The organism is Chimaeribacter coloradensis (assembly GCF_002858715.1).
Lineage (GTDB): Bacteria > Pseudomonadota > Gammaproteobacteria > Enterobacterales > Enterobacteriaceae > Chimaeribacter > Chimaeribacter coloradensis.
The window spans coordinates 115,344-230,686 of the sequence record NZ_PJZH01000005.1; the positions used below are offsets into that span (position 1 = coordinate 115,344).

Annotated in this window: 107 protein-coding genes (2 of these 107 cut by a window edge); 64 read left to right on the plus strand and 43 right to left on the minus strand. The window is 60.4% G+C overall.

The genetic code is table 11. The features are described 5' to 3' along the window. Together CYR32_RS07930 and iolE are read left to right on the plus strand one after the other, a co-directional pair. Positions 1-654, plus strand: the 3' portion of a protein-coding gene (locus CYR32_RS07930) for a sugar phosphate isomerase/epimerase family protein (protein WP_101823850.1). 231 nt of this gene lie to the left of the window's left edge; 654 of the gene's 885 nt are visible here — the last part of the coding sequence; the start codon falls outside the window, past its left edge; the stop codon is at positions 652-654. A 35-nt stretch (positions 655-689) separates the two neighbouring features. Next, positions 690-1,586, plus strand: a complete 897-nt coding sequence (gene iolE / locus CYR32_RS07935; RefSeq protein ID WP_101823851.1) for a myo-inosose-2 dehydratase — start codon at positions 690-692, stop codon at positions 1,584-1,586. Between the two features lie 95 nt (positions 1,587-1,681). Here iolE and CYR32_RS07940 read toward each other — a convergent pair whose 3' ends face one another. Beyond that, positions 1,682-2,194, minus strand: a complete 513-nt coding sequence (locus tag CYR32_RS07940; RefSeq protein ID WP_101823852.1) for a GNAT family N-acetyltransferase — start codon at positions 2,192-2,194, stop codon at positions 1,682-1,684. A 378-nt stretch (positions 2,195-2,572) separates the two neighbouring features. Here CYR32_RS07940 and CYR32_RS07950 point away from each other — a divergent pair, with 378 nt between their 5' ends. The 7 genes from CYR32_RS07950 to gntR all read left to right on the plus strand — a co-directional run bounded on the left by CYR32_RS07950 (position 2,573) and on the right by gntR (position 9,129). Beyond that, positions 2,573-3,268 (plus strand): pirin family protein, encoded by a 696-nt coding sequence (locus CYR32_RS07950; RefSeq protein WP_101823853.1) that lies wholly within the window; start codon positions 2,573-2,575, stop codon positions 3,266-3,268. A gap of 202 nt (positions 3,269-3,470) precedes the next feature. Further along, positions 3,471-3,641: a hypothetical protein gene (locus CYR32_RS21665; RefSeq protein ID WP_165698201.1), complete on the plus strand. Its 171-nt coding sequence runs from the start codon at positions 3,471-3,473 to the stop codon at positions 3,639-3,641. 330 nt (positions 3,642-3,971) lie between these two features. Continuing rightward, entirely contained in the window at positions 3,972-5,294 is a 1,323-nt protein-coding gene (locus CYR32_RS07955; protein ID WP_101823854.1) for a PTS sugar transporter subunit IIC, read from the plus strand. A 36-nt stretch (positions 5,295-5,330) separates the two neighbouring features. Beyond that, on the plus strand, positions 5,331-6,779 hold the full coding sequence (locus CYR32_RS07960) for a glycoside hydrolase family 1 protein (protein WP_165698202.1): 1,449 nt from the start codon (positions 5,331-5,333) through the stop codon (positions 6,777-6,779). Beyond that, positions 6,776-7,081 carry a PTS lactose/cellobiose transporter subunit IIA gene (locus tag CYR32_RS07965; RefSeq protein WP_101823856.1) on the plus strand — a complete coding sequence of 102 codons (306 nt, stop codon included), beginning with the start codon at positions 6,776-6,778 and terminating at the stop codon, positions 7,079-7,081. Before CYR32_RS07960 ends, CYR32_RS07965 begins: the two co-directional genes overlap by 4 nt. 53 nt (positions 7,082-7,134) lie before the next feature. After that, positions 7,135-8,055: a LacI family DNA-binding transcriptional regulator gene (locus tag CYR32_RS07970; RefSeq protein ID WP_101823857.1), complete on the plus strand. Its 921-nt coding sequence runs from the start codon at positions 7,135-7,137 to the stop codon at positions 8,053-8,055. 78 nt (positions 8,056-8,133) lie between these two features. Continuing rightward, entirely contained in the window at positions 8,134-9,129 is a 996-nt protein-coding gene (gntR, locus tag CYR32_RS07975) for a gluconate operon transcriptional repressor GntR (RefSeq protein ID WP_101823858.1), read from the plus strand. Positions 9,130-9,148: 19 nt separating this feature from the next. Here the strand turns inward: gntR and CYR32_RS07980 are convergent, their stop codons facing one another. Beyond that, complete coding sequence (locus tag CYR32_RS07980) at positions 9,149-9,667, minus strand: gluconokinase (RefSeq protein ID WP_101823859.1); 519 nt, start codon at positions 9,665-9,667, stop codon at positions 9,149-9,151. Between the two features lie 280 nt (positions 9,668-9,947). Here CYR32_RS07980 and gntT point away from each other — a divergent pair, with 280 nt between their 5' ends. The 5 genes from gntT (at position 9,948) to CYR32_RS08005 (ending at position 16,488) form a co-directional block, all read left to right on the plus strand. Next, positions 9,948-11,264 (plus strand): gluconate transporter, encoded by a 1,317-nt coding sequence (gntT, locus tag CYR32_RS07985; protein WP_101823950.1) that lies wholly within the window; start codon positions 9,948-9,950, stop codon positions 11,262-11,264. Between the two features lie 292 nt (positions 11,265-11,556). Continuing rightward, the gene (locus tag CYR32_RS07990) at positions 11,557-12,114 is read left to right on the plus strand and encodes a fimbrial protein (RefSeq protein WP_101823860.1); all 558 of its coding nucleotides are present in this window, start codon (positions 11,557-11,559) and stop codon (positions 12,112-12,114) included. A 65-nt stretch (positions 12,115-12,179) separates the two neighbouring features. Then, positions 12,180-12,896, plus strand: a complete 717-nt coding sequence (locus tag CYR32_RS07995) for a fimbrial biogenesis chaperone (protein WP_101823861.1) — start codon at positions 12,180-12,182, stop codon at positions 12,894-12,896. 61 nt (positions 12,897-12,957) lie between these two features. After that, a complete protein-coding gene (locus CYR32_RS08000; RefSeq protein WP_101823862.1) occupies positions 12,958-15,465 on the plus strand; it encodes a fimbria/pilus outer membrane usher protein in 2,508 nt (835 codons plus the stop codon). Positions 15,466-15,483: 18 nt separating this feature from the next. Further along, positions 15,484-16,488 carry a fimbrial protein gene (locus CYR32_RS08005; RefSeq protein ID WP_101823863.1) on the plus strand — a complete coding sequence of 335 codons (1,005 nt, stop codon included), beginning with the start codon at positions 15,484-15,486 and terminating at the stop codon, positions 16,486-16,488. A 44-nt stretch (positions 16,489-16,532) separates the two neighbouring features. On the opposite strand, the gene CYR32_RS08010 is transcribed toward CYR32_RS08005, so the two are convergent. Next, a complete protein-coding gene (locus CYR32_RS08010) occupies positions 16,533-17,126 on the minus strand; it encodes a YhgN family NAAT transporter (RefSeq protein ID WP_101816548.1) in 594 nt (197 codons plus the stop codon). A 264-nt stretch (positions 17,127-17,390) separates the two neighbouring features. On the opposite strand from CYR32_RS08010, the gene asd reads away from it, so the two are divergent. From asd to glgP, 6 genes are all read left to right on the plus strand, one after another. Further along, on the plus strand, positions 17,391-18,494 hold the full coding sequence (gene asd, locus CYR32_RS08015; RefSeq protein WP_101823864.1) for an aspartate-semialdehyde dehydrogenase: 1,104 nt from the start codon (positions 17,391-17,393) through the stop codon (positions 18,492-18,494). 337 nt (positions 18,495-18,831) lie between these two features. Beyond that, positions 18,832-21,021 (plus strand): 1,4-alpha-glucan branching enzyme, encoded by a 2,190-nt coding sequence (gene glgB / locus CYR32_RS08020; protein WP_101823865.1) that lies wholly within the window; start codon positions 18,832-18,834, stop codon positions 21,019-21,021. Beyond that, positions 21,018-23,000 (plus strand): glycogen debranching protein GlgX, encoded by a 1,983-nt coding sequence (gene glgX / locus CYR32_RS08025; protein WP_101823866.1) that lies wholly within the window; start codon positions 21,018-21,020, stop codon positions 22,998-23,000. Before glgB ends, glgX begins: the two co-directional genes overlap by 4 nt. Positions 23,001-23,020: 20 nt before the next feature. Then, on the plus strand, positions 23,021-24,316 hold the full coding sequence (gene glgC, locus CYR32_RS08030) for a glucose-1-phosphate adenylyltransferase (RefSeq protein WP_101823867.1): 1,296 nt from the start codon (positions 23,021-23,023) through the stop codon (positions 24,314-24,316). A 138-nt stretch (positions 24,317-24,454) separates the two neighbouring features. Next, positions 24,455-25,891 (plus strand): glycogen synthase GlgA, encoded by a 1,437-nt coding sequence (glgA, locus tag CYR32_RS08035; RefSeq protein ID WP_101823868.1) that lies wholly within the window; start codon positions 24,455-24,457, stop codon positions 25,889-25,891. 128 nt (positions 25,892-26,019) lie between these two features. Continuing rightward, positions 26,020-28,467 (plus strand): glycogen phosphorylase, encoded by a 2,448-nt coding sequence (gene glgP, locus CYR32_RS08040; protein ID WP_101823869.1) that lies wholly within the window; start codon positions 26,020-26,022, stop codon positions 28,465-28,467. Between the two features lie 99 nt (positions 28,468-28,566). On the opposite strand, the gene glpD is transcribed toward glgP, so the two are convergent. The 6 genes from glpD to ulaG form a co-directional block, all read right to left on the minus strand. Further along, entirely contained in the window at positions 28,567-30,093 is a 1,527-nt protein-coding gene (gene glpD, locus CYR32_RS08045) for a glycerol-3-phosphate dehydrogenase (protein ID WP_101823870.1), read from the minus strand. Between the two features lie 261 nt (positions 30,094-30,354). After that, complete coding sequence (locus CYR32_RS08050; protein ID WP_101823871.1) at positions 30,355-31,113, minus strand: DeoR/GlpR family transcriptional regulator; 759 nt, start codon at positions 31,111-31,113, stop codon at positions 30,355-30,357. 35 nt (positions 31,114-31,148) lie between these two features. Next, complete coding sequence (gene glpG / locus CYR32_RS08055) at positions 31,149-31,985, minus strand: rhomboid family intramembrane serine protease GlpG (RefSeq protein WP_101823951.1); 837 nt, start codon at positions 31,983-31,985, stop codon at positions 31,149-31,151. Between the two features lie 294 nt (positions 31,986-32,279). Then, positions 32,280-32,609, minus strand: coding sequence for a thiosulfate sulfurtransferase GlpE (gene glpE, locus CYR32_RS08060; protein ID WP_101823872.1), 330 nt, complete (start codon positions 32,607-32,609; stop codon positions 32,280-32,282). A gap of 162 nt (positions 32,610-32,771) precedes the next feature. Beyond that, a complete protein-coding gene (gene ulaR, locus CYR32_RS08065) occupies positions 32,772-33,527 on the minus strand; it encodes an HTH-type transcriptional regulator UlaR (protein WP_101823873.1) in 756 nt (251 codons plus the stop codon). Positions 33,528-33,797: 270 nt separating this feature from the next. Further along, the gene (ulaG, locus tag CYR32_RS08070) at positions 33,798-34,862 is read right to left on the minus strand and encodes an L-ascorbate 6-phosphate lactonase (protein ID WP_101823874.1); all 1,065 of its coding nucleotides are present in this window, start codon (positions 34,860-34,862) and stop codon (positions 33,798-33,800) included. A 438-nt stretch (positions 34,863-35,300) separates the two neighbouring features. Here ulaG and ulaA point away from each other — a divergent pair, with 438 nt between their 5' ends. The 6 genes from ulaA to CYR32_RS08100 are packed head-to-tail and all read left to right on the plus strand — an operon-like array spanning position 35,301 to position 39,778. Beyond that, positions 35,301-36,701: a PTS ascorbate transporter subunit IIC gene (gene ulaA, locus CYR32_RS08075; RefSeq protein WP_101823953.1), complete on the plus strand. Its 1,401-nt coding sequence runs from the start codon at positions 35,301-35,303 to the stop codon at positions 36,699-36,701. Positions 36,702-36,713: 12 nt separating this feature from the next. After that, positions 36,714-37,034 (plus strand): PTS ascorbate transporter subunit IIB, encoded by a 321-nt coding sequence (gene ulaB / locus CYR32_RS08080; RefSeq protein WP_101823875.1) that lies wholly within the window; start codon positions 36,714-36,716, stop codon positions 37,032-37,034. Continuing rightward, a complete protein-coding gene (gene ulaC, locus CYR32_RS08085; RefSeq protein ID WP_101823876.1) occupies positions 37,031-37,510 on the plus strand; it encodes a PTS ascorbate transporter subunit IIA in 480 nt (159 codons plus the stop codon). The genes ulaB and ulaC overlap by 4 nt, the downstream gene beginning before the upstream one ends. 13 nt (positions 37,511-37,523) lie before the next feature. Continuing rightward, entirely contained in the window at positions 37,524-38,180 is a 657-nt protein-coding gene (locus CYR32_RS08090; protein WP_101823877.1) for a 3-keto-L-gulonate-6-phosphate decarboxylase UlaD, read from the plus strand. Positions 38,181-38,189: 9 nt separating this feature from the next. Further along, on the plus strand, positions 38,190-39,071 hold the full coding sequence (locus CYR32_RS08095) for an L-ribulose-5-phosphate 3-epimerase (protein WP_101823878.1): 882 nt from the start codon (positions 38,190-38,192) through the stop codon (positions 39,069-39,071). Positions 39,072-39,073: 2 nt separating this feature from the next. Continuing rightward, on the plus strand, positions 39,074-39,778 hold the full coding sequence (locus tag CYR32_RS08100; protein ID WP_101823952.1) for an L-ribulose-5-phosphate 4-epimerase: 705 nt from the start codon (positions 39,074-39,076) through the stop codon (positions 39,776-39,778). A gap of 155 nt (positions 39,779-39,933) precedes the next feature. On the opposite strand, the gene malT is transcribed toward CYR32_RS08100, so the two are convergent. Further along, positions 39,934-42,648 (minus strand): HTH-type transcriptional regulator MalT, encoded by a 2,715-nt coding sequence (gene malT, locus CYR32_RS08105; protein WP_101823879.1) that lies wholly within the window; start codon positions 42,646-42,648, stop codon positions 39,934-39,936. Positions 42,649-42,988: 340 nt separating this feature from the next. On the opposite strand from malT, the gene malP reads away from it, so the two are divergent. Both malP and malQ read left to right on the plus strand, forming a co-directional pair. Next, positions 42,989-45,400 (plus strand): maltodextrin phosphorylase, encoded by a 2,412-nt coding sequence (gene malP / locus CYR32_RS08110; RefSeq protein ID WP_101823880.1) that lies wholly within the window; start codon positions 42,989-42,991, stop codon positions 45,398-45,400. Positions 45,401-45,409: 9 nt separating this feature from the next. Continuing rightward, entirely contained in the window at positions 45,410-47,491 is a 2,082-nt protein-coding gene (gene malQ, locus CYR32_RS08115) for a 4-alpha-glucanotransferase (RefSeq protein WP_101823881.1), read from the plus strand. A 91-nt stretch (positions 47,492-47,582) separates the two neighbouring features. On the opposite strand, the gene nfuA is transcribed toward malQ, so the two are convergent. Beyond that, on the minus strand, positions 47,583-48,158 hold the full coding sequence (nfuA, locus tag CYR32_RS08120; RefSeq protein ID WP_101823882.1) for a Fe-S biogenesis protein NfuA: 576 nt from the start codon (positions 48,156-48,158) through the stop codon (positions 47,583-47,585). A gap of 59 nt (positions 48,159-48,217) precedes the next feature. Continuing rightward, a complete protein-coding gene (gntX, locus tag CYR32_RS08125) occupies positions 48,218-48,898 on the minus strand; it encodes a DNA utilization protein GntX (protein WP_101823954.1) in 681 nt (226 codons plus the stop codon). 47 nt (positions 48,899-48,945) lie between these two features. Here gntX and bioH point away from each other — a divergent pair, with 47 nt between their 5' ends. From bioH to CYR32_RS08140, 3 genes are all read left to right on the plus strand, one after another. Beyond that, positions 48,946-49,716, plus strand: coding sequence for a pimeloyl-ACP methyl ester esterase BioH (gene bioH / locus CYR32_RS08130; protein ID WP_101823883.1), 771 nt, complete (start codon positions 48,946-48,948; stop codon positions 49,714-49,716). Positions 49,717-50,046: 330 nt separating this feature from the next. Continuing rightward, the gene (locus CYR32_RS08135; protein WP_101823884.1) at positions 50,047-50,307 is read left to right on the plus strand and encodes a YdgH/BhsA/McbA-like domain containing protein; all 261 of its coding nucleotides are present in this window, start codon (positions 50,047-50,049) and stop codon (positions 50,305-50,307) included. A 156-nt stretch (positions 50,308-50,463) separates the two neighbouring features. Beyond that, positions 50,464-51,492 carry a LacI family DNA-binding transcriptional regulator gene (locus tag CYR32_RS08140; RefSeq protein ID WP_101823885.1) on the plus strand — a complete coding sequence of 343 codons (1,029 nt, stop codon included), beginning with the start codon at positions 50,464-50,466 and terminating at the stop codon, positions 51,490-51,492. A gap of 45 nt (positions 51,493-51,537) precedes the next feature. Here CYR32_RS08140 and CYR32_RS08145 read toward each other — a convergent pair whose 3' ends face one another. The 15 genes from CYR32_RS08145 to greB all read right to left on the minus strand — a co-directional run bounded on the left by CYR32_RS08145 (position 51,538) and on the right by greB (position 69,750). Further along, positions 51,538-52,629 (minus strand): ABC transporter ATP-binding protein, encoded by a 1,092-nt coding sequence (locus tag CYR32_RS08145; RefSeq protein ID WP_101823886.1) that lies wholly within the window; start codon positions 52,627-52,629, stop codon positions 51,538-51,540. Positions 52,630-52,631: 2 nt separating this feature from the next. Continuing rightward, positions 52,632-53,333 carry a beta-phosphoglucomutase gene (gene pgmB, locus CYR32_RS08150; protein ID WP_420912824.1) on the minus strand — a complete coding sequence of 234 codons (702 nt, stop codon included), beginning with the start codon at positions 53,331-53,333 and terminating at the stop codon, positions 52,632-52,634. Positions 53,334-53,342: 9 nt separating this feature from the next. Then, entirely contained in the window at positions 53,343-55,589 is a 2,247-nt protein-coding gene (locus tag CYR32_RS08155; RefSeq protein ID WP_241523784.1) for a glycosyl hydrolase family 65 domain-containing protein, read from the minus strand. Continuing rightward, positions 55,586-56,644, minus strand: a complete 1,059-nt coding sequence (locus CYR32_RS08160) for a Gfo/Idh/MocA family protein (protein ID WP_101823887.1) — start codon at positions 56,642-56,644, stop codon at positions 55,586-55,588. Before CYR32_RS08160 ends, CYR32_RS08155 begins: the two co-directional genes overlap by 4 nt. Before the next feature lie 14 nt (positions 56,645-56,658). Then, positions 56,659-57,450, minus strand: coding sequence for a sugar phosphate isomerase/epimerase family protein (locus CYR32_RS08165; protein ID WP_101823957.1), 792 nt, complete (start codon positions 57,448-57,450; stop codon positions 56,659-56,661). 30 nt (positions 57,451-57,480) lie between these two features. After that, complete coding sequence (locus CYR32_RS08170) at positions 57,481-58,533, minus strand: zinc-dependent alcohol dehydrogenase (protein ID WP_101823888.1); 1,053 nt, start codon at positions 58,531-58,533, stop codon at positions 57,481-57,483. Positions 58,534-58,574: 41 nt separating this feature from the next. Continuing rightward, positions 58,575-59,420, minus strand: a complete 846-nt coding sequence (locus tag CYR32_RS08175) for a carbohydrate ABC transporter permease (RefSeq protein ID WP_101823889.1) — start codon at positions 59,418-59,420, stop codon at positions 58,575-58,577. Further along, on the minus strand, positions 59,407-60,225 hold the full coding sequence (locus CYR32_RS08180; protein WP_420912825.1) for a carbohydrate ABC transporter permease: 819 nt from the start codon (positions 60,223-60,225) through the stop codon (positions 59,407-59,409). Before CYR32_RS08180 ends, CYR32_RS08175 begins: the two co-directional genes overlap by 14 nt. 116 nt (positions 60,226-60,341) lie before the next feature. After that, positions 60,342-61,634 (minus strand): ABC transporter substrate-binding protein, encoded by a 1,293-nt coding sequence (locus tag CYR32_RS08185; protein ID WP_101823891.1) that lies wholly within the window; start codon positions 61,632-61,634, stop codon positions 60,342-60,344. An 18-nt stretch (positions 61,635-61,652) separates the two neighbouring features. Continuing rightward, on the minus strand, positions 61,653-63,332 hold the full coding sequence (locus CYR32_RS08190) for an alpha-amylase family glycosyl hydrolase (RefSeq protein WP_101823892.1): 1,680 nt from the start codon (positions 63,330-63,332) through the stop codon (positions 61,653-61,655). A 204-nt stretch (positions 63,333-63,536) separates the two neighbouring features. Beyond that, on the minus strand, positions 63,537-63,794 hold the full coding sequence (locus CYR32_RS08195) for a FeoC-like transcriptional regulator (RefSeq protein WP_101823893.1): 258 nt from the start codon (positions 63,792-63,794) through the stop codon (positions 63,537-63,539). After that, positions 63,791-66,070, minus strand: coding sequence for a Fe(2+) transporter permease subunit FeoB (gene feoB, locus CYR32_RS08200; protein WP_101823894.1), 2,280 nt, complete (start codon positions 66,068-66,070; stop codon positions 63,791-63,793). Before feoB ends, CYR32_RS08195 begins: the two co-directional genes overlap by 4 nt. A gap of 39 nt (positions 66,071-66,109) precedes the next feature. Beyond that, positions 66,110-66,334 (minus strand): ferrous iron transporter A, encoded by a 225-nt coding sequence (gene feoA / locus CYR32_RS08205; RefSeq protein WP_101823895.1) that lies wholly within the window; start codon positions 66,332-66,334, stop codon positions 66,110-66,112. 398 nt (positions 66,335-66,732) lie between these two features. Then, positions 66,733-69,069, minus strand: a complete 2,337-nt coding sequence (locus CYR32_RS08210; RefSeq protein ID WP_101823958.1) for a Tex family protein — start codon at positions 69,067-69,069, stop codon at positions 66,733-66,735. 132 nt (positions 69,070-69,201) lie between these two features. Beyond that, on the minus strand, positions 69,202-69,750 hold the full coding sequence (gene greB / locus CYR32_RS08215; RefSeq protein WP_101823896.1) for a transcription elongation factor GreB: 549 nt from the start codon (positions 69,748-69,750) through the stop codon (positions 69,202-69,204). 463 nt (positions 69,751-70,213) lie between these two features. On the opposite strand from greB, the gene ompR reads away from it, so the two are divergent. Together ompR and envZ are read left to right on the plus strand one after the other, a co-directional pair. Beyond that, a complete protein-coding gene (ompR, locus tag CYR32_RS08220; protein WP_009635740.1) occupies positions 70,214-70,933 on the plus strand; it encodes an osmolarity response regulator transcription factor OmpR in 720 nt (239 codons plus the stop codon). After that, complete coding sequence (gene envZ, locus CYR32_RS08225) at positions 70,930-72,333, plus strand: two-component system sensor histidine kinase EnvZ (protein ID WP_101823897.1); 1,404 nt, start codon at positions 70,930-70,932, stop codon at positions 72,331-72,333. Before ompR ends, envZ begins: the two co-directional genes overlap by 4 nt. Before the next feature lie 118 nt (positions 72,334-72,451). On the opposite strand, the gene CYR32_RS08230 is transcribed toward envZ, so the two are convergent. From CYR32_RS08230 to CYR32_RS08260, 7 genes are all read right to left on the minus strand, one after another. Further along, positions 72,452-72,931, minus strand: a complete 480-nt coding sequence (locus tag CYR32_RS08230) for a PIN domain-containing protein (protein WP_101823898.1) — start codon at positions 72,929-72,931, stop codon at positions 72,452-72,454. Continuing rightward, positions 72,931-73,173, minus strand: coding sequence for a FitA-like ribbon-helix-helix domain-containing protein (locus tag CYR32_RS08235; protein ID WP_101823899.1), 243 nt, complete (start codon positions 73,171-73,173; stop codon positions 72,931-72,933). The genes CYR32_RS08230 and CYR32_RS08235 overlap by 1 nt, the downstream gene beginning before the upstream one ends. Positions 73,174-73,284: 111 nt before the next feature. After that, a complete protein-coding gene (gene pckA / locus CYR32_RS08240) occupies positions 73,285-74,904 on the minus strand; it encodes a phosphoenolpyruvate carboxykinase (ATP) (RefSeq protein WP_101823900.1) in 1,620 nt (539 codons plus the stop codon). A gap of 205 nt (positions 74,905-75,109) precedes the next feature. Continuing rightward, positions 75,110-76,012 carry an Hsp33 family molecular chaperone HslO gene (gene hslO, locus CYR32_RS08245; RefSeq protein ID WP_101823901.1) on the minus strand — a complete coding sequence of 301 codons (903 nt, stop codon included), beginning with the start codon at positions 76,010-76,012 and terminating at the stop codon, positions 75,110-75,112. Positions 76,013-76,037: 25 nt separating this feature from the next. Further along, entirely contained in the window at positions 76,038-76,445 is a 408-nt protein-coding gene (gene hslR / locus CYR32_RS08250) for a ribosome-associated heat shock protein Hsp15 (RefSeq protein WP_101823902.1), read from the minus strand. 21 nt (positions 76,446-76,466) lie between these two features. After that, positions 76,467-77,141 (minus strand): GMP/IMP nucleotidase, encoded by a 675-nt coding sequence (gene yrfG / locus CYR32_RS08255; protein ID WP_101823903.1) that lies wholly within the window; start codon positions 77,139-77,141, stop codon positions 76,467-76,469. A gap of 113 nt (positions 77,142-77,254) precedes the next feature. Further along, positions 77,255-79,399: an intracellular growth attenuator family protein gene (locus tag CYR32_RS08260; RefSeq protein ID WP_101823904.1), complete on the minus strand. Its 2,145-nt coding sequence runs from the start codon at positions 79,397-79,399 to the stop codon at positions 77,255-77,257. Between the two features lie 534 nt (positions 79,400-79,933). On the opposite strand from CYR32_RS08260, the gene nudE reads away from it, so the two are divergent. Then, a complete protein-coding gene (gene nudE, locus CYR32_RS08265) occupies positions 79,934-80,488 on the plus strand; it encodes an ADP compounds hydrolase NudE (RefSeq protein WP_101823905.1) in 555 nt (184 codons plus the stop codon). A 68-nt stretch (positions 80,489-80,556) separates the two neighbouring features. On the opposite strand, the gene mrcA is transcribed toward nudE, so the two are convergent. After that, positions 80,557-83,112 (minus strand): peptidoglycan glycosyltransferase/peptidoglycan DD-transpeptidase MrcA, encoded by a 2,556-nt coding sequence (gene mrcA, locus CYR32_RS08270; RefSeq protein ID WP_101823906.1) that lies wholly within the window; start codon positions 83,110-83,112, stop codon positions 80,557-80,559. A gap of 119 nt (positions 83,113-83,231) precedes the next feature. Between mrcA and CYR32_RS08275 the strand changes: the two genes are divergently transcribed. The 12 genes from CYR32_RS08275 to trpS all read left to right on the plus strand — a co-directional run bounded on the left by CYR32_RS08275 (position 83,232) and on the right by trpS (position 93,333). After that, positions 83,232-84,059, plus strand: a complete 828-nt coding sequence (locus CYR32_RS08275; RefSeq protein WP_146000680.1) for a type IV pilus biogenesis protein PilM — start codon at positions 83,232-83,234, stop codon at positions 84,057-84,059. Beyond that, positions 84,056-84,736, plus strand: a complete 681-nt coding sequence (locus CYR32_RS08280) for a PilN domain-containing protein (protein WP_101823908.1) — start codon at positions 84,056-84,058, stop codon at positions 84,734-84,736. The genes CYR32_RS08275 and CYR32_RS08280 overlap by 4 nt, the downstream gene beginning before the upstream one ends. Positions 84,737-84,740: 4 nt before the next feature. Further along, the gene (locus CYR32_RS08285; protein WP_101823909.1) at positions 84,741-85,139 is read left to right on the plus strand and encodes a hypothetical protein; all 399 of its coding nucleotides are present in this window, start codon (positions 84,741-84,743) and stop codon (positions 85,137-85,139) included. Further along, positions 85,139-85,513 carry a DNA utilization family protein gene (locus CYR32_RS08290; protein WP_101823910.1) on the plus strand — a complete coding sequence of 125 codons (375 nt, stop codon included), beginning with the start codon at positions 85,139-85,141 and terminating at the stop codon, positions 85,511-85,513. The genes CYR32_RS08285 and CYR32_RS08290 overlap by 1 nt, the downstream gene beginning before the upstream one ends. After that, the gene (hofQ, locus tag CYR32_RS08295) at positions 85,513-86,853 is read left to right on the plus strand and encodes a DNA uptake porin HofQ (protein ID WP_241523785.1); all 1,341 of its coding nucleotides are present in this window, start codon (positions 85,513-85,515) and stop codon (positions 86,851-86,853) included. The genes CYR32_RS08290 and hofQ overlap by 1 nt, the downstream gene beginning before the upstream one ends. 386 nt (positions 86,854-87,239) lie before the next feature. After that, the gene (gene aroK, locus CYR32_RS08300) at positions 87,240-87,761 is read left to right on the plus strand and encodes a shikimate kinase AroK (protein WP_072927460.1); all 522 of its coding nucleotides are present in this window, start codon (positions 87,240-87,242) and stop codon (positions 87,759-87,761) included. 69 nt (positions 87,762-87,830) lie between these two features. Then, positions 87,831-88,928, plus strand: a complete 1,098-nt coding sequence (aroB, locus tag CYR32_RS08305) for a 3-dehydroquinate synthase (protein ID WP_101823911.1) — start codon at positions 87,831-87,833, stop codon at positions 88,926-88,928. 108 nt (positions 88,929-89,036) lie between these two features. Beyond that, positions 89,037-89,993, plus strand: coding sequence for an SPOR domain-containing protein (locus CYR32_RS08310; protein WP_101823912.1), 957 nt, complete (start codon positions 89,037-89,039; stop codon positions 89,991-89,993). 81 nt (positions 89,994-90,074) lie between these two features. Continuing rightward, a complete protein-coding gene (gene dam, locus CYR32_RS08315; protein WP_101823913.1) occupies positions 90,075-90,893 on the plus strand; it encodes an adenine-specific DNA-methyltransferase in 819 nt (272 codons plus the stop codon). A 67-nt stretch (positions 90,894-90,960) separates the two neighbouring features. Continuing rightward, positions 90,961-91,638: a ribulose-phosphate 3-epimerase gene (gene rpe, locus CYR32_RS08320; protein WP_101823914.1), complete on the plus strand. Its 678-nt coding sequence runs from the start codon at positions 90,961-90,963 to the stop codon at positions 91,636-91,638. Further along, positions 91,631-92,326 (plus strand): phosphoglycolate phosphatase, encoded by a 696-nt coding sequence (locus tag CYR32_RS08325; protein ID WP_101823915.1) that lies wholly within the window; start codon positions 91,631-91,633, stop codon positions 92,324-92,326. Before rpe ends, CYR32_RS08325 begins: the two co-directional genes overlap by 8 nt. Before the next feature lie 2 nt (positions 92,327-92,328). Next, entirely contained in the window at positions 92,329-93,333 is a 1,005-nt protein-coding gene (gene trpS, locus CYR32_RS08330) for a tryptophan--tRNA ligase (protein ID WP_101823916.1), read from the plus strand. Between the two features lie 115 nt (positions 93,334-93,448). Here trpS and tsgA read toward each other — a convergent pair whose 3' ends face one another. After that, on the minus strand, positions 93,449-94,642 hold the full coding sequence (gene tsgA, locus CYR32_RS08335; RefSeq protein WP_101823917.1) for an MFS transporter TsgA: 1,194 nt from the start codon (positions 94,640-94,642) through the stop codon (positions 93,449-93,451). A 402-nt stretch (positions 94,643-95,044) separates the two neighbouring features. Between tsgA and ppiA the strand changes: the two genes are divergently transcribed. The 5 genes from ppiA to argD all read left to right on the plus strand — a co-directional run bounded on the left by ppiA (position 95,045) and on the right by argD (position 98,502). Then, a complete protein-coding gene (gene ppiA / locus CYR32_RS08340; RefSeq protein WP_101823918.1) occupies positions 95,045-95,614 on the plus strand; it encodes a peptidylprolyl isomerase A in 570 nt (189 codons plus the stop codon). Between the two features lie 174 nt (positions 95,615-95,788). Then, positions 95,789-95,947: a YhfG family protein gene (locus CYR32_RS08345; protein WP_101823960.1), complete on the plus strand. Its 159-nt coding sequence runs from the start codon at positions 95,789-95,791 to the stop codon at positions 95,945-95,947. Continuing rightward, on the plus strand, positions 95,937-96,539 hold the full coding sequence (locus CYR32_RS08350) for a putative adenosine monophosphate-protein transferase Fic (RefSeq protein ID WP_101823919.1): 603 nt from the start codon (positions 95,937-95,939) through the stop codon (positions 96,537-96,539). Before CYR32_RS08345 ends, CYR32_RS08350 begins: the two co-directional genes overlap by 11 nt. A 32-nt stretch (positions 96,540-96,571) precedes the next feature. Next, positions 96,572-97,147, plus strand: a complete 576-nt coding sequence (locus CYR32_RS08355) for an aminodeoxychorismate synthase component II (RefSeq protein ID WP_101823920.1) — start codon at positions 96,572-96,574, stop codon at positions 97,145-97,147. Between the two features lie 137 nt (positions 97,148-97,284). Beyond that, on the plus strand, positions 97,285-98,502 hold the full coding sequence (argD, locus tag CYR32_RS08360) for a bifunctional acetylornithine/succinyldiaminopimelate transaminase (protein WP_101823921.1): 1,218 nt from the start codon (positions 97,285-97,287) through the stop codon (positions 98,500-98,502). Here the strand turns inward: argD and CYR32_RS08365 are convergent. Continuing rightward, positions 98,492-100,630 carry a YccS/YhfK family putative transporter gene (locus tag CYR32_RS08365; protein WP_101823922.1) on the minus strand — a complete coding sequence of 713 codons (2,139 nt, stop codon included), beginning with the start codon at positions 100,628-100,630 and terminating at the stop codon, positions 98,492-98,494. The genes argD and CYR32_RS08365 overlap by 11 nt on opposite strands. A 59-nt stretch (positions 100,631-100,689) precedes the next feature. After that, positions 100,690-101,322 (minus strand): cAMP-activated global transcriptional regulator CRP, encoded by a 633-nt coding sequence (crp, locus tag CYR32_RS08370; RefSeq protein ID WP_004090925.1) that lies wholly within the window; start codon positions 101,320-101,322, stop codon positions 100,690-100,692. A gap of 331 nt (positions 101,323-101,653) precedes the next feature. Here crp and CYR32_RS08375 point away from each other — a divergent pair, with 331 nt between their 5' ends. Continuing rightward, positions 101,654-102,061 (plus strand): OsmC family protein, encoded by a 408-nt coding sequence (locus tag CYR32_RS08375; RefSeq protein WP_101823923.1) that lies wholly within the window; start codon positions 101,654-101,656, stop codon positions 102,059-102,061. A 29-nt stretch (positions 102,062-102,090) separates the two neighbouring features. On the opposite strand, the gene CYR32_RS08380 is transcribed toward CYR32_RS08375, so the two are convergent. The 4 genes from CYR32_RS08380 to CYR32_RS08395 all read right to left on the minus strand — a co-directional run bounded on the left by CYR32_RS08380 (position 102,091) and on the right by CYR32_RS08395 (position 106,396). After that, positions 102,091-102,960 (minus strand): phosphoribulokinase, encoded by an 870-nt coding sequence (locus CYR32_RS08380; protein WP_101823924.1) that lies wholly within the window; start codon positions 102,958-102,960, stop codon positions 102,091-102,093. 116 nt (positions 102,961-103,076) lie between these two features. Continuing rightward, positions 103,077-103,313 (minus strand): YheU family protein, encoded by a 237-nt coding sequence (locus CYR32_RS08385; RefSeq protein WP_101823925.1) that lies wholly within the window; start codon positions 103,311-103,313, stop codon positions 103,077-103,079. Continuing rightward, entirely contained in the window at positions 103,310-104,293 is a 984-nt protein-coding gene (locus CYR32_RS08390; protein ID WP_101823926.1) for a hydrolase, read from the minus strand. Before CYR32_RS08390 ends, CYR32_RS08385 begins: the two co-directional genes overlap by 4 nt. A 198-nt stretch (positions 104,294-104,491) precedes the next feature. After that, positions 104,492-106,396 carry an ABC transporter ATP-binding protein gene (locus CYR32_RS08395; protein WP_101823927.1) on the minus strand — a complete coding sequence of 635 codons (1,905 nt, stop codon included), beginning with the start codon at positions 106,394-106,396 and terminating at the stop codon, positions 104,492-104,494. A gap of 145 nt (positions 106,397-106,541) precedes the next feature. Between CYR32_RS08395 and kefG the strand changes: the two genes are divergently transcribed. From kefG to slyD, 4 genes are all read left to right on the plus strand, one after another. Then, entirely contained in the window at positions 106,542-107,093 is a 552-nt protein-coding gene (gene kefG / locus CYR32_RS08400) for a glutathione-regulated potassium-efflux system ancillary protein KefG (RefSeq protein WP_165698203.1), read from the plus strand. After that, positions 107,094-108,902 (plus strand): glutathione-regulated potassium-efflux system protein KefB, encoded by a 1,809-nt coding sequence (gene kefB, locus CYR32_RS08405; RefSeq protein WP_101823929.1) that lies wholly within the window; start codon positions 107,094-107,096, stop codon positions 108,900-108,902. 167 nt (positions 108,903-109,069) lie between these two features. Beyond that, a complete protein-coding gene (locus tag CYR32_RS08410) occupies positions 109,070-109,273 on the plus strand; it encodes a YheV family putative zinc ribbon protein (protein WP_101823930.1) in 204 nt (67 codons plus the stop codon). A gap of 94 nt (positions 109,274-109,367) precedes the next feature. After that, positions 109,368-109,949, plus strand: a complete 582-nt coding sequence (gene slyD / locus CYR32_RS08415) for a peptidylprolyl isomerase (protein WP_101823931.1) — start codon at positions 109,368-109,370, stop codon at positions 109,947-109,949. Positions 109,950-110,011: 62 nt separating this feature from the next. On the opposite strand, the gene CYR32_RS08420 is transcribed toward slyD, so the two are convergent. Next, a complete protein-coding gene (locus CYR32_RS08420) occupies positions 110,012-110,230 on the minus strand; it encodes a protein SlyX (protein WP_101816473.1) in 219 nt (72 codons plus the stop codon). A 263-nt stretch (positions 110,231-110,493) separates the two neighbouring features. Between CYR32_RS08420 and fkpA the strand changes: the two genes are divergently transcribed. The 8 genes from fkpA to fusA all read left to right on the plus strand — a co-directional run. Beyond that, positions 110,494-111,342: an FKBP-type peptidyl-prolyl cis-trans isomerase gene (fkpA, locus tag CYR32_RS08425; protein WP_101823932.1), complete on the plus strand. Its 849-nt coding sequence runs from the start codon at positions 110,494-110,496 to the stop codon at positions 111,340-111,342. A 255-nt stretch (positions 111,343-111,597) separates the two neighbouring features. After that, the gene (locus tag CYR32_RS08430; protein WP_165698204.1) at positions 111,598-112,320 is read left to right on the plus strand and encodes a helix-turn-helix transcriptional regulator; all 723 of its coding nucleotides are present in this window, start codon (positions 111,598-111,600) and stop codon (positions 112,318-112,320) included. After that, on the plus strand, positions 112,320-112,709 hold the full coding sequence (gene tusD, locus CYR32_RS08435) for a sulfurtransferase complex subunit TusD (RefSeq protein WP_101823934.1): 390 nt from the start codon (positions 112,320-112,322) through the stop codon (positions 112,707-112,709). Before CYR32_RS08430 ends, tusD begins: the two co-directional genes overlap by 1 nt. Before the next feature lie 11 nt (positions 112,710-112,720). Next, positions 112,721-113,080 carry a sulfurtransferase complex subunit TusC gene (gene tusC / locus CYR32_RS08440; RefSeq protein WP_101823961.1) on the plus strand — a complete coding sequence of 120 codons (360 nt, stop codon included), beginning with the start codon at positions 112,721-112,723 and terminating at the stop codon, positions 113,078-113,080. Positions 113,081-113,090: 10 nt separating this feature from the next. After that, positions 113,091-113,378 carry a sulfurtransferase complex subunit TusB gene (tusB, locus tag CYR32_RS08445; protein WP_101823935.1) on the plus strand — a complete coding sequence of 96 codons (288 nt, stop codon included), beginning with the start codon at positions 113,091-113,093 and terminating at the stop codon, positions 113,376-113,378. 131 nt (positions 113,379-113,509) lie between these two features. After that, positions 113,510-113,884, plus strand: a complete 375-nt coding sequence (gene rpsL, locus CYR32_RS08450) for a 30S ribosomal protein S12 (RefSeq protein WP_072927415.1) — start codon at positions 113,510-113,512, stop codon at positions 113,882-113,884. A 96-nt stretch (positions 113,885-113,980) separates the two neighbouring features. After that, positions 113,981-114,451, plus strand: coding sequence for a 30S ribosomal protein S7 (gene rpsG / locus CYR32_RS08455; RefSeq protein ID WP_005969574.1), 471 nt, complete (start codon positions 113,981-113,983; stop codon positions 114,449-114,451). Between the two features lie 96 nt (positions 114,452-114,547). Beyond that, on the plus strand, positions 114,548-115,343 hold the 5' end (the start) of the coding sequence (fusA, locus tag CYR32_RS08460) for an elongation factor G (protein ID WP_101823936.1). Its footprint extends 1,319 nt past the window's final position; only the first 796 of its 2,115 coding nucleotides appear in the window; the start codon lies at positions 114,548-114,550; its stop codon lies off the right edge, out of view.

Genomic DNA, 115,343 nt, shown 5'->3' on the forward strand with positions numbered 1-115,343 from the left:
CCCGGTGAGGATCGCCGTGTGGCGGCGGTGAAAAACTGGAAACGGATGATTGAGATCGCCGTCGAGATGGGCGTGCAGGTGATTAACACCGAGCTGGCCGGTAACCCGAACGAGCCGGAGATCTGCGAGGAGCTGTGGTACCGGTCGATGGAGGAGCTGCTGCCGATCATCGAGCGCGAAGGCATCCGCATGGAGATCCAGTCCCACCCGTGGGACTTCTGCGAACTGAACAACGAAACCTGCGATCTGGTGAAGTCCCTGCGCAGCGACAACGTGAAATACCTCTACAGCGTGCCGCACACCTTCTTCTATGACAAAGGGGTCGGCGATGTGGCGAACATGCTGCGTTATGCAGGGGACGATCTCTCCCATGTGCTGATCGCTGACACCCATAACCATACCAAACATTGCCGTTACATCGTCAACCCGCCGGGCGTGGATGCGGCGGTGCATCAGCACGTCGGCATCGGCGAAGGGGAAGTGGACTTCGAAACCCTGTTCAAAACCCTGCGCGAGATGGATTTCGCCAACAAAACCTTCAAGGTGGGCGGCGAGCCGATCATTGCCGCATCGCTGTTTGGTTACCCGGAAAAGATGAAGTATCAGGCTGTCGAGACCCGCGAGCGCATCGAGCGGGAACTGTTGGTTAAATAATGTTTTCCTGCCCACGGGCAGGCGAGGCTTCCCCCATGAACAAAGAGAACATCAAACTGGCAATCGCGCCGATTGGCTGGACCAACGACGACATGCCGGATCTGGGCAGTGAAAATACTTTCCAGCAGTGCGTCAGTGAAATGGCGCTGGCCGGGTTCACCGGCAGCGAGGTCGGCGGCAAATACCCGCGTGATACCGCGCTGCTGAAACGGATGCTGGACGCGCGCGGCATCCGCATCTGCAACGCCTGGTTCAGCACCTTTTTCGCCGATGGCCAGAAAGAGAAAACCATCGACGAGTTCGTCAACCACATGAATTTCCTGCATGAGATGGGCGCGAAGGTGATCGGCTGCTCCGAACAGAGCAAAAGCATCCAGTGCACCACCAAAGCCGTGTTTGACGAGAAGCCGCACTTCACCGACGACGAGTGGCAGCGGGTGGCTGAGGGCTATAACCAGCTGGCGAAGATCGCGGCGGAGAAGGGGATGCAGGTCTGCCTGCATCACCATATGGGTACCGCCATCCAGACCCCGGCGGAGATTGACCGCTTTATGGCGCTGGTGAATGATGACGTCTACCTGCTGTTTGATACCGGCCACCTCTACTACTCCGAAGGCTCGCAGCAGGTGATGATGGCGGTGCTGGAGAAGCACCTGCCGCGCATCAACCACATCCACCTGAAAGATGTGCGTGACGAAAAAGTGGCAGAGGTGCGCGCCAACCGCCTCAGCTTCCTGGACGGCGTGCGCATGGGCACCTTCACCGTGCCGGGTGACGGGGTGATCGACTTCCGCCCGGTGTTTGCCCTGCTGGACCAGCGCGGCTACAAAGGCTGGATGGTGGTGGAGGCGGAACAGGACCCGGCGCTGGCCAACCCGTTCGAATACGCCGTGAAAGCGCGCAACTATATCCGCGAGTTTGCCGGGTTATAAACGCCGCGTGAAAACCCGCAACGAAGACAAAAAAGCCACCCGGTTCAGGGGTGGCTTTTTACCTTCTGCCGCGAACATCGCCTATCCGGGCGGCATCAGCAGGGAACCTGATGCACTCTCTCTTTCAGCCGGCCCATATGGTGCGCGTCCACCAGCACGCCGTCACGCATCGCAAATTGCGGGCTGGTGCCCTCTACCTCAAAGCCGAACTTGCGGTAAAGCGCCAGCGCGGCATGGTTGTCGGTATAGACCGTCAGCTCCATGCGCTTCACCCCGAGCCAGTTATCACAGAGATCCACCGCCGCACCCAGCAGCTTGCTGCCGACGCCATGCCCCTGATACTCCGTCGACACGCCCATGCCGAAGGTGGCCACATGGCGGCGGCGCGGCGTGGGGTTGTGGCTCAGCATCAGTTGCCCGGCGAGAACACCGTCCAGCAGGGCCACCAGGTTGCAGGTGTCGGGGGCCGGGTTCGTCAGGCGCTCTTCCCAGCGGGTCACCGGCGAATAGGGAAGTTGCAACGTATCGCGGTAGAGCGCCGGTTCGCTGTAGAGGCGGTGCAGGGCAGCGGCATCTTCCAGGATGGCGTGGCGGACGGTGATCTCCATAACAGGCTCCTTGCAGGGGGGGATAATAACCCCTTAAATTATCTGCTTTATTTTTCCGGTCAAGCAAGAAATTGGTTAAAAAAAGGCTTTACAGATACGAATGATAATGATTATTATTGTCATGCGTTCCGGGGAGCCGCACTGACATGCTGAGGTTTCCCTGTGAAGGCACGACATTGCTCACATTGCTTCCAGTATTATTTTAAGCCAGCTCGGGTGCTGGCTTTTTTTTTGCCTGCCATTTCCCTTTCCCCCTCAATCTCTTTGTGCAAGCGCCGTGAACTCATTCACTTTTTTTGACCAGAGGCGTTAAGTTTTTACGCTTTCTTATTCCCGGCCCGCCGCTAGACTAAGTGAAAACATTGAGGAGAATTGAACATGATTTACTTACGTAAAGCAGAAGATCGCGGCCACGCTAACCACGGCTGGCTGGACAGCTGGCACACCTTCTCATTCGCTAATTATTACGACCCGAGCTTTATGGGCTTCTCGGCGCTGCGGGTGATTAACGAAGATGTGATCGATGCCGGGCAGGGGTTCGGCACCCACCCGCACAAAGACATGGAAATCCTGACCTACGTGCTCTCCGGCACTGTGGAGCACCAGGACAGCATGGGCAACAAAGAGCAGATCCATGCGGGTGAGTTCCAGATCATGAGCGCCGGCACCGGCGTGAAACACTCGGAGTACAACGGCCGCGACGACGCGCCGCTGCACCTCTACCAGATCTGGATCATCCCGGACACCCAGGGCCTGCCGCCGCGCTATGAGCAGCGGATGTTCGATGCCCCGCAGGGCCGCCAGCTGGTGCTGTCACCGGATGCACGGGACGGTTCGCTGAAAGTGTTCCAGGACATGACCTTGTCGCGCTGGGCGCTGAAACAGGGTGAGCAGGGCAGCTATGAGATTGAAAACGGCCGCCGCATCTGGATTCAGGTGGTACGCGGTGCCGTGACGGTCAACGGCCAGCCCGCCGGGAAAAGTGACGCCTTCGCCATCTGGGATGAAGCCCATCTCGAGATCCAGGCCGGTGAAGAGAGTGAAGTGCTGCTGTTTGACCTGCCGCCGGTGTAATACCCGCGGCTTACAACAGCTGACGTGAAAAGGGCGATGCGCAGGCATCGCCCTTTTTTAGTGTTCAGAAGGTGTGGGCTGCCTCGCCCGGGGTGACTTAATCGCCATGCTGCCGCACAGAATGCTAAGAGCAGGCTAAACTAACATCATGACAGGGTTACGATTACTGATGGCGAGAGCAAAAATAAGGAGATAAGCGACTATGTTGATGACATTTGCCGTAATGAGCTGGGTCTGTAGCCTGATCACCGGCGGCTGCATTGTGAACTGGAAGAACAAGCAAAACTCCGACAGCCGCATCGCAATGATTGTTGCCGTCGCGGTCACGGTGATTGTGTGCGGTATCTACCTGGTGGTGTTGATGAAATACTGACATGCCAGATGCCTGCCCGGGTAACGGGCCCGTTGCGCGCTGACCGGCGCGCAGTGATTTTCCATCCCCTCCCTTCTGTTAGTCCCCCGTTAGCCCGCCGTGAATGGGTTGATGAATATTTAAGCGCAATCCGTGAAGCACTTCACAATGGTAACAGGGTGTTTGCCGGAAATTTGAAAGCGCTCCCAAATTCCGGGCGCAGTAATGGAAACCGGTTTCCATGTCTGTTTCAAATAGAACCCGGCCCAGAGGCCACGGCTGGAATATGGCATGCAGCATAGCGGTAACATGCCCGATTCTTCTTTTTGAACGACTGAACGGGGTAGGGTTATGAGCAGCTTATATCAGGCGATGGTGGAGGTAATTGAACAGAAAATTACCCCACTGGCCGGGGCACTGGGTCAGCAAAAGTACATTATCGCCATCCGCGACGGCTTTACTTCGGCATTGCCGTTTATGATCATCGGCTCCTTTATGCTGGTGTTTATCTTCCCGCCGTTCGCCGCCGATACCACTCTCGGCTTCGCCCGCGCCTGGCTGGACTTCTCCCTGCGTTACCGCGAACAGCTGATGCTGCCGTTCAACCTCAGCATGGGGGTGATGACCTTCTTCATCGCCGTCGGTATCGGCTCGAGCCTCGGCAAACAGTACCAGCTCGACCCGATCATGACCGGGCTGCTGGCGCTCAGCGGCTTTTTGCTGGTGGCTGCCCCCTACCATGACGGCCAGATCTCCACGCAATACTTCTCCGGCCAGGGCATTTTTACCGCCATCCTGACCGGCATCTACTGCACCGAGGTCTACCACTTCCTGAAGCGGCGCAACATCACCATCCGGTTGCCGAAAGAGGTGCCGACCGGCGTGGCGCGGTCGTTTGAGATCCTGATCCCGGTGATCGTCATCGTCGCCACCCTGCACCCGCTTAACCTGCTGATCGAATCCACCACCGGCATGATCATCCCGGAAGCGATTATGCACCTGCTGGCCCCGCTGGTCTCCGCGTCGGACTCCCTGCCGGCCATCCTGATTTCGGTGCTGATCTGCCAGATCCTCTGGTTTGCCGGTATCCACGGCGCGCTGATTGTCACCGGCATCATGAACCCGTTCTGGATGACCAACCTGGCGCTGAACCAGAGCGCATTGTCCGCCGGGGGCGCGCTGCCGCACATCTATTTACAGGGCTTCTGGGACCACTACCTGCTGATCGGCGGCGTCGGCTCCACGTTGCCGCTGGCGTTCCTGCTGCTGCGCAGCCGGGCCATTCACCTGCGCACCATCGGCAAGATGGGCGTGGTGCCGAGCTTCTTCAACATCAACGAACCGATCCTGTTCGGCACGCCGATTATCATGAACCCGGTGCTGTTCCTGCCGTTCATCCTGGTGCCGATGCTGAACGCCACCTTTGCCTATATCGCCACCAAGCTGGGCTGGGTCGCGCAGGTGGTGTCGCTGACGCCGTGGACCACCCCGGCACCGATCGGGGCCTCCTGGGCGGCCAACTGGGCCTTCAGCCCGGTGATTATGTGCCTGTTCTGTATGGTGCTTTCCGCAGTGATGTACTACCCGTTCCTGAAAGCCTACGAACGTACCCTGTTGCGCCAGGAGCAGGAAAACGCCCAACAGGAACGCGCCGGCGTCGCGCTCAGCCAGTAACCCGGCTTTTGCCGTCAACCTAACGTGAGGGACAACATGCACTATCAGTTTCCGGACAATTTTTGGTGGGGCAGCGCCAGTTCGGCGCCGCAGACCGAGGGCGAAAGCCTGAACTTCGGCAAAAGCGAAACCATCTGGGATCGCTGGTTCCGCGAGCAGCCGGGGCGCTTCCACCAGCAGGTCGGCCCGCAACACACCTCGACCTTCTACCAGCACTGGCGCGAGGATATCGCGCTGTTAAAGCGCACCGGCCACAACAGCTTCCGCACTTCGATCTCCTGGGCGCGGCTGCTGCCAAACGGGCGCGGCGAACCCAACCCGCAGGCGGTGGCGTTCTATAACCAGGTGATTGACGAGCTGCTGGCGCAGGGCATCATGCCGTTTATCAACCTGTTCCACTTCGACATGCCGATGTGTCTGCAGGAGGAGGGCGGCTGGGAGAGCCGCGAGGTGGTGGCCGCTTACGCGGACTACGCTGAGACCTGTTTTACGCTGTTCGGTGACCGCGTGGCGCACTGGTTTACCTTCAATGAGCCGGTGGTGCCGGTGGAGGGCGGTTACCTCTACGATTTCCACTACCCGAACGTGGTGGATTTCAGGCGCGCCGCCACCGTGGCCTACCACACCATGCTGGCCCATGCGGAGGCGGTGCGCCGTTTCCGCCGCTGGCAGCAGCAGCCGCAGGCCCACCCGGAGGCGCAGATCGGCATTATCCTCAACCTGACGCCCTCCTACCCACGTTCGCAGAACCCGGCGGACGTGAAGGCGGCGAATATCGCCGATCTGATGTTTAACCGCAGCTTCCTCGACCCGGCGCTGCGCGGCCACTACCCGGAAGAGCTGGTGGCGCTGCTGGGCGAGCACGGGCAACTGCCGGAATGCCGCAGCGGTGACCGCGAACTGCTGGCGGAGGGCGTGGTGGATCTGCTCGGCATCAACTACTACCAGCCGCGCCGCATCAAATGCCGCGACAGCCTGGTCAACCCCGACAGCCCCTTTATGCCGGAGTGGTTCTTTGAGAGCTACGAGATGCCGGGGCGCAAGATGAACCCCTACCGCGGCTGGGAAATCTACGAGCCGGGCATCTATGACATCCTCACCAACCTGCGGGAAAACTACGGCAACCCGCGCTGTTTCATCTCGGAAAACGGCATGGGCGTGGAGAACGAGCAGCGTTTCCTGCAACAGGGGCAGATTCAGGACGACTACCGGATCGAATTCGTGCGCGAGCACCTGATCTGGCTGCACCGCGGCATCCAGGAGGGGAGCCGCTGCCTCGGCTACCACATGTGGACCTTTATCGATAACTGGTCTTGGAGCAACGCTTACAAAAACCGGTACGGCCTGGTGCAGCTCGACCTGGCCAGCCAGCAGCGCACCGTGAAAAAGAGCGGCGAATGGTTCGCTGAGACGGCCGCCAATAATGGGTTTACCACCAACACCGGGTTTACCACGAACAACACTGGGATTAAGGGAGAAGCATGATGAGAGATCTGGAAACGACCGTGATGGAGATTATTGTCAACGCCGGGCAGACGCGCAGCCTCTGTTTTGAGGCGCTGTACGCCGCGCGCGAGGGCAATTTCGGGCAGGCGCAGGCACTGCTGAAAGAGGCAGACACCTACGCCCACGCCGCACACCGGGTGCAGACCCAGCTGATTGAGGAGGATGCGGGCGAGGGCAAAACGCCGATGACGCTGATTATGGTGCATGCCCAGGATCACCTGATGAATGCTATTCTGGCGCGCGAACTGATCGAAGAGATGGTCAGGCTTTATCAGCGCTGACATCCGGCGCGGGCGCGGCCCGCGTGCGGGTGGCCGCAGAAGGGGAACAGGCTATGGCCAATATCAATGATGTGTCACGGCTGGCGCAGGTTTCAAAAGCCACGGTGTCGCGGGTGCTCAGCGGCAGCCGGGGCGTGCGGCAGGAGAGCCGCGAGGCGGTGCTGCGGGCGGTGGAGATCCTCGGCTATGAGCCGAACGCCATTGCCCAGTCACTCACCAGCCAGTCCACCGGCTGCGTCGGGGTGATCTGTGCCACCGAGCATATGCAGCAGGGCACCGGTTACCTCTATGCATTGGAAGGGCAGTTGCGCCGCCATAACAAGCACCTGCTGTTGCGCTTCGCCAACGACCCGGACGGCGTGGCCCACGCGGTGCGGGAGCTGGGGCGCGGGCTGTGTGATGCGATGGTGGTGATCGGCGCACGCTTCCCCCTGCCGCCACTGCCGGAGAGCGTGCTGCTGCTTGACTGCCTCGCCCCGGCCGCCGCCAACAGCATCGGCGTGGATCACCGTTTCGCCGCTGAAACCGCCACCCGCTACTTGGTGGCGCAGGGGCGGCGCAACATCGCCCTGTTTAACTACCCGGCGGGGGACGCCGCCGAAAACACCCTGCTGGGCTACCGGCAGGCACTGGAAAGCCACCTGATCCCTTACCACCGCCAGCGGCTGCCGGACGCCGGCCAGCCGGTGGCAACGGCGCTGGCCACACTGCTGAAGCACGACCCGGGCTGTAATGCGGTGCTGGTCACGGATGACCACCAGGGGCGCGAGGCGATGGCCGCACTGGCCGCGCTGCAACGTGCGGTGCCGCAGCAGGTGATGGTGTTCAGCCTCGGTGGCTCCCAGCCGCCGCCCGGTGCCGCGCCACTGCCTGCCATCGCCTATTCCCTGGATACCCTGGCACGGCAGGTGGTAGAGCGGCTAGCCGGCGGCGGCCACAACACGCCGTTGCGCGGGCAGTTGTTCACCCCCTGAGCGCCGGGTGCGCAATATCGCCGGGGCTTTTTTTTTGCTACACTAACGCCCCGCCCACCCTTACCCAGCGCGTTGATAATGAAGAAAAAAAGGCCAGTGCTTCAGGATGTTGCCGACCGCGTCGGCGTCACCAAAATGACGGTGAGCCGTTTTCTGCGTAACCCGGACCAGGTTTCCGGGGCGTTGCAGGCCAAAATCTCCGCCGCGCTGGATGAGCTGGGCTACATCCCCAACCGGGCACCGGACATTCTCTCCAATGCCAAAAGCCGCGCCATCGGCGTGCTGCTCCCCTCCCTGACCAACCAGGTGTTTGCCGAAGTGCTGCGCGGGATTGAGAGCGTCACCGACGCGCACGGCTACCAGACCATGCTGGCGCACTACGGCTACCATCAGCAGCGCGAGGAGCAGCGGCTCACCTCGCTGCTCTCCTACAACATCGACGGGCTGATCCTCTCTGAACGCCAGCACACGCTGCGCACGCTGAAGATGATTGAAGTGGCGGGGATCCCGGTGGTCGAGCTGATGGACTGCGTCTCACCCTGTCTGGATCTGGCGGTGGGGTTCAATAACTTCGAGGCAGCGCGCCAGATGACGCAGCAGATCATCGGCCGCGGCCACCGCCACGTGGTCTACTTCGGCGCGCGGCAGGACGAAAGGACGCTGATCAAATACCAGGGCTACGAACAGGCGATGCGCGAGTCGGGGTTGCAGCCCGCCAGCGTGATGACCACGCGCTCCTCCTCCTACTCGGCGGGGGGCGAACTGTTGCGCCAGGCGCAGCAGCAGTACCCGAAGATCGACAGCATCTTCTGTACCAATGACGATCTGGCCGTGGGGGCGGTGTTTGAGTGCCAGCGGCAGGGGTTGCGCATCCCGCAGGATATGGCGGTGGCGGGTTTTCACGGCCACGACATCGGCCAGTCGATGGAGCCGCGGCTCGCCAGTGTGCTGACGCCGCGTGAGAAGATGGGGCAGATCGGCGCGGAGCGGCTGCTGGCGCGGCTGCGCGGCGAAAACGTCACGCCGCGGATGATCGACGTCGGCTTTACGCTCTCACCGGGCGGCAGCATCTGAGCTGCCACCCGGCGCGCGCTTAACGCTGGTAGGCTTTCAGCGCCTCCACGCAGCGGCGCACCACTTCCTCGATGTCCGCCCCGTCGATATCCACAAACAGCACATCTTTTTCATCCGCGCCCGGCTCTTCCAGGGCGGCAAACTGCGTTTTCAGCAGGTCGGTCGGCATAAAGTGGCCGCTGCGCGCCTTCATACGCTCCAGGATCACCTCATAACTGCCCTTGAGATAGAGAAACACCATCTTGTCATTGCCTTCGCGCAGCGCATCGCGGTAGCGGCGCTTCAGGGCGGAGCAGACGATAATGCCGTTCTCATTTTTATGGGCCAGGCTGTAGGCGGCGTCGCTCAGGCGAACCAGCCAGGGCGCGCGGTCCTCATCATTCAGCGGCGTACCGCTGCCCATTTTGTCGATATTGGCGCGCGGGTGCAGATCGTCGCCATCGATGAATTTGGCCTTGATGAGGCCTGCGACGCGGGCGCCGACGGTGGTTTTACCGCTGCCTGAAACGCCCATCAAGATAATGCTGTGTCCTGCCATAAGTTTGATCTCTATCTCAAAATGCGAATTTCGCCAGTGACTCGGGTTCCGTATCTTAGCATGTTACCGGTATCATGATACCGGTAACAAGGGGAGATGTGACTACTATCACAGGATAGAACACTCTCCTCTTTTCACATTTACATAACAGAAAGAACCGATTATTCACGCGTCGCCCGCGTGCTGAACCCTGCACCGTTCGCCTCGCCGGCAAACGTCTTATTGAAAACGAACGCGCCCCGACCCACGGGGAGAATGCGGTAAAAAGGTGGAAAACATTATGCCCTTAGTCATCGTCGCGATTGGCGTTGTCCTGTTGCTGATACTTATGATCAAACTGAAATTAAACGGGTTTATCTCCCTGATCCTGGTCGCACTGGCGGTAGGCATCATGCAGGGGATGCCGGTGGACAAAGTGATCGCCGCGATTAAAGCCGGCGTCGGCGGCACGCTCGGCAGCCTGGCGCTGATCATGGGCTTCGGGGCCATGCTCGGCAAACTGCTGGCGGACTGCGGCGGCGCGCAGCGCATCGCCACCACGCTGATCAACAAATTTGGCCGTGACTACATCCAGTGGGCGGTGGTGCTTACCGGCTTTACCGTCGGTTTCGCGCTGTTCTACGAAGTGGGCTTTGTGCTGCTGCTGCCGCTGGTGTTTACCATCGCCGCCTCGGCGCGCATCCCGCTGCTCTATGTCGGCGTGCCGATGGCGGCCGCGCTTTCGGTGACCCACGGCTTCCTGCCGCCGCACCCGGGGCCGACGGCGATCGCCACCCTGTTCCACGCGGACATGGGCAAAACGCTGCTCTACGGCGCGCTGCTCGGCATCCCGACGGTGATCCTGGCCGGGCCGGTTTACGCCCGCTTCCTGAAAGGCATCGACAAGCCGGTGCCGCAGGGGATGTACAACCCGAAAGAGTTCACCGAAGCGGAGATGCCGAGCTTTGGCGTCAGCGTCGCGACCTCGCTGGTGCCGGTTATCCTGATGGCGGCGCGCGCCGTGGCGGAGATGGTGCTGCCGAAGGGCCACGCGCTGCTGCCGTACGCGGAGTTCTTTGGTGACCCGGTGATGGCGACGCTGATTGCCGTGCTGATCGGCATCTTCACCTTTGGCCTTAACCGCGGCCGCCCGATGGAAGATGTGATGCAGACCCTGACCGACTCCATCAAACTGATCGCCATGATGCTGCTGATCATCGGCGGCGGCGGGGCGTTCAAGCAGGTGCTGGTCGAGAGCGGGGTGGACAAATACATCGCCGCGATGATGACCGGCACCAACGTTTCGCCGCTGGTGATGGCGTGGTCCATTGCGGCGGTGCTGCGCATCGCGCTGGGTTCTGCCACCGTGGCCGCCATCACTGCCGGGGGCATCGCCGCGCCGCTGATCGCCACCACCGGCGTCAGCCCGGAACTGATGGTGATCGCCGTCGGCTCCGGCAGCGTGATCTTCTCCCACGTTAACGACCCGGGCTTCTGGCTGTTCAAGGAGTACTTCAACCTGACGATTGTCGAGACGATGAAATCCTGGTCAGCGCTGGAAACCATTATCTCCCTGTGCGGGCTGGCGGGCTGTTTGCTGCTGTCGATGGTGGTGTAAGGCAAGGGTTAAAACTGTAAAGGAGAAAGCGGGCATCAGCCCGCTTTTTTTACATCTGAATAACGCATCTTCTCATTAAACCTGTAAATGATTAACAATGATAATTTAATTATTCTTAAACTTTAATTAACCAAAAATAAATTAATTTCTAATTGATTGATTCCTGACTATTCCCCCTCTCTGTGACGAATTCCCACCGGTTTGCTTTCCGCTTTCTGACTAAATATATTCCTAACTCCGTTACCAAGCTAATCATGTATTTTTAAATTTATACACACAGGGAAGCACCAACATGAAAACCCAAATGAAGAGAGGCGCGCTGTTAACCAGCCTGGCTTTCGCTGCGCTTTGCATGGCGTCATCCGGCTATGCCGCAGATACCGGAAAAGTGAATTTCTCCGGGCGGATTATTGCGCCGCCTTGTGAAGTTGATGCCGCAAATAGCGTGACCAATGTCCCGGCATTCAGCAGCGTGGGGGCCAATGCCTTTAACGACCAGATTGGCGTTGAAGGAAGTGAGAGCCGGGATTTTGATATTGTCCTGAAAAATTGCCCGACCAATACCAGCCTGAATATCGGCTTCAGCGGCCCCACAGACGGCGAAAATACCACGCTGGCGGTGGATCAAAGCAGCGCCGGTCAAGGGGTAGGGGTTGTGGTATATCACAAGGGCAGCACTGATAAGGTGAAATTCGATTCGTCGGTAGACGCCACCTACAATAAAACGCTGGATGCCACCGGCGATTCTACCTTCTCGTATACCGCGAAATTAATCTCGACCAAAACCACCAGTGAAATGACCAACGGTGATTTTACCGCCTCAGCCGATTTCACTGTGTATTACCCGTAATCATTATTTGTCAGAAACAAGGGGAGACGCCTCCCCTTATTTCGCTGTTATTGTGAGTGCCTGTGATGAAAACCCGGCTGTTGACGCTGTTACTGCCATTGATGCTGACCTTATCCGGTACCGCCAGTGCCGGTGTGGTCGTGGGCGCTACCCGCATTGTTTATCATGCCGGCCAACAGGAAGTGCAGTTGCCGGTTAAAAATAACGATCGTGACACCAGCCACCTGGTGCAGTCCTGGGTCAGTAATATTGACGATCAGGGCAAACCCGATTTTATTGTCACCCCGCCGCTGTTTAAGCTGGGCGCGGAGCGTGAAATGCTGCTGCATTTTATCTATTCCGGCGCGGAAAAAGGGCTGCCGCAGGATCGGGAATCGGTATTCTGGGCGAATATTAAATCGATTGCCGCGACGCCTGACGCCTTAAAAGATAAAAGCAAATTACAGATTGCGGCAAAAACCCGGATCAAACTCTTTTATCGCCCGGCCGCGCTGACAGATAAAGCGGCCCAGGAGGCATATAAAAAGCTGACGTTTTCCCGCCAGGGAAATACATTGCGCGTCACCAACCCGACCCCTTTTTATATCACGTTACAGGAACTCTCTGTCGGCGGAATGAATGTGACGTCACCGGAAAACAGCCTGCCGGCTGTTTCGATGATGATTGCGCCTTCCCGTGAACAACGTTATTCCCTGCCGGCAAAGGCGAAGGGAAAAGTGCAATGGTCAGCCATCACCGATTACGGCGGAAAAACCAAACCCCTGAGCGCGGAATTACCGTAACTCACGCGGGTATTTTCATGCCGGGTACTTTTCGCTGGTATAGCTAACGCGGGATGTCATGATGAAATCGATTACTGTCACCTTACTCAGGCGCTTTCCGCACGCCCCGCTGTTTATTTGCCTGTTATTTGCCGCGCCCGCGCTGTTTGCCGGGGAAGAATTTAACCTGAATGCGCTGGAATTTAATTCCCCGCTGGAGCATACCGCCTCGCTGAAACAATTTATCCATAATAATGCGCTGATGCCCGGGAATTATCTTACGGCGGTCTACGTCAATAACGACTATTACGGCCAGCTCAGCGTCCGCTATCTGTTGTCGGCGGATAAGAAGGCGTTGGTTCCGCAGTTTACCCGCGCCGAGCTGCACGCGTTTGGCGTGAAAGTCGAGGCTGTCCCGGCGCTGAAAACGCTGGCAGATACCCAGCTGTTAGGCGACCTGGCCCGTTATGTGCCCGGCGCACGCTATGACTTTCAGCCGGACACCCAACGGCTCGACATCCGCATCCCGCAGGTGGCGCTGGACCAGCACGCCCGGGACTACATCGACCCTGCCCAGTGGGATGACGGGCTGCCCGCGTTCCTGCTCGACTACTACTACAGCGGTGCGCGCGAGCGCCGCGCACAGGGCGACAATACCGAGAACCACTACCTCAACCTCAACGCCGGGCTGAACCTCGGGGCCTGGCGGTTGCGCCACGCCTCGGGCTACAGCAGCGACGAGGAGGGCGCGCAGTCGCGCTATACCTACCTGCAACGTGACATCAAACCCTGGCGCAGCCAACTGGTGCTGGGCGAAACCTACACCGCCGGGGACATTTTCGACAGCGTGTCACTCACCGGCCTGCGGCTGGAAACCGACACTGACATGCTGCCGTTCAGCGAACAGGGGTTCGCGCCCACCCTCCGCGGCATTGCGCAGAGCGACGCCAAAGTCACGGTGAAGCAGAACGGCTATGTGATCTATCAGACTTACGTCGCACCGGGGCCGTTTGAAATCAACGACCTCAATCAGGTCTCCTCGGGCAGTGATCTCGACGTCACCGTCACCGAAGCGGACGGCAGCGAACACCGGTTCACCCAGGCCAGCGCCTCGGTGCCGATCATGCAGCGCCAGGGCGCGCTGAAATATAGCCTGGCCGGAGGGCGCTACCGCAGTGAAGAGAACGACGCCGCGCCGGATTTCGCCCAGGCGACGCTGATCTACGGCCTGCCGCACGGCGTCACACTTTACGGCGGCGGGCAGGGAGCGGCGTTTTATCAGGCGGCGGCCCTGGGGCTGGGGGTTGACCTCCACACATTCGGGTCGCTCTCATTCGATGCCACCGCCGCCGCCAGCGATCTGGACGACGGCAACGGCACGCACCGCGGCACCTCCTACCGGGCGCAATATGCCAAAAGCCTGGACGCCACCCAGACCACCCTGACGCTGGCGAGTTACCGCTACTCCACCGACGGGTTTTATACCTTTGAAGAGGCCACTGAGCGGCGGGCCGGTTACGCGGAGGAGGGCATCTACGCCTATCGCGACAGCAACACCCGCCGCAGCCGCCTTCAGCTCACGGTTAACCAGCCGCTGGGGAAGTGGGGGGCGCTGTACGCCTCCGGCTACCAGCAGGATTATTGGGAGATGGGCGGGCATGAGCGCAACCTCAGCGTCGGGGTGAACTCGTCGGTTGAGCGGGTGCGCTATTCGCTGAACTACACCCAGACCCAGACCCCCGGTGAAGCGGTGGACAAGCAGATCGCGTTTACCCTCAGCGTGCCGCTGGATAAATGGCTGCCCAACGCCTGGGCCAACTACAACCTGAACCGCACGCTGGGCGGCAGCGCCACCCACCAGCTGGGCATGAGCGGCACCGCCCTGGCAGACAATAACCTGAGCTACAACCTCCAGCAGAGTTTCACCCCGGATAAGGGCAGCACCAGCAGCAGCGCCTCGGCCACTTATCGCGGATCGCAGGCGGTGGCGACGCTGGGGTACAACACCTCGCCGGAGAACCGGCAAATTAACTACAGCCTGCAAGGCGGGCTGGTGGTGCACCCCTACGGCGTCACGCTGGCGCAATCCCTGCCGGAAACCGTGGCGCTGGTGCGCGCGCCGGGGGCCGCCGGGGTCAGCGTGGAGAATAAAATGGGGCTTTATACTGACCGCCGCGGCTACGCCGTGGTGCCGGACCTCGCCAGCTACCGGAAAAACCGCATCGCCCTGAATACCCAGGGCAAGCAGGGGCTGGATATTCCTGAACCGGTGCAGACGGTGATCCCGGGCAAAGGGGCGGTGGTACTGGCCGATTTTGAGACCCGCATCGGCAGCCGGATGCTGGTGGCCCTGCGTTATGGCCATAAGCCGGTGCCGTTCGGGGCGATCGCCGCCGTCAGCGGCAACAGCGGGCTGACGGGCATTGTCGGTGAAGAGGGCGAGGTCTACCTGAGCGGCATCAACCACCGCACGGTGCTGGAGGTGAAATGGGGCGATGAACCCTACGAACAGTGCCGCGCCACCCTCACGCCGCCTAAAAATGCCAAAGGATCGGTTGCCGTGGTGCGGCAAACGGCCCTCTGCCGCTAACCTGAGAGAACGTAACTGATGCTGACCCCTCTTTTTCGCCTGAAACCCCTCTGCCTGGCGGCCGTGGCGCTCACCGGCCTGCTGGCCGCCCAGGAGTGCCTGGCCGGGGCCTGTTACTTCGCCGGCGGAGCCACCACCTCCACCGCCATGATGACCCTGCCTGCCGAGATCAAGGTACAGCAGGGCGCGCCGGTAAGCACCGTGCTCGGCACCTGGGACGCCGCCAACGGGCGCACAAACATCACCTGTTCGGCCACCTTCAGCACCTGGGTGGGGTATGACATCCTCACCGCCGCCGACGAAGTGCCGGGGGTGCGCCACGCCTATAAAACCAATGTCCCCGGCATCGGCGTGCGCGGCTGGAGCGGCAATGACTCCCGCTACCTGATCAGCGACCGCAGTGCGCTGTTACCTAAGCACATCGGCAGCAGCAACAATGACGCGATCGCCGGCTATGTGCCGTCGGCGAACTACCGCATCCAGCTGGTGGTAACCGGCCCGGTTGAGGACGGTACGCTGGATCTCAGCAAATTTACCGCCGGGCTGTGGTATGACGACCTGCTGGCAACGCGGCTGCAATTTACCTCCCCGACCATCCATGTGATCGCCAACGCCTGCGAGATCCAGACCGGGGAGATTCAGGTGCCGCTGGGCGACACCTCCGCCGCCCAACTTGACCAGCCGGGGAAGACGTCGGCACCGGTGGCGTTCAATGTGGGCCTGCTGTGTGACGCCGGTACCAACGTCAATATCACCTATACCGGGCCTGTCGTCAGCGGGCGGCCGGACACGCTGCAACTTGATAACGCCACGGCACCGGGCAGCGCCAAAGGGGTGGGGGTGCAGATTCTCCAGGCCAACAGCAGCACGCCGCTGCAATTCGGCAAAGAGTACACCATGCAGCAGGCGGTGCCTGCGGGGGCGCTGACCCTGCCGTTCCAGGCGCGCTACATCCGGCTCGACAGCGCATTAGAGCAGGGTGAGGCCAATGCCACCGCGACGTTTGAGATGACCTACCGGTAGGGGGAAACAGAACGGGCCGGGCGGCCCGCTCCGGTAAAAGGGGGCTAAATCTTCAGATAGGCGCGGATGCCGTCGAGGAACATTTGGGTAGAGAGCATCACCAGGATCAGCCCCATCAGCCGCTCCAGGGCGCTGACGCCCTTGTCGCCCAGCAGGCGCAGGAAGAGGTCAGAGAGCATCAGGATCGCCACCGAGATCCCCCAGGCGATCAGCAGCGCCAGCACCAGGTGCGAGAGCTGGTTCGGGTACTGGTGGGAGAGCAGCATCAGCGCCGCCAGAATCGACGGCCCCGCCACCAGCGGGATCGCCAGCGGCACCAGGAACGGCTCCTCGCCCGCTGACAGCCCGGTGCTGTTGGACTCGTGCGACGGGAAAATCATCTTAATCGCGATCAAAAACAGGATAATCCCGCCGGAGATGGAAACCGTCTCGGTACGCAGGTTCAGGAAGGCCAGAATTTTTTCCCCGGCAAACAGGAAGACCAGCATCAGCAGCAGCGCGATCAGCATTTCACGGATCACAATCACCCGGCGGCGCTTCGGCTCCAGGTGCTTCAGCACCGACATAAAAATCGGCAGGTTGCCGAGCGGGTCCATGATTAAAAACAGCAACACCGTTGCCGCGATCATTTCAGTCATCATTACCTCAGAGTAAGTCACCGGCCTTACCGGCAGAATATTCTTTTATTTTTCGGCGAAGCGATGGTTCATGCTGCCTTCACGGGCACAGCCCGCGCACTCCCCCGCCACCTGCGCGGAGTATATTAGCAACTCTGCTAACCCGCACGATGACATCGAATAAATTCACTTGCGACTTCTTATACATTTTGTAAGGTGGAGGGCACACGGCGTTCCCGGCGCCACCCCCCTCTCTTCACCCCTTACACCACAGGGCAAGTAATTATGAAAAATGTAGGTTTCGTTGGCTGGCGCGGCATGGTCGGCTCGGTACTCATGCAACGCATGGTAGAAGAGCGCGATTTTGATGCTATCCGCCCGGTCTTCTTCTCCACCTCCCAGCACGGCCAGGCGGCTCCGGCCTTCGGCGGCCAGCAGGGCACATTGCAGGATGCGTCCGATATTGAGGCGCTGCGCGCGCTGGACATTATCATCACCTGCCAGGGCGGGGACTACACCAACGAAATTTATCCGAAACTGCGCGCCAGCGGCTGGCAGGGCTACTGGATTGATGCCGCCTCCTCGCTGCGCATGAAGGATGACGCCATCATCATCCTCGACCCGGTCAACCATGATGTGATCCGCCAGGGCGTGGACCGCGGCATCAAAACCTTCGTGGGCGGCAACTGCACCGTGAGCCTGATGCTGATGTCCCTGGGCGGCCTGTTCGCACAGGATCTGGTGGAGTGGGTGTCGGTCGCGACCTATCAGGCCGCTTCCGGCGGCGGCGCGCGCCATATGCGTGAGCTGCTGACCCAGATGGGGATGCTGCACAACAACGTGGCGAAAGAGCTGCAGGACCCGGCCTCCGCAATCCTCGACATCGAGCGCAACGTCACGGCGCTGACCCGCAGCGGCACCCTGCCGACCGAGCAGTTCGGCGCGCCGCTGGCAGGCAGCCTGATCCCGTGGATCGACAAGGCGCTTGAGAACGGCCAGAGCAAGGAAGAGTGGAAAGGGCAGGCGGAGACCAACAAAATCCTCAACACCCAGACGCTGATCCCGGTGGATGGCCTCTGCGTGCGCATCGGTGCGCTGCGCTGCCACAGCCAGGCGTTCACCATCAAGATGAAGAAAGATGTCTCGATCCCGGAGATCGAAACCCTGCTGGCCTCCCACAATGACTGGGTGCGGGTGATCCCGAATGACCGCGACCTGACGGTGCGTGAACTGACCCCGGCCGCAGTGACCGGCACACTGAACACCCCGGTCGGCCGCCTGCGCAAGCTGAACATGGGGCCGGAGTACCTCTCCGCCTTCACCGTCGGCGACCAGCTGCTGTGGGGCGCGGCAGAGCCGCTGCGCCGCATGTTGCGCATCCTGCTCTGATCCTGAACCTGAGAGGCACCTGCGGGTGCCTCTTTTTTTGCCTTTTTCCGCCTGTTTTCCCCTTTATTCCCCTTGCTTTTTTCCCCTCAGGCAGGGCGTTTCTTTACGCAGTAAAAATCCTTGTACTTTGGCACGTTTCTTTACCGCCATTGACTATGCTTAGCAGGATGAGCCGGACGGCCCCTTGTCTGCGGGATAATCTTAAAAAAGTTGTAAATGATTGCCGTGGCTCACGCTTTTAACGATAAAAGGGATAAATGATGGGTCAGGACGATCATTTGGTACTTAAATGAATTTATTGATTTTATTGCTGCCATTAATCACAGGATGAAATGCCATGTCAGTTCTTCCCGATCAACATGTGATCAACCAACTTATTGCCGGCCACTATGCCGACCCTTTCTCCCTGCTGGGTATGCACAAAGTGGCTGCCGGGCTGGAGGTGCGGGCACTGCTGCCCGACGCGCGTGAAGTCTGGGTGATTGACGCCCAAAGCAACCGGAAAGTGGCTAACCTGCATTGCCGCGATGAGCGTGGTTTTTTTGTCGGGTTGCTGCCGCGCCGCAAAAATCCTTTCCATTATCAGCTCCAGGTGAAGTGGGAAAACGACACGGTCATTATGGAAGACCCGTACCGCTTCGGCCCGCTGTTGCAGGATCTCGACATCTGGCTGCTCTCGGAAGGCACGCACCTGCGGCCCTATGAGCGCATGGGCGCGCACCCCACCACGCTGGATGGCGTAGAAGGGGTGAGTTTCGCCGTCTGGGCGCCGAACGCCATCCGGGTGTCGGTGGTCGGGGAGTTCAACTTCTGGGACGGCCGCCGCCACCCGATGCGCCAGCGCAAAGAGAACGGCATCTGGGAGCTGTTTTTGCCGGGCGTGAAAGCGGGGCAACTCTATAAATATGAGATCATCGACTGCCGCAGCCACACCCGCCTGAAGGCTGACCCCTATGCCTTTGAGGCACAGATGCGCCCGGAAACCGCTTCGCTGATCAGCCCGCTGCCTGCCCCGGTGCCGCGCACCGCCGAGCGCCAGCGCGCCAATGATTTCGACCGTCCGATCTCCATCTATGAAGTGCACCTCGGCTCCTGGCGCCGCCATACGGACAACAACTTCTGGCTGAGCTACGGCGAGCTGGCGGACCAGCTGATCCCCTACGTCAAAGAGATGGGGTTCACCCACATCGAACTGATGCCGATCAACGAGCACCCGTTTGACGGCAGCTGGGGCTACCAGCCGCTCGGCATGTATGCGCCGACCCAGCGCTACGGCTCGCCGGAGGAGTTCCGCGCCTTTATTGAAAAAGCGCATGAGGAGGGGATCAATGTAATTCTTGACTGGGTGCCGGGCCACTTCCCGAGTGATGACCACGGCCTGGCGCAGTTTGACGGCACCGCGCTGTATGAGTACGCCGACCCGCGCGAAGGCTTCCACCAGGACTGGAACACCCTGATCTACAACTATGGCCGCCACGAAGTGCGTAACTACCTGGCGGGCAACGCCTTCTACTGGGTAGAGCGCTACGGCATCGACGCCCTGCGGGTGGATGCGGTGGCCTCAATGATCTACCGCGACTACAGCCGCGCCGAAGGGCAGTGGGTGCCGAACTACTACGGCGGCCGCGAAAACCTCGAGGCGATCGCCTTCCTGCGCTACACCAACCAGACGCTGGGCAAAGCGCTGCCGGGTGCGGTGACGCTGGCGGAAGAGTCCACTGACTACCCCGGCGTAACCAACCCGCCGGACGCCGGGGGCCTGGGCTTCCACTACAAGTGGAACCTCGGCTGGATGCACGACACGCTTAACTACTTCAAGCTCGACCCGGTCTACCGCAAGCACCACCACAACCAGCTCACTTTCGGGATGCTCTACGCCTACACCGAAAACTTCGTGCTGCCGATCTCTCACGATGAGGTGGTACACGGCAAAGGTTCCGTGCTCGACCGGATGCCGGGCGACACCTGGCAGAAGTTCGCCAACCTGCGCGCCTACTACGGCTTTATGTGGGCGCACCCCGGCAAAAAACTGCTGTTCATGGGCTGCGAGTTCGCCCAGGGGCGCGAGTGGAACTTCGACAGCAGCCTCGACTGGCACCTGCTGGAAGAGGGCTATGACGGCTGGCACAGCGGCGTGCAGCAGCTGGTGCGCGACCTCAACCACACCTACCAGCAGCAGCCCACGCTCTATGAGCTGGACTACCAGCCGCAGGGCTTTGACTGGCTGGTGGTGGACGACAGCGAAAACTCGGTGTTCGCCTTTGTGCGCCGCGACCGCGCCGGGAATGAGCTGATCGCCGTGAGTAACTTCACGCCGGTGCCGCGTTATGAGTACCGCATCGGCATCGACACCCCCGGCACCTACCGCGAGATCCTGAATACCGACTCAGAATTCTATCGCGGCAGCAACGTCGGCAATCAGGGGGTGATCGAGAGCCAGGACGTCGGCAGCCACCACCGCCCGCACTCGCTGGTGCTGACCATCCCGCCGCTGGCGACGCTCTACCTGGTGCGGGAGGGGGAATGACGGCGCTGGAAAACGGCAGGCCTGACCCGGCAGGCGCGCGGGCGGATGAACACGGCATCAACTTCAGCGTGTTCTCGGCCCATGCCACCGGCATTGACCTCTGCTTGTTTGACGAACAGGGCAATGAACAGCGCCTGCCGCTGCCGGGCCGCACCGGCAACTGGTGGCATGGCTTCCTGCCGGGCGGCCAGCCCGGCCAGCGTTACGGCTTCCGCGCTGACGGCCCGTTTGAGCCGCGCCAGGGCCACCGCTTCAACCCGCATAAACTGCTGCTGGACCCCTGCGCCCGCGCGGTAGAGGGCGAAGTCATGGACGACCCGCGCCTGCACGGCGGCTACGACCAGCCGGACGGGCAGGACAGCGCCGCCGTCGCGCCGAAAAGCGTGGTGGTTGCGCCGGAATATGACTGGGAAGGGGACGCACCGCTGCGCACGCCGTGGGGGCAGACGGTGATTTACGAGGCCCATGTGCGCGGGCTGACCAAACTGCACCCGGCGATCCCGGCGCCGATCCGCGGCACCTTCGCGGCACTGGCGCACCCGGTGATGATCAAGCACTTTACCGATCTGGGCATCACCACGCTGGAGCTGCTGCCGATCCAGCACTTTGCCGATGAGCCGCGCCTCCAGCGCGAGGGGCTGAGCAACTACTGGGGCTACAACCCGCTGGCGCTCTATGCGCTGGAGCCAACCTACGCCAGCCAGGCAGCGCCGGAGGCGGCGATCAACGAATTCCGCGACGCGGTGAAAACGCTGCATCAACACGGGATTGAGGTGATCCTCGACATCGTCTTTAACCACACTGCTGAGATCGACCTCACCGGCCCGACGCTCTCCCTGCGCGGGCTGGACAACAAAAGCTACTACTGGCTGCACGACAACGGCGACTACGACAACGTGACCGGCTGCGGTAACGCCATCCGGCTGACCTCACCGGAAACGGTGGCATGGGCGATCGGCTGCATGCGCTACTGGCTGGAGGAATTCCACGTTGACGGCTTCCGCTTTGACCTCGCGCCGGTGCTTGGGCGCACCCCGGCGTTCTCCCGCGAGGCACCGCTGTTCAGGGCGATGCTCGCTGACCCGGTGATCTCGCAGTGCAAACTGATCGCCGAACCCTGGGACATCGGCCTTGGCGGCTATCAGCTCGGCCAGTTCCCCGCGCCGTTCGCCGAGTGGAATGACCGCTTCCGTGACGACATCCGCCGCTTCTGGTTGCAGGGGCACCTGCCGCTGGGGCAGTTCGCCACCCGCCTCGCCGGGTCGCAGGATCTCTTCGGCCATGACGGGCGGCAACCCATTGCCGGCATCAATATGCTGACCGCCCACGACGGCTTCACCTTGCGGGACACCGTGAGTTTTAACCATAAACACAACCAGGCCAACGGTGAGCACAACCGCGACGGGGCGAACGAGAACCACAGCAACAACCACGGCCACGAGGGGCTGGACGCGGATGACGCCGTCAACGCGCGCCGCCGCCGCTCGCAGCACGCCCTGCTGGCGACCCTGCTCCTGGCGCAGGGCACGCCGATGCTGCTGGCCGGGGATGAACAGGGCCAGAGCCAGCAAGGGAACAATAACGCCTACTGCCAGGACTCCGCGCTGACCTGGCTTGACTGGGCCGGGGCGGACACCGCCCTGACTGCGTTTACCGCCGCGCTTGTGCGCCTGCGCCGCCGGATCCCCGCGTTGCAACATGGGAACTGGTGGCAGGAGGGTGAGGACGTGCGGTGGTTTAACGGCCAGGGGCAGCCGATGACGGTGCAACGCTGGGAGCGGGGGCCGCAACAGCAGTTGCAGATCCTGCTGTCGGGCAGGTGGTTGCTGGTCATTAATGCCTCAGAGCAGAACGATGATATGGCACTACCGCCGGGCGCCTGGGAGGCGGTTGACCCGTTTAATCAGGAAACCAACCGGCCGGAGCATGGGCTCTGGCATGCCCCCGCGCGTGGCCTCTGCGTGTTTGCGCGGGAATAAAAAAAGAAAAGGAGTCAGCCATGGTTAAGTTCGATAACGAAGATGCCTTGATGCTGGCCAGGCAGCTGCCCGCCGATTCGGTGGCACTGATTCTGGCCGGGGGCCGTGGCTCGCGGCTGAAAGATCTGACCTCTACCCGTGCAAAACCCGCCGTCCATTTTGGCGGCAAATTCCGCATTATCGATTTTGCCCTGTCGAACTGCCTGAATTCCGGCATCCGGCGCATCGGCATTATCACCCAGTACCAGTCGCATACCCTGGTGCAGCATATCCAGCGCGGCTGGTCGTTCCTCAACGAGGAGATGAACGAGTTTGTTGACCTGCTGCCCGCCCAGCAGCGCAACGAAGAGGATAACTGGTACAAGGGCACAGCAGATGCGGTTTACCAGAACCTGGACATCATCCGCCGCTACGGTGCCAAGTACATCGTGATCCTGGCGGGTGACCACATCTACAAGATGGATTACTCGCGGATGCTGATCGACCACGTGCAGAAAGACGCGGAGTGTACCGTCGCCTGTATGCCGGTGCCGATCGCAGAAGCGCGCGATTTCGGCGTGATCCATGTGGATGACGAGGGGCGCGTGCGCGACTTTGTTGAAAAACCAGCCAATCCGCCTGCGATGCCGGGCAATCCTGACCTGGCGCTGGCGAGCATGGGCATCTACATTTTTAATGCCGATTTCCTGTTCCGCCTGCTGGAGGAGGATCGCCGGCTGCCGGAATCGGAGCGTGACTTCGGTAAAGACTTGATCCCGAAAATCACCCAGCAGGGCAAAGCCTGGGCGCACCCGTTCACGCTCTCCTGCGTGACCTCCAGCGCCAATGCCAAACCTTACTGGCGTGACGTCGGGACGCTGTATGCCTACTGGCGTGCCAACCTTGACCTCGCTTCGGTAACCCCGGAGCTGGACATGTATGACCGCCGCTGGCCGATACGCACCCACATGGAGCCGTTGCCGCCGGCAAAATTTGTCCAGGATCGGTCCGGCAGCCACGGCATGACCATGAACTCACTGGTGTCGGGGGGCTGTATTGTCTCCGGCTCGGTGGTGGTGCATTCCGTGCTGTTCCCGCGGGTGCGGGTGAATTCGTTTTGTACCATCGACTCATCGGTGCTGCTGCCGGATGTCAATATAGGCCGTTCCTGCCGTTTACGGCGCTGCATTATTGATCGTGCCTGCCATATTCCGGAGGGCATGGTGATCGGCGAAAACGCGGATGAAGATAGCCGCCGTTTTTACCGTTCCGATGAAGGAATTGTGTTAGTTACCCGGGCGATGCTGGCCAGGTTGGAAGGCGAACGCGCGCAGTAATCACTGCCGGGATGCGCAACAGCTTGGGTGAAGCCAGGCCCGCGGATCAGGAACCGCCGCGGGTCTTTTTCGCCCCCCAGAATGTCTTACGTTGATGTCCGGCCGCAGAAGCGCCGGAGCCGACAATCAGGAGCGACGATGCAGGTTTTACATGTGTGTTCTGAGCTTTTCCCCCTGCTGAAAACCGGCGGGTTGGCAGATGTAACCGGTGCGCTGCCCGCCGCCCAAATCGCGGAAGGGACCGACGTCCGCGTACTTATCCCTGGTTTCCCTGACATTATGCAGGGGATCCCGGACACCGAGCTGGTGCGGAATATTGATACCTTTGCCGGGCCGGTCGGGGTGCGTTTCGGCCACTTCCGCGGGGTGGGGGTCTATGTGATTGATGCGCCTGCGCTGTTTGACCGCGCCGGCAGCCCGTACCACGATCAGTCACTCTATGCCTACCCGGATAACCACCGGCGCTTTGCGCTGCTGGGCTGGATCGCCAGTGAGATGGCGCTGGGGCTGGATAATTTCTGGACGCCGGACATCGTGCATGCCCACGACTGGCATGCCGGGATGGCGTGCGCCTATATCGCCGCGCGCGGCCACCCGGTGAAAACGGTGTTCACGGTGCATAACCTCGCCTACCAGGGGCTGTTCTCCGCCGCGCACCTGCAGGAATTGCAGATCCCGGAATCCTTCTTCCAGGTCTACGGGCTGGAGTTCTACGGGCAGATCTCCTTCCTCAAGGCCGGGCTGTTCTTTGCTGACCACATCACTGCCGTCAGCCCGACCTACGCCCATGAGATTACCCTGCCGGCCTACGGCTACGGCATGGAGGGGCTGCTTCAGGAGCGCGAGAGTGAAGGGCGGCTCAGCGGCATCCTGAACGGCGTGGATGAGGCGATCTGGGACCCGCAGACCGACATTCTGCTGTCAGCGCGCTACAGTGCCGATAACCTCAAAGCGAAAGCGATCAACAAAGCTTACCTGCAACGGGTGATGGGGCTGGATGTCGATGACACCAAGCCGGTCTTCTCGGTGGTGAGCCGCCTGACCAGCCAGAAAGGGCTGGATCTGGTGCTGGGCGCGCTGCCGAGCATCCTGGAGCAGGGCGGGCAGATGGTGATCCTCGGGGCGGGTGACGCGGTGCTGCAACAGGCATTCCTGGCGGCCGCGGCGGACTACCCCGGCCAGGTCGGGGTGCAGATCGGTTACCACGAGGCGTTCTCCCACCGCATCATCGGCGGCGCGGATGTGATTCTGGTGCCGAGCCGCTTTGAACCGTGCGGTCTGACGCAGCTTTACGGCCTGAAATACGGCACGCTGCCGTTGGTGCGCCGCACCGGCGGGCTGGCCGACACGGTAGTGGATTGCTCACTGGAGAACCTGGCCGACGGCACCGCCAGCGGCTTTGTGTTTGAAGACAGCACGTCAGAGGCATTGAGCCAGGCGGTACGCCGGGCGATGGTGCTCTGGACGCGCCAGAAACACTGGCGGCACGTGCAGCAACACGCCATGAGCCTGGACTTCACCTGGCAGGTGGCCGCTCACGCCTACAAGCTGCTCTACACGCGCCTGTTAAGTTAAGGCCGGAGACCCGGCCGGGGGTGCTGCGGCACCCCTGTCACGATCACGATTCGTCAGGCCACGGCGCGATCCGGCGGTGCGGCCAATGTCATCAGGCGGTTGCAGTATTCATCTGAATGGGAAACGCTATGACTTCACCTTTTAACTACACCTCACCGACCGTCAGCGTTGAGGCGCTCAAGCACTCCATCGCTTATAAACTGATGTTTATGGTGGGTAAAGACCCGTCGATCGCCAACAAGCACGACTGGCTTAACGCCTCCCTGTATGCGGTGCGTGACCGCATGGTCGAGCGCTGGCTGCGCTCCAACCGCGCGCAGCTGTCGCAGGATGTGCGCCAGGTCTACTACCTGTCGATGGAGTTCCTGCTCGGCCGGACGCTCTCCAACGCCCTGCTCTCGATGGGCATCTATGACGATCTGCGTCAGGCGCTGAACGAAATGGGGCTGGACCTGAACGAACTGATCGAAGAAGAGAACGACCCCGGCCTCGGCAACGGCGGCCTGGGGCGGCTGGCGGCCTGTTTCCTCGACTCCCTGGCGACGCTGGGCCTGCCGGGGCGCGGCTACGGCATCCGCTATGAGTACGGCATGTTCGCGCAGAAAATCGTGAACGGCGAGCAGAAAGAGTCACCGGACAACTGGCTGGAGTACGGCAACCCGTGGGAATTCCCGCGCCACAACACCCGCTATAAAGTGCGTTTTGGCGGCCGTATCCAGCAGGAGGGGGCGAAAACCCGCTGGCTGGAGACGGAAGAGATCCTGGCCTGCGCCTATGATCAGGTGATCCCCGGGTTTGACACCGACGCCGCCAACACCCTGCGGCTCTGGGGCGCGCAGGCGAGCACCGAGATCAACCTCGGCAAATTTAACCAGGGCGACTACTTCGCCGCGGTCGAAGACAAAAACCATTCGGAGAACGTGTCACGGGTGCTCTACCCCGACGACTCCACCTACTCCGGGCGCGAGCTGCGGCTGCGGCAGGAGTATTTCCTGGTCTCCGCCACCGTGCAGGACATCCTCAACCGCCACTGGATGATGCACCAGACCTTCGAAAACCTGGCTGACAAAATCGCCATCCACCTGAACGACACCCACCCGGTGCTGGCGATCCCGGAGCTGATGCGCCTGCTGATTGATGACCATAAATTCAGCTGGCAGAAAGCCTGGGACGTGGCCAGCCGCGTCTTCTCCTACACCAACCATACGCTGATGACCGAGGCGCTGGAGACCTGGCCGGTGGACATGCTCGGCAAGATCCTGCCGCGCCACCTGCAACTGATCTTCGAGATCAACGACAACTTCCTGAAGTTTGTCGCGGAAAAGGTGCCGGATGACCTGGATCTTCAGGCGCGTGTGTCGATCATCGATGAAAACCACGGCCGCCGGGTGCGTATGGCCTGGCTGGCGGTGATCGCCAGCCATAAAGTGAACGGCGTCTCTGAACTGCACTCGGAGCTGATGGTGCAGTCGCTGTTTGCCGATTTCGCCCGCCTCTACCCGGACCGCTTCTGCAACAAAACCAACGGCGTGACGCCGCGCCGCTGGCTGGCGCTGGCCAACCCGCCGCTCGCTTCGGTGCTGGATGACAGCATCGGCCAGACCTGGCGCACCGATCTCAGCCAGCTCAGCGAGCTGACCCAGAACGTGGACTACCCGAGCTTCCTGCAGGCGCTGCAAAAAGCCAAGCTGGAGAACAAACGGCGGCTGGCGGTCTATATCGCCCGCCAGCTCAATACCGTGGTGAATGCTGCCTCGATGTTTGATGTGCAGATCAAGCGCATCCATGAGTACAAACGCCAGTTGCTCAACGTGCTGCACGTCATCACCCGGTATAACCGCATCCTGGCGGAGCCGGAGCGGGACTGGGTGCCGCGCACGGTGATCTTCGCCGGGAAAGCGGCCTCGGCCTACTACGCCGCCAAGCAGATCATCCGTTTGATCAACGACGTGGCGCAGGTGATCAACAACGATCCGCGCGCCCACGCCAAGCTGAAAGTGGTCTTCATCCCGAACTACAGCGTGAGCCTGGCGCAGCTGATCATCCCGGCGGCGGATCTCTCTGAACAGATCTCGCTGGCCGGCACCGAGGCCTCGGGCACCAGTAACATGAAATTCGCCCTGAACGGCGCGCTGACCATCGGCACGCTGGACGGTGCCAACGTGGAGATGCTGGAGCATGTGGGTAAAGAGAATATCTTTATCTTCGGCAACACCACCGAGGAGGTGGAGGCACTGCGCCGCAACGGCTACAACCCGCACCAGTATTACGAGCAGGACCACGAGCTGCACCAGGTGCTGACGCAGATCGCCACCGGGGTATTCAGCCCCAGCGAACCGAAGCGCTACAGCAACCTGTTCGACTCGCTGGTTAACCTCGGGGACTACTACCAACTGCTGGCGGACTACCGCAGCTACGTCGACACCCAGGACAAAGTGGACGAGCTCTACCAGCAACCGGAAGAGTGGACGCGCCGCACGCTGCTGAACATCGCCAACATGGGCTACTTCTCCGCCGACCGCACCATCCAGGAGTACGCCGACGAGATCTGGCACATCAAACCGGTCAAACTCTGACGCTGTACGCTTCCCCGCTGTGACCGGCGCTGAAGCGGCGACGAAAAAACAAAAAGCCCGGCATCATGGCCGGGCTTTTTTATGGCGTTACGCGGCAGATCAGGAAGCCAGCGACAGCTTTTTCACCGGGGTAAGTGTTACCGGGGTGGTGTGGCTCGCGAGCCAGGCGGCGACGCGCTGCTGCTGTGCCTCATCCAGCCACATGCCGATCTTGGTGCGGCGCCAGATGGCATCGTCCAGCTCTTTCACCCACTCTTTCTCGACCAGATAGCGCAACTCTGCTTCATAGAAGTGGTGGCCGAAATCTTCACCCAGATCCGCCAGGCTGTTGGCCCCGGCCAGGATCAGCTCACTGTGGCTGCCGTAGGTGTTGGTCAGGCGGCGCGCCAGGGATTCCGGCAGCCAGCTATGTTTACGGCGCAGTTGCGCGGCGTAGCTGTCACGGTCACCGCCGATGTCACCCCCCGGCAGGCTGCCGTTTTTGGTCCAGGCCGGGCCGGCGCTCGGGTAGTATTTCGCCAGCTTCTCCATCGCATGTTCCGCCAGCTTACGGTAAGTGGTCAGCTTGCCGCCAAACACCGACAGCAGCGGGGCCTGGCCCTGGTCGTCATGCACGTCCAGCGTGTAGTCACGGGTCACGGCCTGCGGTGAGTCAGACTCATCATCACACAGTGGGCGCACGCCGGAGTAACTCCAGACGATGTCCTGACGCCCCAGCTGCTTCTTGAAGTGGCTGTTGTAGATCTTCAGCAGGTAGTCTTTTTCCTGATCATCGATCTGCACATTCTTCGGATCGCCTTTGTACTCCACGTCGGTGGTGCCGATGATGGAGAACTCCTCCATCCACGGGATCACAAACACGATGCGGTGATCTTCGTTTTGCAGAATGTAGGCCTGTTTCTGGTCATGCGCGCGCGGCACCACGATGTGGCTGCCTTTGATCAGGCGGATACCGTACGGCGACTTCAGCTTCAGGCCGTTGTCGAAGAAGTTTTTCACCCACGGGCCGGTGGCATTCACCAGGCCGCGGGCGCGGCAGGTAAAGGTTTTGCCGCTCACCACATCCTGCGCTTCCACCACCCAGAGGCCGTTTTCACGGCGGGCAGAGGTCACTTTGGTACGGGTGCGCACTTCACCACCGCGGCGCTCTACTTCCTGCGCATTCAGCACCACCAGGCGCGCGTCGTCGACCCAGCAGTCAGAATATTCGAAACCGCGCGTGATTTCCGGCTTGAGTACCGAATCCGCGCCAAAACGCAGGCTTTTGCTGGCCGGCAGGCTGGTGCGTTTGCCGAGGTGATCGTACAGGAACAGGCCGGTACGGATCATCCACGCCGGGCGCAGGTGCGGGCGGTGCGGCAGGCGGAAACGCATCGGGAACGCGATGTGCGGGGCGAGTTTCAGCAGCACCTCACGTTCGGCCAGCGCTTCGCTCACCAGACGGAATTCGTAGTGTTCCAGGTAGCGCAGGCCTCCGTGGATCAGTTTAGAGCTGGCGGAAGAGGTGGCACATGCCAAGTCTTGCGCTTCCAGCAGCAGTACGGACAGCCCGCGCCCGGCAGCATCCGCTGCGATGCCGGCCCCGTTGATGCCGCCACCGATCACGATCAAGTCTTTGGTTTCCACGTCACCTTCCTCCAGATGTTCGCAACAGTTCTTTAATGTTCGTTTTCGCTCATGATTGTAATCAAAAACCAACAAATAAGCCAAGACTTAACCAAATAAAAACATTTAGGCGTGATGCAGCTAACACTTTTTCGGCCCCGATAAGGAGCCAGATCATTGAACCCTCAGCAAAAACGTGCAGAAGGCAGAAACGACGCGGCCCCGCAAAAAAACGGGGCCGCAGGGGCAGGGCGGGAAAGTGGCCTCAGGCCGTAGGGGAAATCAGCACAGTTCCAGCTGAACCTCATGCTGCTCAATGATCTTCATCACGCTGGCAGGCGGCATTTTGTCCGTAAACAGGTAGTCGATCAGGTTCATGTTGCCGAGGTTGACCATGGCGTTGCGGCCAAATTTGGAGTGGTCAGTCACCAGCATCACGCAACGGGAGTTTTCGATAATGGCCCGCTTGGTGCGCACTTCATGGTAGTCAAACTCCAGCAGTGAACCATCCATATCGATGCCGCTGATGCCGAGGATGCCGTAATCGAGCCGGAACTGGGAGATGAAGTCCAGCGTCGCTTCCCCCATGATGCCGCCGTCACGGGTGCGTACCTCGCCGCCGGCCAGAATCAGGCGGAAATCCTCTTTGGCCGTCAGCAAGGTGGCGACGTTCAGGTTGTTGGTGACCACCCGCAGGTTTTTGTGGTTCAGCAGGGCGTGGGCCACCGCTTCCGGCGTGGTGCCAATATCAATAAACAGCGTGGCCCCATCCGGGATCTGGCTGGCAACGCGCTGGGCAATGCGCGCCTTTTCGGCCGGCCACATGATTTTACGGTCATGGTAGGCGGCATTCACCGAGCTGGAAGGCAGGGCCGCGCCGCCGTGATGGCGCTGGATTTTATTCTGATCCGCCAGGTCATTCAGATCGCGGCGGATGGTTTGCGGGCTGACGGCAAAATGCTCGACCAGCTCTTCGGTGCTGACATAGCCCTGCTGGCGCACCAGTTCAATAATCGCGTCATGACGCTGCGTTTGCTTCACATTACACCCCTAAAAAAACCGGACAGCACCGGCAATCAGCGTTGCCCGCGCAGATGGCGCGTGTCCTTGAAAGCCATCAGTAACCCGAGGATTAACCCGGCGACATGGGCGGCATTAGCAATCGCCAGGCCAAACATATCGAAATAACCGGCCACCAGCCAGACCAGTGAAAACACCATCAGCCCGCGCGGAAGCGAAAGCCCCACCTTCGGGGCGCGCTCGCCGGTCAGCCAGACATAGCCCATCAGCGCGTAAACCACGCCGGAGAGGCCGCCGAAATAGATGCCGCTGTAAAGGGACTGCGCCCAGCCGCTGAAAAAAGCGGAGACCAGCGCGATCGTCACCAGCTTGCCGGTGCCGAGGCGCTTCTCCAGCGGCCCGGCCAGGTACCACCACCACAGCAGGTTAAAGATAATGTGCAGCGGCGAGAAGTGCAGCAGCGCATGGCTGACCCAGCGCCACACCTGCCAGTATTGGCTGCTGTCGGCGGGCCAGCCGAGCCAGTTCATCATGCGGTCGTCGCCTAATACCGGCATCAGCAGATAAACCACAATGCTCAGCACCATCACCGCCAGCGTCAGCGGCCCGGCCTGGCTGCGGATGCGCGCCAGGTAAGAGTAGCGCGGGTAGTCCAGCGAGCCGCCCGTCTGACCGGCCTGCCAGCTGGCGGCCTGGTAACGCGGATGGGCGGGATCGCGCAGGAACAGCTCAAGCTGGCTTTCGACTTCGCTCAGCCGGGACTCATCCGCCAGCCATAACTCAACGGTATGGCCCTGTTGCGGGCGGCTTTCCAGCCGGATCCCCTGCGTCGCCATGTAATCGACAAAGGCCAGGGCGACCCGGGGGTTAGATAACGCAATTATTCGCACCATAGTGTATTTGCAGCCCTTCACCGGCGATGATTTAACAGTTTGATTTTTAATCAGCATTTTGCAACTTACCACTCACCTTGTGGCAGCGGCAACCTGATTATACTTGCCGCATCACCGCCTGTACCCTCTGCTTTCTGCGGTATGCGCTGCTTCACACTTACTTTGTGGCCTGCATGGGCGCTTTGCACGGCGCTTTTGCGGCACAGCCAGAAAGCGGCTTCCGGCACCGGGCCGGGGCATAGGCAAAAAAAAGCCACCGGCAGGGCGGTGGCGGAGAGGGGGCCGGGGCCGGTATCAGGCGTTGTCAGCCTGCACGGCGTCAGGGAAACTGCGCGCCCAGGCTTCAAAGCCCCCATCAATGCTGTAAACCGCGCTATAGCCTTGCGTCAGAAGGTATTGTGCTGCGCCGCGGCTGCTGATGCCGTGGTAGCACATCACCATTACCGGCGTATCGAACGCCGTCTGCCCGATAAACGCCGGCAGGTTGCCGTTGGTCAGGTGAAACGCCCCCGGCGCATGGGCGGCGGCAAAACTTTGCGGATCGCGGATATCCACCATCACGGCGTTACCCTGGCTTAAACGGGCGTGTGCCTGCTCAACGCTGATTGCTTCAAACTGTTCCATACTGCGGGGTGCCTCTGAATTAGGGGTAAAACACCGCCACAGTGTACCTAACTTTTCACCGCACAAGACCCGGCGCAATGCAGGGGTATTGTGAAAGGCGGATAAATGCACCCTGTGCCGGTCACGTCAGGGAGGCTCCCCGCCGCGCCGGGCAGAATGCGGTTACACCAGAATCACCTCAACACCCTGCCTGCGCAGCTGGCTGACCAGCGCGGCGTCTGCATCCTCGCCGGTAATCACCACATCAATTTGCCCGGTGCGGCTGAACAGCATCCCGGCGCGCTGCCCCAGTTTGCTGCTGTCTACCAGTACGGCCAGTTTGCCGATGGTGCTGAGCATCTTCTGCTCCGCCATGGCAGTAAGCATATCGGTTTTGTACAACCCTTCGGCCGTCAGGCCGATGCCGCTGGTAAACATCCAGTGCCCGGCATAAAGGGTGCTGTCCCCGCCCTGCGGGGCAAGGGTGATCGCCTGGCTTTTATTGTACTGGCCGCCCATGATCACCACGCTGTCGTGCTCCTGCTCAATCAGGTAATTGGCCAGCGGCAGATAGTTGGTGATCACCTGCACCGGCTTGCCGCAGATCTCCTGCCCCAGCAGAAAGGCGGTGGAGCCGCAGTTAATCACTACGCTCTGATCCGGGCTGCACAGTGCCGCCGCCGCTTTGGCGATGCGCATCTTCTCATTGAGGTGTGCCGTCTGGTGGATGTTCAGCGGCGTCCAGCTCTGGCGCGGGGTGCTGATGGCTTCCGCCCCGTTGCGGACTTTCCGCAATTTCCCCAGCTCATTGAGCTTGGTGATGTCACGGCGTGCCGTTGCCGGTGAAATGGCAAACTGCCGGATGACTTCCGCGACAGAGAGCTGCCCCTGACGTTGAAGCAGCCCAAGGATAGCGTTGTGTCGTTGTGCTTCTGTCATGATTGCTCCGCGTGGATAATGATTATCCGGTGATTATACGCGAGCATCATACGCATTTGTATTCTCAGTACTGATTTAGCGCGCCGGCAGGGGCCGGGTGCCGCCGCGCACCCGGCCTGGCTTTATAACGCGTCTTTATATTCCGGGCCTTTTGGGCCTTTTGGGCCTTTTGGGCATTTCGGCACTTCGGCGCATGTCGCCACATTTACCTGCCTTTCTTTGCGCTTATGCGCATTTCCCGGCGCACCTTAGTATTTCTCTTCGTTTTCCTTACAGGAAAGAGGTAAACGGCAGATCCGGCTCCTGGGTAAAGCAGTCATCAAACCCACGCGGGTAGTGATATTCAAAATGATCTTTATCCAGCGGCCAGGTGAATTTGCCGCCGACCTGCCAGATAAATGGCTTAAAGCCGTAACGCAGCCGATCTTTTTTCATCTCCCACAGCACGCGGATCTCCTGCGGGTCCGCCTGGAAATTTGACCAGATGTCATGGTGGAAGGGGATCACCACCTGAGTTTTCAGCGCCTCAGCCATGCGCAGGATATCAGCGCTGGTCATCTTGTCCGTCACGCCGCGCGGGTTCTCCCCGTAGGAACCCAGTGCCACATCAATGCGGTACTCATTGCCATGTTTGGCGTAATAGTTTGAATAGTGCGAGTCGCCGCTGTGGTAAAGCGAGCCGCCCGGCGTCGTGAACAGGTAGTTCACGGCGCGTGCGTCCATGCCGTCCGGCAGCACCCCGGCGGCCTGTTGCCCAGCCGGCAGCGTGATCAGCGCCGTGCGGTCAAAAGCGTCCAGCGCACGGATTTCCACATCTTTGACAGTGACCACCTTGCCCGGCGTCATCACGATGCAACGCTCAACAGGCACCCCCCAGCTGACCCAGAGATCCACACAGGTTTGCGGCCCGATAAACGGCACCGATGCATCACAGTTCTGTATCACCGCCGCCGCCACATTGACGTCAATATGGTCATTGTGATCGTGCGTGGCGAGCACCGCATCAATCTGCCGGATGGCAAACGGGTCCAGCACAAAGGGCGTGGTGCGCAGGTTCGGCTGTAACTTTTTCACCCCGGCCATACGCTGCATCTGGTGGCCGGCTTTCATCAGCGGGTTACCGTGGCTCTGCTTGCCGGTGCCGCACCAGAAATCAACGCACAGGTTGGCCCCCCCTTCTGATTTCAGCCAGATGCCGGTGCACCCCAGCCACCACATGGCAAATGTGCCGGGGGCGACCTCCTCCTGTTCAATCTCTTCATTCAGCCAGCTGCCCCATTCCGGGAAGGTGTTCAGGATCCAGGATTCCCGGGTAAGCGTGGTTACTTTACTCATCGCATTTCCTCATCTGGTGGGTGATAAGCCTACAGAGCACAGAATCAACCGCAATCAAAATATGATTACTTGTGATTATTTTGAGGGGAATCTAGCACCCTTTTTGTGGGCTTACAATGTGGTGCAGGTAATTTTTCGAGGCCTATTCCAATATTTTCAGACTAAGAAGTGTTATCAAAATTTGATGTAATTGGTTTATTTTTATGACTAAAAGAGAGGTGGCACGCTCTGGGGCGCATTGGCAGAAGGAAACTACTGTACTTCGGAGAATATCCTGAGAAGATGATCACAAATAATCATAAAGCATCTTTTTGTGAGAGGGCGTGAGCGGTAGAGTGCGACGACCTTAAGATTGTTGTGCCTTTACCCGGATGCGCATGTTCAGGTATCCGGCCCAACAAGGAAAGCCTCACAGAACGCTTTCTCATGGAGAGCTTTATGGAAACCCTCTATACCCTCTTTACGGTTTTTTTTAACCAGGTGATGACCAATGCCCCGCTGTTGCTGGGTCTGGTCACCCTGCTGGGCTATCTGCTGTTACGCAAAAGCGCCACGGTGATCATCAAAGGCACGCTGAAAACCATTATCGGTTTTATGCTGTTGCAGGCCGGGTCAGGCATCCTCACCAGTACCTTCAAGCCGGTGGTGGCCAAACTCTCAGAGGTGTATGGCATCAACGGGGCGATTTCAGACACCTACGCGGCGATGATGGCGACCATCGAGCGCATGGGCGACGCCTACAGCTGGGTAGGCTATGCCGTGCTGCTGGCCCTGGCGCTGAACATTGGGTATGTGCTGCTGCGCCGTGTGACCGGCATCCGCACCATCATGCTGACCGGCCACATCATGTTTCAGCAGGCAGGGCTGATCGCGGTGTTCTTCTACATCCTGGGCTACCCGATGTGGATAACGGTGCTCTGCACCGCGGTGCTGGTGTCGCTTTACTGGGGCATCACCGCCAACATGATGTACAAACCCACGCAGGAAGTCACTGACGGCTGCGGGTTTTCCATCGGCCACCAGCAGCAGTTTGCCGCCTGGCTGGCCTATAAGCTCGCGCCCTTTCTCGGCAAAAAAGAGCAGAGTGTGGAAGACCTCAAACTGCCGGGCTGGCTCAACATCTTCCATGACAACATCGTCTCTACGGCCATCGTGATGACGCTGTTCTTCGGCATTATTCTCTGCTCTTTCGGCCTGGATACCCTGCAAACCATGGCCGGTAAAACGCATTGGACGATCTACATCCTCCAGACCGGCCTGATGTTTTCCGTCGCGATCTTCATCATCGTGCAGGGCGTGCGTATGTTCGTCGCTGAACTCACGGAAGCCTTTAACGGCATCTCCCAGCGGCTGATTCCGGGCGCGGTGCTGGCGATTGACTGCGCCGCCATCTATAGCTTTGCGCCGAATGCCGTGGTCTGGGGCTTTATGTGGGGCACCATCGGCCAGCTGATTGCCGTCGGCATTCTGCTGGCGATCGGCTCTTCCATCATGATCATCCCGGGCTTCATCCCGATGTTTTTCTCTAATGCCACCATCGGCGTCTTTGCCAATCACTTCGGCGGCTGGCGCGCCGCGCTGAAGATCTGCCTGGTCATGGGGATGGTGGAGATCTTTGGCTGTGTCTGGGCGGTAAAGCTCACCGGGCTGAGCGCCTGGATGGGCATGGCGGACTGGTCAATCCTGGCCCCGCCGATGATGCAGGGCTTTACCACCGGCCTGTGGTTTATGGGAGTCATCCTCGCGATTGCCGGGCTCTATATGTTCTTTGCCGGCCGCGCCCTGCGCGCCGAAGAAGATGCTGGGAAAATGGCGTTAAAACAATCTGTTAAACAGTAAGGAGTGAAGGTTATGACCGTGCGCATTCTGGCGGTATGCGGGTGTGGGCAAGGCAGTTCGATGATCATGAAAATGAAAGTCGGCCAGTTTCTTACACAGCAAGGCATCGATCACAGCGTAAACAGCTGTGCGGTCGGGGAGTACAAAGCAGAGCTGGGCAATGCGGACATCATCATCGCCTCTACCCATGTGGCGGATGAGATCACCGTCAGCGGCAATAAATATGTGGTAGGCGTGCGCAATATGCTCTCGGCGGCAGATTTCGGGCCGAAGCTGCTGGAAGTGATCACCGCCCATTTTCCCCGGGATCTCAACCAACAGGGGGCGATATGAAACTGCGTGACTCCCTGGCGGAAAACCACGCCATCGCCTTGCAGGCGGAGGCAGCGACCTGGCAGGAGGCGGTGAAAATCGGCGTTGACCTGCTGGTGGAAGCGGGGGTAGTGGAGCCGCGTTACTACCAGGCGATTCTGGACGGCGTCGCGCAGTTTGGCCCCTATTTTGTGATTGCGCCGGGGCTGGCGATGCCGCATGGCCGCCCGGAAGAGGGCGTCATCAAAACCGGCTTTGCGCTGGTAACGCTGAAGACGCCGTTGGCCTTCAACCACGAAGAGAATGATCCGGTCGATATCCTGATTACGCTGGCGGCAGCGGATGCGCGGGCGCATCAGGAGGTCGGCATTATGCAGGTGGTGAATCTGTTTGAGAATGACGCCAATTTCGACCGGCTGCGCGCCTGCCGCACGGAACAGGACGTGCTGGCGCTTATTGATGAAACCACAGCCGCCGCAGAGGCGGCCGCCCACTGAAAGGAGTGTTGTGATGTCTCACGCGTTACCGATGTTACAAGTCGCGCTGGATAACCAGACCCTGGCGGATGCCTACCGCACCACCCGGCTGATCGCGGCGGAAGTCGATATTATCGAGGTCGGCACCATTCTCTGTATGGCCGAAGGGGTGCGCGCAGTGCGTGACCTTAAGGCGCTCTACCCGGAAAAAATCGTCCTGGCGGATGCCAAAATTGCCGACGCCGGGCACATTCTCGCCCGCATGTGCTTTGAGGCCGATGCAGACTGGGTAACCGTGATCTGCTGTGCGGACATCAACACCGCCAAAGGGGCACTGGATGTGGCTAAAGCGTTCAACGGCGATGTGCAGATTGAGCTGACCGGCTTCTGGACCTGGGAGCAGGCGAAGGCGTGGCGGGCGGCCGGGATTGGCCAGGTGGTGTATCACCGCAGCCGTGACGCACAGGCAGCCGGGGTCGCGTGGAGTGACACGGATATCGCCGCGATTAAGCGCTTGTCAGAGATGGGGTTTAACGTCACGGTGACCGGCGGGCTGGCACTGGAGGATCTGCCGCTGTTCCGGGGCATTCCGGTGCATGTATTTATTGCCGGGCGCAGCATCCGCGATGCCGCTGACCCGGTCGCCGCCGCCCGCCAGTTCAGGCGCACTATTCAGCAGCTCTGGGGCTAAGGAGCCGGCATGTTACATAAAGCCGTCCCGCTCGGCATTTATGAAAAAGCGCTGCCGGGCGGTGAGTCGTGGCTGGCCCGCCTGCAACTGGCCGCTTCGCTGGGGTTCGATTTTGTCGAAATGTCGGTTGATGAGTCAGATGCGCGGCTGGCCCGGCTGGCGTGGTCTGCTGAGCAGCGTATGGCGCTGGTCAACGCCGTGGCCGCGACCGGCGTGCGCGTGCCCTCACTTTGCCTCAGCGCGCACCGCCGCTTCCCCTTAGGTGCAGAGGAGGATGAGGTACGTGAACAGGGGTTGCTGATTATGCAGCAGGCGATCCGTCTGGCACAGGATGTCGGCATCCGCGTGATTCAGCTGGCCGGTTATGACGTCTACTACCAGCAGGCCAATGGCCGCACCCGCGAGCGTTTCCGTGACGGGCTGGTGCAGGCTGTGGAGATGGCCAGCCGGGCGCAGGTAACGCTGGCGATGGAGATCATGGACTACCCGCTGATGAACTCTGTCAGTAAGGCGTTGGGCTACGCCCATTACCTTAACAACCCGTGGTTCCAGCTCTACCCGGACATCGGCAATCTGTCCGCCTGGGACAACGATGTGCAGATGGAACTCGCCTCCGGGGCCGGGCACATCGTCGCGGTGCATGTCAAAGATACCCGGCCCGGCGTCTTTAAAAACGTGCCGTTCGGAGAGGGCGTGGTGGATTTTGAACGCTGTTTCGCTACCTTGCAGGCCAGCGGCTACCGCGGCCCCTACCTGATTGAGATGTGGAGTGAGAATGCCCCTGACCCGGTGGCAGAGGTGGCGGCGGCGCGTCGCTGGGTGTGTGAAAAAATGCGCCGGGCCGGGCTGGACGTGCAGGAACCGCACGCGCTGGAAACAGGAGTGCAATGATGCTGGAGTCTCTGAAACAAGAGGTGTTCGAGGCGAATATGGCGCTGCCGCGCCACCAGCTGGTGACCTTTACCTGGGGCAACGTCAGCGGCATCGACCGCGAACGGCAACTGGTGGTGATCAAGCCCAGCGGCGTAGCCTATGACCAGCTGCGGCCGGAAGATATGGTCGTGGTTGACCTGGCCGGGAATGTAGTGGAAGGGCGCTATCGCCCCTCGTCAGACACCGCCACCCATCTGGTGCTTTACCACTACTGTGCCGATCTGGGCGGTATCGTGCATACCCATGCCACCGCCTGGGCGCAGGCGTGCCTGCCTGTACCTGCGCTGGGCACCACCCATGCGGATTACTTCCTCGGCGAGATCCCCTGTACCCGCGCCCTGCGCCGCGAAGAGGTGGAAGGGGATTATGAACAGGAAACCGGGCGGGTCATTGTAGAAACCTTTAAGAACCGCGATCTGCGGCATACGCCGGGTGTGATTGTCAGCCAGCATGGGCCGTTCAGTTGGGGGGTGACACCCGGTGAGGCGGTGCATAATGCGGTGGTTCTGGAGGAAGTGGCAAAAATGGCCTGGATTGCCTGTAGCGTTAACCCGCATCTGCACCCGATCAATGAGTACCTGATGAGGAAGCACTTTAACCGGAAACACGGTGCCGGGGCCTATTATGGGCAACATGCGGATGGGCAGAGAAAGCCCGGCACATAAGGCGGGGTGCGGGGGCTGGCCCGGCGTAACGGAACTGCGGCGCGGCGGCGCGTCACCGGGGGCAGCGGGGGCAGAAGGCAGGAGGCAGAGTAAGGGCGGCCGCAGCCGCCGGTGCAGACGCTACGCCTGACGAGGCGTAGCGTCTGGGTTTACCGTCAGGCGCTGTAGCCCATCAATTGCATCAGCCGCTGTGCCTGAACAACCGCCTCCTGGCGGTGGGTCACGCCCAGTTTTTGATACAGATTGCGGATATGGGTTTTGATGGTGGTGGCCGCCACATCCAGCTCACCCGCGATCTGGTCATTGCTGTAGCCGGAATAGATCAGGCCCAGCACCTGCCATTCGCGCTGGGTTAACGGGCTGGTGCGGATCAGCTCAGGCACATGGGGGTGGGTCAGCAATTTCAGCACGAAGCCTTCATCAAAATGCGCGAACTTGTGGCGATGGTGCTGGTTAATGTCACGCAGGATACGCTGCGCCCGGTGCTGCTCCAGCTCCGCCAGGGCGTTCAGCTGAATAAGCTGGCGTAATTGCTGGGCCATCAGTTCGCCCTCAATCACGAAGTGGCTGATAAAGCCGGTGCGGTTGGCGAGGGTCAGCGCTTCCATCAGCGCTTTCTGGGCATCGGCTTTGCGCTCACAGAGCCAGTAGAGCCGGTTGCTGAGCAACAGGTTGCGGTTGAGATCGCTGTAGAGCTTCAGGCGGCGGGCGTTGTCATTCAGCTCGTCCAGCACCACTTCCGCTTCGCTGAACTGGCCGAGCAGGATCTGCGTGCGGGCAATGTTGCGCCACTGCCCCTGCAAAAAGTGGTTATCCGCCATGCCCGGCTTCTCGGTATGGCGCAGCCAGTTGGCCGCGGCGGTGACGTCGTTGGTCATCTGCCAGTAGATCACCCGGGCTTTATCGGCGTTGGTCAGCCAGTCACGGTGATAGGCCCCGCCCAGCAACAGGGTTTCACACGCCTGGAGATGGCGGCTTGCGTTGTCGAGATCGCCCCGTGCCAGCGAGCATTTCGCCAGCATTGCCAGGCACTGTAACTGGTGCTGCGGCTGGTAGTTATTGAGCACTTCCAGGCCGCGGCGGGCCGCACCTTCCGCCTCGTCCAGGCGTGCCCACGACCAGAACAGCTGCGAGCGCAGGCGCAGCAGGAATTCGTGCATCGGTAACTGCTCCAGATGCTGCTCGCGCACCAGATCAAAGGCCTTGTCCTGGGTTTCGAAGGCGGCCTGTAAAAAGCCCTGGGCGATCAGGATTTCGCTCTGTTGCAGCAGCGCCCAGAGGGCATAGTGGCTGACGTCATGCCGCCGTGCCATCTGTTCGGTCTGCTGCATCATCGGCAGGGCGCGAGCCAGCTCACCTTTGCAGTGGTGCACCTCGCCGGTCACGGAGGTCGCCACGATGCGGCTGTAGTAACTCGACAGCGGGAGGTATTTCAGCGCCTCACCGGCGAGCTGTTCCGCCTCTTCCGGCTTGCCAGCGGTGATGGCCACCTGCGCCCGCAGGGCATTGAACTCAGCAATCAGGGTCTTATCGATCTCCTGCTGCTGCGCCTGCATCGTCTCGGCGGCGCGGTCCAGCAGGGTGTCGACTTCGGTATACCGGTGCTGGCTCTGCGCCAGCCAGGCCTGCAACAGCGCCAGTTTCGGGTTCTGCACCAGGCGCGGGTAGGGCAGCGCATTCAGGCACTGCTCAAGCAGGGTCAGTTCGCTCTGGTTGAACAGCATCCAGCCATGTTGCAGCAGGATGTCACGTAACATCTCAACGTCACCGGCGGCCAGGGCGTGATGGATCGCTTCCGCCGGGTAACCCAGCGCCAGCCAGCCTTCGGCGGCGCTGCGGTGGATGGCCGGCAGCTCCAGCGCCAGCTCCCACTGGCAGCGCTGGCGCAGGAAGGCGGCAAACAGCGGGTGGAAGCAGAACCATTCGCCGCTGTCATCCATGCGGTGAATAAACAGCCCCTGGCGCTCCAGCTCCTCCAGACGCTGCTGGCCGTAGTCCTCGCCGGTCAGCCGCACGATCAGCGCATCGTTCATGGAGCGCAGCACCGCACAGCGCAGCAGGAAGTGGCGGGTGTCACCGTCGATACGGTCGAGCACCTCATCCACCAGGTAGTCATTCAGGTGGCTGGCGTTCAGCCCCGCCAGCCGCTGGGCGGACTTCTGCGCTGACGCGCCGGACTGGCGGGCGGAGAGGGCGATCAGTTGCAGGGCAGTGGCCCAGCCTTCGACGTCATCACACAGGCGGCTGCTGTCACTCTGCTCCAGCGGGGCGTGGAGGCGGCAATCGAAGAACTGTTTCGCTTCCTGATGGGTGAAGGCCAGCTGGGTGCTGCCCAGCTCCAGCAACTGGTCACGCACCCGCAGGTTAGCGATGCCGAGCGGCGGCAGCGAGCGGGAGAGCAGCACCAGCGTCAGGTTCTCCGGCTGGTGGCGCAGGAAAAAGCGCATCGCCTCATGGATCTGTTCATTGGTGATCAGGTGGTAGTCATCAATCACCAGGTAGAGCGGCCGGTGCCACTCGCTGAGGTCGATAAACAGCTGGGAAAACAGCGCCGGGAGGCTGGCGTACTGGTGTTTCTGGCTCATTGCTTCGCTTTTGCTGCAATGGCCGCCGGTCGCCTGCTGGATCGCAGCAACCAGATAGTTCACAAAGCGCTCCGGCTGGTTATCACTCTCATCCAGTGAATACCATCCCAGCTCCGCGATGTCGGCTGCCCATTGGGCAACCAGCGTCGTTTTACCGTAGCCCGCCGGGCAGTTCACCAGCGCCAGGCGGTAATTGGCCGCACTGGCCAGTTTGGTCAACAGACGATCGCGCACCACAGTATTTTGCAGCCGTACCGGACGGCTGAGTTTTGAAGGGATTAGCATGAGGTTTCCATCTTCTCTGACAGCGGCGGAGGTGGTGTAAATGTAACCATCCATACACCATGATTATTTTACGGCACGTAATTAATCATTAGACGCTACGTTCGGCTAAGCCACTTTCTAATGCAATAACTGCCCGGTTTAAGGTGACGGTAAGTTGCAGTGGATCACACTTCACGGCTACGCCCTGCTCCTCCTCCCCAGCTAAGCGTCCGGCGGGATGATGCCGCGCTGCTGACTGCCCGGCAGGATAGCGGTAATTATTTTGCCGCCCTATTCACGTGTTCAACATTTAACGGGTTACCTCAACTAACCGGTTTAACTACAGGAACGAGACCTGCTTATGTCACAGCCCACATTCAACAAGGATGCCTTTTTAGCTGCGCTGTCGCGCCAGTGGCACCATTTCGGCCTGCGTACCGCTGAAGAGATGACGCCGCATCAGTGGTGGCAGGCGGTCAGCGCCGCGGTTGCTGAGCAACTGCCTGCCCAGCCGCAGCCGCAGCCGGAACCGGCCGGGCACGCACAGCGGCATGTGAACTACATCTCGATGGAGTTCCTGATTGGCCGCCTGACCGGCAACAACCTGATTAACCTGGGCTGGTATGACGACATCGCCGGTATCCTGAAGGGCTTTAACCTCTCGCTGACGGACATCCTTGAGCAAGAGGTAGACCCGGCGCTGGGCAATGGCGGGCTGGGGCGGCTGGCCGCCTGTTTCCTGGATTCTATGGCGACGTTGAGCCAGCCGGCCACCGGTTATGGGCTGAACTACCAGTACGGGCTGTTCCGCCAGCGCTTTGTTGACGGCAAGCAGCATGAGTCACCCGATAGCTGGCACCGTGAAAACTACCCGTGGTTTACCCATAATGCGGCGCAGGCGGTGGACGTCCGCATGGGCGGCAAACTGGAGAAGCAGGTGGACGGCAAAACCCTGTGGCGGCCGGCGTTTACCCTGCGCGGCGAAGCCTGGGACTTGCCGGTGGTGGGTTACCGTAACGGTGTCAGCCAGCCGCTGCGTCTGTGGGAAGCGACCCACCCGGAGCCGTTCGATCTCGGGAAATTCAACGACGGGGATTTCCTCCATGCTGAGCAGCGCGGCATCGACGCGGCCAAACTCACCAAGGTGCTCTACCCGAATGACAACCATCAGGCCGGTAAACGCCTGCGCCTGATGCAGCAATATTTCCAGTGTGCCTGCGCGGTGGCGGACATCCTGCGCCGCCACCATCTGGCGGGCCGTGCGCTGGCGGAGCTGCCCGATTACGAAGTGATCCAGCTCAACGACACCCACCCGACCATCGCCATCCCGGAGATGCTGCGCATCCTGCTGGATGAGCACCAGCTGGAGTGGGACGCCGCCTGGCAGATCACCAGCCGTACCTTCGCCTACACCAACCATACCCTGATGCCGGAGGCGCTGGAGTGCTGGGATGAAAAACTGGTGCGCAGCCTGCTGCCGCGCCACTTTGAGTTGATCAAACAGATCAACGCCAACTTCAGGAAGATCGTGAATAAACAGTGGCCGGGTGACGAGGCGCTGTGGGGCAAACTGGCGGTGCTGCATAACAAGCAGGTGCGCATGGCGAACCTCTGCGTGGTGGCAGGCTTTGCAGTGAACGGCGTGGCCGCACTGCACTCCGAGCTGGTGGTGAAAGATCTCTTCCCCGAGTACTACCAGCTGTGGCCGCAGAAATTCCATAACGTTACCAACGGCATCACCCCGCGCCGCTGGCTGAAACAGTGCAACCCGGCGCTGTCGGCGCTGATCGATGAGACGCTGGATGCGGAGTGGGTCACGCAGCTGGATGCGCTGAAAGGGCTGGAGCCTTACGCCGATGATGCAGGGTTCCGCGAGAAATTCCGCCAGATTAAACGCCGCAATAAAGAGGCGCTGGCCGCCTATGTGAAAGAGGTCACCGGCATCGTGATCAACCCGGAGGCGATTTTTGACATCCAGATCAAGCGCTTGCATGAATACAAACGCCAGCACCTGACGCTGCTGCACATCATCGCCCTTTATCAGGAGCTCCTGAGTAAAAAAGAGGCTGACCGGGTGCCGCGGGTGTTCCTGTTCGGGGCCAAGGCCGCGCCGGGCTACTACCTGGCGAAAAACATTATCTATGCGATCAACCAGGTGGCGGAGAAGATCAACAACGATCCGCGGGTGAAGGATCAACTGAAAGTGGTCTTCATCCCGGACTACAAAGTCTCGGTGGCGGAGCTGATGATCCCGGCGGCGGATGTCTCCGAGCAGGTCTCCACGGCGGGGAAAGAGGCGTCGGGCACCGGCAATATGAAGCTGGCCCTGAACGGCGCGCTGACGGTGGGCACGCTGGACGGTGCCAACGTGGAGATTGCAGAACAGGTGGGCGAGGACAATATCTTTATCTTCGGCAATACTGTTGAGCAGGTGAAAGCGCTGAAAGCCGGCGGCTATGACCCGCTGAAATGGCGTAAGAAAGATAAGAAACTCAATGCGGTGCTGAAGGCGCTGGAGAGCGGCGAGTTCAGCAACGGGGACAAACAGGCCTTTGAGATGTTGCTGAACAGCCTGCTGGGCGGCGGCGACCCCTACCTGGTGCTGGCGGATTTTGCCGCTTACCAGGAAGCGCAACAGAAGGTGGATGCGCTCTACCGCGACCCGGAAGCGTGGACGCGCAGCGCCATCCTGAACACCGCGCGGGTCGGCACCTTCAGCTCTGACCGCTCGATCCGGGATTATCAACAACGCATCTGGCAGGCAAAACGGTAAGGAGGCCGCATGGACGAGAAACAGATTGATCAGGCGGCGACGCTGGCGGGGATCTCCGCCAGTTTTATCAACGCTCACGGTAAACAACAGGCGATTTCGCCGCAAACCAAGGTGAAACTGCTGGCCGCGATGGGCCGCGACCAGGAGACGCCGCCGCCCGCCGGGCCGCTGCCGCCGGTAAAAGTCTTCACCCAGGGCCGGCCCATCTCCCTGCCGCTGAGCGGCAAAGGGGAGTTCAGCTGGGTGCTTGAGCAGGAGAACGGCACCCGCTCAGAGGGGCGCGCCGGGGGGCGTAAAACGCTGACCCTGCCGGGGCGGCTGCCCGCGGGTTATCACCAGCTTACGCTGGAGCAGAAAGGGCAACGCTGGGGCTGCCGCATTATCGTCGCCCCAAAACGCTGTTATGAGCCGGAAGCGCTGCTGACCGGCAAAAAACTCTGGGGTGCCTGTGTGCAGCTCTATAGCCTGCGCTCGGAGAAGAACTGGGGCATCGGGGATTTCGGCGACCTGCAACTGATGCTGGAAGAGACGGCAAAACGCGGCGGGGCCTTTATCGGCCTGAACCCGATTCATGCGCTCTACCCGGCGATGCCGGAGAGCGCCAGCCCTTACAGCCCTTCCTCGCGCCGCTGGCTGAATATTGTCTATATCGATGTGAACGGGGTGGATGAGTTCCGCCACAGCAAAGCGGCGCAGCGCTGGTGGCAGCAGGCAGAGACCCAGGCCGCGCTGGAGAAGGCGCGGGCGGCGGAGTGGGTGGACTATTCCGCCGTGACCGCCCTGAAACTCACGGCGCTGCGGCTGGCATTCCCGGCGTTTGAGGATTTGCCCGCCACCCACGCCCGCAAGCGCGCCTACCTGCACTTCGTGGAGCAACGGGGCAGCAGCCTGCGCCAGCAGGCCGCCTTTGATGCGCTGCATGAACAGCAGATCAAAGAGGACAGCGGCCGCTGGGGCTGGCCCGCCTGGCCGGAAGCCTACCGTGACGGCGTGGAGGCGGCAGAGGCGTTTTACCATTCTAACCGCGAAGACGTGGAGTTTTACCAGTGGTTGCAGTGGCTGGCCCATAGCCAGTTTGCCGCCTGTTATGCCCACAGCCAGGCGCTGGGGATGCCGATCGGCCTCTACCGTGATTTGGCCGTGGGCGTATCAGAGGGCGGGGCGGAAACCTGGTGTGACCGCGAGCTCTACTGTTTGCGCGCCTCGGTAGGCGCACCGCCGGATATTCTCGGCCCGCTCGGCCAGAACTGGGGCCTGCCGCCGATGGACCCGAACGTGATGCAGACGCGCGGTTACCAGCCGTTTATCGATCTGCTGCGCGCCAACATGACTGACTGCGGCGCACTGCGTATCGACCATGTGATGGCACTGCTGCGGCTGTGGTGGATACCCTACGGCGAAACCGCCGATCAGGGGGCCTATGTTCAGTACCCGGTAGATGACCTGCTGGCGATCCTGGCGCTGGAGAGCCAGCGCTACCGCTGTATGGTGATCGGCGAAGACCTCGGCACCGTGCCGGTGGAGATTGTCGCCCGCCTGCGCGACAGCGGCGTCTACTCCTACAAAGTGCTCTATTTCGAGCGCGATCGCGACAACATCTACCGCGCGCCGCAGTCCTACCCGGTGCAGGCGATGGCCACCATCACCACTCACGATCTGCCGACCCTGCGCGGGTTCTGGGAGAGTGACGATCTGACGCTCGGCCAGAAGCTGGGGCTCTACCCGGACAAAGAGGTGTTTGCCGGGCTACAGGAGGACAGGGATGACGCCCGCCAGGGGCTGCTGAACAGCCTGCACCAGTATGGCTGTGTGCCGAAAAAGCTGGGGCACCGCGCCTCGATGATGGCGATGACGCCGACGCTGAACCGCGGCCTGCAACGCTATATCGCTGACAGCGCCAGCGCATTACTGGGGTTACAGCCGGAGGACTGGCTGAACATGAAGATGCCGGTGAACATTCCGGGCACCACCGACCAGTACCCCAACTGGCGGCGCAAGCTGGCGGTGACGCTGGAAGCGATGTTTGCGGACCCGCACGTCAACCGGCTTCTGAAGGATCTGGATAAGCGCCGCCGCAAGGTGTCGGTGTAAAGCCGCCTGCCGGCTGCAACAAAAAGGGCACCCCACGGGGTGCCCTTTTTTATCGCCTGTTTACCGGAACGCGCCGGGCAGCAGGGAAAACTTAGTAGTAGGAGTGCTCGCCGCGCTGGTGCTCGGTGAGGTCACGTACCCCTTTCAGCTCCGGGAAGTTGGCCAGCAGCTCTTTTTCGATGCCGTCTTTCAGCGTGACATCAATCATCGAGCAGCCGTTACAACCGCCGCCGAACTGCAGGATAGCGTAGCCGTCATCGGTGATCTCCATCAGCGTCACGCGGCCGCCGTGGCCGGCCAGCTGCGGGTTGATCTTGGATTGCAGCTCATACTCCACGCGCTCCATCAGCGGGGCGTCATCCGAGACTTTACGCATTTTGGCGTTCGGGGCTTTCAGCGTCAGCTGGGAGCCGAGCTGATCCGTCACAAAGTCGATTTCGGCATCTTCCAGATAGGGGGCGCTCAGCTCGTCCACGTAGGCGGAGATCTGGTCAAATTTCAATTCGGTGTCGCTGGCTTCTACCGCATCCGGCGGGCAGTAAGAGACGCCGCACTCGGCGGTCGGCGTGCCTGGGTTAATCACGAATACGCGGATCTGAGTGCCTTCTTCCTGGCTTGCCAGCAATTTGGCAAAGTGCGCTTGGGCTGCATCGGTAATACGAATCATAGCATTCACTCAATAGTTGACTTCTCTAGTAGGTTATAATACGCCCAATGGTGGCATCACTACAAGGTGCGGCACAGGCACCAGATTTGAATCGACGCCACACCCGCACGATTGAGCAACGCGCAAATCTCCGCCACGGTATTCCCGGTGGTGACCACATCATCCAGCAGCGCCACATGGCAACCGGCCAGATCCTGCCGGCAGTAAAAAGCACCGTGCAGGTTGTGCCGCCGCCGCGCCGCCGTGAGCGTGCGCTGTGCCGGGGTGGCGCGGGTGCGTTGCAGCGTGTCCTGCCGGTAGCCGCAGCCCAGCCAGCGCGCCAGCGGGGCGGCCAGCAGGTCGCTCTGGTTATAGCCGCGCCGCCACTGCCGGTGCCGGTGCAGCGGCACGCTGATCAGCTGCTGCGGCCGTACCACCCGCCCCTGGCGGTAGGCTTCCAGCCAGCGCAACAGCAGCAGGCGCGCCAGCACCGGGGCCAGCTCCGGCGTATGGCTGAACTTCAGCTGATGCACCAGGGTGCTGAGCGGCGGGCGGAAATCGGTCACGGAGACCAGCGCCTGCCAGGGCGGCGGCTGTTGCAGGCAGCGGCCGCAGGGCTGGCCGGGTGAGGCGGAGGGCAGGCCGCAGCGCGGGCAGGCGGGGGCGGCCGTGAGGTGCCGCAGGCAGTAGCAGCAGATGCCGTGGCGGCTGAGGTGCAGCGGCATCCGGCATAGCCAACACAGGCCGCCGATTGTTAGCATACTCATCTTGGCTTCCTTGCAGAGATACAAAAACAGGACAATAACCTATGACGGAGCTTTACTGGCAGACAATGGGCGAAGGCGATCGCGATCTTGTGCTGCTTCACGGATGGGGGTTGAACGCCGACGTCTGGCAGCAGGCCGCGCTGCGACTTGCGCCGCATTTCCGGCTGCATCTGGTGGACCTGCCCGGCTACGGGCGCAGCCGGGGGTTCGGCGCGATGACGCTGAAAGAGATGGCCGACCGGGTGCGGGAAAATGCGCCGCCGCGCGCCCACTGGCTCGGCTGGTCGCTGGGCGGGCTGGTCGCCAGCCAGATTGCGCTGGATGCCCCGGCGCAGGTGGCCTCCCTGATTACCGTGGCCTCCTCCCCCTGCTTTGCGGCGCAGGAGGACTGGCCGGGCATCCGCCCTGAGGTGTTACAGGGCTTCCAGCACCAGCTGAGTGAGGATTTCCAGCGCACGGTAGAGCGTTTCCTGGCGCTGCAAACCCTGGGCACCGAGAGCGCCCGGCGTGACGCCCGGCTGCTGAAGGCGGTGGTGCTTGAACAGCCGATGCCGGGGGCGGACGTGCTGAACGGCGGGCTGGAGATCCTGCGGCAGGCTGACCTGCGTGAGCCGCTGCGCGCCCTGACGCTGCCGTTTTTGCGCATTTATGGCCGCCTCGATGGGCTGGTGCCGCGCAAAATCGTGCCGCAACTGGACGAGGCGTGGCCGCACTCCACCTCTGTGGTGCTGGAGAAAGCGGCCCACGCGCTTTTCGTCTCCCACCCTGAAGCCTTTACCCAGGCGTTACTGGATTTCCTGGCCGGTAAATAACCGGGTGTGCAGGGTGGGCTGCGGGTAATTTGCTGTTTATGAACCCTATTTACGGGCAGGAATGTAAGTTTTTTGACCACCTCAGTGGATAAATCGGCAATCTGCTTAATACTTAGGAAGGTAATTGACCGGGGTAAGGTGAACATGGCTGATGGGCGCGCAACAGCCGCCATGCTCACCCGAAGGGAATATTTCTGGGCGGAACGACGCCGGAGTTCATTCGCATAAGGATGATGCTGTCTCCCTCGTGTTCGTTTCCTGCTTATCTTGACTGCTTTCTTAAACACTAATCATTCTACGAGAGGTAAGGTCATGAAATTTGCATCTGCGATGAAAGCTTCAGTGATGACGGCCACGGTACTGGCCGGGGTGATCTCCTTTGGCGCGCTGGCCGCGCAGGAGATCTCCAAAGAAGAAGCCACCAAATATGAAAAAGTCGGCACCGTCAGCACCACGGCTGAAACCACCTCGCCGATGGACGCCAAACAGGAGCTGTCCAAACTGGCGGATGAGAAAGGCGGCAAATATTTTGTGGTGATCGCCGGCCGTGAACACGGCAAAGTCAGCGCGATTGCGGAAGTCTATAAATAACCCCAGCCTGTAAAGATCGCCGGGCGCCGTCAGGCGCCTTTTCTTTTTTTCCTCCCGCCTTCTTGCGCCGCCGCGCCCTCTGCCGGATTACATCTTCCCCTGTTACGGTATAATTACGCCCGGATTTTCCTCACGTTGACGCGGAGATGCGCAGTAGTGACAGCAACGATTTATGACATCGCACGGATGGCCGGGGTCTCCAAATCGACCGTGTCTCGTGTACTGAACAACCAGCCCAATATTTCCCCTGAGGCGCGCGACCGGGTGTTGCAGGCGATCGACACCCTCAATTACCAGCCGAGCAAGCTGGCGCGGGCGCTGACCTCCTCCGGCTTTGACGCCATTATGGTGATCTCCACCCGCCCGACCCGCAGCACCCTGGGCAACCCCTTCTTTGCCGAGATTGTCCACGCCATCGCCTCCCGGGCGGAAGAGGAGGGGTTTGACGTGATTTTGCAGACCTCCCGCGACAGTGACGACGACCTGCGGAAATGTCTGGTGAAAATCAAAGAGAAGATGGTGAAAGGGATCATCATGCTCAGCTCCCCGGCGGATGAGGCCTTTTTCGCCCAGCTCGACAGCTACACCATCCCGGTGGTGGTGATTGGCCGGGTCGAGGGGCAGTACCGGCACATCTTCTCCGTGGATACGGACAACGTGCATGACAGCTACCGCATGACGCGCGCCCTGATTGAGCAGGGGCACCGGGCAATCGCCTGCCTGCACGCCTCGCTGGATTTCCACGTCTCGATTGACCGGCTGGCCGGTTACCGGCAGGCGATGGCGGAAGCGGGGTTGCCGGTCGACCCGGACTGGATTGTGGATGGCGGCAACAGCGTGGAAGAGGGCTACCAGGCGGCCTGCCGGTTGCTGGCGCTGCCCGTGTTGCCGGGCGCGGTGCTGGCGACCGACGCCCTGAAAATCCTCAGCCTCTACCGGGCGGCGCAGGAGCGCGGGTGCAGCATCCCGGAACAGCTCTCGGTGATGGGCTTCAGTAATACCAGTATTTCGCCGCTGTTGACGCCGCCGCTGAGCGGCATTGACGTGCCCACCGCCCAGCTCGGCTGGCAGGGCGGTGACCTGCTGTTTGCGCGCATCGCCGGGCGCGGGCCCAGCCAGATGCACACCCTGGTCAACACCGAAATCCGTTACGCCCGCTCAACGGCACCGCCGGCCAACCCATAAAAAAAGGGAGGGCCACTGGCCCTCCCTGTGCAACGCGCCCGGCGTTTACGCCCGCGTCGGGATCACCTGTTCCGTCTCGCTGTCGAAGAAGTGGGCGTGGTCCATATCCAGCCGCAGCCCCAGATGCGCCCCGGCGCGGATGTCACACTGCGCATCAGTGCGTACCACCAGTTCATGCCCGCCAATCTGGCAATAGAGCATAAATTCCGCCCCGGTCAGCTCCGCCACTGAGACGCTGGCCTCGATCTGCTGCTCGCCCGGCTGCGCCAGCTGGATAGACTCAGGGCGGATGCCCAGGATCAGCGGCTGGCGCTGATACCCCGCCGCGTTGAGTTTTTCCAGCGCGGTCGCCGGGATCGGGATATGCAGGCTCTCGGTGGCAAAGTACCCGCCATCCAGCGCCCCGCGGATGAAGTTCATCGCCGGGGAGCCGATAAACCCGGCGACAAACATATTGCATGGCCGGTTGTAGATGGTTTTCGGGCTGCCGACCTGCTGCACAATGCCGTCTTTCATCACCACGATCCGCGTCGCCATCGTCATGGCTTCGGTCTGGTCATGAGTGACGTAGATCATGGTGGTGTCGAGCTTCTGGTGCAGCTTGCTGATCTCCGCCCGCATCTGCACGCGCAGTTTGGCGTCGAGGTTGGAGAGCGGCTCATCCATCAGGAAGACTTTGGCATCCCGCACGATGGCGCGGCCCAGCGCGACGCGCTGGCGCTGGCCGCCGGAGAGCGCGCTCGGGCGGCGTTGCAGCAGCTCTTTCAGGCCGAGGATCTGTGCGGCATAGGCCACGCGCCGTTCAATCTCCGCCTTGTCCACGTTCATCAGCTTCAGGGCGAACGCCATGTTGTCATACACCGACATATGCGGATAGAGCGCGTAGTTCTGGAACACCATCGCAATGCCGCGGTTCTTGGCCGCCACATCGTTCATACGCTGGCCGTCGATCAGCAGATCGCCGTCGCTGATCTCCTCCAGCCCGGCGATCATCCGCAGGGTGGTGGATTTCCCGCAGCCCGAGGGGCCGACAAACACGATGAACTCTTTGTCTTCAATCTCCAGGCAAAAGTCTTTCACCACGTGGACATTGTTGGGGTAAATCTTCTGAATGTGCTGTAAAGAAATCTGGGCCATGCTCAGCTCCTGGTGATAGGTGTGGGGCAGGCTTGTGCCGCCTGCCAGTGGGCCAGCAGATCTGGCCAGGCCAGCTCCCCGGTGTGGTTCAGCCGGTAGTGCGCCCCGGTCAGCGTTGCGCCAATCCCCACCGAGTACATGCCGCTGGCGTTGATCGCCGCGATCCCGGCCTGGGCGTCCTCAATGCCGATCGCCTGCGCGGGCGTGACCCCCAGCCCGCGGCAGGCGGTCAGGAAGATCTCCGGGTGCGGCTTGGAGTGGGTTAAGGCGCGGGCGTCGGCGCAAAAATCGAACCAGTGGCTTAATTCCAGTGACGCCAGCACCTGCGGCGCATTCTCCGACACCGACGCCAGGCCGATGCGGCACCCGGCGTCGCGCAGGGCGGCCAGCAGCGGTGCAATGCCGGGCAGAATGTCGGCCGGGCTGAGGTTCGCCAGCAGTTGCCGGTAGAGATCGTTTTTCTCCGCCATAAATTGCTGACGCTGTGCCGGGGAATAGGCACCCGCCTGGTTGCCATGCTGCAAAATGCACGTCAGGGAATCGGCGCGGTTCACCCCTTTTAACTGCTCGTTAAAGGCGCGATCGATGCGGATACCGAGTTTCTGCGCCAACTGCTGCCAGGCGAGGAAGTGAAATTCGGCGGTGTCGGTGATCACGCCATCCAGATCAAACACTACCGCCTGCGGTAAAGGCTTCATTGCCATCGTGCGTCCTTAATGAAGTGCCAGCACCAGCCGGCGGGTGAATGTGTGCAACGTGCCGTGGACACGCAGGCTCAGCGGGGCATCATTCGCTTTTTCAACCTGCACCTGCTGGTGGCTGACCGTGACCTGCAGCCGCTCACCGCGCCAGCAGAGCGGGAAGCGCAGGGTTTTCCAGTGCGGCGGCAGGCGCGGCGCGAGCGCCAGTTCACCTTCCTGATAGGTCAGCCCGGCAAAGCCCATGATCGCCCCAAGCCAGATTGCCCCGGTGGCGGCGGCATGAATGCCGTCATCACAGCTGTGCGGTTCCGGCCCCAGGTCGATCGCCATCGCTTCGCGGTAGAGCGGCCAGGCCAGCTCCGCCAGGCCGTTGCGGCAGGCGACAATCGCGTAGATCGCCTTGCTCAGCGACGAATCGTGGATGGTGCGCGGCAGGTAGTAATCCAGGTTGGCGCGCTGCACCTCCGGGCTGAACAGTGACGGCAGCAGGAAGAACAGCATGATCAGGTCGGCCTGCTTGAGGATCTGCATCTCGTTGACTTCCGCCCGCGAGTAGTCGAGCAGGATCGCCTGCGTCCCGGCCTGCGCCTGATAGCGCGTCAGGTCAATGGTGGGTTTGCTGAGGAAGCTGTCATCCTGCGGGATCACCTGCTGGTCATTGGGCTGCGGCAACACGCAGCGCGCCAGGAAATCCCGCGCGCGGGCGGTGAATGCCGCATGCTCCGGCGTGTCAGGCAGGTAGTGCAGCGCCTGCGACACGTTGTAGTGCGCCAGATAGTTGGTGTAGGCGTTGTTGTTGACGTGCTCGGTGTATTCGTCGGGGCCGATCACATCGTGCAGCTCCAGCCGCCCGTTGACCTCAGTAGTGCGGCTCAGCCAGAACAGCGCGCACGCTTTCAGCAGCGCCTGCGCCTCATTGGCCTGAAATGCGCGGTCGCCGGTGGCCTGAAGGTAACCCACGGTGGCGTAGGCGATGTCCGCCACCAGATGGTGCTCGGCCAGCGCCGAGGCCACCGGCTGGCGCAGCCCGGTGCGGATGTTGATCAGGCCGAAGGCCGGGGTCTCCTCCTCACCGGTGAAGGCGCTCTCCCACGGGAACAGCGCCCCCTCATAGCCGCAGCGCGCCGCTTTCTGCTCTGCCTGCGGGATGCGCCGGCAGCGGTAGCGCAGCAGCGACCGCGCCGTCTCCGGGCGGGTCAGCAGGTGGTAGGGCAGGATAAAAATGTCCGTATCCCAGAAGACGTGGCCCTTATAGCCTTCACCGGTCAGCCCTTTGGCCGCCACGCTGCACCGCGCGTCATGGGCCGGGGTCATCGCGGCCAGATGATAGGCGGACATGTCCAGCGCCAGCTGGTCGAACGGGTCGCCGGAGTCTACCTCCACCCGCGCCTGCGGCCATGTGCGTTGCCACTGTTGCAGGCTGGCGGCGCGCAGCGCGGCGTAACCGGCGTCAACATGGGGGGCCAGTTGCGCGAGGCACTGTTCGCCCCAGTTTTCCGGCTCCGGGTCACCCGGCAGGCAGGCGTCTACCCAGCTGATTTTCTCCAGCGTTACCGGCTCGCCTACCCGCAGGGTGGTACTGAACTGCTGGTTCAGGCGGCGGTTTTTCGCGGCGAAACTGATACGCGCCTCCTCAGCGGAGAGGCGGCAGCGGCTGGTGATCATCAGCGCCATGTCATTTTCCGGCGTGCGGTAGCAGCCTTGCAGCGTGTGCGCGTGCATTACGCGCACGCTCGCCTCCGTCAGGTGCTGGCGGCCGCTGTTGGTCTGCGTGGCATCGATGCCGGTGGTCAGGCGCAGCGGCATCTCCTGGTCCAGCGCCGTCAGGGTCAGGGTCGCGGCCACCAGTTGCCGCGGCGCACGTGCCACAAACCGCGCGCTTTTCAGGCTGACGCGCCCGCCTTCTGGTGACTGCCAGATCAGCTCACGGCAGAGCTCACCCAGTTCCGGGTGAAATTCGCGCCGGTAAGCGAGCAGCCTGCCTGCCAGCAGGGAAAAAGGCGTGTTGCCCAGCTCAATGTGGCAGCCGGTGATGTCCGGCAGGTTCACCAGCTCGGTGACCTCGTCGGGCGTGGCGCGGTGGTAGAACCCGGCCACAAACATGCCGCGCACCTGATCGGTGTAGGCCTCTTCGTGGCCGCCGCGGATGCCGAGATAACCGTTGCCGCAGGTCATCAGCGTGGCGTATTTATTCAGCTGGTGCGGGCTGAAGCCCGGCTCACACAGCACAGAGAACGGGGCGGAAGGGGAGGTCATCATAATGTCACGCTCTCACCCTGTTCTGCGGCCTGATAGATCGCCGCCACCAGTTGCTGGATGCGGTAACCCTGACGGCCGTCGGCCACCTCCGCGCCCAGCCCCATCACCCGGTCAACAAAGGCTTTCATGCTGTTGTGGTGGCGCTGGCTGTCCGCCTCCTGACGCTGGTAGAGCGTCAGCAGCTTGCCGCCATCATCGGTGTAGATGTGCGCCGGGAACAGGGTCGCCCCGGCATCGGCCCCGCAGAACTGCACGTTCATCACCGACTCTTCCGGGATGTTAAGCGCAAACGAGGTCTCCAGCCGCAGGATGCCGCCGCCCGCCAGCTCCAGCGTGGCAAACAGCGAATCCTCCACCGTGTACTTTTCCGGCTGCCAGTCACCGAACAGGCCGCGGCTTTTACGGTTGCCGATTTTGCAGAACTGATGGGCGCTGACGCGCGTAACGGCCGGGAAGCCCAGCACATACATCGCCGCGTCCAGCATATGGATGCCGATGTCGATCAGCGGCCCGCCGCCCTGCTGCGCCTTGTCGATAAATACGCCCCAGCCCGGTACGCCGCAGCGGCGCAGGGCGCGGGCCTGGGTGACGTAAACCTCGCCCAGTTCACCGGCTGCCACTTTGCGCCGCAGAATCTGACAATCCTCAGCGAAGCGGTGGTGGAAATCGTAAGCCAGCACCTTCCCGGCGCGCTCGGCGGCCTCAGCCATCGCCAGCGCTTCGTTGGGGGTCATCGCCGGCGGCTTTTCGCACATCACGTGGCAGCCGTGCTGTAACGCCTGAAGCACCTGGGCCGAGTGGAAACGGTTGGGCGAACAGATGCTGACCAGATCCGGCTGTTCAAGGCGGTACATCTCGCCTGCGTCGGTGTAGGCGCGGGCGATGTTATTGCGGGCGGCGAAGGCGTCAGCGCGTTCGGCCTCTTTGTCCACCACCGCCACCAGCGTGACGTCGCGGCGGGTGGCGTAGTAAGCGGCGTGCACCTTCTCCGCCACCTGGCCCGCACCAATAATCGCGACCCGCAAGGGCCGCGATGCGTAAGCAGTAAACTCCATGTTTTTCCTGCCGATTAGCGCAAGGCGCGCAGAGAGTCGAGGGAATCCTGATAGGCTTTGGCCGGGTCGGCCGCCCGCACGCGGCATTCGTAAACCACGTAGCCGTCATAACCATCCTGTTTCAGCTGGTTGAAGTGGCGGGCGAAGTCCAGCGAGCCGCTGCCCGGCTGGTAGCGGTGGTTATCCGCGATATGGACATGGCCCAGCAGATCACGCTGCTGGTGCAGCGCGGCGCTGATGTCATCTTCCTCAATGTTCATGTGGTAGAAGTCAGCGATGATCCGGGTGTGGCGGAGCTGGTTCTCTTCGATATAGCCGCGCGCGTCAGCCAGCAGGTTGATCATGTGATCCTGATAGCGGTTCAGCGGCTCCAGGAAGAGTGTCGTGCCGGTTTCGGCGGCGATGTTGTCGAGGAATTTCAGCGAGCTGCTCACGGCCAGCCGGTCACCGGCCACGCTGCGCGGCGAGGTCATCGGCGGCAGGCGATAGGTGAACATGCCCCAGGCGGCCGGCACCACGATGCCTTTCCCGCCGACTTCGGCCAGCGCCCGCAGGATGGCAGCAATCTGTTGCAGGCCGTTCAGGCGGCGCTCTTCAATAAAATCCCCGATCCAGCCGTCATAACCGCCGCAGGCGCTGACCACCGGCAGGCCGGTTTCGGCAATCGCCGCTTTGACTGCCGCCAGGTTATTCACCAGCAGCTTGCCGTCGATTTCAAAGCCATCAAACCCCATGTTTTTGATGTAATGGAACTTCTCCAGAATCCCTTCCGGGAAGAACGCCTGATTTTGGGTACCGATTTTCATCTGCATATATCCTGTTAAGTCAAAAGGGAATCAGAAGGTCACGCCCATCTTGATGCTGAGTTCCGGGTGCTGATCGACAAAGCGCATGTAGCTTTCGGCGCTGTCGCTGAACGCCACCACCGGGTCGATCAGGTCACGGCAGTCGAGGTAGCCGTTCATCAGCAGTTGCCAGCAGCTGTCTTCGATGCGTTTGCGGTTCCAGCGCGGGTAATCCGGGTTCGGTTCGCTGCAGGCGCGGGAGAAGACGATGCGCGCATTGTTGAAGTGCGCCTCGCGGCCGAGGTTGAAGCCTTCCGGGAAAGGTTTGGCGAAGGCGACGTAGGAGATGGTGCCGCCGTAGGCCAGCCCGCGCAGGGAGGCTTGCAACGCCTGGGCATTGCCGCTGGTTTCGATGATCACGTCTGCGCCGCGTTTGTCGGTGAGGCGTTTGATCTCCAGACCCAGATCGCAGGTGGTCGGGTCGAGGGCCACATCCGCGCCATGTTTGCAGGCGATCTCGCCACGGTGGGCCAGCGGATCGACGCCAATCACCAGCGCCGTACCGGCCCCTTTCGCCAGCTGCACCGCGATCTGGCCGATTGCGCCCAGGCCGATGACCACCACCACGTCGCCCACGCGCACGTTGCCGTCACGCACGCCGCTCATGGCGAACTGCGCCGGGTCATAGCAGACGGCGTTTTGCCAGGCGGCCCCTTCCGGCATGTGGCGCAGTTTGTAGTTGTCCACGCCGTTGACGATCACCGTCTCCTGCAGCGGCCCATAGGTGCAGACGCGGTCACCCAGCTGGTATTGCGTCACCTGGTCGCCTTTCTCCTCGACGGTGCCGACCACCATGTTGCCCAGGGTAAAGTTGCCGAACTCAATGCCGCGCGGCTCGCCTTCCGCCCGCGGCACAAACAGGTTCCATTCGCTGGAGAAAGCCTCATCGATAAACGGGCTGACGCCACGGAAATCCACCACTTCGGTGCCGTGCTTCGGTGCGCCGAACTGCACCCGGATGCGGACTTCATGGGCCTGCAACGGGCGATCCTGATACTCCACCAGGGCGGCCACACGCGGTGCCACGGCGACTAACTTTTTCATGCTTGTTCCTCTTACTCGTTCACAACAGGGGAAGGGCGGCGTCAGCCTTTGACGCCGCCATCAGTGAGATTGCCTTTGATGAATTTTTCCGACAGCGCATACATCGCCACTACCGGCAATGCCGTGACCAGCGAGGCGGCCATCATGCGGCCCCAGATGTAGTCAGGGGTGCTGAACAGGGCGTTGAGGCCCACCGGCAGGGTGAAGTGCTTCGCGTCGGACAGGAAAATCGAGGCGAACAGGTAGTCATTCCACGCCACCATGAAGCAGTAGACGAACACGGAAATGATGCCGGAGATCGCCAGCGGCACGGTGATGTAGAAGATGATTTGCAGCCGGTTGAGGCCGTCCATCATCGCCGCTTCCTCGATGTCTTTCGGGATGGTGTCGAAGTAGCTTTTCAGCATAAAAATGGCGGTCGGCAGGGTCTGCACCACCATGGTGATCACCAGCGCGGTCAGGGTGTCATACAGCCCCAGCGACGAGATGATCTTGAACAGCGGCACCACCAGCAAAATGCCGGAGAACATATAGACCGTGTAAAAACTGGTGTTGATGGTGATTCTTCCCTTGAAGCGCAGCCGCGACAGGGCATAGGCCCCGAGAATGCCGAGCAGCACCGCAATGCCGGAGGCGATCAGCGACACGCTCAGGCTGTTTTTGAAGTAGGCCATAAACGGGAAGATCGCTGGGTTGAAGATGTCCGCGTAGTGCTGCCACGTCCAGTTTTCCGGCCACAGCGTCGGGTGCAGGGAGATCGCCTCTTTACTGCTTTTGAACGAGGTCATCAGCATGATGAAGAAGGGGAACAGCACCACCGCGAGAAACGCGATCAACGCCAGGTAGAACCCGCCCCGGCGCAGCAGGGAACGTTTAGTTGTTGCCATGAGGAGTCACCCGTTTTCTCGCGAGGAGGATCACAATGAAAATAATGCCGAACAGCACCACGGAGAGCGCCGCCGCTTTGCCCAGGTCGTTGAGCGCAAAGGCGGTTTTGTAGAGGTAGACGCCCAGGATGTTGACCTTGTTGGTCAGCAGGTAGACGTCGGCAAACATGTAGAACATCCAGATCGCCCGCAGGATGATCACCGTTGCCAGCACCGGCATGATCGCCGGCAGGGTGATCATGCGGAATTTCTGCCACAGGTTGGCGCCGTCCATTTCCGCCGCCTCATACAGCGATTTGTCGATGGTCTGCAAAATCGCCAGGAAGGAGATGAAGGCGTAGGGGAAGTAGCGCCAGATGGCGAACAGCACCACCAGCGCAAAGCTGCTGCCGGGGTTGTCAAACCAGAGCGGCGCGCGGTCGAACAGGTGCAGCAGGTCGCCGCCGACCCAGTTGACGATGCCGTAGCCGCTGTTGAACATATATTTCCAGGCGAACACCAGCGAGATAGAGGGCGTCACGTAGGAGAGGATCACCAGCGAGCGCGCGGTTTTGCGGAAGCGGAACTCCCGGTTGAAGAACAGCGCGACCCCCAGCCCGACGCCGGTGCTGCCGAGCACCACCAGCGCGGTGTACCAGAAGGTGACCCACAGGGAGTGGTAGAACCCCGGGTCGCTGAGGATGCTCAGGTAGTTTTCCAGCCCGACAAACCGGTCGGACAGGCGCGGGTTGAGCGGCAACTGTAAGAAGCTCAGTTGCAGGTTGGCGATCATCGGGTAGACCACCAGCAGCGCGAGCAAAATCATGCTCGGTGCCAGCAGGTACCAGGCGAAGGCCGTATCGGTTTTTAACCGTTTCCCCAGGCTCAGGCGTTTTGCCGGAAGCAGGGAAGGTTGACTCGCACGCTTCATCAAATCCTCACTCAGCGTTTCTGGACAAGGCTGGCAACCCGGCCCTGGGTTTGCGACAGCGTGGCAGACACCTCTTTGTTGCCGACCGTCACGGCGTTCACCATTTCGCTTAAGGCTGCGGAACCGGTGATGTCGCCCATGCTGGTGAAGTTCTTCTCACCTACCGAGCCGAACACCTGGACGTTGGCGAACTGCTGCACCAGCTCCATTGAGAGCGGGCCGAAGGCTTTCACTACCGGGTTGTTCTGCCAGTCGCTGTTGCTGGTCACCAGTTTGGTGAGCGGCAGGGCAGCCCCCGGCGACATCAGCACCCAGCGGGTGGCGTTGTCAGACTGCTCCATAAAGGTGACGAATTTTTTGGCCGCCTCGCGCTGCGCGTCCGTCAGCCCGGCGGTGATGGTGAGGGAGGTGATGGTGCCGTAGACCGCCTGGGATTTCTCCGCCGGTACGGCAAAGCCGATGTCCTCTGCAAAGCCTTCGTTGTAAATCGCCGGCAGGATATAGGTGGAGTAGACGGCCATCGGCACGGTGCCGTTCATAAAGGCGTCTTTGATCTCCATGATGTCGTTGGAGCCGGGCAGGGTGGTTTTCGCCAGTTGCTGATAGAAACTGAGCGCCTGCTGCATCTCAGGGGTATCGATGGTGATCGCGCCGTTGGCGTCAAACACGTTGGCCCCGTTGGAGAGGGCAAACTGCGAGAAGGATTGCTCCGTCATCACGCTCTCGGCGGTCGGCAGGCCGATGCCGTACTTTTTCTGTTCAGGCTGGGTAAAGGCGCGCGTTACGGTGAGCAGCTGCTGCCAGTTTTGCGGTTCGCTGAAACCGGCATTCTCCAGCACCTGTTTGCGGTACCAGATGCCCTGGATCCAGCCGCTGATCGGCACGCCGGTGGCGCTGGTGCCGTCTTCGGTTTTGACGATGCGCAGCACGCCGTCATAGAAGTTTTCCGCCCCGATGCCTTGGATGACGTCATTGACTGCCCCGCGGTCGAGCAGTTGTTCTTTGTCCATGACTTTGGCGTAGTCGTGGCTGGTTTCAATCACTGCCGGCAGCGCGCCGCTGCGCGCCAGGGTGATCACTTTGGTGTTGTAGGCATCCTCTTCTACCGGCACCGGTTTGATGTGCATCCCTGGGTTTTGCTGCTCAAATTTCTTGATCAGATCGTTAATTACCGCCTGCCGTTCCTGCTCGACCGAAGAGTGCATAAATTCGATCGTCACAGATTCTGCTTTTTTATCGTCACAGCCGGTTAAAGCCAGCGCACCGAGCAAGGCAGAAATAAGAAGGGTATATTTCTTATTCATGATAATTTCCTGTTTTATTTATGAGTGAAGCCAGTAATAGGTGTAGGGGGGTAACGTAAAGGCTTGGCCTCCGGTTATTTCCTGCCCGGTCATGGCGTCGAGGTAATTATTTTCCGGTAAGTCGACCGTAATAGGCTGGTCGCTGACATTAAACAGGCAGAGCAGGGCGTGGTTATTTTTATCGGTGCGGCGGAACGCGAGAACGGCGCTGCCCAGCGGGATGACCTGCATGGCGGAATCGGGGTGGAAGGCCGGCAGGGTTTTACGCAGCGCAATCAGGTGGCGCAGGGAAACGAATATATCGGTGCGTAATGAATTACCGCCGGAAATTTGCGGCTCAATCTCACTCAGGGCATATTTCTGGCGGTTAATGGCACGGTTATGGCCGGTACGCGCCACGCCTTCATGATCATTCCGGGAGCCGAGCAGGCTCTGGATATAGATCGCCGGGACGCCGGGGAACGCCAGCAAGATAGCGTGGGCCAGCATAAAGCGGCGCACGCGCAGGGCATCATCGTCATCCTGTTTATTCAGCGCATCCAGGTAGGTGACGTTGATTTCATACGGGCTGGCGCTGCCGTCCGGGTTGTTTTTATAAGAGACGCGCGCGCCCTGGTTCTCCATCGCCTGCGCCAGCGCCAGGATCTCCTCTTCCGGCAGCAGGCCGCGCAGCGGGTTCAGGCCGATGCCGTCATGGGAGGAGAGGAAGTTGAAGAAGGTGCAGCCCGCAGCCGGGGTCTCCAGTGAGGCCGCCCAGCGGCTCAAGGTATCTGCGTTACCGCGGTGGATGGCATGCAGCACCAGCGGCGGCAGCGGGAACTGGTAAACCATCTGGGCTTCATCACCCTGGCCGAAGTAGCTGATGTTGTCCCGGTGCGGGACGTTGGTTTCGGTGATCAGCACCGTGCCGGGGGCGACAAAGTCGGCGATGGCGCGGAACAGTTTGACCAGCAGGTGGGTTTTCTCCAGATGGATGCAGGAAGTGCCCGGCTCCTTCCACATATAGCCCACTGCATCCAGCCGGATGTAGTCGCCACCGCGTGCCAGGTAGGTAAGCAGCACATCCACCATGCGTACCAGCACCGCCGGGTTGGCAAAGTTGAGGTCGATCTGGTCGGCGCTGAAGGTCGTCCAGATATAGCGCGTTTCACCGTTGGCCAGCATAAACGGCGTCAGCAGCGGTGAGGTGCGTGGGCGCGTCACCTGGTGCAGGTCGGTGTCCGGGTCCATCTCAATAAAGTGCCCCTCATACTCCGGCTGCTGCGCCAGATAGCCCTGGAACCAGGCACTCTGGGCGGAAATATGGTTGCAGACATAATCGAACATCAGGCGGGTCGAGCGGTTCAGCGCCGCCACTTGCGGCCAGTCACCGGCCACCGGGTTCACCTGGTGGTAATCAATCACCGAAAAGCCGTCATCAGAGGAATAAGGGTAAAACGGCAGCAGATGCACCAGCGAAAAGATATTTTTCAGCCAGCGGTTATAAAAGCCGGTAAATGTCTCCAGCGTTGCAACATCAGGTTCACTGAATTGATCGGCATAGGTAATTAATACCACGTCCTCTTCATCCCAGCGCAATTTACGTGAACCTGTTATGGCCTGTTTTGCCGTCAGGATAAGGTCGGTTAATTCAGCCTGGTGTTGCGGGTTAAGGGTATTTCCGTAAATCGAAGTCAGAAGTTTTTTAATGGTTTCCATGTTTCACCTTTGTCCGTGGGAGCGCTCCCACGAAAAAGGCTACGCCGCGCTATAAACCAAGTCAACGTCATGGCCGGGCGGCATGGATAAGGAAAAGCATTCCAGAACGTTATTTTCGCTATTTGTGAGGTCAGTCAACTTTGGCTTTCTGAATAAGCGGGGAAATACTTTATTTAATTAAATAGTCGCGTTTATTTATATTCATTAAGATGATGTATTAAAGGGAAGACAAGCCCGGTAACGCACCGGCGCACAGCGGCGGTGCGCCGGGCAGTTGCCGCATGACCCGGCGGCGCAAGAGGGCGTGTCAGCAGGCACCGGCGCGATCCGGTTCATCCTCTCCAGCTGGGTCAGCAGCGCCGCCAGCATCGCCGGTGATAACCGGCAACGCTGCTGTAACTGGCCGGCATCCAGCGGCCCCTGCTGAGCCAGAAGCTGGTAGACCTCCAGCAGCGGATTCATGCCGCCCCCTTCACTGCCGGCTGCCCGGCGGGTGCCCCGGCCCGGCGCAGGCCGATGAAAATCACCGTATTGACCAGCAACACCAGGGCGATGCACAGCCCGCTGAACGCCGGGTGCGCGCGGAAACTGGCCGTCTGGTAGAAGAGTGTCGCCAGCGAATAAGCGACATTCAGCCCCCAGGCAATGGAAAAGAGCATCCAGTTCCGGCCCGCCTCCCGGGCAATCGCCCCCATTGCAGAGAGGCAGGGCACGTAGAGCAGCACAAAAATCAGGTAGCTATACGCGGCGGCCACACTGCCGAATTTGCTGCCCATCGTGCTCATGGCACCGGAGGCCATGTCGCCGTCCCCTTTGCTCGCCTCAATCGGGTTGAACAGCACGCTCAGACTGAAAGTCTCTTTCACGCCCTGCCAGGTCTCCACGACGGCCTGTTTCAGCTCACCGTTCAGGGAGAAGGCCGCCGGGTCAAAGGGAGCGTCGGCAATCGCCTCGGCGGTGTAGAGCGTGTTAAGGGTGCCGACCACCACCTCTTTCGCCATCGCACCGGTGACCAGCCCCACCGTGGCCTGCCAGTTATCCGGCTGTACGCCAATCGGGATGAGCAGCGGCGTGATCACCTTGCTCACTGAGGCGAGGGCGGAGTCGGTCAGGCTATCCGCGGGTTTGCCGCTCAGGGAGAAGCTGTTCAGCGCGCCGATAAACAGGCTCACCAGCACAATCACTTTCCCGGCACGTAACACAAAGCCTTTCAGCCGTTGCCAGGTTTGCAGCAGCAGGCTTTTCAGGTGCGGCACATGGTAGACCGGCAGTTCCATCACAAAGGGGGAAGCGTCTCCGCGCATCAGCGTGTGTTTGAGCAGCAACCCGGTGAGGATCGCCACCCCAATGCCGAGCAGGTAGAGGGAGAAGACCAGCAGCGCGCCGCCCTGGGTGAAGAAAGTGGCGGAAAACACCGCGAAAATTGCCAGCCGCGCCCCGCAGGACATAAACGGGGCCATCATCACGGTAATCAGCCGTTCACGCGGCGCATCCAGGGTACGGGCACCCATGATCGCCGGCACGTTGCAGCCGAAGCCGACAATCAGCGGCACAAAGGATTTGCCCGGCAGCCCGATCGCCTGCATCAGCCGGTCCATCACAAACGCGGCGCGCGCCATGTAGCCGGAGTCCTCCAGAAAGGAGAGGAACAGGTACATCATGCCGATCTGCGGCACCAGCGGCAGCACAGTATTGATGCCGCCGCCGATGCCCTGCGCCAGAAACAGCGTCAGCCAGGCCGGGAAGTGCAGCACCGCACCGAGCCACTGTACGCCGTGGATGAAAACCGCCGCTGAGCCGAGGTCAAAAATCGGTTGCAGCGCGCCGCCGAGGTTAATCGCCAGCAGGAACATCAGGTACATCACCAGCAGGAAAACCGGCACGCCGAGCAGCCGGTTAAGGATCAGCCGGTCAAGCCGCTGCGTCAGCCGGTCGGGCGCGGCCTGATGGGCATTACTCACCGCATCGCAGATCGCCATGATGCACTGGTAACGCGCCCCGGCCACCAGCAGGGCGGCGTCATCCGGCAGGGCGCGGCGCAGCGCGTCCCGCACCTGCGGCAGCCGCGCCGCGGCATCAGGAGCCACCGCATGGCTGTAGATGTCCCCTTCCAGCATATGCAGCGCCAGCCAGTGCGCCTGATGGGCGGGCAGGTTTTCCGGCATCACGGCGGCCAACGCGGCGGCCGCGTCGAGCAGCGGCGCAGGGTAACCGACCTTGACCGGCACCGGCGCGCGCAGCGGGCGGTCAATCTGCTGTTTGAGCGCGTCAATGCCCTGGGCGCGGGTCGAGACCAGCGGCACCACCGGGCAGCCGAGCCGGGCGGCCAGCGCCGCGACATCAATGGTGATCTGCTGGTTTTCAGCAATATCCAGCATATTGAGCGCGACGATGCAGGGAACCCCCAGCGCCAGCAGTTGCAGGGTCAGGTAGAGGTTGCGTTCAAGGTTGGCGGCATCCACCACGTTGATCAGCAGATCGGCCTCGCCGCTGAGGATGTAGCGGCAGGCGATCTGCTCATCCAGCGAGGTCTGCGCGGAGATGGTGGTCAGGGAGTAGGTGCCCGGCAGGTCAACCAGCGTCACCTGTTGGTGAGGGGTGGAAAAGTGCCCCTCTTTGCGCTCTACCGTCACCCCCGCCCAGTTGCCGACCCGCTGGCGCGCGCCGGTCAGCTGGTTGAACAGGGTGGTTTTACCGGCATTCGGGTTGCCGATCAGGCCTATGGTCAGTGTGTTCATGATGCGTATCGCCGTGGGGAAAAGGGCCGTCCGTCAGGGTCAGGCGCGGGTTTCCAGAACCAGCGCCGCCAGATCTTTGCGCCGCAGCACCAGGCTGACGCGGCGGGTTTCGATCTGGATCGGGTCGCCCAGCGGCGCAACCCGCACTACGCGGAACAGCGAGCCGGGCAGCATCCCAAGGGACAGCAGTTTCTGCCGGTAAGCAGGGCTGATGTGGGCCGCGAACCCGGCGATTTTATAGTGATGAAGAGGATGAAGGGGCATAGGGGTCACCTTCTCTGACAGGGGCCGAAAACATAAGGCACGCCAATCTCAGGGGCGCGCTGGGTTGCCTCTTTTATCGCCAACGCGGTGAGGCGCAGTGAGAGTAGTGAGAATCGTTATCGTGTTCAATCCGGTGACCGGCCCGATCTTGCCCTTACCTAATCCAGATCAATGTTCCGGCAAATTTAGTCAAAAAATAGCCAGTCTGCGGCGTGTATCACCTGTGCCGGCCGGCACCCTTTTCCGGATGAGCCATGAAAAATCAGCGGGATAGGTTAATTTCCGATTAACGGAACGTAGTGGGAAGGTGAAAGGCAGGTAAAAAGAGAAGGCGGGTAAACAGTGCAGGAAGCAGGCAGGAAAGGTTCCGCCACCCCGGCAGGGTGGCGGAACCGGCCTCAGCGTTTTTTACCGAACGCGGCGGCCAGGGCATCACCCATGATGCTGTTACCGGCAGGCTGGGCGGCGCGGGGTTTGCCGCCGCGTGTATCCGGGCGGCCTGCGCTGCGCGGCTGCGCTTTCCCGGCCGGGGCATTGCCGCTGCGGCGGGCGGCGGTTTCCCCCGGCTGCTCGTCCAGACGCATGGTCAGGGCGATGCGTTTGCGCGGCAGATCCACCTCCAGCACTTTCACTTTGACGATGTCACCGGCTTTCACCACCGTGTGCGGATCTTCCACGAACTTGTCCGCCAGCGAGGAGATGTGCACCAGCCCATCCTGATGGACGCCGATATCCACAAACGCGCCGAAGTTGGTCACGTTGGTCACGGAGCCTTCCAGCACCATGCCCGGCGTCAGGTCGTTCATGGTCTCGACGCCTTCGGCGAAGGTGGCGGTTTTGAACTCCGGGCGCGGGTCACGGCCCGGTTTCTCCAGCTCTTTCAGGATGTCAGTCACGGTCGGCACACCGAAACGGTCGTCGGTGAAGTCGGTGGCCCTGAGGTTACGCAGGGCGGAAGGATTGCCCATCAGATCCTGCAACGCCTGCTCGGTGGCGGCCAGGATGCGTTCCACCACCGGGTAGGTTTCCGGGTGCACCGTGGAGGCATCCAGCGGGTTGTCGCCGTGGTTGATGCGCAGGAAGCCGGCGCACTGCTCGAAGGCTTTCGGCCCGAGGCGGCTCACTTTCAGCAGTTGCGCGCGGTTATTGAAGCGGCCGTGCTCATCACGCCAGCTGACGATATTCTGCGCCATCATGCGTGTCAGCCCCGCCACGCGGGTCAGCAGCGCCACCGAGGCGGTGTTCAGATCCACGCCGACGCCGTTGACACAGTCCTCAACCACCGCATCCAGCTTTTTCGCCAGCTGGCTCTGGCTGACGTCATGCTGGTACTGACCGACGCCGATCGATTTCGGGTCGATTTTTACCAGCTCCGCCAGCGGGTCCTGCAAACGGCGGGCAATGGAGACCGCGCCACGCAGGGAGACGTCGAGATCCGGGAACTCCTGTGCCGCCAGTTCCGAGGCGGAGTAAACGGAGGCCCCGGCCTCGCTGACGATCACTTTCTGTGCCGTCACGGCCGGGTTCTGTTTTTGCAGCTCCAGGAAGAAGCGCTCGGTTTCACGCGAGGCGGTACCGTTGCCGATCGCCACCAGCTCTACCTGATGCTTAATGCAGAGCGCGGCCACCGCAGCGGCGGCTTTGGCGGCCTGGCCGGTGTGCGGGTAGACGGTGTCGGTGGCGACCAGTTTGCCGGTGGCATCCACCACTGCCACTTTCACACCGGTACGCAGGCCCGGATCGAGGCCCATGGTGGCGCGCGGCCCGGCCGGGGCCGCCATCAGCAGGTCATGCAGGTTGCGGGCAAAGACGTTGATCGCCTCCTCTTCCGCGCGTTCACGCACGCTGCCCATCAGCTCGGTTTCGAGGTGCAGCAGCACCTTGATGCGCCATGTCCAGTTGATCACCGCCCGCCGCCAGCTGTCAGCCGGGGCGTTGTTCAGCCGCAGGCCGACGTGGTCCATGATGATCTGCTCGGCATAACTTTCGCGCGGCGGCTCATCGAATTGCGGATCGGCATTCAGGGAGAGTTGCAGCACCCCTTCATTACGGCCGCGGAACATCGCCAGCGCGCGGTGGGAGGGCACCTGGGCAATCGGTTCGTGGTGATCGAAATAGTCGCGGAATTTCGCGCCCTCGTCCGCTTTGCCTTCCGCCACGCGGGAGACCAGATGGGCATTTTTCCACAGGTACTGGCGCACTTTGGCCAGCAGGGCCGCATCTTCCGCGAAGCGCTCCATCAGGATGTAGCGCGCGCCGTCCAGCGCCGCTTTGGTATCCGCCACGCCTTTATCGGCGTCGACATAGGCCGCGGCCGCGATCTCCGGCACCTGCTGCGGGTCATTCCACAGGCTCTCTGCCAGCGGCAACAGCCCCGCTTCCAGGGCGATCTGCCCGCGGGTGCGGCGCTTGGGTTTATAAGGCAGGTAGAGATCTTCCAGCTCGGTTTTGCTCTGGGTGCCGTTGATAGCGGCGGCCAGGGCGTCGGTGAGTTTGCCCTGCTCCTCAATCGACTTCAAAATGCTCTGGCGACGATCTTCCAGTTCGCGCAGATAGCCAAGGCGGCTCTCCAGCTGGCGCAGTTGGGTGTCATCCAGCCCGCCGGTCACTTCCTTGCGGTAACGTGCGATAAACGGCACGGTGTTTCCTTCGTCCAGCAGGCGGATAGCGGAGTCAACTTGCTCCGGTCTGGCCTGCAATTCACTTGCAATACTGCGGCTCAGGGGATCATTCATCATGGTCTTTGTCGTTGGCTTGGGGGTTATCAAATCAGGGGACTGTTATACGGAGTGCGCCGCCAAAATGCCAGTCACGGGCGGCATTTGGCGGCAGGGTGGGGCGGTTTCGGAACATTTACCCGGCTGGGGTCATGCGGGCGGCGGCTCCGGGGCGTCCTGTTCGTCACCGCCGGAGAGGTCCGGGTCGACGGGCAGGTCGGTCTCGTCCGGCAGGTACTCAATCTGGTTGACGCTCCAGACTTTGATGCCGAGCGGCGTCGGTACGTTGACCTCATCATCCACCTCTTTTTTGATCAGCGCGCGGGCCATCGGCGAATCGATAGAGATGTACTGTTTGCGGCCGTAAATCTCATCCGGGCCGACAATGCGGAAGCGTTTAACCTCGCCCGCCTCGTTTTCCACCTCAACCCAGGCACCGAAAAAGACTTTGCCGTCCTGCTGCGGGGAGTAGTCAATGACCCGCACCACCTCCAGCCGTTTCCGCAGGAAGCGCACCCGGCGGTCAATTTCCCGCAGTAACTGCTTATTATATTTGTAGTCGGCGTTTTCGCTGCGGTCACCCAGGCTGGCGGCCCAGGCCACTTTTTCCGTGATTTCCGGGCGGCGCTCGCGCCACAGGAAATCGAGCTCTTTCTTCAGCCTGTTGTACCCTTCGCGGGTAATCAGATCACTTTTCATCCGGCACTCTTCGCGCTGTCTCTCACATCGGTTCTTTATAGCCTCTGGCGGCGGGAATTAACACCGCTTCTTGCCGCCGGCCCGGCATGTTACAAAGTCGGTGAAATCTGCCGCCATTACAGGGTATAAACAGCGGAGCGCAGGGAGTGTGCGGAAAAGAGGGCAGCAGACGCAGGGAAAATCACGGCGCAGCAGCGAAGCGGCAAAAGTATTGATAATTGGGGAAAACCATAATCTTTGTAACAATTTCGTCTAGAATGTATACCATATATCGCTGTCTGTCGCGGCGTAGTTTTTTAACAATAGCCCCTGTTTATGACGCCGCATGGCGCACCGGGAAAACGGTTCGCCGTCTGTGAAAAGATAAGTGAGTATGGCCGCCGTAAGCCGCCGTCCACGCGATACGTTGTCCGGGTTAATTATGCCCGCGAGGGTTCAGGCTTAAGCCTTTGGGAGTAAAGAGATGCAAGAGAATCACAAGATTCTGGTGGTTGATGACGACATGCGTTTACGCGCCCTGTTAGAGCGCTATCTGACGGAGCAGGGCTTCCAGGTACGCAGTGTGGCAAACGCCGAACAGATGGACCGCCTGCTGACGCGTGAATCTTTCCATCTGATGGTGCTGGACCTGATGCTGCCGGGCGAAGATGGCCTCTCTATCTGCCGCCGCCTGCGCAGCCAGAGCAACCCGATGCCGATCATTATGGTCACGGCGAAAGGGGAAGAGGTTGACCGCATCGTCGGCCTGGAGATCGGCGCGGATGACTACATCCCGAAACCGTTCAACCCGCGTGAGCTGCTGGCTCGTATCCGCGCCGTGCTGCGCCGCCAGGCCAATGAGCTGCCGGGCGCGCCGTCCCAGGAAGAGGCGGTGATCTCCTTCGGCAAGTTCAAGCTGAACCTCGGCACCCGTGAGATGTTCCGTGAAGATGAGCCGATGCCGCTGACCAGCGGTGAGTTTGCGGTGCTGAAAGCGCTGGTGAGCCACCCGCGTGAGCCGCTGTCGCGCGATAAGCTGATGAACCTGGCGCGCGGTCGTGAATACAGCGCGATGGAGCGCTCCATCGACGTACAGATCTCCCGCCTGCGCCGCATGGTGGAAGAGGACCCGGCGCACCCGCGTTATATCCAGACCGTCTGGGGTCTGGGCTACGTCTTCGTCCCGGACGGCAGTAAAGCATGAGGCGATTGCGCTTTTCACCGCGTAGCTCGTTTGCCCGAACCCTGCTGCTGATCGTCACCCTGCTGTTTGTCAGCCTGGTGACGACCTACCTGGTGGTGCTGAACTTCGCCATCCTGCCGAGCCTGCAACAGTTTAATAAGGTGCTGGCGTATGAGGTACGGATGCTGATGACAGATCGCCTGCAACTGGAGGACGGCACCCTGCTGGAGGTGCCTCCGGCCTTCCGGCGGGAGATCTACCGTGAATTGGGCATCTCGCTTTATACCAACTCGGCCGCGGAAGAGAGCGGCCTGCGCTGGGCGCAGCATTACCAGTTCCTCAGCCAGCAGATGGCGCAGCAACTGGGCGGGCCGACGGATGTGCGCGTCGAGATGAACAAAAACACCCCGGTGGTGTGGCTGAAGACCTGGCTCTCGCCGGACATCTGGGTGCGGGTGCCGCTCACTGAGATCCACCAGGGGGACTTCTCGCCGCTGTTCCGCTATACGCTGGCGATTATGCTGCTGGCGATTGGCGGTGCCTGGCTGTTCATCCGGATGCAGAACCGGCCGCTGGTGGAGCTGGAACATGCGGCGTTCCAGGTCGGCAAGGGGATTATCCCGCCGCCGCTGCGGGAATATGGCGCGTCGGAAGTGCGTTCCGTGACCCGCGCCTTCAACCAGATGGCGGCGGGCGTCAAACAGCTGGCGGATGACCGCACGCTGCTGATGGCGGGCGTCAGCCACGATCTGCGCACCCCGCTGACGCGCATCCGGCTGGCCACGGAGATGATGGGCGATGAGGACGGCTACCTGGCGGAGTCGATCAATAAGGATATTGAAGAGTGCAACGCCATCATCGAGCAGTTCATCGACTACCTGCGTACCGGCCAGGAGATGCAGACCGAACTCAGCGATCTCAACACCATCCTTGGCGAGGTGATTGCGGCGGAGAGCGGCTACGAACGGGAAATTGAGAGCGATCTCGCCTCCACCGAGCTGATGGTGGATGTGCACCCGCTGTCGGTGAAACGTGCCGCGGTGAACATGGTGGTCAACGCGGCCCGTTACGGCAACGGCTGGATCAAGGTCAGCAGCGGCCATGAGTTGCAGCGCGCCTGGTTCCAGGTTGAAGATGATGGCCCGGGCATCCGCCCCGATCAGCTCAAACACCTGTTCCAGCCGTTCGTGCGGGGTGACAGCGCCCGCAGCACCAGCGGCACCGGGCTGGGGCTGGCGATTGTCCAGCGTATCATTGATGCCCACGCAGGCACGCTGGACATCGGCTCCAGCGAACGCGGCGGTTTGCGCATCCGGGCTTATCTGCCGCTGCCAACGGTAAAAAGCAAAAACGGCGACGGCAACGGGCAGGCACCGAAAAGCGCGTCCGAAAACCGGGAGCCGCCTTCCGCCCAGGGGTAATACGTAGGGAAATGCAGGGGCCACCTCACCCTGTCGGTGCTTCTGTGTTTCCCTGTTTTCTGCCGCTTTTCCTGCCGCTTCTCTTCAGCCTCTTCACCTTGCCCCGGCTTTGGGCTTCTCACCGCTCTTTCCGGCTCATCACAAAATACTCCGCCGCATCCTCATGGAAGCGCGGTTTGCCCTGCTCGCCCCACGGGTTAAGCACTGACAGGCCGCAATAGTGGAAATCCTGGGGGCGGCGGGTGGCAAGCTGCGCCTGATGGTGCAGGCAGATTGCGGCGGTGTAGAGATCGGCTTGTGCCAGCGTGATGCCCTGCCGGTGTAGCTCCGCAGCCAGAGCGGCGGCGCGCAGTGCGCAGTGGGCGTCAAACGGCAGCAGCCGGTTGGCAAACTCCTCATTCAGCAGCGCCAGCAAGGCGGTGTTCAGCTGGCTCCGGCGTGGGTCGGGCAGCGCCTGGATGGCGGTAAACAGTTCCGTCACGGTGATCGCCGTCAGGCAGAGCTGATTGGCGTCTTGCGCATCCAGCCATTGCATCACTTGCCGGTGCGGCTCGGGCCGGATAATTTCCGTGATAATGCAGGTATCCAGCACAATCATCACTCGATCTCCGCCTGCCGGGTAGGGTCATCCCGCGCCGGGAGCGCCAGTTCGCTGTCACTCAGGGCGGCAAAGCGCTGGCGGATGCGCCCGGCCAGGCCGTAATTGGGCGTACTGCCCAGCATCGCCTCCCGCAGGATGGCGCGTACTTCCTCTTCCATCGAGTGGCCGTTACGGGCGGCGGCAAGGCGCAGCCGATCTTTTATTTCATCATCAAGATTACGGATCGTCAGGGTAGCCATAGGGAACACTTATCAGTCAATAGCGGGGGGAGGGGAACGGCACTCTGTGTGCCCGGCCAGGTGCCCGGCAACAGAAAACATCAGGCGCACGGCGTGCGCCTGATGGGAGGGTCAGAGCACCGGGCCGGCTTTCACCAGCGCTGCCCCTGCCGGGGTATCGGTGTATTTGTCGAAGTTGCTGATGAACTGGCGTGCCAGATCTTCCGCTTTCTCCTGCCACTGCACCGCATTGCCGTAGGTGTTGCGCGGGTCGAGCAGCTGCTCATTCACGCCCGGCACGGCCATCGGCACCGCCAGGTTAAAGATCGGCAGCGTGAAGGTCTCTTGCTGATCCAGCTCACCGCTGAGGATCGCGTTGATAATGGCACGGGTATGCTTCAGCGAGATACGCTTGCCGGTGCCGTTCCAGCCGGTGTTCACCAGGTAGGCCTGCGCGCCGGCCGCCTGCATACGCTTCACCAGCACTTCTGCATACTGCGTCGGGTGCAGGCTCAGGAACGCCGCGCCGAAACAGGCGGAGAAGGTCGGGGTCGGCTCTGTCACACCGCGCTCCGTACCGGCCAGTTTGGCGGTAAAGCCGGAGAGGAAGTGGTATTGCGTCTGGTCGGCGGTAAGCTTGGAAACCGGCGGCAGCACGCCAAAGGCGTCAGCCGTCAGGAAGATCACCTTGGTGGCGTGGCCCGCTTTCGATACCGGCTTGACGATGTTGTCAATGTGGTAGATCGGGTAGGAGACGCGGGTGTTTTCCGTTTTCGAGCCGTCATCAAAGTCGATGGTGCCGTCTTCGCGTACGACCACGTTTTCCAGCAGCGCGTCGCGGCGGATGGCGTGGTAGATCTCCGGCTCCGCCTGCTCAGAGAGCTTGATGGTTTTCGCGTAGCAGCCGCCTTCGAAGTTGAAGACGCCGTCATCGTCCCAGCCGTGCTCATCATCGCCAATCAGCTGGCGTTGCGGATCGGTGGAGAGGGTGGTTTTGCCGGTGCCGGAGAGGCCGAAGAACACCGCCACGTCGCCCTTTTCGCCCACGTTGGCCGAGCAGTGCATCGAGGCGATATTGTTCAGCGGCAATAGGTAGTTCATCACGGAGAACAACCCTTTCTTCATCTCGCCGCCGTACCAGCTGCCGCCGATTAACTGGATGTTTTCCGTGAGGTTGAACGCCACGAAGTTCTCGGAGTTCAGCCCCTGCTCACGCCAGTTGGGGTTGGTGCATTTCGCGCCGTTCATGACGATGAAATCCGGCGTGAAGTCAGCCAGCTCCTCGTCGGTAGGGCGGATAAACATGTTCTTAACGAAATGGGCCTGCCAGGCCACTTCGGTAATAAAACGTACCTTCAGGCGGCTGTCCGGGTTGGCACCGCAGAAGGCATCCACCACAAACAGGCGTTTGCCGCTGAGCTGTTCCGTCACGCAGGACTTCAGGGCGTTCCAGGTCTCCTGGCTTAAGGGTTTGTTATCATTCTTGCCGGTCCCTTTATCTGCCCACCAGACGGTGTCCCGCGTGGTGTCATCACGGACAATATATTTATCTTTCGGCGAACGGCCGGTGAAGATGCCGGTATCCACAGCAATCGCGCCCAGGCTGGTCTCGATGCCGCGCTCATAACCTTGCAGGCCCGGGGCGGTCTCCTCCTGATACAGGCGTGCATAGTCCGGGTTATAGACAATGTCGCTGACATTATGGATGCCGTAGGCGGCCAGGGTATCAGGGGTTATACCGTGATCACGCATTTCACTACTCCTTAGTTGCTATACGTTACTAACACAGTGTGTAGGGTCACGGTCTGTATTAAACGCGATGGGGGTCAAAAAAAATAATAGAGAACACTTATTTTTAACAATTATGGGAGATGGCACACGTCATAAAATGAAACGTGCGCAAGATTGATGGGGAATCGGGCAAAAAAAGGGCAGCCCGCAGGCTGCCGCTGAGAAATTAATGAATTTGTGGGTTTTGCTCATTGCCCGCATTGCGCAGTGCGCCTACGTCGACCTTGTCGAAAACATAGTCAGCGCCGCAGTAGTCGCAATGCATTTCGATCTGGCCTTCCTCTTCCAGGATGCTTTGCAGATCTTCATCCGGCAGGGCGCGCAGGGCATTCGCACAACGTTCACGCGAGCAGCTGCAGCGGAAGCAGATGTCTTGCGGCTCATACACGGTGGCCTCTTCCTGATGGTAAAGGCGGTAGAGCACATCGTGCGCCGGCAGGGTGAACAGCTCTTCGCCTTTCACGGTGGCGGTCAGCTGGGTCAGGTGGTCGAAATCATCCAGCGAGGCATTTTGCGCCGGCAGCACCTGTAACAGCATCCCGCCCGCCGCAGGCTGGCCGTTGGCTTCACCGGTGCGGATGAACAGGCGGGTCGGCAGCTGTTCAGATTGCAGGAAGTAGTTCTCCAGGCACTCGGCCACGGTGTCGCCTTCCAGCCCGACCACACCCTGATAGCGCTCGCCTTCCGCCGGGGTGATAGTAATGACCAGGTAACCGTTGCCGATCATCTGCTTCAGCGTGCTCTCCGGCGCGATGGCTGCCTCTTCCTGCACGCGGGCCACACCGCGCATCTCCTGGCGGTTATTGCCGTTGACCACCGCCATCTTCAGCGGGCCGTCGCCCTGGAGCTGCACGGTGATGTCACCGTCAAACTTCAGGGTCGCGGTCAGCAGGCTGGTGGCCACCAGCAGCTCACCCAGCAGGGTGCTGACCGGTGCCGGGTAGTTGTGGTTTTCCAGCACCTGGCGGTAGGTGTCGCTCAGGGTGACCAGTTCACCGCGCACGGCCTGGTCCTGGAACAGGAAACGATGCAGCTGGTCGTGCGTCGCGTTGGAATCTTGATTAGCCATAATAGTCTCTCTGTGCAGCGGAGGATCACTCGCCTTCGCCATATTTAAATTTGATCAGGTTGCGGCGCTCTTTCTTGTCCGGGCGCCGGTCCGGGTGGGGCATGGTCAGCGACTGGGTTTTACGCGCCAGCGCCACCTTTTCCCGGTTTTCAATACTGGCCGCCGTCTCCTCATACAGCAGCTGCGCCTCAGGGGCTGCCCGCCGCTGGGCCGTCACGCCCAGCACAATCAGGGTACGGTCGTCATTTCCCTGACGGAGCTTGATCTCGGCATTCACCTCAACCAGCTTGCTCGGCTTGGTACGCTGTCCGTTATAGTGGACCTTGCCGCCTTCAATCATTTCACGGGCCAGCGCACGGGTTTTATAGAAGCGTGCGGCCCACAGCCATTTATCCAGACGGACGGCAGTCTCATCCTGGTGGGTCTCCTTCATCGCAACCTCCTGAGTGGGTCGTTATGGGCGGGGAGCGGCCGGTAACAACGTGCGGTAGTCATGCATAGAGGGATGGCGCAAAAAGGTCTTGCCCGCCATGCTGGAATCCGGGTTTTCAACGCCCAGGCAGTAGCGGATGCCGAATGTTTTGGCCGCATCCAGAATGGGTTCACCGTCATCCACAAATAGCGTGCGCGCCGGATCGAACCCGGTGTGCTGCTGCACCGCCTGCCACAAGCGCTGATCCTCTTTGGGATAACCAAATGTATGGGTGGATAGCAATAAATCAAGGTGCGCATCCAGGCCGGTGTGCGCCATTTTTATTGCCAGGCTGTGCGGGTGGGCGTTGGTCAGCAAAATCGTGCGTTTTCCCAGCGCGCGCAGGGCATCCAGGAAGGGCAGGGTGTCTTCACGCACGCTGGCGCGGTGGCCCAGCGCCTGCGTCATGCTGCGGATGTCCAGGTCGAGCGTGCTGCTCCAGTAGTCAAAACAGTACCAGTTCAGCGTATGCTGCACCGCCTGATACTGCGCTTCAATAAAGGCCTGTGCCTGCGCCAGGGAGATGCCGCGCCGCTCGCTCAGCGTCTGCGGGACATGCCGCAACCAGAAATAGCTGTCGAACTCGAGGTCGAGCAGCGTGCCATCCATGTCCAGCAAAACGGTATCGATGCAGTTCCAGTCAAAATCCGGCGGCATAAGCAGTTCCTGTGTGTGAATGCGCGGCGTGCGGGGGAAGAAAAGGGCACACCGGTAAATCTCTAGCCTAGCACAGACGCGGGCGGTTAAGCCCGGCGTCTGTTGTGCGGCGGTTAATTGAAGGGGCGCAGCGGCATCGGGGAGAGTGACGGGTTAAAGCAGTGATCGTAATAGTGCTGGATGTCACTGATGCGGCGCTGGTGGCGGCGCAGGCGCTTCACCAGCAGCACGGCATTGACGATAAAGCTCACCGTGACCAGCAGCAGCAGCAGGCTGGTGCCCATATAGCGCCACAGGGTGATCATGTCCGGCTCGCTGTGCAGCGAGATGTGCCGGGTGCCGTTAGCGTCAATGGTGATGTTGGTGATGATCCCCTCGGCGCGGAAAGGGGTATGCAGCAGCATGGCGGAGAGGCGCTGCAGCTCGTGCCACTGCTCCTGCGCATTGTAGTCATAGAGTGACAGGGCAGGCGGCGCATGGTTGACCAGCTGCTTGCCCTCGTCACTGGTGATCAGGAAGCCGCCCGGCGGCGGGCTGTTCAGCGCTTCCGCCGCACGGTGCGTCTCATGGAAGAAGAATGACGAGGTCGCGCTGTTGACCAGATTATCCAGCGATTCCGCACTCACCGGCCGGAGCAGCACGTTCATGCCGCGCATACTGCCGGACTGCGCCCGCTTCACCAGCGCGCTCCAGTTCTGGGCATTCCCCAGGTTGACCAGCGCATTCTTCAGCCGGACACAATCCTCATCGTTGCTACACAAGTCCTGCGTTTTCAGCACGATATCCGTGAAATTATCCAGCAGGATCATGCCCGATTTCTCAATGGCGGTGGCCAGTTGCGGGTTAATGTTCTGATCCGCGCCGCCGGTGGGGTGCAGCTGGTTATTGACGGCCGCCAGCAGGGCCGAGGCCTTCTCAATGGTGACTGACTCAGGCAGCGGCAGCGGCGTGGCGTTATTCCAGTAGATGCCGGCGCAGTCAAACGGCATAAAGGCGTAGTGCTTGTTGTTCTGGTAATTCGGCGGGATGTAACACATGCCGTTGCCCTGCGCCCGTAACGTATCGCCGATGCGCAACGGCGTATTCTCCAGCGCCTGAACGCTGGTCACCTGGGTGCTGGTTGCCCCCTGAATCCAGGCCAGGCTCAGTTTCAGCGGCAGGCTCAGGGAGATGTAGCTGGTGAGCATCAGCAGCACCAGCAGTGAGCCGCACATCAGCACCAGGCTCTTTGCCCAGCGCTGCAGCGGGAAATGTTTCACCTCGTCATGCAGTGAGAGGTAATGGCCCTGGCGCACCACCTGCCGGTTGAGGTAGATGTCCACATCCGTGACCTGGCCAAGATCGCGCGAGACATAGGGCTGCCAGTGCGCCGGGTAGATCAGGTCGATGATGCCGAGGGAGATGTTGCTGATATTGCCCTGGTTGGACTCACCGAACAGCCCCCAGCGTTTCGGCGCACCGCGCAGGCAGTGGATCTCCTGCAGGTCGCGCTCCTGCGGACGGCGCAGCAGCCGCCAGCCCGCCCAGGCGCTCAGTATCACCGCGAGCAGGATCAGCCACGGCAGGAACACCATCGGGCTGGTCAGGCTGAAAAACAGCAGCACCATGGCACCGGAAAGCGCGAAGGCCTCCCGTACGCCGCTGGTCTGGTAAAGCGCGTGCTCTTCCGGCGTTTCACGGCGGATGGTCAGCAGCTCGATATGGTCACTTTCTTCCTTGCGGATAGAGGCATTCTGCGACGGCGCAGCCACCACCGGCGCTGCGGCGGGGCGGCGATCATACACATGGTTGAGCAGCGAGTGGCCGTTCAGGGAGATCACCAGCGGGATGGTCTGGGTGCGGATGATTTCAACCTGGTTGTCCTGCGTGATGTAAGGCTCCCAGAACGGCGGCAGATGCACCTCTTCCGTATCCAGGTAGTAACGCCATTTGTTCGGCTCGTCGCTGGCGACGCCATAACGGGTGATCGCTTTGGTCAGTGAATAGACGGTGTCGCTTTTCGGCGTTAAGGTCAGTTTGTCACGCAGGGAGAAGATATTATTGCTGGCAGAAAGCGAGCTGAGGCTCAGCCGGTCACTTTGGCGCAGGTAGCGCTCGACGGCCTGACGTTCTTCTGGTGTCAGTTTGCGGTGAGTCGGCTTCATGAAAGGTAACGACGAAGCAAACGGCGTACGGTGACGCAACATACCTCTCAAATAACCCCCAATAATGATCAGCATGGCAAACAGTACGGCCAATATTACTGCTATTGTGCTCATCTATTCCCCGTCAGGGCAACGCTGACCTTTGTCAACTCTTTTAAAAACAGACTATTACGTATGTGTTGTAACATGCAAGCAGCTTAACGCACCACCAGAGAGAACGGTATACCGGGCTTAACCAACGGTGATAAAAGGATAGGGCAAATATAGACCTCATTGGATGATAACAACCGGTTTGCTCTGCCAATATCGGCATAATCCTATTTTTCCCGTGAACTGGTGTAAGCGTAACCAATTGATAGAGAAAGATCTTGCAAAGCGGCAAAAAGAAATGGCACAGGGCGGCAGAGCGCGGGAAAAAAGCGCATTCCGCACAGAAAAAAGCCTGTAGCAATGGGGCCGGCTCTGTTAATAATAAGTAAAAACTCAGCAGGGAATTGCCGCCGCCGCATCTGGTAACGCACAATACCCTTTTTGCCGGGTCAACAGGCCCGGCTGCCCGGTGCGCCGGCCTGAATGCGCGCGGGCGGAGTGCACCATGACAGCCGTCATGGTTAACGCCTGACGCAGGCTCGTATTTATGGGGATGACATGGAAAAATCTCTGCAAAAACCCAAGATCCTGAAAGTTGAAACCGTGGCACGGTCGCGGCTGTTCAACGTGGAGTCGGTTGACCTGGCGTTCAGCAATGGCGAACAGCGCGTCTATGAGCGGATGCGCCCCTCCGAGCGTGAAGCGGTAATGATTGTGCCGGTTATCGGCGACGATCTGCTGCTGATCCGTGAATATGCGGTCGGGATTGAGGATTATGAGCTCGGCTTCCCGAAAGGGCTGATCGATCCGGGCGAAGGGGTGCTTGAGGCCGCAAACCGTGAACTGATGGAAGAGGTTGGCTATGGCGCGCAGCGCTTTGACTACCTGACCAAACTGACCATGGCACCGTCCTATTTCTCCAGCAAAATGAACATTGTGATTGCGCGCGATCTTTTCCCTAAAAAGCTGGAAGGGGATGAGCCGGAGCCGCTGGTGCAGGTACGCTGGCCGCTCACGCGCATGATGGAGCTGCTGCAACAGCCCGATTTCCGCGAGGCGCGTAACGTGAGCGCGCTGTTCCTGGCGCAGCAATTTTTCCAGCAGTCGCTGTAAGGGTCATTCATTGCATAAAAAAAGCCGGTCAGCGTATGCTGACCGGCTTTTTTACTGCCTGATGGGCATCAGAACAGTTCGTGCGTCTGGCCGTTATCCATCAGCGTGGTGCCGACATCATGCACGGCGTGCTCGGTAGGCTGTGTCCCGTCGATGAAGTACTCCACGCGGCTGCCGGCACCGCCGTCCGCCAGCTTGCCGGTGCGCTTGTCGATGGTCACACTCACCACGCCCGGCGGCGGGGTCACGGCCTGCTCCGGCAGCCCTTCCAGCGCGGTTTTCATGTACTCATCCCACGCCGGCTGGGCACTCTTCGCCCCGCCTTCCGCCCCGGCAATCTGATCCGGAATGGCACCAGATGCGGTGCTGCGGCCCAGATCGCGGCGGTGGTCATCAAAACCAATCCAGACGGAGGTCACGGTTTCCGGGCCATAGCCTGAGAACCAGGCATCTTTCGAGTTATTCGTCGTGCCGGTTTTGCCGCCGATATCGTGGCGTTTCAGGTCACGCCCGGCACGCCAGCCGGTGCCCATCCAGCCCGGTTCGCCGAAGATGTTGCTGTTCAGCGCGTCGTGGATCAGGAAGGCCAGCGGGGTGCTGATCACATGCGGCGCATACTGCTGGCCGGTGGGGGCAGGCTGGCCGGGGCTGACCTGCTCCAGCTGCGGCATCGGCGCGGCGGCATTGGCGTTCGGATCACGGGATACCGCCACGTTCTCCACATTATCATCCGACAGCACCACAGAACGCTGGGTTTCGCCGTAGATCACCGGGAGATTACAGTTATCGCAGACCACTTTCGGCGTGGTTTCGAACACGGTGTTCCCGCCCTCATCCTCAATTTTGGTGATGAAGTAAGGGTCTACCAGGAACCCGCCGTTAGACAGCACCGCATAACCCCGCACCAGTTGCAGCGGCGTAAAGGAGGCTGAGCCCAGTGCCAGGGATTCCGAGTGGACGATGTTCTGCGCCGGGAAGCCGAAGCGTTGCAGGTACTCTGCCGCATAATCCACGCCCATGGCGCGCATGGCGCGGACCATGACCACGTTTTTCGACTGCCCCAGCCCCTGACGCAGGCGGATCGGCCCGTCATACACCGGCGGGGAGTTCTTCGGCCGCCAGTCCGTACCGGCACCCGCATCCCAGCGGGAGATCGGCAGGTCGTTCAGGATGGTGGCCAGCGTCAGCCCTTTGTCCATCGCCGCGGTATAGAGGAACGGCTTGATGTTGGAGCCGACCTGGCGCAGCGCCTGGGTGGCACGGTTGAATTTGCTCAGGTTGAAGTCGAAGCCCCCCACCAGCGCTTTGACGGCGCCATCCCTTGGGTTAAGCGAAACCAGCGCGGAGTTGACGTCCGGCACCTGTGCCAGCCACCAGTCATTCTCCACCTTGCGCACCCAGATCTGCTCGCCCGGCTGCACCACATCGGAAACCCGTTTCGGCGTCGGCCCCTGCAGGTTGTCAGATTTGAATGCGCGCGCCCAGCGTACGCCCGCCAGCGGCAGCGTCACCGCCTCGCCGGTCGACAGCATCGCCGTGGCCTGGTCGGCCGAAGCCTGCGTCACGACAGCGGGGAACAGCGGGCCATATACCGGCAGGGATTTCAGCGTCTTGATGATCTGCTGCTCGTCCCAGGCGGGTTCACCGCGCTGCCACAGCACCTTGGTGGGGCCGCGGTAACCATGGCGCATATCATAGGCCAGCACGTTATTACGCACCGCCGCCTGCGCCGCCAGCTGGTTCTTTTTGGTGATGGTGGTGTAGACCCGGTAGCCGTCGTTATAGGCATTTTCACCGTAACGCTTCACCATCTCCTGACGCACCATCTCTGACAGGTAAGGGGCGGAGAATACGATGCTGGGCGCATGGTAATCCGCCTCCAGGTTTTCATCCCGCGCCTGGTCATACTGGGCCTGGGTGATGTAGTTCTCCTCCAGCATCCGCGCCAGCACCACATTACGGCGCGAGAGCGCACGGGTATGGGAGTAGAGCGGGTTGAAGGTCGACGGTGCTTTTGGCAGGCCGGCGATTACCGCCATTTCGCCCAGCGTCAGCTGGCTGACGTCCTTACCGAAATAGACGTGGGCCGCCGCACCGACACCGTAAGCCCGGTAACCGAGATAGATCTTGTTCAGATACAGCTCAAGGATCTCATCTTTGGTCAGCAACTGCTCAATACGGATCGCCAGGAACGCTTCCTTTATTTTACGCATCAGGGTGCGTTCCGGGCTGAGGAAGAAGTTACGCGCCAGCTGCTGGGTAATGGTACTCGCCCCCTGCGACGCATGGCCGGACGCCAGCGCCACCGAGGCGGCACGCACAATGCCTACCGGGTCAACGCCGTGGTGCTCATAGAACCGGCTGTCTTCCGTGGCAATAAAGGCGTGAACCATTTCCGGTGGGATCTGGTTCAGCGTCAACGGGATACGGCGCTTCTCGCCATACTGGGCGATCAGGTCGCCCTCTGCGCTGTACACCTGCATCGGGGTCTGTAAGCGCACATCTTTCAATGTGGCCACATCCGGCAGCTGCGGCTCGATGTACTTGTACAAGCCGTAAATCGAGGCAGCTCCCAGCACAATGCAACACACTGCAAGAATCAAAAAATACTTTACGAACTTCACCTGAGATTTCCCACTTAATGTCGTTTGGGCAGTTTATAAACAATCGCGGCGTAGTATAAAGGCAACCCTACATCATAGATACGTTCTTTTATCATCTGACGTCAGGGAGGCGGCACAGGATGGCCGGAGGAAAATGGCAAATTGGTCTGGATATTCAGCCACATGGCTGTTACGCGATAGCGGTCGTGCGCCACCGGGGAGGGTATCAGCTGCGCGGCGGCTGGCACCTGCCGCTGCCCGCTGATGAGCCGCTTTCCGGCGAGCCGGTACTGCCAGGGAGCCGGTTGGAAAGCCTGCGCCGCTGGCGCGCCCTGTTACCCCGGCGCTTCTCCCTGCGGGTGGCCCTGCCCGCTGCACGGGTGCTCCAACGCAGTTTGCCGGCACCGGCGGCCCAGTTACAGGAGCCGCACCGTGAGGCGTTCCTGCTGACCCAGGCGGCCCGGCTTTTTCCGCTGGATCGTGATGCGCTGGTGTTTGACTACCGTACCCCGCCCGGCCAGCCGCAGCAGGTTGTGGTCACCGCCGCCCACCGGCAGGAGCTGGCCGCCTGGCTCGCCCGGTTGCAGGGAACCGGCCTGCAACCGGATGCCGTGGACATCGCCCCTTGTGCACTGCATTACATCGGCGCGCTGGCGAATGTACCGCCGGATGCGCTGATGCTTCACCACCTGCCGCAAGGGTGGCTGTGGGTCACCCCGCGTACGTTGCCTTTCCAGTACGGCATGGCAGGCAGCGCGGAGCATGCCGCGGCGGTGCAGGCTGCGCTGCCCGAACCGCTGCAATCGCGGCCGTGCTTTTTCTCCTCGGCGTTGCCGGAGCCGGTGCCCGAAGGTATGCAGGGCTGGGCACCCTTCAGCCGCTTACCGGGCGCGCTGCCTGCGGAGACTGTGCCCGGCGCTTTTGTGCTGGCGGCCGGGCTGGCTGTCAGGCCGGAGGATCGCGAATGATGCAGGTTAACCTGTTGCCGTGGCGGCAACAGCGGCGTCAGGCGCGCTGGCAACAGCTGATGCACATTACCGGGGCTGCGCTGCTGCTCCTGGCCGTCGTGATGCTTGCCGGCTGGGGGCTGTTGCATCAGCGGGCAGCGGCATGGGCTGCCCGGCAGGCAGTTGCGGCGTCACAGTTGCAGGCCCTTCAGCAGCAGGCGGCGCAGCGGCAGGCGCTGGTGGATCGTCATGCTTCATTAATACAGCAGGCGCACGCGGCCCGGCAGCGGCAACAGGCACGCCGCCGCCATCTGCGGCTGCTGGAGGAGATAGAGCACGCGATCCCCGCCGGCGTCTGGCTGACCCACTGGCAGGAGCAGGCGGGGGCGGTGCACTGGCAGGGGCTGGCTTATCGTTATGACCGGGTGCTGGCTTTCGCTGCTGCCTTGCGGCAGGGCCGGGAAGCGGTGGCAGTGACGCTGGAGAACATCCGTCAGCAACCTGACGGGCTGTTTCACTTTGGTCTACAGGCAACATGGAAGGTAAAGGAACAGGATGACCTCTTATCTGCAACAGATCGTGGCGCAGTGGCAGCACCGGCCGCGCCGGCAACAGACAGGCGTGGCCTTGCTGCTGCTTTTATTGCTCACTGGCATCGGTTGCCGGGCACTGCTGCTGCCCAGCTGGCGGCAGGTTAAGGCGATGTCTGCAACCTGGGCGGTAACCCGGCAGGCGATTACCCAGCAACAGGCTCAGCTGGCTGCACAGGCCCCGGCGGAGTGGCTGAACCAGCAGATCGCCCGGCTTGAGGCGAGCCATGCACCCCCGGCTGCCGCTGACACAGAGATGCCTTTTCTGCTGGCCGGCCCGCTGCGGCACGCCAACAGCGAACTGTTGAGCTGGGAGCCGGACATGGATCGCCCGCCAACCTCAGCGGTGCGCTGGCGGCTGGCTGTGCGCACCTCTTACCCCGGGCTGAAGCAGTTTCTGGAGGCAATCGCCGGGCTGCCGTTGCCCGCCATTGCGCAGATGGGGATCGCACCGGGGCCGCACGGCCTGGAAGTGACGCTGTGGCTCGCGATGACACCGGAGGCTGACTGATGAACGTTTCTCACCGGTGGTGTGGCGCGCTGCTCTGCAGCCTGCTGATCGGGGGGCTGGGGGAGGGGCATGCCGCGCCAGGGCGCGATCCGTTTGCGCCTCAGCCGCAACCTCCCTGCGTTGACGCTGCCGCCCTGCGGCTGGGCGGTATTCTGCGTGGTGGTGATACGCCGCATGCCTGGCTGCAGGATGCCGCCGGCCGCTGGCAAAACGTGACGCCCGGCGCACAGCTGGGTACGACCGGCTGGCGGGTTGAACAGATTGCAACAGGCAGTGTGACGCTGGCTGCTGACCCGGGCGTCTGCCCGGACTCCCGCCCTCTGCAGCTCTATTTAGGAAAAGCCAAAAACAGGCTTGACGATAAGGAAATCTGATGAAAAACATAAACCGGCATGCCGCCTGGGTCATGATGCCTGCGGCGGTGAAATGCCCTGCTGTGCTGTTACGCCTTGCCCGGTGCAGCTCTGTTCTGGCTTGTTTATTCCTGCTGGTCTGGTCAGTCAGTGGCGGCGCGCAGCCTCCTGCCGCCTCCCTGGATCTGGAGTTTCACGATGCGCCGGTGAGTGTGGTGTTACAGGCATTAGCGGACCATCAACAGCTGAATCTGGTGCTGGCACCGGGCGTAGAGGGCAACCTTTCGTTGCGCCTGAAGGGGGTGCCCTGGCAGCAGGCGCTGGCGGTGGTGCTCAAAATGGGCAGGCTGGCCGAGGTCCGCGAGAAGAACGTGCTGATGATTTTCCCGCAAACTTATCAGGATGAGCAGCAACAGCAGCAGCGTGCGCAGCAAAAGCTGCTCGCCGATGACCGCCCGCTCGCGACCCTGAGCCTCGCGCTGGAACATGCTGACGCCGCGGCCGTCGCTGCCAGCCTGAATGCGCAGCGTGCGACCTTGCTCTCCCCGCGAGGGAGCATCGTCACGGACGCGCGCACCAATACCCTGCTGATCCATGACACGGACGAGAAGCTGGCGGCACTGGAGCAGTGGGTCACGGAGCTGGATCAGCCGTTACAGCAGGTTCAGCTGACGGCCCATATCGTTACCATCAGTAATGAGAGCCTGCGTGAACTGGGCGTAACCTGGGGGCTGGCGGAGGCGGAAAACGTGGCCGGCAATTTCCGGCTGAATAATTTTGCCGTCGGGCTGCCGGTCGCGGGCAGTACGGCTACCGCCGGGTTCACGCTGGCGCGGATAGACAGCCGGTTACTTAGCCTGGAGCTGAGCGCGCTGGAGCAGGAGAACCAGGTCGAGATCATCGCCAGCCCGCGCCTGCTGACGGCCCATCAGCAGACTGCCAGCATCAAGCAGGGCACCGAGATCCCCTATCAGGTTTCGAGCGGGGCCAGCGGTGCCACCTCTGTTGAGTTTAAAGAGGCGGTGCTGGGAATGGAGGTCACGCCCAGGGTGCTGGGCAACGGCAGAATCAACCTCGCCCTGCAGATTACCCAGAACATGCCCGGCCGCAGCATTCAGCAGGCGGAAGGGGAGGCGCTGGCGATCGACAAGCAGGAGATTAAAACGCAGGTCACCGTCGCAGAGGGGGAAACCGTGGTGCTGGGCGGCATTTTCCAGCAACACCATGAAAACACGCAGGACAAGGTGCCGGGGCTGGGCGATATTCCGTTACTCGGCGCACTGTTTACCCACGACCGTAAAAAGCGCCGGGAGCACCAACTGGTTATTTTTGTGACGCCTGCGCTGGTCAGCATCCCCTGAGGGGCGACGCACGGGGCACCAACAGGGAAAGCGGGTGGGGCCGGGGCATAAACCGGGGCGTATTCAGGCAGTAATCGGGGCAGGGTTGTGCAACTTTTTGTGTCGGCAGAGTCATCTGCGTTTGACGCTGCGACCGATTTAGCATACAAGGGTTACCGAATTGCGCACCGAGATTCTTATTCCACGAGAAATGCCGATAAAAACGTATGGTTTCCCTCCTGCGGCAGAGTAACGATTTATTCGGTTGCCAAACTACCAAAAGTGCTGAGATAATTTTTCGTCTGATCTCGCACTATCGCTCATGAGGTTTCAGTTTAGGTCCCGCCGCTGATTTGATTGGCGGGGCGGGTTATCATTAACGAATTGTCTTAGTAATACCGAAAAACATGGCAGAGAAACGCAATATCTTTCTGGTTGGGCCTATGGGTGCCGGCAAAAGCACTATTGGCCGTCAGTTAGCTCAGCAACTCAATATGGAGTTTTTCGACTCCGATCAAGAAATTGAGCGACGCACCGGAGCTGATGTGGGCTGGGTATTCGACGTGGAAGGCGAAGAAGGTTTCCGCGATCGCGAAGAAAAAATCATTAATGAGTTAACGGAAAAACAGGGCATTGTGCTGGCGACAGGCGGAGGTTCAGTGAAATCACGTGAAACCCGTAACCGTTTGTCCGCGCGCGGCGTTGTCGTCTATCTGGAAACCACCATCGAAAAGCAGCTTGCCCGCACCCAGCGCGATAAAAAACGTCCGCTGCTGCAAGTTGATGCGCCGCCGCGTGAAGTGCTCGAAGCGCTGGCGAAAGAGCGCAATCCGTTGTACGAAGAGATTGCTGATGTCACCATCCGCACTGATGATCAAAGCGCCAAAGTGGTGGCTAATCAGATCATCAACATGCTGGAAAGCAATTGATTCATTCCCGTCATCTCTGAGGGGGCAGGTTAACAGCAGGTAAACGTCAAAAAGGTCACTGAGCGCGACATGGAGAAGATTACCGTAACGTTAGGGGATCGCAGTTACCCCATCACGATTGCTGCCGGATTGTTTAACGATCCGGCTTCTTTTATCCCGCTGAAAGCCGGTGAGCGGGCCATGCTGGTAACCAACCAGACCCTGGCCCCGCTCTACCTGGATAAGGTGCGTTCAGTGCTGGAACTGGCGGGCGTGCGTGTTGACCACGTTATCCTGCCGGACGGTGAGCAGTTCAAATCGCTCACGGTGATGGAACAGGTCTTCTCCGCCCTGCTGGAGAAACCCCACGGCCGTGATACGACCCTGATCGCCCTCGGCGGCGGCGTTATCGGTGACCTTACCGGTTTCGCCGCGGCCTGCTACCAGCGCGGTGTCCGTTTCATCCAGGTTCCTACCACCCTGCTGGCACAGGTTGACTCCTCCGTCGGCGGCAAAACGGCCGTTAACCATCCCCTCGGCAAAAACATGATCGGCGCGTTCTACCAGCCTGCGTCCGTGGTGGTCGATCTTGATTGCCTCAAGACCCTGCCGCCGCGCGAGCTGTCGTCGGGCCTGGCGGAAGTCATTAAATATGGCGTCATTCTTGATGCGGATTTCTTCGTCTGGCTGGAACAGAATATTCACGCCCTGATGGCGCTGGATATGACGGCGCTGGCGTACTGCATCCGCCGCTGCTGTGAGCTGAAGGCGGAAGTGGTGGCCGCAGACGAGCGTGAAAACGGCCAGCGTGCCCTGCTGAATTTAGGCCATACTTATGGCCATGCCATTGAAGCAGAAATGGGTTACGGCAACTGGTTGCATGGTGAGGCGGTGGCGGCAGGCATGATGATGGCTGCGCACACTGCCCGGCGTCTCGGCCAGTTCAGTGAGCAGGACGTGGCACGCCTCAAGGCGCTGTTACAGCGTGCCAACCTGCCGGTCAATGGCCCGCAGGAGATGGCGGCTGCCGCCTACCTGCCCCATATGATGCGCGATAAAAAAGTGCTGGCCGGTGAACTGCGTCTGGTACTGCCGACGGCTATCGGCCGGTCGGAAGTGCGCAGCGGTGTACCCCATGAGCTTGTTCTGGCCTCAATTGATGATTGCCGGGTCGGGGCGCAGCCCTGACCTTCACCCCGGCGCTGTGTTGGTGGCCGGCCCTATAATGACGCACACAGGTTAATCAGCCCGCATCGCCTTTTATGCAGGCTTTTACCTCTGAGTTGGAGGATGACGATGGATGAGTTAAGACCCGAAGACGATCTGAAACCGGACACCAGCGACCGCCGCCCGGCACGCCGGCGCTCCGCCTCCCGCTCCTCCGCTCCCCGATTTGCCATTTCGCGCCAGCACATGATGATTGCCATCGGGATTCTGGTGCTGCTGCTGCTTATCCTCGGCATCGGTTCGGCGTTAAAAGCGCCCACCCCGCAGGAAGCCAGCCAGCAATCCAACGCCCCGAAAGATATTAACCTGTCCGGCAACGAGAGCGCCCCGGCAACCGCTGCCGCCAATGCCCCGGCGGCCGGTCAGCCGCAGGACATCAGCGTGCCGCCGATTTCCGATACCCCGACGCAGGCCGCCCCGGCGCAACCGGCCCCCGGCCAGCAGCGTGTTGATCTGCCCGGTAATATGACGGATGCGCTGTCGCAACAGCAGAGCCAGGTGGATACGGCTTCCCAGGAGATGATGGGCGGTGAGGGCACTGCCACACTGCCGACTGGCCCGGCGACCCTTTCACCCTCCGCTGCGCAGGCACCGCGCACGGCAGTGAAGCCGGCTGCGCCGGCATCGCGCCCGGAATCCCATGCGCGTACAGAAACCCATGCCGCCGCACCGCAGAAGGCACCGGCAAAAATGGCCCCGGCCCACACGGCACCGGCCCGTACGGCTGCCGCCCCGGCAGGCAGCACCCAGTCATTGCAGAGCGCCCCGGCCAGCCACTACACCCTGCAGCTGAGCAGTGCGTCCCGCGCCGACTCACTGAATGCGTTTGCCCGCCAGCAGAAACTGACAAACTATCAGGTTTATCAGACCAGCCGTGACGGGAAACCCTGGTATGTGCTGGTGAGCGGCAACTACGCGTCATCAGCAGAAGCGAAGCAGGCGATTGCACGGCTGCCGGCGGACGTGCAGGCCAAAAAACCGTGGGTCAAACCTGTACGCCAGGTACAGCAGGACCTGAAGAAATAAACCTTAGTTGTGCGCTGATGTGCTGTCTGAAAGTAGAGTACACTCCGCGGCTCTGAATTGTATAAGTAGCTAACCGACGGCATGAAGAAAAACCGCGCATTTTTAAAATGGGCCGGTGGCAAATATCCCCTGATTGAGGAGATTAAACGCCACCTGCCTGAAGGTGACTGCCTGATTGAACCCTTTGTTGGTGCCGGTTCTGTGTTTCTCAACACGGAGTATGACGCCTACGTCCTGGCTGACATCAACAGTGATCTGATTAACCTCTACAACATCGTCAAGACCCGCACGGATGACTTCGTCCGCGATGCACGCCTGTTGTTCAGTGATGAACATAACAACGAAGCGGCTTTCTACCGGTTGCGTGACCAGTTCAACAGCAGCACGGACCCTTACGAGCGGGCGCAGCTTTTCCTTTATCTCAACCGCCACTGTTACAACGGCCTCTGCCGTTACAACCTGAGCGGTAAATTCAATGTGCCGTTCGGGCGCTATAAGCGGCCCTACTTCCCGCACGATGAACTCTATTGGTTTGCGGAAAAAGCGCGTAATGCCACCTTCGTGTGCGAAACCTATCAGCAGACGCTGACCAACGCCGCCCCGGGCGCGGTGGTCTATTGCGATCCGCCTTACGCCCCGCTTTCTGCCACCTCGAATTTCACGGCTTACCACACCAATGGCTTTGGCGTGGCCGATCAGCAGGAGCTGGCGCGCCTGGCGACGCTGCTTTCGGCTGAGCGCCGGATCCCGGTGCTGATCTCCAACCACGACACGGCGCTGACGCGCGACTGGTATCAGCAGGCGGCAGAAATGCATGTGGTCCAGGTGCGGCGCACCATCAGCAGTAATGCGTTCGGGCGTAGTAAAGTGGACGAGCTTTTGGCACTGTATAGACGTTGAGGATGGCGCGGCCCGGTAGCGGGGCGCGATCCTGAGGTTGACTAACCCTTACCGTTTGGAGATGCGGATGAACCAGTTTTTGATTGCACCGTCTATTTTATCGGCAGATTTTGCCCGGCTGGGTGAAGATACCGCCAACGTGCTGGCGGCCGGGGCAGACGTGGTGCACTTTGACGTCATGGACAACCATTATGTCCCGAACCTGACTATCGGCCCGGCAGTGTGTAAAGCGCTGCGTGACTACGGGATTACCGCGCCGATTGACGTTCACCTGATGGTGAAACCGGTAGACCGGCTGGTGCCGGATTTCGCCGAAGCGGGTGCCAGCTATATCTCGTTCCATCCGGAAGCCTCCGAACATATCGACCGCACGCTGCAACTGATCAAAAGCCACGGCTGCAAAGCGGGTATGGTATTTAACCCGGCGACCCCCCTGAGCTACCTGGATTACGTCATGGACAAGCTGGACGTGATCCTGCTGATGTCGGTGAACCCCGGCTTCGGCGGGCAGTCCTTTATCCCGCATACGCTGGATAAATTACGCCAGGTACGCCAGCGCATTGACGAAAGCGGCTATGACATCCGCCTGGAAGTGGATGGCGGGGTGAAGGTCGACAACATCGGCGACATCGCGGCCGCGGGTGCGGACATGTTCGTGGCCGGCTCGGCCATTTTCAACGCGCCGGACTACCGTGCGGTGATCGATCAGATGCGCGCTGAGCTGGCGAAGGTCTCCCGTGGCTGATTTCAGCGCGATCCGCGCGCTGGCTTTTGATCTCGACGGCACGCTGGTACACAGTGCGCCGGGGCTGGCGCAGGCCATCGACCTGGCGCTGGCAGAGGCGGGGTTACCGCAGGCCGGTGAGGCGCGTGTCAGCACCTGGATCGGCAACGGTGCTGATGTCCTGGCAGAACGCGCGCTGGCCTGGGCGCAGCCGGAAAACACCCCGGATACCGCCCCGTTCCGCGCCCGGTTCGACCACTTCTATGCGCAGACCGTAGAACACGGCAGCCAGCTCTTCCCGGAGGTGCGCGACACCCTGGCGCAGCTGGCCCGCCACGGCCTGCCGATGGGCCTCGTCACCAATAAGCCGACCCCGTTTGTGGCCCCGCTGCTGACGGCGCTGGGCATCGCTGACTATTTCTCGCTGATCATCGGCGGTGATGATGTGGTGGTGAAGAAGCCGCACCCCGCGCCGCTCTACCTGATGCTGGGCAAACTGGGCGTCCGGGCAACGGAGATGGCCTTTGTCGGCGATTCCCGTAACGATATTCAGGCCGCACAGGCAGCCGGTTGCCCGTCAATCGCCCTGACCTACGGTTATAACTATGGTGAGGCGATCGCGCTGAGTCAGCCCGATTGCGTCATAGATCGCTTTGCCGACCTGTTGCCCACCCTTGGGCTGTCATCCTTTAAGAATCAGGAAGCATAAACATGAGTAAGCCCATTGTATTTAGCGGCGCACAGCCATCCGGTGAATTAACCATTGGTAACTACATGGGTGCACTGCGTCAGTGGGTCACAATGCAGGATGAGTTCGAGTGCATTTACTGCATCGTTGATCTTCATGCCATCACGGTACGCCAGGATGCGGAGAAGCTGCGCAAAGCCACACTGGACACGCTGGCACTCTACCTCGCCTGCGGCATTGACCCGCAAAAGAGCACGATTTTTGTTCAGTCGCACGTGCCGGAGCACACGCAGCTGAGCTGGGTGCTGAACTGCTACACTTATTTCGGCGAGCTGAGCCGCATGACGCAGTTCAAGGACAAATCGTCCCGTTATGCGGAAAACATCAACGCCGGCCTGTTCAGCTACCCGGTGCTGATGGCGGCAGACATTCTGCTCTACCAGACCAACCAGGTGCCGGTAGGCGAAGATCAGAAACAGCATCTTGAGCTGAGCCGTGACATCGCGGCCCGTTTCAACGCCCTGTACGGCGATGTGTTTAAAGTGCCTGAGCCGTTTATCCCGAAATCGGGCGCACGCGTGATGTCGCTGCAGGAACCGACCAAAAAGATGTCCAAGTCGGATGAAAACCGCAACAACGTGATTGGCCTGCTGGAAGATCCGAAAGCGGTGGCGAAGAAAATCAAACGCGCCATGACCGATTCCGACGAGCCGCCGGTGGTGCGCTACGACGTCGCCAACAAGGCAGGCGTCTCTAACCTGCTGGACATCCTCTCCGGCGTGACCGGTAAAACCGTGGCCGAGCTGGAGCCGGAATTTGAGGGGCTGATGTATGGCCACCTGAAAGGGGCAGTGGCGGACGCGGTGTCCGGCATGCTGACTGACCTTCAGGCGCGTTACCACCATTTCCGCAATGATGAGGCGCTGTTGCAGCAGATCATGCGTGATGGCGCGGCTAAGGCGCGCGCCCGTGCGCAGGAGACGCTGAAGAAAGTCTATGACGCCGTGGGTTTTGTGGCGCAGCCGTAACCGTCACCCTGTGAAAAAACCGCCTCCGGGCGGTTTTTTTATGCCTGAAAGCCGGGTGTGGCAGGCATAAAAAAAGGGTGCCGCGCGGGCACCCTGGAGTAAGGCTGAAAGGTAATCAGTGGGCTGCGCCGGCGGCGTGGCCGTGCATCCGGTGCTTAGTGACAAAGCCCAGCAGCAGGCACATCACGAACACCACCAGATAGAGGCCGTTCGCGGTAGCCAGCGCTGCGTGTTCGCCGCTCTTCGCCACAATCGGGCCGGTCACCACGAAGGTCAGCATGGTGCCGACGGTGCCGCAGGTCAGGATGAAGTTCACCAGCTTCGGCGACGAGACGCGGGTCTGTTGCGAACCGAGGGTGATCAGCGTGGTGTAAATCGCGCTGGAGACAAAGCCCAGACCCAGAATGTAATAGTGCAGCAGCGACGCATCTGAGGTGCTGATAAACAGGTACATCAGCAGGGTGGAAGCTGCCGCCAGAATAGTGACGATACGTTGCAGGTCGAAGAAGCGCAGCACGGCGCTGAAGACCCACATGCCGACCATATAGGCCGTCCAGAAGTTACTCACCAGGCTGCCCGCCTGGGTGATGTCCATATTGAACTGCTTGGCCGCATAGGTCGGCACCCACTGGATAAAGCCGAGCTGGCCGAGGATGTAGCAAAGCGCCGCCACGGACAGGAACAGCACACCGATGCCCCATTTCTCTTTTTTCACTGACTGCGCCGCTTTCGGTGCGTCGTTGCCCAGTTTCGGGAAGTCAGACATCAGCGTCAGGATAAAGATGGCGATGTAGATAACGCCGATGCAGGCATAGACCCAGTACCAGGCGATGCTGCGCGCCAGCAGGGCGGCGGCGATAATCGGGAACAGCGTCCCGGCCATGCTGAAGAAGGAGTCGGTAAACAGCAGGCGGGAACCGCGCTGGCGGCCTTCATAGATATGGGTGATCAGGAAGGTGCCGATCGACATGGTAATGCCGCTGACCACGCCGAGAATGAACATACAGCCGGAGAACACCGCCAGGCTATGGCTGTTCATCAGGCCGACAATGGCGACCAGCATCAGGAAGAAGCCAAAGATCAGCTGACGCTTCAGGGCAATAATTTCCATCAGCCAGGCGTTAAGGAAAATAGAGACCAGAATACCGGCGTTTAAAAAGGTAAAGGTGTTACTCATGCTGGAAATCGGCAGGTTGAAGTACTGCGCGATATTTCCCATCACCATCCCGGTGACGATCACCAACGCGCCGGTAAGTGCGTAGGAGAAGAAACTAATCCATGTGAGCCTGATTCGATTGCTGTTAGTCATAGACGTGCCTGGTTGTCAGTTGAACATAAGTGTGGGGTGTGAACTGGCAATCCGCCTGAAGGGTCAGGCGTGAAGCGCAGAATCGTAACACAGGGTCTGGATTAATTTGTGACGTATCTCGTAGTTCGCGTGTAATGAATGCAATAAATCCGAAAAGGTTGTCGGGTCTCACCGATTTAACATCCGGATTTCGCTGTCAGGCACCGTGAACCGGGGCACCAACGCAAAAATCGCCGGGCCGGTCAGGTAAGATAGGGCCGGCATTTTACAAATGATTCACATCCGTAAGAATGCGTACACTTTTTGTTAAAGTAAATAAAAGTAAAGCGCTGGCGCGGGTGGGGGAGCCTCTTTAGAATCAAGGCGTTTGTGTTGTTTGTATCCGGAGAAAGGAACCCGTTCATGTTCAAACGTACGTTAGTGGCCTTCGCCACGCTGTTTTCCCTGGCCGCATTGTCCCCGGCGGCGATGGCCGCGGCAGAGACACATGTCATGCTTACCACGTCAGCGGGAAATATTGAGCTGGAGCTGGATAGTCAGAAAGCCCCGGTTTCCGTGAAGAATTTTATCGATTACGTCCAGAGTGGTTACTATAACAACACCATTTTCCATCGCGTCATTCCGGGCTTTATGGTGCAGGGCGGCGGCTTCACTGCCGATATGCAGCAGAAAATCACCAATGCGCCGATTAAGAATGAAGCGGACAACGGCCTGCGTAACCTGCGCGGCACCCTCGCCATGGCCCGCACCGCCGATAAAGACAGCGCCACCAGCCAGTTCTTTATCAACGTGGCGGACAACGCCTTCCTTGACCACGGCCAGCGCGACTTCGGTTATGCCGTGTTCGGGAAAGTGGTGAAAGGCATGGACGTGGTCGACAAGATCTCCCAGGTGAAAAGTGAGAATGTCGGCCCGTACCAGAATGTGCCGTCCAAACCTATCATTATCCAGTCTGCCAAAGTCCTGCCGTAACCTGCTGTCAGGCCGGCAAACGCGCCGGCCTGCTGCTCCCCCTCTGGCGATAATCCGCGCTTCTGCCCGCTTCCCCCGGTACCACTGTCTATACTTAGCCGCATACCGGCAGGCATCGCCTGTCATTACCGGAGGCATCACCCGCCCAAAAGGAGGTCTGCTGTGGCGAAGAAGATGACGCAGAAACAGAAAGAGAAGCTGTTTCAGCAACACAAAAATGCCAATTTCCAGGCAAGTATGGCGCTTGATGGTTACCAGGTAGAGGCCGTGACGCTCACTGCGGAGCAGGCGTTGGCACGTATTGAGCAGGTGAGGGCTGAGTATGAACGATAAGTTTGGTGACGGGGCCGATCCCTATCTGTATGCCAACTCGCAGGTGCTGAAAAACAAGCTGGGCATCCGCAAGGCCGCCACGCTGCTGGAGGCGGAGCAGGTGCTGACGCCGCTGCGCGCCGCAACCATTGAGCTTGGCCCGCGTGAGTGCGGGTTGCCGCACCTGTGCGCCATCCATCAGGCGCTGTTCCAGGATCTCTACGCCTGGGCCGGTGAGCTGCGCGAGATGGACATCTACAAACAGGACACCCGCTTCTGCCACTTTGCCTATATCGAAAAAGAGGGCAATGCGCTGATGCAGGCGCTGGAAGATGAGGATTATCTGGCAGATCTGCCGCGCGACACGCTGGTGGAGCGGCTGGCCTACTACTATTGTGAGCTGAATGTGCTGCACCCGTTCCGTGAAGGCAACGGCCGGGCGCAACGGATTTTCTTTGAGCAACTGGTGATCCACGCCGGGTATCTGATCGACTGGTCACAGACCGATCATGCGGCCTGGGTAACGGCCAACGAAAAAGCTGCGTTCGGTGACCTGACGGAATTGACCGCCATCTTCAATAAAGTCGTGAGTGAGCCCGGCGAAAGTGCGTAGAATTGCCCGGAGATAGTTTGCCGGAATGACTTATGCTGTTGCTGATAGATAACTACGACTCCTTCACCTATAACCTGTACCAATATTTCTGCCAGCTTGGCGCTGAGGTACAGGTTGTCCGTAATGACCAATTGACCCTGACGATGATTGAACAGATGGCCCCTGAACAGCTGGTGATCTCGCCGGGGCCATGCACGCCCGATGAGGCAGGCATCTCTCTGGCTGCCATCCGCCATTTTGCCGGTAAGTTGCCGATTCTCGGAGTCTGCCTTGGGCATCAGGCGATGGCACAGAGTTTCGGGGCGAGCATCGTGCGGGCGCGCCAGGTGATGCACGGCAAGACTTCGCGCATTGTGCATGACGGCCGGGGCGTGTTCCGGCAGCTTAATCAGCCCCTGACGGTGACGCGTTACCACTCGCTGGTGATTGACCCGGAGAGCCTGCCGGACTGCTTCAGCGTGACGGCCTGGACAGAGCGTGACGGCGCACAGGATGAGATCATGGGCATCCGCCACCGCAGCCTGCCGCTGGAGGGGGTGCAGTTTCACCCCGAGAGCATCCTGAGCGAGCAGGGGTTACAGCTGCTGGAGAACTTCCTCCGGCAGTAAAGCGGCGATTATTTTCTGCCCCACCGCTTTTCAGGTTGCTGCTGTGTGATTTATTATGCATATTTCGTGATTATAATTTCACATGTTGACGCGGGCGAGGCTCGTGCCGGCTGATCTAACGGCAGATGGAGAGCGGTATGACAGAGAAAGCAGCAGTAGGGCGTGACACCTTTGATCAGGTAATTTTGCCTGTTTATGCACCGGCACAGTTTATCCCGGTGAAGGGCAAGGGCAGCCGCGTTTGGGATCAGCAGGGCAAAGAGTACGTGGATTTCGCAGGCGGCATCGCCGTGACGGCGCTCGGCCATTGCCACCCGGCGCTGGTGGCGGCGCTGCATCAGCAGGGCGAAACCCTGTGGCATGTCAGCAACGTCTTCACCAATGAGCCGGCACTGCGGCTGGCGAAAAAGCTGATCGACGCCACCTTTGCCGAGCGGGTCTTTTTTGCGAATTCCGGTGCCGAGGCTAACGAGGCCGCCTTCAAGCTGGCGCGTTATTATGCGTCCCACCGCCACAGCCCTTATAAAAGCAAAATCATCGCATTCCATAACGCCTTCCACGGCCGCACGCTGTTTACCGTCTCTGTCGGCGGCCAGCCGAAATATTCCGATGGCTTCGGCCCGAAACCGGCGGACATCGTCCACGTGCCTTATAACGATCTCGATGCGGTGAAAGCGGTGATAGATGACCACACCTGCGCCATCGTGGTCGAGCCGATTCAGGGCGAGGGCGGCGTGACCCCGGCCGATCCGGCCTTTTTGCAGGGCCTGCGGGCACTGTGCGACGAGCACCAGGCACTGCTGGTGTTTGATGAAGTGCAGAGCGGCATGGGCCGCAGCGGCAAACTGTTCAGCTACATGAACTATGGCGTCACGCCCGATATTCTCACCACCGCCAAGGCGCTGGGCGGCGGCTTCCCGGTCAGCGCGATGCTGACCACTGTGGAGATCGCCTCCGCAATGACGGTCGGCACTCACGGCACCACCTACGGCGGCAACCCGCTGGCCTGCGCCGTGGCTGAAGCCGCGCTCGACACCATCAACACCCCGGCGGTACTGGCCGGGATAGAGGAGCGCCGCCAGCACTTCCTGAGCGCCTTAGAGGAAATTAACCACAAACATCAGGTGTTTAACGAGGTGCGCGGCATGGGCCTGCTGATCGGGGCCGAGCTGAGCGAGCCCTACCGCGGCAAAGCGCGTGAAATCCTGATGGCCGCGGCAGCCCAGGGGCTGATGCTGCTGAACGCCGGGCCGGACGTCATGCGCCTTGCGCCGTCACTGGTGATCGAGTTTGAGGACATCAAAGAGGGCATGGCGCGGCTGGAGAAGGCGATTGCGGCAGTGGTCAGCGCGTAACGCGATCTTCACCTTGCGAAACCGCCTCCGGGCGGTTTTTTTTATCCTTTGCCGGGTGGCGGATGAGCCAGATGCCGTGGTGCGGGCGCTGCGGCCAGGCCAGGGATGAAATGGTATTCATCACGCTGAGGTGGGCAATGATGCGTTGCAGGTGCCGCTCCATCTCCGTGAGCGGGATCTCCGGCGCACTGTCCGGCGCGCGGAACATCGGGCGCTGGCTCTGGCCGCCGTCGGCGGGGCCATCATACATCAGCCGCTGCTGGCAGCTCTGGATGGCGATCTCGCTGGTCTCCAGATAGGCCTGCGCCAGTACCGGCGTCATCACCTCATGTTCGCGCGCCAGAATGGTCATGGCGTTGAGGTGTTCCACAATCGACTGGCTGTGCATCACCCACAGGCGCATATCCGCCAGATAGCGGGAGTTAAAGCCCGGCTCCTGCATCGCCTGGTTCAGGGAGGTGTAAAGCGTGTTATGCGCCTGGTTGGCCATCACACGCGCATAGGCCAGCTTCGCCGGGTCGGGGTCTTCCTGCAACAGCAGGCGGATTGCCTCCTGATCGGCTTCCAGCGCCTGATGGGCGTTCTCCCGCAGCAGGCCGCTCTGCCACTGGGGCCAGAGCCAGATGGTGCTGCCGAGCGCCAGACCGCAGCCGAGCAGGGTGTCCACCAGCCGTGGGAGCAGGAAATTGATGCCGTTTTGCGTCACCAGTTGCAGGGTATAGACGGCAGTGACCGTCAGCCCGACCATCGCCAGCCCGTAGTTTTTGCGCAGCACCAGATAGGAGGGCAGCATGATCAGCACCATCAGCCCGAGCATAATCCCCTGGTGCAGTTGCAGATGCAGGACGCCCGCGGCGATCACCAGCCCGGCCAGGGTGCCGACGGCCCGGTGCTGGATGCGCACGCGGGTGGCGTTATAGCCGTTCTGGATCACCAGCAGCGACGTCAGCAAGACCCAGTAAGGTTTCGGCAGGTCAAAGAACAGGCCGAGGGTGCTGCCGGTCGCCAGCATGACCCCGACCCGCGCCGCGTTGCGCAGGGACATCGACTTCCAGGAGAGGTAGCGGCGCAGGGCCGGCCAGAACGGCAGGCGGTTCTGGGTCGCCATCAGATCACGGCGGTAGAGCGGGCGCTGGGTGTGCAGCAGGCGGGCGATACGGCTGAAGTGGTAGTAGCAGAACTGGCCGACCGGGTTATCGTGGTAGCGGTTGGCGAGCTTCTCCAGCGCCTGTAGCTCTTTGTCCATCGCAAAGGGGCCGGGGCGGCGGTGGTAGAGGATGTCATCGGCGATCATGCGCAGCCGCTGGGCAATCACCTCTGCATTCCGGCGGATAATCGCCTCTGCCTGGCTCTGCGCCACCAGCTTCTGTACCTCTTCCGGCTGGTGCAGGCTGACGGTAATGTGCTCCTGCAGATCCAGCGCCACCTGAAAAGTGCGGAACAGCCGCTTATTGTGCGGGTTGTTTTCGCTGGCAAGCATATGCAGCTGCTGGTAGTTCTGGACGATCAGCTCCATCACTTTCTGCTGGCGTTTCAGCAGCGGTGGCAGTGCGGTGTCCGGGTCGATGTGCTGGGTCAGCAGGCGGTATTTCGCTTCCAGGTAATCCCCCAGCTCGCGGTAGAGCAGGCTGAGGCTTTCGCGCATCGGCTGCTCCTTCCAGAGGCGGAACCAGCCCCAGGTAAACAACCCGTACCAGAGGGTGCCGAGCACAAACAGGCCCGGTGCCTGCCACAGGGGGGCGGTGCCGGCCATGCTCAGGGTAAAGATCGCTGCCACCAGGGTGCCGTTCAGCAGGCGGCCATGCAGCGGGCTGATTTCGCCGGTCACGCCGAGCAGCAGCGCCAGCGCCAGCATGATCAGCGGCAACGGCCAGTGGGCGTAGAGCAGCAGCAGTTGCAGCACCAGGCTGCACACGGCAAACAGCGAACCACCGATGGCCAGGCGTCTGAAATAGCGTTTGTGCGGGGTATCGAGGCCGGCGATGTTGCAGCAGGCGGGCACCAGGGAGAACAGCAGGCCGGTCTGTAGCTGGCCGAACAGCAGGGCAATGGCCGCCGGCAGACAAAGCACCAGCGTTTGTCTGAGCGCGTAATTGACCTCAGGATGGTAGATAAGCCTACGCCACATGAAGAGTCACACGACAACGGCGCAGCGCGGGTTCCGCGGCTGAGCCGTTTTACGAGGGATTAACGGGTGCCGTAAACGACAATCGTCTTACCGTGGGCGGAGATCAGGTTCTGATCTTCCAGCATTTTTAGGATACGGCCGACCGTTTCGCGGGAGCACCCCACAATCTGGCCGATCTCCTGACGGGTGATTTTGATCTGCATGCCATCCGGGTGGGTCATGGCGTCGGGCTGTTTTGCCAGGTTCAGCAAAGTCTGCGCGATGCGGCCGGTTACATCCAGGAAAGCTAAATTGCCGACTTTCTCTGACGTCACCTGCAGGCGGCTTGCCATCTGCGCGGAGAGGCGCATCAGAATGTCCGGGTTGACCTGGATAAGCTGGCGGAATTTCTTGTAAGAGATCTCCGCGACTTCACAGGCGGTTTTGGCGCGCACCCATGCGCTGCGCTCCTGGCCCTCTTCAAACAGGCCAAGCTCACCGATGAAATCTCCCTGGTTGAGGTAAGAGAGGATCATCTCTTTGCCCTCTTCATCTTTGATCAGCACGGCAACCGAGCCTTTCACGATGTAGTAGAGCGTTTCTGCTTTTTCACCCTGGTGAATCAGCGTACTTTTGGACGGGTATTTATGAATATGACAATGAGACAGGAACCATTCGAGAGTAGGGTCTGTTTGCGGTTTGCCGAGAACCATTTGCTTTTATCCTCTGTTGTAATCGCTGCCCAAAATCACAGGGCTCAGAGTTCCCTGTACGGCGTTCTTATAAAAATAGGTATCGTTGTAGAGTATTAACTGTCTGATAATGCTGCAAGGTAACGGCTGAAAAAGAAGCATCGGGCAGTTCCGCCGCTCCGTTGAAAACCTGACCTTGCTCCATACAGAACATTTTGTTTCGGGTTTGTTTTATCACAGCCAGAACCGGGTGTCTTCTGTTGTCTCGCTTCAGCATGATGAAGATCGGCCTGATTGCCTGTTTTACTGTGACAGGGTAGGCTGTTTTAAGAAAATAACCGGAGAATAGCGTATGCAGGCACGGGTAAAGTGGGTTGAAGGGCTGACGTTTATGGGCGAATCCGCCTCGGGCCATCAGGTGCTGATGGACGGCAACGCCGGGGATAAAGCGCCGAGCCCGATGGAGATGGTGCTGATGTCCGTCGGCGGTTGCAGCGCAATTGATGTGGTCTCTATTCTGCAGAAAGGGCGCAACGACGTGCGCGACTGCGAAGTGCGCCTGACCTCAGAACGGCGTGAAGAGGCGCCGCGCACCTTTACGCATATCAATCTGCATTTTGTGGTCACCGGCAAAGGGCTGACGGACAAAGTGGTCGAGCGCGCGGTCAATCTTTCAGCCGAGAAGTACTGCTCTGTTTCGCTGATGCTGGGCAAGGCCGCAGAGGTCAGCCACAGCTTCGACATTATCAGCGTTGAGTAAGCCAGCCGGGCGGCCTGCGCCGCCCGGTATCAGATAATCTTTTTCCCTTCCAGCAGCCGTGCCACCAGCGGCCCCATGATCAGCTCCATCGCCAGCCCCATTTTGCCGCCCGGCACCACCAGCGTATTGATGTGCGAAATAAATGACCCTTGCAGCATCGCCAGCAGGTAGGGGAAATCGATCGAATCCAGCCCGCGGAAGTGGATCACCACAAAGCTCTCATCCAGTGACGGGATCGCCTTGGCAGCAAACGGGTTCGAGGTGTCGACCGTCGGCACGCGCTGGAAGTTGATGTGGGTGCGGGAGAACTGCGGCGTAATGTAGTTGATGTAGTCCTCCATTGACCGCACCACCGAATCCATCACCGCTTCCCGTGAGTGGCCGCGCTCGCTGGTGTCGCGGATCAATTTCTGGATCCACTCCAGGTTAACGATCGGCACCACGCCGACCAGCAGATCGACATGTTGCGCCACGTCGTGCAGATCCGTGACCACGCCGCCGTGCAGCCCTTCATAGAACAGCACATCGGTATTTTCCGGCAGTGGGTGCCACGGGGTAAAGGTGCCCGGCACCTGGTTGTAGGGCACCGCTTCATCATAGGTATGGAGGTATTTACGCGAACGGCCGGTGCCGTCCTGCCCGTAGTGAATAAAGGATTGTTCCAGCAGGCCGAAGTCATTGGCCTCAGGGCCGAAATAGCTGATATGCCGCCCCAGATCGCGCGCCTTGCGGATCGCCATGTCCATCTCCGGGCGGGTGTAACGGTGGAAGCTGTCGCCCTCCAGCTCAGCAGCGTGCAGGTTCAGATCCTGGAAAATTTTCCGGAACGCCAGGCTGGTGGTGGTGGTGCCGGCACCGCTGGAACCGGTGACGGCGATGATCGGGTGTTTGGCTGACATAGTGTTCAGAACTCCGTTAAGGGGTGATGCCTGCATACCGTGCAATCAGCATAATTAATGACAGTGTTATCATAATTATGCGCAGGCAGCCAGCGGCGGCGGGCCGCCGCATGACCTCATCCCTGTTCCTGGGCGTCCCCCCGGAACTGGCCGCGCGGCATGATATTCACTGACTCATGCAGCTCAGACCAGACCAGCACCACCTCGCCGCTTTTCAGCTGACGACGTACATCCTCTACTTTCTGCGTCAGGGTGCGCTCATGTTCGCCATAATCGGTGCCTTCACGCAGTACAAAGGCTTCTATCAGGTTGTCCAGCGTGTCGCTGTCCAGCTCTTTCCAGGGAATAATCATCTCTCAGGCTCCTGTAAATAGGGGGCCAGCCAGGCGGGGATCCGCTGCTCCAGCCACATCTGCGGGCGCTTAAAGCTGCCGCTGACAAAACCAACATGGCCGCCGTGCTCCGTCAGCTGATACTCGACATTGGCAGGCAGCTGGCCGGCATCGGGGATGACGGCGTCGGTCATAAAGGGGTCGTCCCTGGCATGGATGATCAGCAGGGGCGTGGTAATGCGCGGCAGCAGCGGCATGGCGCTGCACCGGCGGTAGTAATCCAGGGCGTCATCGAAGCCGTGGGCGCGGGCGGTGATGGCATCATCAAAATCGCGCAGACGCCGCAGCCTTTTCAGCTGTTGCAGGTTAATCGGCAGGGTGTCGGGGTAGGCCTGCAATTTACGCGTGGCATTGCGTTTGAGCTGGTCGAGCAGGTAGCGCTGATAAAAGCGCGAAAACCCTTGCTCCAGCTTTTGCGAGCACGGCTCCAGCAGCAGCGGGGCGGAGACGATCACTGCCGCGTTGAGGCGCGCGCATTCCGCCTCCTCCCCAAGGTAGCAGGCCAGCATATTGCCGCCCAGCGAAACGCCCACCGCCGCCGTGGGGACGCGGCCATGCGTCTCCTCCAGCCAGCGCAGGAAGAAGCGGGCATCTTCGGTCTCCCCAGAGTGGTAGATGCGCTTCAGGCGGTTGGCCTCGCCGCTGCATCCACGGAAGTGCATCACCACGCCGAGCCAGCCGCGCTGCTGCCAGGCGTGCAGCAGCCCATGCGCATAGGGGCTGTAGAAGCTCCCCTCCAGGCCGTGGAACAGCACCACCCGCGGTTTATGCACCGCCTGTGCCGGAGGTTCGCTCCAGGCGAGATCGACGAAATCCCCGTCGGGCAGCTCCAGCCGCTGCCAGTGCGGGGTCAGCAGCGCCTGCCGCCGGTAGAGCCGTGGCAGCAGCGTTTGCAGGTGCGGGTTACGGGCGCCGCGCATCGCCTGAAAGGTGTCGTGCATAAGAGGACTGTTTTTCTTTATCAGTAGGGGCGGCGGTGCCTGTGCGTCGATCAACACAGTTGCCGGATAGTGTTCATCATATCCTATAACCGGAATGCGGCGCGCGCCCGCTTCCCGGCGCGGAATTTCCGGCCCTGGAGGCCGGAGGAATAAAAAAGCCCGGCATCACCGGGCTTCTGCGTACGGGGTTGACAGGCGTTACTCCAGGTCAAACTGCTCCAGCTGCTCCTGAATCTCCAGCCACGCCATCTCCGCCTCCTCCAGCGCCGACTTCGCCTGCGCCTGGCTCTGCAGGCAGGCGGTCAGATCCGCTTTGCGGCCTGGGTCGTAGAGGCTGGTGTCACCCAGTTGGGTTTCCGCGGCCGCGAGTTCAACGCCCAGCTTTTCCATCTGCTTCTCCAGTTGCAGCAATTTCTTGCGCAGCGGCTGCGTCTGGCTGCGCAACTCCGCCTCGCGCCGCTTCTGGTCTTTGCGCGCCTGGGCGCTGTTGCTGCCGGACTCTTTGGCGGGCGCATCCTGCTGGCTCTCCTGGCGTTGCAGATCCACCAGCCACTGCTGATAATCTTCCAGGTCACCGTCAAACTGCTCAACCTTGCCGCCATGCACCAGATAGAGGTCGTCCGTGGTGGAGCGTAACAGGTGGCGATCGTGCGAGACCACCACCAGCGCCCCTTCGAAGTCGATCAGCGCTTCGGTCAGCGCCTGGCGCATATCGAGGTCGAGGTGGTTGGTGGGTTCGTCGAGCAGCAGCAGGTTGGGGCGCTGCCAGACGATCAGCGCCAGCACCAGCCGCGCTTTTTCACCGCCGGAGAAGCGCTCGGTCTTGTCGGTGACCTGATCGCCCTGGAAACCAAACCCGCCCAGGTAGTCCCGCAGTTGCTGTTCCAGCTCACGCGGGGCCAGCCGGCTCAGGTGCTGGAGCGGTGACTCATCGGCGCGCAGGAACTCCAGCTGATGCTGGGCGAAGTAGCCGAGCTTGACCCCTTTCGCCAGCCCGATTTCCCCCTGCTGCGGTTGCAGCGTCCCGGCCAGCAGCTTGATCAGGGTCGATTTCCCGGCCCCGTTGCGGCCCAGCAGGCCAATGCGCGAGCCGGGCACCAGGTTCAGTTTGATGGAGTCGAGGATGGTGCGCTCGCCATACCCGGCGCTGACTTTCTCCATGCGCAGCAACGGGTCAGGCAGGCTCTCCGGCGCGCGGAAGCTGAAGTGGAACGGGTTGTCTACATGCGCCGGGGCGATAAGCTCCATGCGCTCCAGCATCTTGATGCGGCTCTGCGCCTGTTTGGCCTTGGTGGCTTTGGCGCGGAAACGGTCAATATAGCTTTGCAGGTGGGCCACTTTCTCCTGCTGGCTCTGGTAAAGCGACTGCTGCTGGGCCAGTTTGGTGACGCGCTGGCGCTCAAAGGAGGAGTAGTTGCCGGTGTATTCGTTCAGGGCCTGCTGCTCGATGTGCAGGATTTTGTCGACAATCGGGTCGAGGAAATCGCGGTCGTGCGAAATCAGCAGCAGCGTGCCGGGGTAGCTTTTCAGCCACTTCTCCAGCCAGATCACCGCATCAAGATCGAGGTGGTTGGTCGGCTCATCCAGCAGCAGCAGATCGGAGCGGCAGACCAGCGCCTGCGCCAGGTTCAGGCGCATCCGCCAGCCGCCGGAGAAATCTTTCACCGGTTGCTGGAGCTGGCTCTGGGAGAAGCCCAGCCCGTGCAGCAGGCTGGCCGCGCGGGACTGGATCGTCCAGGCCTGGATGGCGTCCAGCTTGCCGTGGACCAGCGCAATCGCGTTGCCGTCGTTGCGTTCGTTGGCGCGGGCCAGCTCTGCCTCTAACTGGCGGAACTCGCGGTCGCCGTCAATCACATACTCCAGCGCCGGCACATCCAGCGCCGGCGTCTCCTGGTTGACCCACGCCAGCGCCCAGTTGCCGGGGAAGGTGAGGCTGCCGGCATCGGCGCTCATTTCACCTTTCAGCAACGAAAGCAGGGTAGATTTACCACAACCGTTTTTGCCCACCAGCCCGACTTTCTGGCCCGGGTTAACCGTCGCGGTGGCGTTATCGAGCAGAACCCGGGTGCCACGTCGTATTTGAAGCGAGGAGAAAACAATCATAAAGCGCCGTATGTTTAAAATATGTTAAATTAACGACCGGTAAGCTGACCACAAAGCGTGGTAACCAGACGCCAGGCGTCCTGATCTAATCTTGCGGAGCATGGTAACGGAAAATCCGCACCCTGACGACGCTTTGGAGGGAATGATGTCGCAGCCACCCAGGGTTCTGCTGCTGTACGCCCACCCGGAACCCCAGGATTCGGTAGCCAACCGCATTCTGCTGGCCCCGGCCCAGCAACTCGCGCATGTCACCGTGCACGATCTCTACGCGCACTATCCCGATTTCTTTATTGATATCCATCACGAACAGCAACTGTTGCGTGAGCACAGCGTCATTGTCTTCCAGCACCCCCTTTATACTTACAGTTGCCCGGCACTGCTGAAAGAGTGGATGGACCGCGTGTTGGCCCGCGGCTTCGCCAGCGGGGCGGGCGGCAATGCGCTGAACGGCAAATACTGGCGTACGGTGATCACCACCGGCGAGCCGGAGGGCGCTTACGGGGAGCAGGGATATAACCGCTGCCTGATGTCAGACATTCTGCGGCCGTTTGAACTCACGGCGGCGATGTGCCGGATGCACTGGCTCTCACCGATGGTGGTCTACTGGGCACGGCGCCAGCCGCCGGATGTGCTGGCCAGCCACGCCAGCGCCTATGCCGACTGGCTGCGCGCCCCGCTTCCCCATGGAGGACGTTAAATGGAAGGATCGGATTTACTGACAGCGGCACTGATTTTCCTGTTTGCGGCGGTGGTGGCCGTGCCGATCGCTCAGCGGCTGGGCATCGGCGCGGTGCTGGGCTACCTGCTGGCGGGGATCGCCATCGGCCCGTGGGGTGTCGGGGTGATCCGCGATGTGCAGGAGATCCTGCACTTCTCCGAGCTGGGCGTGGTGTTCCTGATGTTTCTCATCGGGCTGGAGCTGAACCCCGCCAAACTCTGGCAACTGCGCCGCTCGATTTTCGGCGTGGGGGCCGGGCAGGTGCTGCTGACAGCCACGGTGCTGGCGCTGCTGCTCTATCTGACCCACTTTGCCTGGCAGGCGGCGGTGATTGGCGGCATCGGGCTGGCGATGTCTTCGACTGCGATGGCCTTGCAGCTGATGAAAGACAAAGGCATGAAGCGCAACGAGGGCGGCCAGCTCGGCTTCTCGGTGCTGCTGTTCCAGGATATCGCGGTGATCCCGGCCCTGGCGCTGATCCCGCTGCTGGCCGGAGCCGGGGAGGGCGAGTACGACTGGGATCGGATCGCCATGAAAATCGCCGCTTTTGGCGGGATGCTGATCGGCGGGCGTTACCTGTTGCGGCCTTTGCTGCGGTTTATTGTGGCCGCCGGGGTGCGCGAAGTATTTACCGCGGCAGCGCTGCTTACGGTGCTGGGGGCAGCGCTGTTTATGGACGCGCTCGGTTTCTCCATGGCGCTGGGCACCTTTATCGCCGGGGTGCTGCTGGCAGAGAGTGAGTACCAGCATGAGCTGGAGAGTGCCATTGAGCCTTTCAAAGGGTTGTTGCTGGGGCTGTTCTTTATCTCGGTAGGCATGGCGCTCAACCTGGGCGTGTTCTACACCCATGTGCTTGAGGTGCTGGTCGCCGTTGTGGTGCTGGTTCTGGTGAAGAGCAGCATCCTGTATGGCCTGGCGCGGGTGTTTGGCTTAGGGCGCGCCGTGCGGCTGCAATTCGCCGGGGTGCTGAGCCAGGGGGGCGAATTCGCCTTTGTGCTCTTTTCGGCCGCCGCTGCGCAACGGGTGATTTCCCCGGACCAGCTGGCGCTGCTGCTGGTGGTGGTCACTCTGTCGATGATGACCACGCCGCTGATGATGCAGACCATCGACCGGCTGCTGGCCCGGCGCTACAACGCGCAAGAGGAGCCGGATGAGCAGCACCATGTGGAAGATGATGACCCGCAGGTGATTATTGTGGGCTTCGGGCGCTTTGGTCAGGTGATTGGCCGGTTGCTGATCGCCAACAAAATGCGCATTACCGTGCTGGAGCGTGATATCAGCGCCGTGAGCCTGATGCGCAGCTATGGCTACCACGTCTACTACGGGGATGCTACCGAGCTGGCGCTGCTGCGCGCCGCGGGTGCGGAAAAAGCGCGCGCTATTGTCATCACCTGTAATGAGCCGGAAGACACCATGACGATCGTACGGCTGTGCCAGGACTATTTCCCTTCGCTGGAGATTCTGGCGCGCGCCCGCGGCCGTGTGGAGGCGCATGAGCTGCTCCAGGCCGGCGTGGCAAACTTCTCACGGGAGACCTTCTCGAGCGCCCTGGAGCTGGGCCGCAAGGCGCTGACCACCCTGGGAATGCACCCGCATCAGGCCTACCGGGCGCAACAGCACTTCCGGCGGCTGGATATGCGGATGCTGCGCGAGCTGGTGCCGCAGCGCCAGGGTGACGTGGCGCAGGTCTCCCGCATCCGCGAGGCGCGGCGTGAACTGGAGGAGATTTTTGAGCGCGAAATCTACAATGAGCGCCGCCGGCCCGACGGCTGGGATGAACATGAGTAGCCGTGCCGATTGAGGTGTGGGCCTATCCGTTCTAGACTGGTAGTCAGTGCGAAGCGTCAGGCGTTGAGCCGGGCGCTTTATTTTATTGGAAAGACCTTTTTCCGGCTGCCATGCGCCGGGTGGTGAATGCCACGGTGCGCAGGGCGGTTTATTCTGGAGTCAACAGCATGTCAGCAACACGTAAGCGTTTCATTGCCGGGGCCGTTTGCCCGCAGTGTAAGGCGCTGGACAGCCTGATGTTATGGCGCGAGGATCAGGTAGAAGTGGTGGAGTGTGTGAAGTGTGGCCATCATCAGCGCCAGACTGACGAGCAGGTTAAGCAGCACGTCCGCCCCCAGGAACAGGTCATCGGTATTTTCCATCCCGAGTAGCGGGCAGCGACGCGTTTTTTTATGCTGATGAGTACAGCGCCGCAGATTTCCGCTACAATCTGCGCCAATTTGCTTTCCAACGGTAGGAGATATCATGAAAGTAGCAAAAGACCTGGTGGTCAGCCTGGCTTACCAGGTACGTACAGAAGACGGTGTGTTGGTTGATGAGTCTCCGGTGAGTGCGCCGCTGGACTATCTGCACGGTCACGGTTCCCTGATCGCAGGTCTGGAAAACGCGCTGGAAGGTCATGACGTCGGCGATCGTTTCGACGTGCATGTCGGCGCGAACGAAGCCTACGGCAACTACGACGAAAACCTGGTGCAGCGTGTACCGAAAGACGTCTTCATGGGCGTTGACGAGCTGCAGGTAGGTATGCGCTTTATGGCGGATACCGATCAGGGTCAGGTGCCGGTTGAGATCACGGACGTGGAAGACGATCACGTGACCGTTGACGGCAACCACATGCTGGCCGGCCAGAACCTGAACTTCAACGTTGAAGTTGTGGCAATCCGTGAAGCGACCGCAGAAGAACTGGCCCACGGCCACGTTCACGGCGAGCACGATCATCACCACGGTCATGACCACGGTGACGGCTGCTGCGGCGGCCACGATCATGATCATGACCACGATCATGGTAAAGGCGGATGCGGCAACGGCGGTTGCGGCTGCCACTAAGCTAACGCATCAAAAAAAGGCTGCCTCAGGCAGCCTTTTTTATTGCCTGCGCCTGTCGCGGCTCAGTAGTGCGGCGGCGGGGTCTCTTCCGAAGGGTGAGCAATGGCGGAAGGCTGCGCGGCGCGCAATTTGTCCGTGAGCAGGCGCAGCCGGTCCTGCAGTTTACTCATCTCAAGCTGATGCTCTGTCACAATCAGGTTAAGCTCCTCGATGGTCACTTCCTGAAAGGCCAGCCGGCTTTCCAGCATCTCCAACCGTTGTTCGAAGGCGTTCTGATCCATACTTGCTGTCCTCTGTGGTTCGCCGTCCGGCGGATGGGGTAAGGGGCGGGATTCTACCTGCATTGCCCACAGATTGCTTGGCGTCTCGCCCGGCGGCCTGAAGAATTTGCCGGAAAGGAAACTTCCTGACGTAATTAAGGTCGGAATATAACGCATTTGGTGAGTATAGAGATTGTTTTGCCGCCGCGCAGGCAGTTATAGTAGCCAGAGAAATTATGTAATCGTTGCTTGGGGCTATACCCCCTAAGCCATTGGAGAAATGGATGAAATCACTTTTTAAAGTAACGCTGTTGGCAACCACAATGGCCATGGCACTGAGCGCCACCCAGGTGATGGCGGAAGAGGCGGCAAAAGCCCCTGCGGCTGAAGCACCGGCTGCCGCGGCTGCTGCGCCGGCCGTCAACAGCGCCTTCAAAAATGAAGACCAGCAATCCGCGTATGCGCTGGGTGCATCCTTGGGTCGTTACATGGATAACTCCCTGAAAGAGCAAGAGAAGCTGGGTATCAAGCTGGACAAAGAACAGCTGATCTCCGGTGTGCAGGACGCTTTCGCTGACAAGAGCAAACTCTCTGATCAGGAAATCGAACAGACCCTGCAGGCCTTTGAAGCCCGCGTAAAAGCGTCCGCTCAGGCGAAGATGGAAAAAGACGCGCAGGAAAATGCTGCCAAAGGCCAGGCATACCGTGACAAGTTCGCCAAAGAAAAAGGCGTGAAGAAAACCGAATCCGGCCTGCTGTACCAGGTAGAGAAGCCGGGTACCGGTGACACGCCGAAAGACAGCGACACCGTTGTCGTGAACTACAAAGGCACCCTGACCGACGGCACAGAGTTTGATAACTCTTATACCCGCGGCGAGCCGCTCTCCTTCCGCCTGGACGGCGTGATCCCGGGCTGGACCGAAGGCCTGAAACACATCAAAAAAGGCGGCAAGATTACGCTGGTGATCCCGCCGGAGCTGGCTTACGGTAAAACCGGTGTGCCGGGCATCCCGGCTAACTCCACGCTGGTGTTTAACGTCGAACTGCTGGACGTGAAAGCCGCGCCTAAAGGCGACGCCAAAGCTGAAAAGCCGGCTGACGCCGCTGCTGAAGCCGGTGCCAAAGGGCAGTAATTCCCTCTGGTTCCCTGCTGAAAACCGCTGCCTCCGGGCGGCGGTTTTTTTATGCCCTTTTTATGCCTTCACACATCATCACGCGCCGCTGACGTGGATAACTTGACGCCTTACGCCCACAGGCATAACGTCTTTAACAATTCCGGCGTCGTTACTCCCGCAGATTTGCTAGACTGACGGCCTAAAGATATTGAGTGATGAGCCTGACGGCAGGGCGCCGGGCAGGCTCTCTCTACACAGAGGATGGTATCTCCGATGTCTAATTCGCTCTTACCTGGCGAAACCAGCGATCTCGATCTGTTGGAACAACGTCCTTTCACCGCTACCGACTATGAAATTCTGAAATCTTATGAGGCCGTGGTGGATGGGCTGGCGATGCTGATCGGCGCGCATTGTGAAATAGTCCTGCATTCGCTGGAGGACTTAAAGTGCTCGGCGGTAAGAATCGCCAACGGCGAGCATACCGGCCGGAAGATTGGGTCACCGATTACCGACCTGGCGCTGCGGATGCTGCATGATATGGCCGGGGCCGACAGCAGTGTCTCCAATGCCTATTTTACGCGGGCGAAAAGCGGCGTGCTGATGAAGTCAGTGACCATTGCCATCCGTAACCATGAGCAGCGGGTCATCGGGCTGTTGTGCATCAACATGAACCTGGATGTGCCGTTTTCACAGATTATGCAGACATTCATGCCGCCGGAGGCGCAGGAGGTGGGCTCGTCCGTCAACTTTGCTTCGTCCGTGGATGACCTGGTGGCACAAACCCTGGAGTTCACCATTGAAGAGGTCAATGCTGACCGTAATGTTGCCAACAACGCTAAAAACCGGCAGGTGGTGCTGAATCTTTACGAGAAAGGCATTTTTGACATTAAAGATGCCATTAACCAGGTGGCCGACCGGCTGAATATTTCAAAGCATACGGTTTATCTCTATATCCGCCAGTTCAAAAGCGGTGACCTGCTGGGCGGGGACCGCTGATGCTGCGTTATGCGTTACTGGTCACCGGCCCGGCCTACGGTACCCAGCAGGCGAGCTCTGCGTATCAGTTCGCGCAGGCGCTGGTGGCGGAAGGGCACCGGCTGGAGAGCGTATTCTTTTACCGGGAAGGCGTATTGAACGCCAACCAGCTGACGGCGCCTGCCAATGATGAGTTTGATCTGGTACGTGCCTGGCAGCAGTTAGCAACGGAACACCAGGTTGCCCTGAATGTCTGTGTGGCTGCGGCGCTGCGCCGTGGGGTCACTGACGAGCATGAAGCGCAGCAACTCTCACTGGGGCCGGCTAATTTACAGGCCGGTTTTACCCTGAGCGGTTTGGGCGCGCTGGCAGAAGCGTCCCTGAGCTGTGACCGGCTGGTGCAATTCTGATGGACGACACTATGAAACGTGTGGCCTTTGTATTTACCCGTGCGCCGCACGGCACCGCTGCCGGCCGTGAGGGGCTGGATGCGCTGCTGGCGACTTCCGCGCTCAGCGAACAGGTAGGGGTGTTTTTTATCGGCGATGGTGTGATGCAGCTTCTGCCGCATCAGGCACCGGAGAAAATCCTGGCCCGCAACTATATTGCGACCTTTGGCGTGCTGCCGCTTTATGAGGTGGAACAGTGCTACCTGTGTGAAGCTTCCCTTCAGGCGCGCGGTTTACCGGCAGAGCTGGATTGGGTGCTCAAGGCGGAGATCCTGCCCCCGGAAGCGCTGCGTGAGCGGCTGGCCGGTTATGACGCAATAATGACTTTTTAACGGATACCCCATGCTGTTGACCCTTTCCCATTCGCCTTTTCAGACCGATCTGCCCGCGCTGCTGCGACTTGCGGGGCAGGGGGATGACCTGCTGCTGATACAGGACGGCGTGCTGGCCGGATTAAAAGAGAGCGCGGCCCTTGATTGGCTGCTGGCTGCCCCCATCTCTGTTTACGCGCTGAAAGAAGACATCGAGGCCCGCGGGTTGATTGGTCAAATTTCAGACAAAATCACGCTGATCGGTTATACTACTTTCGTTATGCTGACCGTAAAGCACACACAACACGTCGCAGGGTAATTACAGTTGGTGCTGTATATTTCTTGACACCTTTCATGGTCAGCCATAAAATTCTGCGTCCTCGTACTTTGCCTGTTGGCATACGAGGCGATTTATCACGTGTTTACGAAGCAAACCCAGGAGCTTTTTTAATGGCAACGATTAACCAGCTGGTACGCAAACCACGCTCTGTGAAGGCTGCGAAAAGCAACGTTCCGGCGCTGGAAGCCTGCCCGCAAAAACGTGGCGTATGCACCCGCGTATATACCACTACCCCGAAAAAACCGAACTCCGCACTGCGTAAAGTATGCCGTGTTCGTCTGACCAACGGTTTTGAAGTCACCTCCTACATCGGCGGTGAAGGTCACAACCTGCAGGAGCACTCCGTGATCCTGATCCGTGGCGGTCGTGTAAAAGACCTGCCAGGTGTGCGTTACCACACCGTTCGCGGCGCACTTGACTGCTCCGGCGTTAAAGACCGTAAGCAAGCTCGTTCTAAGTACGGCGTTAAGAAGCCGAAGTCTTAATGGTTCTCCGTTAAGTAAGGCCAAACATTTTCACTTTAATGTCAAAATAAACTCGTAGAGTTTTGGACAATCCTGAATTAAAAACGGAGTAATTCCATGCCACGTCGTCGCGTCATTGGTCAGCGTAAAATTCTGCCGGATCCTAAGTTCGGATCTGAACTGCTGGCTAAATTTGTAAACATCCTGATGGTAGATGGTAAGAAATCTACCGCAGAAGCAATCGTCTATACCGCGCTGGAGACCCTGGCTCAGCGTTCTGGTAAAGGCCACCTGGAAGCTTTCGAAGTAGCTCTGGACAACGTGCGCCCGACTGTAGAAGTTAAGTCTCGCCGCGTTGGTGGTTCTACTTATCAGGTTCCAGTTGAAGTCCGTCCGGTTCGTCGTAATGCCCTGGCAATGCGTTGGATCGTTGAAGCTGCTCGTAAACGCGGTGATAAATCCATGGCTCTCCGCCTGGCGAACGAACTTTCTGATGCAGCAGAGAACAAAGGTACTGCTGTTAAGAAACGTGAAGACGTTCACCGTATGGCAGAAGCCAACAAGGCGTTCGCCCACTACCGCTGGTAATCACCACGCTGTAGTTATGCTAACCAAGCGGGCGCTTCAAGAAGCCAACCCGCTTGGGTTAACTGAACTTGAACGTCCTAGTGATAGAGGAATCAAATGGCTCGTACAACACCCATTGCACGCTATCGTAACATCGGTATCAGTGCGCACATCGACGCCGGTAAAACCACGACTACCGAACGTATCCTGTTCTACACCGGTGTAAACCACAAAATCGGTGAAGTTCACGACGGCGCCGCCACCATGGACTGGATGGCTCAGGAGCAGGAACGTGGTATTACCATCACTTCTGCTGCAACTACCGCTTTCTGGTCTGGTATGGCGAAGCAGTTTGATGCTCACCGTATCAACATCATCGACACCCCGGGGCACGTTGACTTCACCATCGAAGTAGAACGCTCCATGCGTGTGCTCGACGGTGCAGTAATGGTTTACTGTGCGGTTGGTGGTGTTCAGCCGCAGTCTGAAACCGTATGGCGTCAGGCTAACAAATACAAAGTTCCGCGCATCGCGTTCGTTAACAAAATGGACCGTATGGGCGCCAACTTCCTGAAAGTTGTAGGCCAGATCAAATCCCGTCTGGGCGCGACTCCGGTTCCTCTGCAGCTGGCTATCGGCGCTGAAGAGAACTTCACCGGTGTTGTTGACCTGGTGAAAATGAAAGCCATCAACTGGAACGATGCAGACCAGGGCGTGACCTTCGAATACGAAGAGATCCCGGCTGACATGCAGGACCTGGCTGAAGAATGGCGTCAGAACCTGATCGAATCCGCAGCTGAAGCTTCTGAAGAGCTGATGGAAAAATACCTGGGTGGCGAAGAGCTGTCCGAGGAAGAGATCAAAACTGCTCTGCGTCAGCGCGTGCTGAACAACGAAATCATCCTGGTTACCT

Coding starts and splice junctions, on each gene's coding strand:
- malQ (WP_101823881.1), top strand. CDS start 45,410: ATGGACGAGAAACAGATTGATCAGGCGGCGACGCTGGCGGGGATCTCC.
- CYR32_RS08395 (WP_101823927.1), bottom strand. CDS start 106,396: ATGATTGTTTTCTCCTCGCTTCAAATACGACGTGGCACCCGGGTTCTG.
- CYR32_RS08155 (WP_241523784.1), bottom strand. CDS start 55,589: ATGATGACCTCCCCTTCCGCCCCGTTCTCTGTGCTGTGTGAGCCGGGC.
- CYR32_RS08430 (WP_165698204.1), top strand. CDS start 111,598: ATGTCTAATTCGCTCTTACCTGGCGAAACCAGCGATCTCGATCTGTTG.
- CYR32_RS08280 (WP_101823908.1), top strand. CDS start 84,056: ATGATGCAGGTTAACCTGTTGCCGTGGCGGCAACAGCGGCGTCAGGCG.
- envZ (WP_101823897.1), top strand. CDS start 70,930: ATGAGGCGATTGCGCTTTTCACCGCGTAGCTCGTTTGCCCGAACCCTG.
- CYR32_RS08385 (WP_101823925.1), bottom strand. CDS start 103,313: ATGATTATTCCCTGGAAAGAGCTGGACAGCGACACGCTGGACAACCTG.
- glgC (WP_101823867.1), top strand. CDS start 23,021: ATGGTTAAGTTCGATAACGAAGATGCCTTGATGCTGGCCAGGCAGCTG.
- ulaB (WP_101823875.1), top strand. CDS start 36,714: ATGACCGTGCGCATTCTGGCGGTATGCGGGTGTGGGCAAGGCAGTTCG.
- pgmB (WP_420912824.1), bottom strand. CDS start 53,333: ATGGCAATGAAGCCTTTACCGCAGGCGGTAGTGTTTGATCTGGATGGC.
- glgX (WP_101823866.1), top strand. CDS start 21,018: ATGACGGCGCTGGAAAACGGCAGGCCTGACCCGGCAGGCGCGCGGGCG.
- nfuA (WP_101823882.1), bottom strand. CDS start 48,158: ATGATTCGTATTACCGATGCAGCCCAAGCGCACTTTGCCAAATTGCTG.
- CYR32_RS07990 (WP_101823860.1), top strand. CDS start 11,557: ATGAAAACCCAAATGAAGAGAGGCGCGCTGTTAACCAGCCTGGCTTTC.
- CYR32_RS08345 (WP_101823960.1), top strand. CDS start 95,789: ATGACGCAGAAACAGAAAGAGAAGCTGTTTCAGCAACACAAAAATGCC.
- CYR32_RS08375 (WP_101823923.1), top strand. CDS start 101,654: ATGCAGGCACGGGTAAAGTGGGTTGAAGGGCTGACGTTTATGGGCGAA.
- ulaR (WP_101823873.1), bottom strand. CDS start 33,527: ATGACAGAAGCACAACGACACAACGCTATCCTTGGGCTGCTTCAACGT.
- hslR (WP_101823902.1), bottom strand. CDS start 76,445: ATGAAGGAGACCCACCAGGATGAGACTGCCGTCCGTCTGGATAAATGG.
- CYR32_RS08185 (WP_101823891.1), bottom strand. CDS start 61,634: ATGAATAAGAAATATACCCTTCTTATTTCTGCCTTGCTCGGTGCGCTG.
- nudE (WP_101823905.1), top strand. CDS start 79,934: ATGGAAAAATCTCTGCAAAAACCCAAGATCCTGAAAGTTGAAACCGTG.
- CYR32_RS08180 (WP_420912825.1), bottom strand. CDS start 60,225: ATGATTTTGCTCGCGCTGCTGGTGGTCTACCCGATGATCGCCAACCTG.
- CYR32_RS07995 (WP_101823861.1), top strand. CDS start 12,180: ATGAAAACCCGGCTGTTGACGCTGTTACTGCCATTGATGCTGACCTTA.
- CYR32_RS08010 (WP_101816548.1), bottom strand. CDS start 17,126: ATGACTGAAATGATCGCGGCAACGGTGTTGCTGTTTTTAATCATGGAC.
- dam (WP_101823913.1), top strand. CDS start 90,075: ATGAAGAAAAACCGCGCATTTTTAAAATGGGCCGGTGGCAAATATCCC.
- pckA (WP_101823900.1), bottom strand. CDS start 74,904: ATGCGTGATCACGGTATAACCCCTGATACCCTGGCCGCCTACGGCATC.
- CYR32_RS08000 (WP_101823862.1), top strand. CDS start 12,958: ATGAAATCGATTACTGTCACCTTACTCAGGCGCTTTCCGCACGCCCCG.
- tusC (WP_101823961.1), top strand. CDS start 112,721: ATGAAACGTGTGGCCTTTGTATTTACCCGTGCGCCGCACGGCACCGCT.
- kefG (WP_165698203.1), top strand. CDS start 106,542: ATGTCGCAGCCACCCAGGGTTCTGCTGCTGTACGCCCACCCGGAACCC.
- tsgA (WP_101823917.1), bottom strand. CDS start 94,642: ATGACTAACAGCAATCGAATCAGGCTCACATGGATTAGTTTCTTCTCC.
- aroB (WP_101823911.1), top strand. CDS start 87,831: ATGGAGAAGATTACCGTAACGTTAGGGGATCGCAGTTACCCCATCACG.
- CYR32_RS08310 (WP_101823912.1), top strand. CDS start 89,037: ATGGATGAGTTAAGACCCGAAGACGATCTGAAACCGGACACCAGCGAC.
- CYR32_RS08420 (WP_101816473.1), bottom strand. CDS start 110,230: ATGGATCAGAACGCCTTCGAACAACGGTTGGAGATGCTGGAAAGCCGG.
- ulaA (WP_101823953.1), top strand. CDS start 35,301: ATGGAAACCCTCTATACCCTCTTTACGGTTTTTTTTAACCAGGTGATG.
- fkpA (WP_101823932.1), top strand. CDS start 110,494: ATGAAATCACTTTTTAAAGTAACGCTGTTGGCAACCACAATGGCCATG.
- tusD (WP_101823934.1), top strand. CDS start 112,320: ATGCTGCGTTATGCGTTACTGGTCACCGGCCCGGCCTACGGTACCCAG.
- CYR32_RS08235 (WP_101823899.1), bottom strand. CDS start 73,173: ATGGCTACCCTGACGATCCGTAATCTTGATGATGAAATAAAAGATCGG.
- asd (WP_101823864.1), top strand. CDS start 17,391: ATGAAAAATGTAGGTTTCGTTGGCTGGCGCGGCATGGTCGGCTCGGTA.
- CYR32_RS07970 (WP_101823857.1), top strand. CDS start 7,135: ATGGCCAATATCAATGATGTGTCACGGCTGGCGCAGGTTTCAAAAGCC.
- ulaC (WP_101823876.1), top strand. CDS start 37,031: ATGAAACTGCGTGACTCCCTGGCGGAAAACCACGCCATCGCCTTGCAG.
- CYR32_RS07940 (WP_101823852.1), bottom strand. CDS start 2,194: ATGGAGATCACCGTCCGCCACGCCATCCTGGAAGATGCCGCTGCCCTG.
- gntT (WP_101823950.1), top strand. CDS start 9,948: ATGCCCTTAGTCATCGTCGCGATTGGCGTTGTCCTGTTGCTGATACTT.
- CYR32_RS08290 (WP_101823910.1), top strand. CDS start 85,139: ATGAACGTTTCTCACCGGTGGTGTGGCGCGCTGCTCTGCAGCCTGCTG.
- CYR32_RS07980 (WP_101823859.1), bottom strand. CDS start 9,667: ATGGCAGGACACAGCATTATCTTGATGGGCGTTTCAGGCAGCGGTAAA.
- CYR32_RS08005 (WP_101823863.1), top strand. CDS start 15,484: ATGCTGACCCCTCTTTTTCGCCTGAAACCCCTCTGCCTGGCGGCCGTG.
- feoB (WP_101823894.1), bottom strand. CDS start 66,070: ATGAACACACTGACCATAGGCCTGATCGGCAACCCGAATGCCGGTAAA.
- ompR (WP_009635740.1), top strand. CDS start 70,214: ATGCAAGAGAATCACAAGATTCTGGTGGTTGATGACGACATGCGTTTA.
- CYR32_RS08135 (WP_101823884.1), top strand. CDS start 50,047: ATGAAAGCTTCAGTGATGACGGCCACGGTACTGGCCGGGGTGATCTCC.
- CYR32_RS07965 (WP_101823856.1), top strand. CDS start 6,776: ATGATGAGAGATCTGGAAACGACCGTGATGGAGATTATTGTCAACGCC.
- CYR32_RS08190 (WP_101823892.1), bottom strand. CDS start 63,332: ATGGAAACCATTAAAAAACTTCTGACTTCGATTTACGGAAATACCCTT.
- CYR32_RS08170 (WP_101823888.1), bottom strand. CDS start 58,533: ATGAAAAAGTTAGTCGCCGTGGCACCGCGTGTGGCCGCCCTGGTGGAG.
- iolE (WP_101823851.1), top strand. CDS start 690: ATGAACAAAGAGAACATCAAACTGGCAATCGCGCCGATTGGCTGGACC.
- glpG (WP_101823951.1), bottom strand. CDS start 31,985: ATGGTGCGAATAATTGCGTTATCTAACCCCCGGGTCGCCCTGGCCTTT.
- CYR32_RS08095 (WP_101823878.1), top strand. CDS start 38,190: ATGTTACATAAAGCCGTCCCGCTCGGCATTTATGAAAAAGCGCTGCCG.
- gntR (WP_101823858.1), top strand. CDS start 8,134: ATGAAGAAAAAAAGGCCAGTGCTTCAGGATGTTGCCGACCGCGTCGGC.
- CYR32_RS07955 (WP_101823854.1), top strand. CDS start 3,972: ATGAGCAGCTTATATCAGGCGATGGTGGAGGTAATTGAACAGAAAATT.
- glpE (WP_101823872.1), bottom strand. CDS start 32,609: ATGGAACAGTTTGAAGCAATCAGCGTTGAGCAGGCACACGCCCGTTTA.
- CYR32_RS08410 (WP_101823930.1), top strand. CDS start 109,070: ATGTCAGCAACACGTAAGCGTTTCATTGCCGGGGCCGTTTGCCCGCAG.
- CYR32_RS08390 (WP_101823926.1), bottom strand. CDS start 104,293: ATGCACGACACCTTTCAGGCGATGCGCGGCGCCCGTAACCCGCACCTG.
- aroK (WP_072927460.1), top strand. CDS start 87,240: ATGGCAGAGAAACGCAATATCTTTCTGGTTGGGCCTATGGGTGCCGGC.
- tusB (WP_101823935.1), top strand. CDS start 113,091: ATGCTGTTGACCCTTTCCCATTCGCCTTTTCAGACCGATCTGCCCGCG.
- CYR32_RS08210 (WP_101823958.1), bottom strand. CDS start 69,069: ATGAATGATCCCCTGAGCCGCAGTATTGCAAGTGAATTGCAGGCCAGA.
- rpsG (WP_005969574.1), top strand. CDS start 113,981: ATGCCACGTCGTCGCGTCATTGGTCAGCGTAAAATTCTGCCGGATCCT.
- CYR32_RS08195 (WP_101823893.1), bottom strand. CDS start 63,794: ATGAATCCGCTGCTGGAGGTCTACCAGCTTCTGGCTCAGCAGGGGCCG.
- CYR32_RS08175 (WP_101823889.1), bottom strand. CDS start 59,420: ATGGCAACAACTAAACGTTCCCTGCTGCGCCGGGGCGGGTTCTACCTG.
- crp (WP_004090925.1), bottom strand. CDS start 101,322: ATGGTTCTCGGCAAACCGCAAACAGACCCTACTCTCGAATGGTTCCTG.
- CYR32_RS07960 (WP_165698202.1), top strand. CDS start 5,331: ATGCACTATCAGTTTCCGGACAATTTTTGGTGGGGCAGCGCCAGTTCG.
- ulaG (WP_101823874.1), bottom strand. CDS start 34,862: ATGAGTAAAGTAACCACGCTTACCCGGGAATCCTGGATCCTGAACACC.
- kefB (WP_101823929.1), top strand. CDS start 107,094: ATGGAAGGATCGGATTTACTGACAGCGGCACTGATTTTCCTGTTTGCG.
- trpS (WP_101823916.1), top strand. CDS start 92,329: ATGAGTAAGCCCATTGTATTTAGCGGCGCACAGCCATCCGGTGAATTA.
- feoA (WP_101823895.1), bottom strand. CDS start 66,334: ATGCCCCTTCATCCTCTTCATCACTATAAAATCGCCGGGTTCGCGGCC.
- glgB (WP_101823865.1), top strand. CDS start 18,832: ATGTCAGTTCTTCCCGATCAACATGTGATCAACCAACTTATTGCCGGC.
- bioH (WP_101823883.1), top strand. CDS start 48,946: ATGACGGAGCTTTACTGGCAGACAATGGGCGAAGGCGATCGCGATCTT.
- CYR32_RS08160 (WP_101823887.1), bottom strand. CDS start 56,644: ATGGAGTTTACTGCTTACGCATCGCGGCCCTTGCGGGTCGCGATTATT.
- rpsL (WP_072927415.1), top strand. CDS start 113,510: ATGGCAACGATTAACCAGCTGGTACGCAAACCACGCTCTGTGAAGGCT.
- yrfG (WP_101823903.1), bottom strand. CDS start 77,141: ATGCCGCCGGATTTTGACTGGAACTGCATCGATACCGTTTTGCTGGAC.
- malT (WP_101823879.1), bottom strand. CDS start 42,648: ATGCTAATCCCTTCAAAACTCAGCCGTCCGGTACGGCTGCAAAATACT.
- CYR32_RS08380 (WP_101823924.1), bottom strand. CDS start 102,960: ATGTCAGCCAAACACCCGATCATCGCCGTCACCGGTTCCAGCGGTGCC.
- CYR32_RS21665 (WP_165698201.1), top strand. CDS start 3,471: ATGTTGATGACATTTGCCGTAATGAGCTGGGTCTGTAGCCTGATCACC.
- CYR32_RS08165 (WP_101823957.1), bottom strand. CDS start 57,450: ATGAAAATCGGTACCCAAAATCAGGCGTTCTTCCCGGAAGGGATTCTG.
- CYR32_RS08355 (WP_101823920.1), top strand. CDS start 96,572: ATGCTGTTGCTGATAGATAACTACGACTCCTTCACCTATAACCTGTAC.
- CYR32_RS08365 (WP_101823922.1), bottom strand. CDS start 100,630: ATGTGGCGTAGGCTTATCTACCATCCTGAGGTCAATTACGCGCTCAGA.
- hofQ (WP_241523785.1), top strand. CDS start 85,513: ATGAAAAACATAAACCGGCATGCCGCCTGGGTCATGATGCCTGCGGCG.
- hslO (WP_101823901.1), bottom strand. CDS start 76,012: ATGGCTAATCAAGATTCCAACGCGACGCACGACCAGCTGCATCGTTTC.
- CYR32_RS08285 (WP_101823909.1), top strand. CDS start 84,741: ATGTCTGCAACCTGGGCGGTAACCCGGCAGGCGATTACCCAGCAACAG.
- slyD (WP_101823931.1), top strand. CDS start 109,368: ATGAAAGTAGCAAAAGACCTGGTGGTCAGCCTGGCTTACCAGGTACGT.
- CYR32_RS08145 (WP_101823886.1), bottom strand. CDS start 52,629: ATGGCCCAGATTTCTTTACAGCACATTCAGAAGATTTACCCCAACAAT.
- CYR32_RS08260 (WP_101823904.1), bottom strand. CDS start 79,399: ATGAGCACAATAGCAGTAATATTGGCCGTACTGTTTGCCATGCTGATC.
- CYR32_RS08350 (WP_101823919.1), top strand. CDS start 95,937: ATGAACGATAAGTTTGGTGACGGGGCCGATCCCTATCTGTATGCCAAC.
- ppiA (WP_101823918.1), top strand. CDS start 95,045: ATGTTCAAACGTACGTTAGTGGCCTTCGCCACGCTGTTTTCCCTGGCC.
- greB (WP_101823896.1), bottom strand. CDS start 69,750: ATGAAAAGTGATCTGATTACCCGCGAAGGGTACAACAGGCTGAAGAAA.
- malP (WP_101823880.1), top strand. CDS start 42,989: ATGTCACAGCCCACATTCAACAAGGATGCCTTTTTAGCTGCGCTGTCG.
- CYR32_RS07950 (WP_101823853.1), top strand. CDS start 2,573: ATGATTTACTTACGTAAAGCAGAAGATCGCGGCCACGCTAACCACGGC.
- CYR32_RS08090 (WP_101823877.1), top strand. CDS start 37,524: ATGTCTCACGCGTTACCGATGTTACAAGTCGCGCTGGATAACCAGACC.
- rpe (WP_101823914.1), top strand. CDS start 90,961: ATGAACCAGTTTTTGATTGCACCGTCTATTTTATCGGCAGATTTTGCC.
- CYR32_RS08230 (WP_101823898.1), bottom strand. CDS start 72,931: ATGATTGTGCTGGATACCTGCATTATCACGGAAATTATCCGGCCCGAG.
- argD (WP_101823921.1), top strand. CDS start 97,285: ATGACAGAGAAAGCAGCAGTAGGGCGTGACACCTTTGATCAGGTAATT.
- glgP (WP_101823869.1), top strand. CDS start 26,020: ATGACTTCACCTTTTAACTACACCTCACCGACCGTCAGCGTTGAGGCG.
- glgA (WP_101823868.1), top strand. CDS start 24,455: ATGCAGGTTTTACATGTGTGTTCTGAGCTTTTCCCCCTGCTGAAAACC.
- CYR32_RS08275 (WP_146000680.1), top strand. CDS start 83,232: ATGGCCGGAGGAAAATGGCAAATTGGTCTGGATATTCAGCCACATGGC.
- gntX (WP_101823954.1), bottom strand. CDS start 48,898: ATGCTAACAATCGGCGGCCTGTGTTGGCTATGCCGGATGCCGCTGCAC.